Source organism: Sphingomonas sp. R86520, from assembly GCF_042466285.1.
Classification (GTDB): Bacteria; Pseudomonadota; Alphaproteobacteria; order Sphingomonadales; family Sphingomonadaceae; genus Sphingomonas.
The window spans coordinates 112,066-223,247 of sequence record NZ_JAXHBZ010000001.1; the positions used below are offsets into that span (position 1 = coordinate 112,066).

At 64.5% G+C, this 111,182-nt stretch carries 118 protein-coding genes and 3 tRNA genes (2 of these 121 only partly in view); 64 read left to right on the forward strand and 57 right to left on the reverse strand.

Translation table 11 applies throughout. The features are described 5' to 3' along the window. From SJY41_RS00615 to SJY41_RS00635, 5 genes are all read left to right on the forward strand, one after another. A protein-coding gene (locus SJY41_RS00615) for a hypothetical protein (protein WP_380778208.1) crosses the window boundary here: on the forward strand, window positions 1-254 show its 3' portion. 10 nt of this gene lie to the left of the window's left edge; 254 of the gene's 264 nt are visible here — the last part of the coding sequence; its start codon lies off the left edge, out of view; the stop codon is at window positions 252-254. Between the two features lie 207 nt (window positions 255-461). Then, complete coding sequence (locus tag SJY41_RS00620; RefSeq protein ID WP_380778210.1) at window positions 462-908, forward strand: DUF3597 domain-containing protein; 447 nt, start codon at window positions 462-464, stop codon at window positions 906-908. Window positions 909-1,184: 276 nt separating this feature from the next. Continuing rightward, window positions 1,185-1,397, forward strand: coding sequence for a cold-shock protein (locus tag SJY41_RS00625; protein WP_031394996.1), 213 nt, complete (start codon window positions 1,185-1,187; stop codon window positions 1,395-1,397). Window positions 1,398-1,501: 104 nt separating this feature from the next. Continuing rightward, the gene (locus tag SJY41_RS00630; protein ID WP_176501291.1) at window positions 1,502-1,732 is read left to right on the forward strand and encodes a hypothetical protein; all 231 of its coding nucleotides are present in this window, start codon (window positions 1,502-1,504) and stop codon (window positions 1,730-1,732) included. A gap of 104 nt (window positions 1,733-1,836) precedes the next feature. Further along, the gene (locus SJY41_RS00635; RefSeq protein WP_380778212.1) at window positions 1,837-3,771 is read left to right on the forward strand and encodes a S9 family peptidase; all 1,935 of its coding nucleotides are present in this window, start codon (window positions 1,837-1,839) and stop codon (window positions 3,769-3,771) included. A gap of 87 nt (window positions 3,772-3,858) precedes the next feature. On the opposite strand, the gene SJY41_RS00640 is transcribed toward SJY41_RS00635, so the two are convergent. From SJY41_RS00640 to SJY41_RS00705, 14 genes are all read right to left on the reverse strand, one after another. Beyond that, the gene (locus tag SJY41_RS00640; RefSeq protein ID WP_380778214.1) at window positions 3,859-4,830 is read right to left on the reverse strand and encodes a cell wall hydrolase; all 972 of its coding nucleotides are present in this window, start codon (window positions 4,828-4,830) and stop codon (window positions 3,859-3,861) included. Between the two features lie 159 nt (window positions 4,831-4,989). Further along, the gene (locus tag SJY41_RS00645) at window positions 4,990-7,821 is read right to left on the reverse strand and encodes a M16 family metallopeptidase (RefSeq protein ID WP_380778216.1); all 2,832 of its coding nucleotides are present in this window, start codon (window positions 7,819-7,821) and stop codon (window positions 4,990-4,992) included. Between the two features lie 10 nt (window positions 7,822-7,831). Beyond that, window positions 7,832-8,029 (reverse strand): hypothetical protein, encoded by a 198-nt coding sequence (locus SJY41_RS00650; RefSeq protein ID WP_353443809.1) that lies wholly within the window; start codon window positions 8,027-8,029, stop codon window positions 7,832-7,834. After that, window positions 8,026-9,177: a tRNA guanosine(34) transglycosylase Tgt gene (gene tgt, locus SJY41_RS00655; RefSeq protein ID WP_380778217.1), complete on the reverse strand. Its 1,152-nt coding sequence runs from the start codon at window positions 9,175-9,177 to the stop codon at window positions 8,026-8,028. Before tgt ends, SJY41_RS00650 begins: the two co-directional genes overlap by 4 nt. A gap of 1 nt (window position 9,178) precedes the next feature. Beyond that, window positions 9,179-9,634: an EF-hand domain-containing protein gene (locus SJY41_RS00660; RefSeq protein ID WP_380778219.1), complete on the reverse strand. Its 456-nt coding sequence runs from the start codon at window positions 9,632-9,634 to the stop codon at window positions 9,179-9,181. Window positions 9,635-9,642: 8 nt separating this feature from the next. Then, on the reverse strand, window positions 9,643-10,668 hold the full coding sequence (gene queA, locus SJY41_RS00665) for a tRNA preQ1(34) S-adenosylmethionine ribosyltransferase-isomerase QueA (RefSeq protein WP_380778221.1): 1,026 nt from the start codon (window positions 10,666-10,668) through the stop codon (window positions 9,643-9,645). A gap of 7 nt (window positions 10,669-10,675) precedes the next feature. Next, on the reverse strand, window positions 10,676-11,401 hold the full coding sequence (locus SJY41_RS00670) for a peptidylprolyl isomerase (protein WP_380778222.1): 726 nt from the start codon (window positions 11,399-11,401) through the stop codon (window positions 10,676-10,678). Window positions 11,402-11,499: 98 nt separating this feature from the next. Next, window positions 11,500-12,006 carry a pantetheine-phosphate adenylyltransferase gene (gene coaD, locus SJY41_RS00675; RefSeq protein WP_380778224.1) on the reverse strand — a complete coding sequence of 169 codons (507 nt, stop codon included), beginning with the start codon at window positions 12,004-12,006 and terminating at the stop codon, window positions 11,500-11,502. A gap of 22 nt (window positions 12,007-12,028) precedes the next feature. Then, window positions 12,029-12,928, reverse strand: a complete 900-nt coding sequence (locus SJY41_RS00680; protein ID WP_380778226.1) for a polyprenyl synthetase family protein — start codon at window positions 12,926-12,928, stop codon at window positions 12,029-12,031. Between the two features lie 4 nt (window positions 12,929-12,932). Then, window positions 12,933-13,172: an exodeoxyribonuclease VII small subunit gene (locus SJY41_RS00685; RefSeq protein ID WP_353468823.1), complete on the reverse strand. Its 240-nt coding sequence runs from the start codon at window positions 13,170-13,172 to the stop codon at window positions 12,933-12,935. 65 nt (window positions 13,173-13,237) lie between these two features. Then, window positions 13,238-13,435, reverse strand: a complete 198-nt coding sequence (locus tag SJY41_RS00690; protein WP_380778228.1) for a hypothetical protein — start codon at window positions 13,433-13,435, stop codon at window positions 13,238-13,240. Window positions 13,436-13,502: 67 nt separating this feature from the next. Further along, entirely contained in the window at window positions 13,503-15,188 is a 1,686-nt protein-coding gene (locus tag SJY41_RS00695; RefSeq protein WP_380778230.1) for a diguanylate cyclase domain-containing protein, read from the reverse strand. 348 nt (window positions 15,189-15,536) lie between these two features. After that, window positions 15,537-17,855, reverse strand: a complete 2,319-nt coding sequence (gene clpA, locus SJY41_RS00700) for an ATP-dependent Clp protease ATP-binding subunit ClpA (RefSeq protein WP_380778232.1) — start codon at window positions 17,853-17,855, stop codon at window positions 15,537-15,539. Window positions 17,856-17,998: 143 nt separating this feature from the next. Beyond that, window positions 17,999-18,193: a DUF1192 domain-containing protein gene (locus SJY41_RS00705; protein ID WP_380778234.1), complete on the reverse strand. Its 195-nt coding sequence runs from the start codon at window positions 18,191-18,193 to the stop codon at window positions 17,999-18,001. Between the two features lie 72 nt (window positions 18,194-18,265). Here SJY41_RS00705 and SJY41_RS00710 point away from each other — a divergent pair, with 72 nt between their 5' ends. Continuing rightward, a complete protein-coding gene (locus tag SJY41_RS00710) occupies window positions 18,266-19,267 on the forward strand; it encodes an NAD(P)H-quinone oxidoreductase (RefSeq protein WP_380778236.1) in 1,002 nt (333 codons plus the stop codon). A 407-nt stretch (window positions 19,268-19,674) separates the two neighbouring features. Here the strand turns inward: SJY41_RS00710 and SJY41_RS00715 are convergent, their stop codons facing one another. Further along, window positions 19,675-19,941, reverse strand: a complete 267-nt coding sequence (locus tag SJY41_RS00715; protein WP_380778238.1) for a hypothetical protein — start codon at window positions 19,939-19,941, stop codon at window positions 19,675-19,677. 180 nt (window positions 19,942-20,121) lie between these two features. Here SJY41_RS00715 and SJY41_RS00720 point away from each other — a divergent pair, with 180 nt between their 5' ends. The 6 genes from SJY41_RS00720 (at window position 20,122) to SJY41_RS00745 (ending at window position 25,998) form a co-directional block, all read left to right on the forward strand. Then, the gene (locus tag SJY41_RS00720; protein ID WP_380778240.1) at window positions 20,122-21,006 is read left to right on the forward strand and encodes a UDP-2,3-diacylglucosamine diphosphatase; all 885 of its coding nucleotides are present in this window, start codon (window positions 20,122-20,124) and stop codon (window positions 21,004-21,006) included. Between the two features lie 158 nt (window positions 21,007-21,164). Then, window positions 21,165-22,187 (forward strand): glycosyltransferase family 4 protein, encoded by a 1,023-nt coding sequence (locus SJY41_RS00725; protein ID WP_380778242.1) that lies wholly within the window; start codon window positions 21,165-21,167, stop codon window positions 22,185-22,187. A gap of 100 nt (window positions 22,188-22,287) precedes the next feature. After that, window positions 22,288-22,965 carry a cell cycle transcriptional regulator TrcR gene (locus SJY41_RS00730; protein WP_380778244.1) on the forward strand — a complete coding sequence of 226 codons (678 nt, stop codon included), beginning with the start codon at window positions 22,288-22,290 and terminating at the stop codon, window positions 22,963-22,965. A 273-nt stretch (window positions 22,966-23,238) separates the two neighbouring features. Beyond that, the gene (locus SJY41_RS00735) at window positions 23,239-24,303 is read left to right on the forward strand and encodes an MBL fold metallo-hydrolase (RefSeq protein ID WP_380778246.1); all 1,065 of its coding nucleotides are present in this window, start codon (window positions 23,239-23,241) and stop codon (window positions 24,301-24,303) included. A 34-nt stretch (window positions 24,304-24,337) separates the two neighbouring features. Then, window positions 24,338-25,207, forward strand: coding sequence for a dienelactone hydrolase family protein (locus SJY41_RS00740; protein WP_380778248.1), 870 nt, complete (start codon window positions 24,338-24,340; stop codon window positions 25,205-25,207). A gap of 173 nt (window positions 25,208-25,380) precedes the next feature. Then, window positions 25,381-25,998: a glutathione S-transferase family protein gene (locus SJY41_RS00745; protein WP_380778249.1), complete on the forward strand. Its 618-nt coding sequence runs from the start codon at window positions 25,381-25,383 to the stop codon at window positions 25,996-25,998. 161 nt (window positions 25,999-26,159) lie between these two features. Here SJY41_RS00745 and SJY41_RS00750 read toward each other — a convergent pair whose 3' ends face one another. The 3 genes from SJY41_RS00750 to SJY41_RS00760 form a co-directional block, all read right to left on the reverse strand. Then, the gene (locus tag SJY41_RS00750; protein ID WP_380784025.1) at window positions 26,160-26,678 is read right to left on the reverse strand and encodes a thioredoxin family protein; all 519 of its coding nucleotides are present in this window, start codon (window positions 26,676-26,678) and stop codon (window positions 26,160-26,162) included. 5 nt (window positions 26,679-26,683) lie between these two features. Further along, window positions 26,684-28,276, reverse strand: coding sequence for a DEAD/DEAH box helicase (locus tag SJY41_RS00755; RefSeq protein ID WP_380778251.1), 1,593 nt, complete (start codon window positions 28,274-28,276; stop codon window positions 26,684-26,686). A 256-nt stretch (window positions 28,277-28,532) separates the two neighbouring features. Next, on the reverse strand, window positions 28,533-29,000 hold the full coding sequence (locus SJY41_RS00760) for a hypothetical protein (protein WP_380778253.1): 468 nt from the start codon (window positions 28,998-29,000) through the stop codon (window positions 28,533-28,535). 89 nt (window positions 29,001-29,089) lie between these two features. On the opposite strand from SJY41_RS00760, the gene SJY41_RS00765 reads away from it, so the two are divergent. The 4 genes from SJY41_RS00765 to zwf all read left to right on the forward strand — a co-directional run bounded on the left by SJY41_RS00765 (window position 29,090) and on the right by zwf (window position 34,928). Further along, window positions 29,090-30,538, forward strand: coding sequence for an FAD-binding oxidoreductase (locus SJY41_RS00765; RefSeq protein ID WP_380778255.1), 1,449 nt, complete (start codon window positions 29,090-29,092; stop codon window positions 30,536-30,538). Window positions 30,539-30,599: 61 nt separating this feature from the next. After that, window positions 30,600-31,379, forward strand: a complete 780-nt coding sequence (locus tag SJY41_RS00770) for a SapC family protein (protein WP_380778257.1) — start codon at window positions 30,600-30,602, stop codon at window positions 31,377-31,379. Window positions 31,380-31,799: 420 nt separating this feature from the next. After that, complete coding sequence (locus tag SJY41_RS00775) at window positions 31,800-33,347, forward strand: cation:proton antiporter (protein WP_380778258.1); 1,548 nt, start codon at window positions 31,800-31,802, stop codon at window positions 33,345-33,347. A gap of 84 nt (window positions 33,348-33,431) precedes the next feature. Continuing rightward, window positions 33,432-34,928 (forward strand): glucose-6-phosphate dehydrogenase, encoded by a 1,497-nt coding sequence (gene zwf / locus SJY41_RS00780; protein ID WP_380778260.1) that lies wholly within the window; start codon window positions 33,432-33,434, stop codon window positions 34,926-34,928. Window positions 34,929-35,029: 101 nt separating this feature from the next. Here the strand turns inward: zwf and SJY41_RS00785 are convergent, their stop codons facing one another. From SJY41_RS00785 to SJY41_RS00795, 3 genes are all read right to left on the reverse strand, one after another. After that, window positions 35,030-35,317, reverse strand: a complete 288-nt coding sequence (locus SJY41_RS00785) for a hypothetical protein (RefSeq protein WP_380778262.1) — start codon at window positions 35,315-35,317, stop codon at window positions 35,030-35,032. A gap of 25 nt (window positions 35,318-35,342) precedes the next feature. Next, window positions 35,343-35,573, reverse strand: coding sequence for a hypothetical protein (locus SJY41_RS00790; protein WP_380778264.1), 231 nt, complete (start codon window positions 35,571-35,573; stop codon window positions 35,343-35,345). A gap of 119 nt (window positions 35,574-35,692) precedes the next feature. Continuing rightward, the gene (locus SJY41_RS00795) at window positions 35,693-38,095 is read right to left on the reverse strand and encodes a hypothetical protein (RefSeq protein WP_380778266.1); all 2,403 of its coding nucleotides are present in this window, start codon (window positions 38,093-38,095) and stop codon (window positions 35,693-35,695) included. Between the two features lie 127 nt (window positions 38,096-38,222). Between SJY41_RS00795 and SJY41_RS00800 the strand changes: the two genes are divergently transcribed. After that, a complete protein-coding gene (locus tag SJY41_RS00800) occupies window positions 38,223-39,497 on the forward strand; it encodes an amidohydrolase family protein (protein ID WP_380778268.1) in 1,275 nt (424 codons plus the stop codon). 667 nt (window positions 39,498-40,164) lie between these two features. Then, on the forward strand, window positions 40,165-40,956 hold the full coding sequence (locus SJY41_RS00805) for a hypothetical protein (RefSeq protein WP_380778270.1): 792 nt from the start codon (window positions 40,165-40,167) through the stop codon (window positions 40,954-40,956). 297 nt (window positions 40,957-41,253) lie between these two features. On the opposite strand, the gene SJY41_RS00810 is transcribed toward SJY41_RS00805, so the two are convergent. From SJY41_RS00810 to SJY41_RS00845, 8 genes are all read right to left on the reverse strand, one after another. After that, window positions 41,254-41,499, reverse strand: coding sequence for a hypothetical protein (locus SJY41_RS00810; protein WP_380778272.1), 246 nt, complete (start codon window positions 41,497-41,499; stop codon window positions 41,254-41,256). 67 nt (window positions 41,500-41,566) lie between these two features. Then, the gene (rplL, locus tag SJY41_RS00815) at window positions 41,567-41,941 is read right to left on the reverse strand and encodes a 50S ribosomal protein L7/L12 (RefSeq protein WP_056047577.1); all 375 of its coding nucleotides are present in this window, start codon (window positions 41,939-41,941) and stop codon (window positions 41,567-41,569) included. Between the two features lie 64 nt (window positions 41,942-42,005). Beyond that, window positions 42,006-42,521: a 50S ribosomal protein L10 gene (gene rplJ, locus SJY41_RS00820; protein WP_055879768.1), complete on the reverse strand. Its 516-nt coding sequence runs from the start codon at window positions 42,519-42,521 to the stop codon at window positions 42,006-42,008. A 278-nt stretch (window positions 42,522-42,799) separates the two neighbouring features. Then, window positions 42,800-43,156: a GFA family protein gene (locus SJY41_RS00825; protein ID WP_380778274.1), complete on the reverse strand. Its 357-nt coding sequence runs from the start codon at window positions 43,154-43,156 to the stop codon at window positions 42,800-42,802. A gap of 321 nt (window positions 43,157-43,477) precedes the next feature. Beyond that, window positions 43,478-44,170, reverse strand: coding sequence for a 50S ribosomal protein L1 (gene rplA / locus SJY41_RS00830; protein WP_056047582.1), 693 nt, complete (start codon window positions 44,168-44,170; stop codon window positions 43,478-43,480). A gap of 4 nt (window positions 44,171-44,174) precedes the next feature. Next, window positions 44,175-44,606, reverse strand: coding sequence for a 50S ribosomal protein L11 (gene rplK / locus SJY41_RS00835; RefSeq protein WP_192145326.1), 432 nt, complete (start codon window positions 44,604-44,606; stop codon window positions 44,175-44,177). Window positions 44,607-44,830: 224 nt separating this feature from the next. After that, window positions 44,831-45,115 (reverse strand): hypothetical protein, encoded by a 285-nt coding sequence (locus SJY41_RS00840; protein WP_380778276.1) that lies wholly within the window; start codon window positions 45,113-45,115, stop codon window positions 44,831-44,833. Next, window positions 45,105-46,349, reverse strand: coding sequence for an EAL domain-containing protein (locus SJY41_RS00845; protein ID WP_380778278.1), 1,245 nt, complete (start codon window positions 46,347-46,349; stop codon window positions 45,105-45,107). The genes SJY41_RS00840 and SJY41_RS00845 overlap by 11 nt, the downstream gene beginning before the upstream one ends. Window positions 46,350-47,164: 815 nt before the next feature. Between SJY41_RS00845 and SJY41_RS00850 the strand changes: the two genes are divergently transcribed. Continuing rightward, window positions 47,165-47,824: a carbonic anhydrase gene (locus SJY41_RS00850; RefSeq protein WP_380784026.1), complete on the forward strand. Its 660-nt coding sequence runs from the start codon at window positions 47,165-47,167 to the stop codon at window positions 47,822-47,824. A gap of 175 nt (window positions 47,825-47,999) precedes the next feature. Here the strand turns inward: SJY41_RS00850 and nusG are convergent, their stop codons facing one another. From nusG to SJY41_RS00865, 3 genes are all read right to left on the reverse strand, one after another. Continuing rightward, window positions 48,000-48,536 (reverse strand): transcription termination/antitermination protein NusG, encoded by a 537-nt coding sequence (gene nusG / locus SJY41_RS00855; RefSeq protein ID WP_380778280.1) that lies wholly within the window; start codon window positions 48,534-48,536, stop codon window positions 48,000-48,002. Window positions 48,537-48,549: 13 nt separating this feature from the next. After that, window positions 48,550-48,747, reverse strand: a complete 198-nt coding sequence (gene secE, locus SJY41_RS00860) for a preprotein translocase subunit SecE (RefSeq protein ID WP_056047594.1) — start codon at window positions 48,745-48,747, stop codon at window positions 48,550-48,552. A 563-nt stretch (window positions 48,748-49,310) separates the two neighbouring features. After that, window positions 49,311-49,387: transfer RNA gene (locus SJY41_RS00865), tRNA-Trp, on the reverse strand. 143 nt (window positions 49,388-49,530) lie between these two features. On the opposite strand from SJY41_RS00865, the gene SJY41_RS00870 reads away from it, so the two are divergent. The 6 genes from SJY41_RS00870 (at window position 49,531) to SJY41_RS00895 (ending at window position 55,778) form a co-directional block, all read left to right on the forward strand. Continuing rightward, window positions 49,531-50,544 (forward strand): alpha/beta fold hydrolase, encoded by a 1,014-nt coding sequence (locus SJY41_RS00870; protein ID WP_380778282.1) that lies wholly within the window; start codon window positions 49,531-49,533, stop codon window positions 50,542-50,544. 290 nt (window positions 50,545-50,834) lie between these two features. Then, a complete protein-coding gene (rpsL, locus tag SJY41_RS00875) occupies window positions 50,835-51,206 on the forward strand; it encodes a 30S ribosomal protein S12 (RefSeq protein ID WP_010164594.1) in 372 nt (123 codons plus the stop codon). Window positions 51,207-51,255: 49 nt separating this feature from the next. Next, a complete protein-coding gene (rpsG, locus tag SJY41_RS00880) occupies window positions 51,256-51,726 on the forward strand; it encodes a 30S ribosomal protein S7 (RefSeq protein WP_380778284.1) in 471 nt (156 codons plus the stop codon). A 94-nt stretch (window positions 51,727-51,820) separates the two neighbouring features. Beyond that, complete coding sequence (gene fusA / locus SJY41_RS00885; protein ID WP_380778286.1) at window positions 51,821-53,917, forward strand: elongation factor G; 2,097 nt, start codon at window positions 51,821-51,823, stop codon at window positions 53,915-53,917. Window positions 53,918-54,131: 214 nt separating this feature from the next. Then, complete coding sequence (tuf, locus tag SJY41_RS00890) at window positions 54,132-55,325, forward strand: elongation factor Tu (RefSeq protein ID WP_093396860.1); 1,194 nt, start codon at window positions 54,132-54,134, stop codon at window positions 55,323-55,325. A 162-nt stretch (window positions 55,326-55,487) separates the two neighbouring features. Continuing rightward, window positions 55,488-55,778, forward strand: coding sequence for a hypothetical protein (locus tag SJY41_RS00895; protein WP_380778288.1), 291 nt, complete (start codon window positions 55,488-55,490; stop codon window positions 55,776-55,778). A 284-nt stretch (window positions 55,779-56,062) separates the two neighbouring features. Here the strand turns inward: SJY41_RS00895 and SJY41_RS00900 are convergent, their stop codons facing one another. Beyond that, the gene (locus SJY41_RS00900) at window positions 56,063-56,437 is read right to left on the reverse strand and encodes an endonuclease domain-containing protein (protein WP_380778290.1); all 375 of its coding nucleotides are present in this window, start codon (window positions 56,435-56,437) and stop codon (window positions 56,063-56,065) included. 298 nt (window positions 56,438-56,735) lie between these two features. On the opposite strand from SJY41_RS00900, the gene rpsJ reads away from it, so the two are divergent. From rpsJ to SJY41_RS01030, 26 genes are all read left to right on the forward strand, one after another. Continuing rightward, complete coding sequence (gene rpsJ, locus SJY41_RS00905) at window positions 56,736-57,044, forward strand: 30S ribosomal protein S10 (RefSeq protein ID WP_007406109.1); 309 nt, start codon at window positions 56,736-56,738, stop codon at window positions 57,042-57,044. Window positions 57,045-57,402: 358 nt separating this feature from the next. Next, window positions 57,403-58,149, forward strand: coding sequence for a 50S ribosomal protein L3 (gene rplC / locus SJY41_RS00910; protein ID WP_056060507.1), 747 nt, complete (start codon window positions 57,403-57,405; stop codon window positions 58,147-58,149). A 2-nt stretch (window positions 58,150-58,151) separates the two neighbouring features. After that, window positions 58,152-58,778, forward strand: a complete 627-nt coding sequence (rplD, locus tag SJY41_RS00915) for a 50S ribosomal protein L4 (RefSeq protein WP_056047616.1) — start codon at window positions 58,152-58,154, stop codon at window positions 58,776-58,778. Next, entirely contained in the window at window positions 58,771-59,085 is a 315-nt protein-coding gene (locus SJY41_RS00920; RefSeq protein WP_056047618.1) for a 50S ribosomal protein L23, read from the forward strand. The genes rplD and SJY41_RS00920 overlap by 8 nt, the downstream gene beginning before the upstream one ends. A 4-nt stretch (window positions 59,086-59,089) precedes the next feature. Further along, window positions 59,090-59,929: a 50S ribosomal protein L2 gene (gene rplB, locus SJY41_RS00925; RefSeq protein WP_055872649.1), complete on the forward strand. Its 840-nt coding sequence runs from the start codon at window positions 59,090-59,092 to the stop codon at window positions 59,927-59,929. A 1-nt stretch (window position 59,930) separates the two neighbouring features. Then, a complete protein-coding gene (gene rpsS / locus SJY41_RS00930) occupies window positions 59,931-60,206 on the forward strand; it encodes a 30S ribosomal protein S19 (RefSeq protein ID WP_031393761.1) in 276 nt (91 codons plus the stop codon). Further along, the gene (gene rplV / locus SJY41_RS00935; protein ID WP_056047621.1) at window positions 60,206-60,583 is read left to right on the forward strand and encodes a 50S ribosomal protein L22; all 378 of its coding nucleotides are present in this window, start codon (window positions 60,206-60,208) and stop codon (window positions 60,581-60,583) included. The genes rpsS and rplV overlap by 1 nt, the downstream gene beginning before the upstream one ends. Continuing rightward, complete coding sequence (rpsC, locus tag SJY41_RS00940; protein ID WP_055872646.1) at window positions 60,583-61,290, forward strand: 30S ribosomal protein S3; 708 nt, start codon at window positions 60,583-60,585, stop codon at window positions 61,288-61,290. Before rplV ends, rpsC begins: the two co-directional genes overlap by 1 nt. A gap of 15 nt (window positions 61,291-61,305) precedes the next feature. Then, window positions 61,306-61,740, forward strand: a complete 435-nt coding sequence (rplP, locus tag SJY41_RS00945) for a 50S ribosomal protein L16 (RefSeq protein ID WP_031393758.1) — start codon at window positions 61,306-61,308, stop codon at window positions 61,738-61,740. Window positions 61,741-61,744: 4 nt separating this feature from the next. Then, window positions 61,745-61,951 carry a 50S ribosomal protein L29 gene (gene rpmC, locus SJY41_RS00950; RefSeq protein WP_055872644.1) on the forward strand — a complete coding sequence of 69 codons (207 nt, stop codon included), beginning with the start codon at window positions 61,745-61,747 and terminating at the stop codon, window positions 61,949-61,951. Window positions 61,952-61,961: 10 nt separating this feature from the next. Next, window positions 61,962-62,234 carry a 30S ribosomal protein S17 gene (rpsQ, locus tag SJY41_RS00955; RefSeq protein WP_031393756.1) on the forward strand — a complete coding sequence of 91 codons (273 nt, stop codon included), beginning with the start codon at window positions 61,962-61,964 and terminating at the stop codon, window positions 62,232-62,234. Between the two features lie 267 nt (window positions 62,235-62,501). Continuing rightward, window positions 62,502-62,870, forward strand: a complete 369-nt coding sequence (rplN, locus tag SJY41_RS00960) for a 50S ribosomal protein L14 (RefSeq protein WP_031393755.1) — start codon at window positions 62,502-62,504, stop codon at window positions 62,868-62,870. Then, window positions 62,870-63,187: a 50S ribosomal protein L24 gene (rplX, locus tag SJY41_RS00965; RefSeq protein ID WP_056047623.1), complete on the forward strand. Its 318-nt coding sequence runs from the start codon at window positions 62,870-62,872 to the stop codon at window positions 63,185-63,187. Before rplN ends, rplX begins: the two co-directional genes overlap by 1 nt. Before the next feature lie 52 nt (window positions 63,188-63,239). After that, the gene (rplE, locus tag SJY41_RS00970; protein WP_082441396.1) at window positions 63,240-63,803 is read left to right on the forward strand and encodes a 50S ribosomal protein L5; all 564 of its coding nucleotides are present in this window, start codon (window positions 63,240-63,242) and stop codon (window positions 63,801-63,803) included. 65 nt (window positions 63,804-63,868) lie between these two features. Beyond that, a complete protein-coding gene (rpsN, locus tag SJY41_RS00975; RefSeq protein WP_056015537.1) occupies window positions 63,869-64,174 on the forward strand; it encodes a 30S ribosomal protein S14 in 306 nt (101 codons plus the stop codon). 10 nt (window positions 64,175-64,184) lie between these two features. Further along, window positions 64,185-64,580 carry a 30S ribosomal protein S8 gene (gene rpsH, locus SJY41_RS00980; RefSeq protein ID WP_031393751.1) on the forward strand — a complete coding sequence of 132 codons (396 nt, stop codon included), beginning with the start codon at window positions 64,185-64,187 and terminating at the stop codon, window positions 64,578-64,580. Further along, entirely contained in the window at window positions 64,580-65,113 is a 534-nt protein-coding gene (gene rplF, locus SJY41_RS00985; RefSeq protein ID WP_380778296.1) for a 50S ribosomal protein L6, read from the forward strand. Before rpsH ends, rplF begins: the two co-directional genes overlap by 1 nt. Then, window positions 65,113-65,469: a 50S ribosomal protein L18 gene (rplR, locus tag SJY41_RS00990; RefSeq protein ID WP_031393749.1), complete on the forward strand. Its 357-nt coding sequence runs from the start codon at window positions 65,113-65,115 to the stop codon at window positions 65,467-65,469. The genes rplF and rplR overlap by 1 nt, the downstream gene beginning before the upstream one ends. A gap of 3 nt (window positions 65,470-65,472) precedes the next feature. Then, window positions 65,473-66,264 (forward strand): 30S ribosomal protein S5, encoded by a 792-nt coding sequence (gene rpsE, locus SJY41_RS00995; protein WP_132898059.1) that lies wholly within the window; start codon window positions 65,473-65,475, stop codon window positions 66,262-66,264. Window positions 66,265-66,270: 6 nt separating this feature from the next. Then, window positions 66,271-66,447, forward strand: coding sequence for a 50S ribosomal protein L30 (gene rpmD, locus SJY41_RS01000; protein ID WP_055872633.1), 177 nt, complete (start codon window positions 66,271-66,273; stop codon window positions 66,445-66,447). 120 nt (window positions 66,448-66,567) lie between these two features. Next, on the forward strand, window positions 66,568-67,110 hold the full coding sequence (rplO, locus tag SJY41_RS01005) for a 50S ribosomal protein L15 (protein WP_380778299.1): 543 nt from the start codon (window positions 66,568-66,570) through the stop codon (window positions 67,108-67,110). Window positions 67,111-67,435: 325 nt separating this feature from the next. Further along, complete coding sequence (secY, locus tag SJY41_RS01010; RefSeq protein WP_380778301.1) at window positions 67,436-68,800, forward strand: preprotein translocase subunit SecY; 1,365 nt, start codon at window positions 67,436-67,438, stop codon at window positions 68,798-68,800. Window positions 68,801-68,852: 52 nt separating this feature from the next. After that, entirely contained in the window at window positions 68,853-69,503 is a 651-nt protein-coding gene (locus SJY41_RS01015) for an adenylate kinase (protein ID WP_380778303.1), read from the forward strand. A gap of 544 nt (window positions 69,504-70,047) precedes the next feature. Beyond that, the gene (locus tag SJY41_RS01020; RefSeq protein WP_380784027.1) at window positions 70,048-70,740 is read left to right on the forward strand and encodes a winged helix-turn-helix domain-containing protein; all 693 of its coding nucleotides are present in this window, start codon (window positions 70,048-70,050) and stop codon (window positions 70,738-70,740) included. Between the two features lie 6 nt (window positions 70,741-70,746). After that, on the forward strand, window positions 70,747-72,096 hold the full coding sequence (locus tag SJY41_RS01025; protein WP_380778305.1) for an ATP-binding protein: 1,350 nt from the start codon (window positions 70,747-70,749) through the stop codon (window positions 72,094-72,096). A 71-nt stretch (window positions 72,097-72,167) separates the two neighbouring features. Beyond that, the gene (locus SJY41_RS01030) at window positions 72,168-73,427 is read left to right on the forward strand and encodes an MFS transporter (protein ID WP_380778307.1); all 1,260 of its coding nucleotides are present in this window, start codon (window positions 72,168-72,170) and stop codon (window positions 73,425-73,427) included. A gap of 62 nt (window positions 73,428-73,489) precedes the next feature. Here the strand turns inward: SJY41_RS01030 and rsmD are convergent, their stop codons facing one another. Together rsmD and SJY41_RS01040 are read right to left on the reverse strand one after the other, a co-directional pair. After that, a complete protein-coding gene (gene rsmD / locus SJY41_RS01035) occupies window positions 73,490-74,032 on the reverse strand; it encodes a 16S rRNA (guanine(966)-N(2))-methyltransferase RsmD (protein ID WP_380778309.1) in 543 nt (180 codons plus the stop codon). Continuing rightward, the gene (locus tag SJY41_RS01040) at window positions 74,032-75,639 is read right to left on the reverse strand and encodes a pseudouridine synthase (RefSeq protein WP_380778311.1); all 1,608 of its coding nucleotides are present in this window, start codon (window positions 75,637-75,639) and stop codon (window positions 74,032-74,034) included. The genes rsmD and SJY41_RS01040 overlap by 1 nt, the downstream gene beginning before the upstream one ends. Window positions 75,640-75,759: 120 nt before the next feature. Here SJY41_RS01040 and SJY41_RS01045 point away from each other — a divergent pair, with 120 nt between their 5' ends. Then, on the forward strand, window positions 75,760-76,191 hold the full coding sequence (locus tag SJY41_RS01045; RefSeq protein WP_380778312.1) for a response regulator: 432 nt from the start codon (window positions 75,760-75,762) through the stop codon (window positions 76,189-76,191). 52 nt (window positions 76,192-76,243) lie between these two features. Then, complete coding sequence (locus SJY41_RS01050; RefSeq protein WP_380778314.1) at window positions 76,244-77,578, forward strand: AmpG family muropeptide MFS transporter; 1,335 nt, start codon at window positions 76,244-76,246, stop codon at window positions 77,576-77,578. A 6-nt stretch (window positions 77,579-77,584) separates the two neighbouring features. Here the strand turns inward: SJY41_RS01050 and SJY41_RS01055 are convergent, their stop codons facing one another. From SJY41_RS01055 to SJY41_RS01100, 10 genes are all read right to left on the reverse strand, one after another. Further along, window positions 77,585-78,037 (reverse strand): DUF6628 family protein, encoded by a 453-nt coding sequence (locus tag SJY41_RS01055; protein ID WP_380778316.1) that lies wholly within the window; start codon window positions 78,035-78,037, stop codon window positions 77,585-77,587. A gap of 68 nt (window positions 78,038-78,105) precedes the next feature. Continuing rightward, a complete protein-coding gene (locus SJY41_RS01060) occupies window positions 78,106-79,419 on the reverse strand; it encodes a bifunctional folylpolyglutamate synthase/dihydrofolate synthase (RefSeq protein ID WP_380778318.1) in 1,314 nt (437 codons plus the stop codon). A 117-nt stretch (window positions 79,420-79,536) separates the two neighbouring features. Further along, a complete protein-coding gene (gene accD, locus SJY41_RS01065; protein WP_056486848.1) occupies window positions 79,537-80,388 on the reverse strand; it encodes an acetyl-CoA carboxylase, carboxyltransferase subunit beta in 852 nt (283 codons plus the stop codon). After that, complete coding sequence (gene trpA, locus SJY41_RS01070; RefSeq protein ID WP_380778320.1) at window positions 80,385-81,197, reverse strand: tryptophan synthase subunit alpha; 813 nt, start codon at window positions 81,195-81,197, stop codon at window positions 80,385-80,387. Before trpA ends, accD begins: the two co-directional genes overlap by 4 nt. Before the next feature lie 175 nt (window positions 81,198-81,372). After that, window positions 81,373-82,611, reverse strand: coding sequence for a tryptophan synthase subunit beta (trpB, locus tag SJY41_RS01075; protein WP_380778322.1), 1,239 nt, complete (start codon window positions 82,609-82,611; stop codon window positions 81,373-81,375). A gap of 80 nt (window positions 82,612-82,691) precedes the next feature. Beyond that, window positions 82,692-83,327 carry a phosphoribosylanthranilate isomerase gene (locus SJY41_RS01080; RefSeq protein ID WP_380778324.1) on the reverse strand — a complete coding sequence of 212 codons (636 nt, stop codon included), beginning with the start codon at window positions 83,325-83,327 and terminating at the stop codon, window positions 82,692-82,694. 74 nt (window positions 83,328-83,401) lie between these two features. Continuing rightward, the gene (pyrF, locus tag SJY41_RS01085; RefSeq protein ID WP_380778326.1) at window positions 83,402-84,076 is read right to left on the reverse strand and encodes an orotidine-5'-phosphate decarboxylase; all 675 of its coding nucleotides are present in this window, start codon (window positions 84,074-84,076) and stop codon (window positions 83,402-83,404) included. After that, window positions 84,076-84,441 (reverse strand): hypothetical protein, encoded by a 366-nt coding sequence (locus SJY41_RS01090; RefSeq protein WP_380778328.1) that lies wholly within the window; start codon window positions 84,439-84,441, stop codon window positions 84,076-84,078. The genes pyrF and SJY41_RS01090 overlap by 1 nt, the downstream gene beginning before the upstream one ends. A gap of 105 nt (window positions 84,442-84,546) precedes the next feature. After that, window positions 84,547-86,835: a patatin-like protein gene (locus SJY41_RS01095; protein WP_380778329.1), complete on the reverse strand. Its 2,289-nt coding sequence runs from the start codon at window positions 86,833-86,835 to the stop codon at window positions 84,547-84,549. A gap of 43 nt (window positions 86,836-86,878) precedes the next feature. Further along, complete coding sequence (locus SJY41_RS01100) at window positions 86,879-87,574, reverse strand: endonuclease/exonuclease/phosphatase family protein (protein ID WP_380778331.1); 696 nt, start codon at window positions 87,572-87,574, stop codon at window positions 86,879-86,881. A gap of 192 nt (window positions 87,575-87,766) precedes the next feature. On the opposite strand from SJY41_RS01100, the gene SJY41_RS01105 reads away from it, so the two are divergent. Then, a complete protein-coding gene (locus tag SJY41_RS01105; protein WP_380778333.1) occupies window positions 87,767-89,215 on the forward strand; it encodes a L,D-transpeptidase family protein in 1,449 nt (482 codons plus the stop codon). A gap of 97 nt (window positions 89,216-89,312) precedes the next feature. On the opposite strand, the gene SJY41_RS01110 is transcribed toward SJY41_RS01105, so the two are convergent. From SJY41_RS01110 to rpsA, 5 genes are all read right to left on the reverse strand, one after another. Beyond that, window positions 89,313-89,738: a DUF4112 domain-containing protein gene (locus SJY41_RS01110; protein ID WP_380778335.1), complete on the reverse strand. Its 426-nt coding sequence runs from the start codon at window positions 89,736-89,738 to the stop codon at window positions 89,313-89,315. Window positions 89,739-89,743: 5 nt separating this feature from the next. Further along, window positions 89,744-91,222 (reverse strand): ABC transporter substrate-binding protein, encoded by a 1,479-nt coding sequence (locus SJY41_RS01115; RefSeq protein WP_380778337.1) that lies wholly within the window; start codon window positions 91,220-91,222, stop codon window positions 89,744-89,746. A 26-nt stretch (window positions 91,223-91,248) separates the two neighbouring features. Beyond that, a tRNA-Leu gene (locus SJY41_RS01120) sits at window positions 91,249-91,332 on the reverse strand. Window positions 91,333-91,435: 103 nt separating this feature from the next. Continuing rightward, complete coding sequence (locus SJY41_RS01125; protein ID WP_176501355.1) at window positions 91,436-91,714, reverse strand: integration host factor subunit beta; 279 nt, start codon at window positions 91,712-91,714, stop codon at window positions 91,436-91,438. A gap of 164 nt (window positions 91,715-91,878) precedes the next feature. Next, window positions 91,879-93,597, reverse strand: coding sequence for a 30S ribosomal protein S1 (rpsA, locus tag SJY41_RS01130; protein WP_056060414.1), 1,719 nt, complete (start codon window positions 93,595-93,597; stop codon window positions 91,879-91,881). A gap of 275 nt (window positions 93,598-93,872) precedes the next feature. Here rpsA and SJY41_RS01135 point away from each other — a divergent pair, with 275 nt between their 5' ends. Beyond that, window positions 93,873-94,130: a SemiSWEET family transporter gene (locus SJY41_RS01135; RefSeq protein ID WP_056486791.1), complete on the forward strand. Its 258-nt coding sequence runs from the start codon at window positions 93,873-93,875 to the stop codon at window positions 94,128-94,130. A gap of 308 nt (window positions 94,131-94,438) precedes the next feature. Here SJY41_RS01135 and cmk read toward each other — a convergent pair whose 3' ends face one another. Further along, window positions 94,439-95,077 carry a (d)CMP kinase gene (cmk, locus tag SJY41_RS01140; RefSeq protein ID WP_380778339.1) on the reverse strand — a complete coding sequence of 213 codons (639 nt, stop codon included), beginning with the start codon at window positions 95,075-95,077 and terminating at the stop codon, window positions 94,439-94,441. 1 nt (window position 95,078) lies between these two features. Beyond that, window positions 95,079-96,413 (reverse strand): 3-phosphoshikimate 1-carboxyvinyltransferase, encoded by a 1,335-nt coding sequence (gene aroA, locus SJY41_RS01145; protein WP_380778341.1) that lies wholly within the window; start codon window positions 96,411-96,413, stop codon window positions 95,079-95,081. A gap of 99 nt (window positions 96,414-96,512) precedes the next feature. Between aroA and SJY41_RS01150 the strand changes: the two genes are divergently transcribed. Together SJY41_RS01150 and SJY41_RS01155 are read left to right on the forward strand one after the other, a co-directional pair. After that, on the forward strand, window positions 96,513-96,839 hold the full coding sequence (locus SJY41_RS01150; RefSeq protein WP_031395784.1) for a TIGR02300 family protein: 327 nt from the start codon (window positions 96,513-96,515) through the stop codon (window positions 96,837-96,839). A gap of 81 nt (window positions 96,840-96,920) precedes the next feature. Continuing rightward, window positions 96,921-96,996 (forward strand) — tRNA-Ala (locus tag SJY41_RS01155). Between the two features lie 138 nt (window positions 96,997-97,134). Here SJY41_RS01155 and SJY41_RS01160 read toward each other — a convergent pair. Continuing rightward, entirely contained in the window at window positions 97,135-98,010 is an 876-nt protein-coding gene (locus SJY41_RS01160; protein WP_380778344.1) for a LysR family transcriptional regulator, read from the reverse strand. Between the two features lie 108 nt (window positions 98,011-98,118). Between SJY41_RS01160 and SJY41_RS01165 the strand changes: the two genes are divergently transcribed. The 5 genes from SJY41_RS01165 to SJY41_RS01185 all read left to right on the forward strand — a co-directional run bounded on the left by SJY41_RS01165 (window position 98,119) and on the right by SJY41_RS01185 (window position 104,062). Further along, the gene (locus tag SJY41_RS01165) at window positions 98,119-99,285 is read left to right on the forward strand and encodes an isovaleryl-CoA dehydrogenase (RefSeq protein WP_380778346.1); all 1,167 of its coding nucleotides are present in this window, start codon (window positions 98,119-98,121) and stop codon (window positions 99,283-99,285) included. A gap of 154 nt (window positions 99,286-99,439) precedes the next feature. Then, entirely contained in the window at window positions 99,440-101,041 is a 1,602-nt protein-coding gene (locus SJY41_RS01170; protein WP_380778348.1) for a carboxyl transferase domain-containing protein, read from the forward strand. A 4-nt stretch (window positions 101,042-101,045) separates the two neighbouring features. Further along, window positions 101,046-101,528: a nuclear transport factor 2 family protein gene (locus SJY41_RS01175; protein ID WP_380778349.1), complete on the forward strand. Its 483-nt coding sequence runs from the start codon at window positions 101,046-101,048 to the stop codon at window positions 101,526-101,528. Window positions 101,529-101,663: 135 nt separating this feature from the next. Beyond that, the gene (locus SJY41_RS01180) at window positions 101,664-103,601 is read left to right on the forward strand and encodes an acetyl/propionyl/methylcrotonyl-CoA carboxylase subunit alpha (protein WP_380778351.1); all 1,938 of its coding nucleotides are present in this window, start codon (window positions 101,664-101,666) and stop codon (window positions 103,599-103,601) included. Then, window positions 103,601-104,062 (forward strand): MaoC family dehydratase, encoded by a 462-nt coding sequence (locus SJY41_RS01185; protein WP_380778353.1) that lies wholly within the window; start codon window positions 103,601-103,603, stop codon window positions 104,060-104,062. The genes SJY41_RS01180 and SJY41_RS01185 overlap by 1 nt, the downstream gene beginning before the upstream one ends. Here the strand turns inward: SJY41_RS01185 and SJY41_RS01190 are convergent. Next, window positions 104,056-105,846, reverse strand: coding sequence for an IlvD/Edd family dehydratase (locus SJY41_RS01190; RefSeq protein ID WP_380778355.1), 1,791 nt, complete (start codon window positions 105,844-105,846; stop codon window positions 104,056-104,058). The two genes, SJY41_RS01185 and SJY41_RS01190, sit on opposite strands and share 7 nt — an antisense overlap. Before the next feature lie 20 nt (window positions 105,847-105,866). Then, entirely contained in the window at window positions 105,867-107,024 is a 1,158-nt protein-coding gene (locus SJY41_RS01195; RefSeq protein WP_380778357.1) for an aldose epimerase family protein, read from the reverse strand. Window positions 107,025-107,151: 127 nt separating this feature from the next. Between SJY41_RS01195 and SJY41_RS01200 the strand changes: the two genes are divergently transcribed. After that, window positions 107,152-108,471 (forward strand): sugar MFS transporter, encoded by a 1,320-nt coding sequence (locus SJY41_RS01200; protein ID WP_380778359.1) that lies wholly within the window; start codon window positions 107,152-107,154, stop codon window positions 108,469-108,471. A 7-nt stretch (window positions 108,472-108,478) separates the two neighbouring features. Here SJY41_RS01200 and SJY41_RS01205 read toward each other — a convergent pair whose 3' ends face one another. Further along, a complete protein-coding gene (locus tag SJY41_RS01205) occupies window positions 108,479-109,264 on the reverse strand; it encodes a FadR/GntR family transcriptional regulator (RefSeq protein ID WP_380778361.1) in 786 nt (261 codons plus the stop codon). Between the two features lie 131 nt (window positions 109,265-109,395). Here SJY41_RS01205 and araD1 point away from each other — a divergent pair, with 131 nt between their 5' ends. Further along, window positions 109,396-110,388, forward strand: coding sequence for an AraD1 family protein (araD1, locus tag SJY41_RS01210; protein WP_380778362.1), 993 nt, complete (start codon window positions 109,396-109,398; stop codon window positions 110,386-110,388). A gap of 2 nt (window positions 110,389-110,390) precedes the next feature. On the opposite strand, the gene SJY41_RS01215 is transcribed toward araD1, so the two are convergent. Beyond that, window positions 110,391-111,182, reverse strand: partial view of a sensor histidine kinase gene (locus tag SJY41_RS01215; protein ID WP_380778364.1) — the 3' portion only. The gene runs 549 nt beyond the window's last position; 792 of the gene's 1,341 nt are visible here — the last part of the coding sequence; its start codon lies beyond the right edge, outside the window; its stop codon occupies window positions 110,391-110,393.

Sequence of the window (111,182 nt, forward strand, 5' to 3'; positions counted from 1 at the left end):
CACCCTATCCGGCCGACCCGCAGCCCCACCACCCGGCACAACATCACCGCCTCGAATCCGTGCCTCCCTCACCGCGCCGCACACCAGGCGACGAACCCCCGATCCCCGATCATCTCCCCGACGCCGTCCGCCACGTCCTCGCCTGGCAGGCGCATGTCGACGCCGGCCGGATCGGCACCCGCATCCCCGTCTCGCCCGAGATCGCCGCCAACCGCGACCGCTGGACCGCGCTCGCCCGGACCATGCGCAAGTGACCGCCCGCCCGCCGCACGCACGCACGCACGGCCGAGCCGACGCCATCGCCAGAGCCCGCGCCGAAGTCGCCGGCCTGCTCTGCCTCGCGCCCGAACCAGATCCCCTCCAGTCGCCGCAGCACACGGACGGCCCGTCGCCGAACGCTGCACCCCAAATCCCGCACCGGGCGTTTTCCCGCCGTCAGACTTTACACGACGGGAACCCGCATGAGCATCTTCGGCAAGATCAAGTCCGCAATCTTTGGTGAGAAGGGGCCGCTCGGCAGCGGCCATTTCGGCACGCCCAAGCCCGAAGCCGTGCCCGCTCCGGCGCCTGCACCGCAGACGACGAGCGCGCCGGCGCCGATTCCTCAAGCCGCGCCCGCTGTCACGCCCGTCACCGCACCCGCACCGCAGTCGGTCGACGTCGAGTCCGTCCTGTCGGGCATCGCCTCGCGCAAGAACTCCGACCTCAACTGGCGGTCGTCGATCGTCGACCTGATGAAGCTGCTCGACCTGGATTCCAGCCTCGACAACCGCAAGGAGCTCGCCACCGAGCTCGGCTATACCGGCGCGAAGGACGGCAGCGCGGAGATGAACATCTGGCTGCACAAGGCAGTGATGCGCGAGCTGGCGAAGAATGGCGGCACGGTCCCGGCCGGGTTCGCGGATTGATCCGAAGCCGGCGCCGGAAATACTGGCGCCGGCGGTTTCAAATCATCGCGGATCGGGCGTGCGGGGCGGGGACAATATCCGTCGCAATCGACCGAATTGTCCGCGGTATTGGCGCGGGCGATTTGCAATTCCGGCCCACTTGGCCCATATAGAAATCTGCTACAGTCGCACATCGACGGTTCTTGGCGCTTTGCGGCACCTTTCTCCTTCTTTCCCTGCTCCGCGGCACGCGGTCGCCCGGCTCTCGGGCGGTCTATACTAAGAAGGAGCCAATTCATGGCTATCACCGGAACCGTCAAGTTTTTCAACGCCGACAAGGGCTATGGCTTCATCGCGCCGGATGGCGGCGGCAACGATGCATTCGTGCACATCACCGCTGTTGAGCGTGCAGGCATGCCCACGCTGAACCAGAACCAGCGCGTCACCTACGAGCTCGAGCCCGACAAGCGCGGCAAGCAGTCGGCAGTGAACCTCCAGCCAGCCGATTGATCTCGCTGGCGATGTAATGTCGCCAACCTGATCTTGGTTGCGGCGCGACGATCGTCCTGGTCGTCGCGCCAAACTTTTCTCGTTTCCCGCAGGAGCGCACCAGCATGGCCGATAATCCAGAATTTTACCGGGCCCGTGCTGAAGAAGAGCGTCGCAACGGCGATGCCGCCCTCCTCGACAATGTCCGCGATCGCTGCCGCCGCGCCGAAAAGGCCTGGGACGACATGGCCTCGCGTGCAGAACGCACCCAGATTCTCCGCGCCGCGCGCGAAGCCGCCCCTCCCGGTGGCGAGCGGATGATGATCGGCACCCCGTCGATGGTCCCCGCCGAATGATTCTCTGGTCCAGCGACGGCAAACGCCCGCTGGACCGTCTGGTATCTCGCAAAGTTCGGGAGGATTGCGTAGCGTAGCGCGATCCTCCTGCGAAAGTGCGACCTTTGCGCCCGATTCTCCTCGCCGTCTTGCTTGCCTCTGCTGCGTCCGCGCAGGCGCAAACCGCTTCCCCTTCGATCCATCAATACGGCCAGCTCGCGCTGTCGCCGAACGGCGCGACGATCGCGACCGTCGAGCAGTCGGACGATCCCGCCGCACCGATCAAGGGCGCGATACTCCTTCGCGCCGCCGGCAACGGCCACATTATCCGCCGCATCGCCCCGTGCGCGACGTGCGCCATCACTGCACTGACCTTCGCCCCGGACGGCAGCCTCGCCTATCTCGCACGGGACCGCACCGCCGGCACCGTCACACTCATGCTGGACGCCGCAAAGCCGCATGCCGTCGCCGTGGTACGCGGCATCGCCCAGACACCGCGCTTTTCGCCCGACGGCAAGCGGATAGCGTTGCTCGTGACCATCGGTGCAGCCAAGGAATCCGGCGCCGCCCAGGCCGGCGCGCGGCAGGTCGGCGAGATCGGCGAAGCGAATGACGAGCAGCGCTTGGCACTGTTCGACGTCGCCGCGCCAACCGTGACCGCTGCCGCATTGAAGCCGCTCTCGCCGGCCGGCCGGTACGTCTACGAATATGACTGGACCCCCGACGGCCACGGCTTCGTCGCGACCAGCGCGCTCGGCAACGGCGACAACAACTGGTGGGTAGCGACGCTCGACGCCATCGACGCGAAGACCGGCGCCGTCCGCCAGATCGCCAGGCCAGCGACGCAGACGAACTTCCCCCGCGTCTCACCCGATGGCAAGACGGTCGCCTATATCGGCGGGTTGATGAGCGATTTCGGCTCGGTCGGCGGAGACATCTGGACGGTGCCGCTGGCAGGGGGCGCCCCGACCAACCGCACCGCCGGCTACAAGGCGACATTCACCTCGCTCGACTGGCTTGCAGGCGGTCTCAGGGCGACGGCGCTGTCCGGTGCAGACGCGCAGGTCGTCGCGGTCGATGTCCTGAAGGCCAACGCCGCGCATGCAACGGCGGTGCAGTTCAGCCGCCCAGCGAGTTTCGCCGCCGGTGACGGAAAGGTCGCGTACAGCGCCGACGGTCGGATCATGGCCAGCGTCGTCCAGGACTTCGAGCACGCCCCCGCCATCTATGCCGGCGCCGTCGCTGCACCCCGCCAGGTAACGCACGACAACGATGCGGTGCCGTCGCTGTTCAAGGCGCGCAGCATCACCTGGACGAACGGCCGCTTCAGGAGCCAGGGCTGGCTGCTCGCGCCGCTATCGGCGAACCCGGCCGCAAAGGCGCCGATGATCGTCAACGTGCACGGTGGTCCGTCGGCGGCCAGCACGCCGAGTTTCATAGCCGGCGGGTTGAGCGCCGATCTCGCCAAGGCCGGCTATTATATCTTCATGCCGAACCCGCGCGGCAGCTACGGGCAGGGCGAGGCGTTCACCGCAGCCAACAAGCGCGATTTCGGCGGCGGTGACCTCCAGGATATTCTGGCAGGGATCGACGCGGTCGAACGGGTCGCGCCGGTCGACGATGCGCGGCTCGGGCTGATCGGCGGCAGCTATGGCGGCTTCATGGCGATGTGGACCAACACGCAGACCAACCGCTTCAAGGCGATCGTGTCGGGTGCCGGGCTGTCGAACTGGATCAGCTATTACGGCACCAACGGCATCGATCAGTGGATGATCCCGTTCTTTGGCGCGTCGGTGTATGAGGATCCCGCGATCTACGCGAAAGTCTCGCCGATCACCTACATCACCAAGGCGAAGACGCCGACCTTCCTCTACGTCGGCGAGCGCGACATCGAGGTGCCACCGACCCAGTCGGTCGAATATTGGCATGCGCTGAAGGCGCTCGGCGTGCCGACCAGCCTCGTGATCTATCCCGAAGAGGGTCACGGCATACGCGATCCCAAGAACGCAGCCGACCTGCGCGTCCGGACGGTGGCGTGGTTCGACCGCTATCTGAAGTAAGGCGAAGGGGCGGGCAGGGGCAGGTTGCAGCAGCAACCTTGCCGCCGTCCTCTTCGAAAAGCCGCCTCGTCGCGACGAGCGCCAGCGTTACAACGGCTTTCCCGAATCCTTCCAGCGATCGAGGATCTGCGACGCCGGCGGCAATGTGTCAGCCGAGGCCACCGACGGCACTGCCGGCGCTGCGTTCTGCGCAGAGCCAGGATCGATCGCGCCGTGCGGCATCGGCGGCACGGGGCCGACGGCTGCGATGGACGACGGTAACGGGGGCACGGCGAGCGGCACCGGCGAGATCATGGCCGCATGCGGACCCGGCAACGGTTCGCCGCCGCGATACCGCTGACTGAAGGCTGCTGCGGTTCCCCAAAACCCCTTCCACCGGTGGAAGAAGTGCGCGCCGACCACGTCGGTCATCACGAGGCTCCGGTTCCACGCCGGCGTCACCGCATAGGTGTGGTAATGCGTCGCCAGCCCGACCGGTGCATAGACGTATCCCGCGAGCGCCATTCCCGCAGCGCGCGCCGCCCGGATCCACGCCGCCCGCGTCGGAACACGACCCATCGCGCCGTCACAGGCAAAGCTGAACTGGCACCCGGCATGTTCGGAGCCTTGATACACCACGCCGCAAACCGTCGCCGGAAACGCGGGATGACGGGCACGGTTGAGGATCACCTGCGCTACCGCTTGCTGCCCTGCATCGGGTTCGGAGGCCGCCTCGTAATAGATCGCCGCGGTGAGGCACTGCATCGCCCGATCGCGGTCGACGGCTGACCCGCCGGCCATCGAGAATGGTTGCGCCGGCACGACGCCGACGTCGAGCGTCGCGCCCGCCGGTATCGGCAGGTCGGGCAGGTCGATCGTACCCGTAACACCCGTGGCTGGTGCCGCAGTCTCCCGATCGGAAAGCAGCGGCGTTGCCAGAGGAATGCGTGCCGACGCGACGTCGATCGCGCGATGCTCGGCGACACGCCGTGCGCTCATCGCCCGAAGGGCGGCATGCGCCGAAATGCCGGCGCCGACGATCAGCACCGTGGCGACCATCGCCAACCAGATGCGCTTCATCAACCGAACCGTCTGCAACCGAACGCGCAACCGCTTACCTCACATCAACCCGTGACGAGCATAGCCAACGCTCGTGCATAGCTGATTAAGCCAGTCCTATCGCGCATCGATTTCTTCCGTCCCACGAAGGGACGAAACATCATCTTGGCAACGCGTTGCTTACCGTAAGGTTGCGGTATCGAGCTTCAGCGCGGCCTCCGGGATCACCTCGACGTTGGGATAGGCCTTGCGCAACGGTTCGATGAACTGCTTGGCGTCCCCGACCACGACGATGCTCGCCGCTGCCGGGTCGAGCAGAGCCGCCGCAGCCGACTCCACCGCCGCGGGATCGACCGCGCCGACCGCCCCGGTGAACCGCTGCAGCTCGCCGAGCGGTACGCCGTTCTGGACATACGCACCGAGGATCCCGGCAACGCCCGACGTTGTCTCGATCCCCCGCCCGAAATTGCCGATCAGCACGGCCTTCCGCGTGTCGAGTTCTGCCGCGGGTACCCGAGCCGTACCCATCCGCGTCATCTCGGCGGCGATCAGCGTCACCACCTCCGCCGCCGTCGGGTTCTTGGTCTGTGTCTTGGCCGCGACGGTGCCCTGGGTCTTCCCCGCATCGAGCCCGCTGCCAGCGCCGTACGCCAGCCCGCGCTTGATCCGGATCTCCTGGTTCAGGCGTGACGAGAACCCGCCGCCCAGCACCGTGTTCGCTACAGCGAGCGGATAATAGCGCGCGTCGCCGCGGGCGATCGCCGGCCGCGCGACGATGACGCCCGCCTGACCCGCTTCCGGCATGTCGACGACGATCACGCGCGGCTTGGGATACACGACGACCGGCGCACTGGCCGCAGCGCCGTCCGCCGATGTCCACGCGCCGAACTGCGCTTCCGCCAATGCCTTCGCGCGAGCCGCCGTCACGTCGCCGACCATGATCAGCGTCGCCTGTCGCGGCTGGAAACTGCGCGCATAGGCCGCGGTAATGTCGGCGCGGGCGATCGCCTTCAACGATAGCGGCGTGCCCCCCGTCGGCGCGCCATAAGGGGACGCCCCCAGCACCGCGCGATCCGCGACCAGTGCGGCGACCTGCGCCGGGTTCTTCAACGACAACGTCACCGCATCGATCTGCTGGGTCCGGGCGCGCTCGATCTCGTCGGGCGCGAACGCGGGATGGGTCGCGACGTCCGCGAGGATCGCCATTGCCGGTGCCAGCTGGTCCGACTTCACTGTCACGTCGACCGAGGCACCGTCGCTCCCGGCATCACTGCCGATCGCGCCGCCAAGCCCCTCGATAGCGCGCGCGATCTGGGTCGCCGACCGGGTTTTCGTGCCCTTGGTCATCAATTCGGCCGCCAGGCTGCTGACGCCCGCGCGGTCCGCCGGATCGGTCGCCGCGCCGCCCGCGGTCACCAGATACGCGGTGACGATCGGCAAATCGTGCCGCTCCACCGTCACCAGCCGCATGCCGTTGGCGAGCCGCACCTCGACTGGTTGCGGGATCGTCGGGGATACCGGTGCACTCGGAGCCGGTGGCTGGACCCGCTGCCCGTCGGGCGCTGGCGTCACGATCTCCACGTTCGCCGGTGCCGTCAGGTCGGCAACCTGCACGCTCGGCGCAACCGCGATCGTATCGGCCACACCGCCGGCGGGCTTGTCCGCCACCGGCTTGTACCGGATCGTCGCGGACTGGTTGTCGCCCAGATACTTCCGCGCCACGCGCTGGATATCCGCGGCCGTCACCCCCGCGATCGCCGCGAGCTGCTGGTCCGCCGCGCGGGGATTGCCGTCGATCAGCACCGCGGCCGCCAGCGTGCTCGCCTTGCCCTCGGCGGTCTCGCGCGACTGGATCGACTGGGTCAGGATCTCGTTCTTCGCTTCGGCCAGTTCGGCGGCGGTCACCGGCGCGTCGCGGAACCTGGCGATCTCCCGCTTCAACGCGGTCTCGCCCGCGTCGACCGTCTTGCCGCCCGCCATGATCGCATAGACGACCATGTTGCCGGTCGACTGCTTGGTATCGAGGAACGCCTCCGCCGACTGCGCGAGCTGGTCGCGGTACACGACGCTCTCGTACAGCCGTGAACTCTCGCCGGTCGCCAGCACCGCCTTCAGCACCGCCAACGCGGCGATATCCGCATCGCGGTCCGCCGGCACATGATAGCTGACCAGCACCGCAGGCAGCGGCGTGTTCGGCTCGTACACCGTGCGCGTCACGGCCTTGGCCCGCGGAGGCTCGGCCACCGTCACGCGCGGGATCGCCGCCGCCGGCTTCTTGATCCCCGCGAAATACTGGTCGACCCAGCCATCCAACTGGGCAGGATCGAAATTGCCCGACACCACCAGGATCGCGTTGTCCGGCCGGTAATAGGTCGCATGGAACGCGCGCACGTCGTCGATCCCGGCCGCTTCCAGATTAGCCAGGCTGCCGATCGTCCCGCGCGCATAGGGATGCGCGGTATAGGCGAGCGCCGGATAATAGAGCGAGAACAGCTTGCCGTACGGCCGCGCGAGCGTGCTCTGGCGCAGCTCCTCCTTCACGACGTCGCGCTCCGAGCCGAAGCTCTTGGGCTCGACGACGAGGCTCGCCATCCGATCGGCCTCCGCGAACAACAGTCGCTGAAGGTGGTTGGCCGGGATCACCTCGTAATAATTGGTATAGTCGTCGTTGGTCGACGCGTTGTTATAGCCACCGACGTCCTCGGTCAGCCGGTCCATCTGCTCCGACACCAGGTTGCGCGTCGACTTGAACATGAGATGTTCGAACATGTGCGCAAACCCGGACTTCCCCTTGGGATCGTCCTTGGAGCCCACGTCGTACCAGACCTGCACCGACACGTTCGGCGTACCGGTATCGCGGATCGCATACACCCGCAGGCCGTTCGGCAACGTGCGCTCGGTATAGGCGATCGGCTTGACCGAAACCTGCGTCGGGGCAGGTGCGGTCTGTGCGCCCACCGCTACCGGGAAAGAAGCTGCGGTCAGCAGCAAAGCGGAGCGGAGGAGGCGCATGGTGAGGATCCTACTTGTTGCGGTTCGCGAACAGCACCGCGCCTGCGATCGCCGCGGAGCCGATGCCGACGCCCAGGCCGATCTTCGCGAGCGGCCAGCTCTTCGTCTTCTCCGCGGCGTTGTGCGCGGCGGCTTCGGCCTGAAGCTTCGCCTCCTTCGCGGCGGCGAGGATCTCGTTCGGGGTGTCGCTGTCGATCTTGATGGTCACTTGGGCTCTCCTTCACTCTTCCGGCCATACACCGCACGGAAATCATTCGCGAACTGCGTCAGCGTGCCCGAGGCGATCGCCGCCCGCAGATCCGCCATCAGCGTTTCGTAGAACCAGATATTATGCTCCGTCATGAGCATTGCGCCAAGCATTTCGCCCGACCGAACCAGATGATGCAGATACGCCCGTCCCCAGGTTGCGCAGACCGGGCAGGGGCAGGCGGGATCGAGCGGCCCCATATCCTCGGCGAACTTCGCGTTGCGGATATTGATCGGGCCCGTCCGCGCGAATGCCTGGCCGGTACGCCCGGACCGCGTGGGCATCACGCAATCGAACATGTCGATCCCGCGCTCGACCGCGCCGACGATATCGTCGGGCTTGCCGACCCCCATCAGATAGCGCGGCTTGTCGACCGGCAACTGGTCCGGCGCGAAATCGAGGCACCCGAACATCGCTTCCTGTCCTTCGCCGACCGCCAGCCCGCCGACCGCATAGCCGTCGAAGCCGATATCGATCAGCGCATCCGCCGATGACTTCCGGAATCCCTCGTTCAACGCGCCCTGCTGGATCCCGAAGATCGCATTGTTCTCGGCATGCACCTCGCCGCTATCGAACGCCGCGCGCGACCGTTTCGCCCAGCGCATCGATCGCTCCATGGCGGCGGCCTGCACCTCGCGCGTCGAGGTCGTCGGCACCAGTTCGTCGAACGCCATGACGATGTTCGAGCCGAGCAGCCGCTGAATCTCGATCGATCGCTCGGGGCTCAGCAGGTGCCGCGTGCCGTCGAGGTGCGACTTGAACGACACGCCCTCCTCGGACCGCTTGGTCAGGTCGGCGAGACTCATCACCTGATAGCCGCCGGAATCCGTCAGGATAGGCTTCGACCACCCCGAGAACGCGTGCAGCCCACCAAGCCGTGCGACCCGCTCCGCACCCGGCCGCAGCATCAGATGATAGGTATTGCCGAGGATGATGTCCGCGCCCGCGCCGACGACATCGGCGGGCTTCATGCCCTTGACGGTAGCCGCGGTGCCGACCGGCATGAACGCCGGCGTGCGAATGTCGCCGCGCTGCATCGCGATGACGCCGGTACGTGCCTTGCCGTCGGTGGCGGAAATGGTGAAGTCGAAGCGGGGACGGGTGGTCATATTACTTTTTCTTGCGAATGCCGTAGCGATCGCCGGCCGGCGCGCCGCGGATGGTGATGAGTTCGGCGCGGGTCAGCACGCCGTTCTTGTCTTGATCGAACCGAGCGAAGAACTGCGCGAACCGCGCCTGGAGTTCGGCGAGCGTGATCCGGTTGTCGCCGTCGCGATCGACTTCGAACGGGCTCGGCAATGCGTTACGATCGCCGAGCCACGCCTGCGCCCAGTCGGCAAAGGCAATGTACCCGATCGATCCGGTCGCAGCACCCTCGGCGGTGACATAGCTCCGCGCGACGCCCGCGGTCAGTTCGGCCTGCGTCACGCGGCCATCACCGTTCGTATCGCACGCGGCGATGAACAGCGCAGCCGGCTCGGCGAATATCGTTGCAGGCGGTTGCGGCGTGCCCGCGGGCGGCGGCGCGGCAACTATGGCCTGGAGCAGAGCAAGGGCGAGCAGCATGCCGCCCGTCATGGCAGCAGAAGCGAGGCGTCGCCATAGCTGTAGAAGCGATACTTCCCGGCGATCGCATGCGCATACGCCGCCTGCATACGCTCGCGCCCCATCAGCGCCGATACCAGCATGAACAAGGTCGAGCGTGGCAGATGGAAATTGGTCATCAAGCCGTCGATGCCGCGGAACCGATAACCCGGCGTGATGAAGATCGCGGTGTCGCCGTCGAACGGGCGGATCACGTCGTCCTCGCCCGTCGCGCTCTCGATCAGCCGGAGCGACGTCGTCCCCACCGCGATCACGCGACCATTGTTCGCGCGGACCGCGTTCAGCCGATCGGCGGTGGCGGCATCGATCCGACCCCATTCCGCGTGCATCCGGTGCTCGGTCGTGTCGGTCGCCTTCACGGGAAGGAACGTCCCCGCGCCGACATGCAGCGTCAGCGTCGCATGACCAATCCCCGCCGCCTCGAGTGCCGCCATCAGCTTCGGCGTAAAGTGCAGCGCTGCCGTCGGCGCCGCTACCGCGCCCGGCTCGGACGCGAACATCGTCTGGTAATCGTCCGCGTCGCGTTCGTCGGTCGGGCGCTTGCCGGCGATATACGGGGGCAGGGGCATATGGCCCGCGCGCTCCAGCAGCAGTTCGACCGGCTCGTCGCCCGCGAACACCAGTGCGTAGCTGCCGTCATCCTCGCGATCGACCGCCGCCGCGCTGACCCCGTTGCCGAACTCGATCACGTCGCCGTCGCGCAGCCGCCGCGCGTTGCGGATGAACGCGCGCCACCGCCGGGGTCCCTCGCGCTTGTGCAGCGTCGCACCGATCTTCGCATCGCCGCGTCGCCCATCGAGCTGCGCGGGGATCACGCGCGTATCGTTGAACACGAGCATGTCGCCGCGCCGCAGCAGCGACGGCAGGTCCGCAACGCCCGCATCCCTGGTGGCGTCACCTTCGAGCACCAGCATCCGCGCAGCATCGCGCGGCGCCGCAGGGCGGAGCGCGATGTTGTCGGTCGGCAGGTCGAAGTCGAAAAGGTCGACGTTCAACGTGAAATCACTTCTTTGCAGGAGCCTTCTTTACCGGTGCCTTGCGGGTGGCCGGTGCGAGCTTGGGCTTGGCCGCGTTCGGACCCGAAGCCGTACCCGGCAACGTCACCGGCGCACCCAGCGCAGGTGCCGGCGGGCCGGCGACATACGCGGGGGGATTGTCCGCCGCGATATACGCATGGACGATCCGCGACGGGTTCGCCGGTGGCTCGCCGCGCTCGATCGCGTCGACATACTGCATCCCGTCGAGCACCCGGCCGAACACCGTGTACTTCTTGTCGAGGCTCAGGCGCGGCTGGAAGACGATGAAGAACTGGCTGTTCGCGCTGTCCTCCTTGTCCGACCGCGCCGCCGAGACGGCACCGCGGACGTGCGGCAGGTAGTTGAACTCCGCCTTCACGTCGGGGAGCGTCGAACCGCCGGTGCCGTCGCCCTTGGGATCGCCGCCCTGTGCCATGAACCCGTCGATCACGCGGTGGAACGCAAGCCCGTCATAGAAATGCTGGCGCGTGAGCAGCTTGATCCGCTCCACCATCTTGGGTGCGACGTCGGGCCGCAGCCAGATCGTCACGCGGCCACCGGTCGACAGATCGAGCAGCAGCAGATTCTGCGTATCGGTCGTGAGCGGCGGCGTCGCGCGCGCAGGGGCAACCACGACATCCTTCTTCTGCGCCGCCACCGGCACCGTGACCAGGCACCCGAGCAACGCGAACATTCCGACGAAAAAGCGCATCAAATTCCCACTCGAAAGAGGCCCGGCGCAACCAGGCTGCCGCCACTTAGAGCAAATCCCCGCTTGCGCCAATCTGAACGTGCGCGGGGGAGAGCGGCTCAGCTCCCCTTGCGTCCGATCTTCTCGACCCGCGCAATCACCTCGTCACGCACCGATTCCGGCACGAACTTCGCGATATTCCCGCCGTACAGCGCGATCTCCTTCACCAGCCGGCTCGCGATCGGCTGCAACGCGACGTCGGCCATCAGGAATACCGTCTCGACGCGCGGATTGATCTGCTGGTTCATCCCCGCCATCTGATACTCGTATTCGAAGTCCGCCACCGCACGCAGGCCCCGGACGATCACCTTCGCCCCCTGCCGCTCGGCAAAGTCCATCAACAGCGAATCGAACGCAACGACCTCGATGTCGCCGCCGACGTCGGCCACTTCGCGCCGGACCGTCGCCATCCGCTCCTCGATCGTGAACATCGGCGACTTGGACGGATTGGTCGTCACCCCGATCACCAGCCGGTCGACCAGCTTCGCGCCGCGCCGGATGATGTCCATGTGACCCAAAGTGACCGGATCGAAGGTCCCCGGGTAAACACCGATGCGTGCGGTCATCTTGAACTCCCAGGTGCCAAAATCAGCGGTCGCGTTCGAGCACGAAGCGGGCGATATCGCGCAGCAGATCGGCTTCCTTGCCATAGCTGTGCAGGTGCGCGACCGCCTGGTCGACCAGCATCCGCGCCTGTTCGCGTGCGCGCTCGGGCCCGAGCAGCGACAGGAACGTCTCCTTGCCCGCAACCTCGTCCTTGCGCAGCGACTTGCCGACGACCGCCTCGTCGCCCTCCGCATCGAGCAGGTCGTCGGCGATCTGGAACGCGAGCCCCAGATCATGCGCATAACCGCGAAGCCCCACGCGACCCTCGGGCGGCACGCGGCCCAGGATCGCGCCGGCTTCGACCGAGGCCGAGATCAGCGCCCCGGTCTTCATCTGCTGCAGCCGGGTGACCGTGGTGAGATCGAACCGGGTATTCTCCGCCTCGATATCCATCTTCTGGCCACCGGCCATGCCGTTCGGGCCGGAAGCGCGGGCGAGGTCCATGACCAGTTCGATCCGCACGAACGGATCGGGATGCGTCTCCGGATCGGCCAGGACCTCGAACGCCAGCGCATGCAGGCAATCGCCCGCCAGGATCGCGGTCGCCTCGTCGAACATCTTGTGCACGGTCGGCTTGCCGCGCCGCAGGTCGTCGTCGTCCATCGCCGGCAGATCGTCATGGATCAGCGAGTAGACATGGATCGCCTCGACCGCCATCGCCGCCCGCGCCGAGCATGCGTGCGCCACGTCGAACAGATTGGCGGTCGCGAACACGAGCAGCGGCCGCAACCGCTTGCCGCCACCGATCGCCGCATGCCGCATCGCCCGGTACAGATCCGCGCGAGGGTCGTCGGGTATCGCCAGCAGCAGATCGAACTGCCGGTCGATTTCCGCGGAAACGTCGGACAGCGCGGCGTCGAGCGTCACGGGCATCGTCGTCATTCGGTCAGCCTGCCGCGAACGGACGGACGCCGGCAGGCTTGCCGTCGCCGTCGAGCCGGATCGCCTCGATCCGCGCCTGCGCCGCGTCGAGCCGGTCGGCACAGCGCTGGCGCAGCTTGTTGCCGCGCTCGTACAGCTCGATCGCTTGCTGGAGCGGCGTGTCGCCGCTTTCCAGCTTCCCGACGATGATCTCGAGTTCCTTCAGTGCATCCTCGAACGCGAGGTCTTCGATCGGCGTGTCCATGTCCGTCGCTATGGCGCAGGCACCGGATGGGGGTCAAGGATGGCCGCGACGGACCGCCGTGCCGATCAGTGCAGCCGGCTGACGGTCCAGGTATAGAGCACCGAGACCCCGACCAGCCCGAGATCGACGGCAGCTTGCATGCGATGCGGCGAAGGATCGCTGGTCTCGTGCGTGATGATACGAATGTCGGCGGTCGGGTGACGCGCCGCCAGCGCGAACAGCGCGAGTCCCGCGATTACCAGCACAGCCTTGCGATCGCGCATCATCCATCTCCCGCCGCAGCATGCATGCCCGCAGAACGGCCGTCTCACAAGTGCATCGAGCCGGCGATCAGGCGGCGATCGGCAGGCCACCCGCGTCGCGAGACCGGTCGCGCCCGGCACCTTTCGCCGCGAACAGTGCGCGATCGGCGCTGCGATACAGTGTTTTCCAGTCCGATTCGCGTAGCAGGGGTCCCGTGCAGCTGCCGATGCTGGCCGTAACCGTGATGTCGAACGGCATCCGCTGGCTCCGCAAGCGTTCGAGGATCGTATCCGACAGGATCGGCGTCCTCGCATCGACGAGGATCGCGAATTCCTCCCCGCCGATTCGCGCAACCAGCGCGTCCGGTGGCACCGCGTTGCGCAACGCGCGCGCGACTACCCGCAGCACTTCGTCGCCGCCGTCATGGCCGATCGTCTCGTTGACGCGTTTGAAATGGTCGACGTCCGCGATCAGCAGCATCTGGTCGCCCTGTCGCCCGATCGCACGGTTGAGGAACGCGCGGCGGTTGAGCAGGCCGGTCAGCGGCTCGGTATCGGCCAGCAGCCGGGCGGCGATCTCCTGTTCACGCGCTTCGTCGCGTTCGACGCTGAGCAGGCGGATCCGATACGCGATCGCGAGGCTGGAGAGCAGCGCCTCGAGCATCATCGATATCATCGTCGAATTGTCGATCCAGAAGCTCCAGGCCATCAGGCCCAGGGCTCCTGCGATACGCAGGCTGGCGAAGATGATCGGGACGCCCCACGCCAGCGCGAACATCCAGAGATAGTTGCTGCGAACGCGCCACGCCCGGTACAGGATCGGCGGTACCATGACGATCAGCGGCAGATAGCTGAGCGTGAGCAGGCGATCGAGCCAATAGATCTGCCAGGGCGCCAGGGCTGCGAACGCGACGCTCGTCGAGGCGAGTATCCCCAGCGCCACGTTGCTCGCCGGTCGTGGCCAGCCGTCGAAGACCCGGCGTTCGAAGAAGGTCCGCGCGAAGATCATGACCATGCTGGCGCACACCGCGAGCAGGCCGACGTTGATGCGCAGCCGGATATTGTTGTCGAGCGATGGCACCAGTTGGCCGAGCGCCGCCGACGACGAGAACGCGTAGCCGAGCAGGCACAGCACGAGCAGGCAATAGACCGGCTGGAACCGCTGCCGCAAAGCGCCCCACAAAGCGAGATTGTAGACGATCAGCGCGATCGCCATCCCGCCGAAGCTCGCATACAGCCCCGCGAGCAGAATTTCGCTCTCGGCAGCCTGGGCGGGCGTCGCAAGGGCGGCACCCAGCACCACCCCGCGCAAGTTGGCGGACCCCTCGACATGCCAGAGCAGGCGGACCGGCGGCGCGGGGTGGGGCGGCAGGGTCTGCGAGAACGTCGCACCCATCCTCAGGTGTCGCCCTGCGGTGTGGCTCGTGAAACCGGTGTGGCGGATCGCGCCGTCGGCATACAGGACGTACAGCGTCACCTTATCCTGCCAGACGCTCGCAACCCGCGCGCGCAGATCAGGAGTCTGGGTCATGGCGACGGGCAGGATTTGCGACAGGACCCAGAAGTCTCCCGCACCGTATCGCGACTGGGGCGTCGTGCAATCGAACTGCGACGGTGTACGGAACAGCGCCGGCGCGGAAAGCGCGGGCTTTGCGGCCATCAGGCACACGGTCAGCGGCTGGCCGGTGCTCGCCTGGGCCGGACTGGCGCCCATCATCGCCACCGTGAATGCAACAATGCCAAGCAGCCAGCAGATGCGAAACCGGAACGTCATGCCGACACCGTTAAGCCCTGTTCACCAATTAAAGGTAAAGAGGGCACGGTATCACGGATGAACCGGACATATTCAGTCCGTTTTCGTCCAATCCACGACGCCTTTTGGGCGTAGCGAAAGACATAACGGCCGGATTATCGCTTTTGGTCCAACGTCATGGAATTAAAACCACGCCGCATCGGGTGGTGAACCGCGCTGTGATGACCCAGCGGACTTTATCACGCTTGGCAAGGCGCTGACGACGGTTCGCTAAGCGAACAACCATCGTCCGATGCCGGACGAAGTACCGAAAGACTGGACGACGACCCGCGCGAATACTCGCCCGGGTCGCCGTCCATCACATCATTGTCAGTTGGCGTCGACCGTCTCGGTCTTGCCCTTCTTCTTCGGCTTCTTGGGTGCGGCGGCTTCGATCTCGAACGACAATGCGCCGTCCTTCATCTTCACCGTAACTTCGCCGCCATGGACCAGCTTGCCGAACAACAGTTCCTCGGCAAGCGGCTGCTTGATCTTCTCCTGGATCAGGCGGCCCATCGGCCGTGCGCCGTACAGCTTGTCATAGCCCTTGGTCGTGAGCCACGCCTTCGACTCGTCGTCGAGGACGATGTGCACGCCGCGGTCCGCCAGCTGCAGTTCGAGCTGGAGGATGAACTTGTCCACCACCCGCGCCACCACTTCGGTCGGCAGATAGCCGAACGGCACCACTGCATCGAGACGGTTGCGGAACTCCGGCGTGAACATCTTCTGCACCGCCTGCTCGTCCTCGCCCTCGCGGGTGAGATTGCCGAAGCCGACCGTCTCGCGCGCCATGTCGCTGGCACCCGCATTGGTCGTCATGATCAGGATGACGTTGCGGAAATCGACCGACTTGCCGTGCTGGTCGGTCAGCCGCCCGTTATCCATCACCTGCAACAGGATGTTGAACAGGTCCGGATGCGCCTTCTCGATCTCGTCGAGCAGCAACACGCAATGCGGGTTCTGGTCGACCGCATCGGTCAGCAGGCCGCCCTGGTCGAACCCGACATAGCCCGGGGGGGCGCCGATCAGACGGCTGACCGAATGCCGCTCCATATATTCGGACATGTCGAACCGCTGCAGCGGGATGCCGAGGATCGTCGACAGCTGCTTGGCGACTTCGGTCTTGCCGACACCGGTAGGCCCGGTGAACAGATAGTTGCCGATCGGCTTCTCCGGCTCGCGCAGACCCGCCCGGGCCAGCTTGATCGCCGAGCTGAGCTTCTCGATCGCCGCATTCTGCCCGAACACCACGCGCTTCAGATCCGTCTCGAGCGTGGCGAGCGCCAGCTTGTCGTCGGTCGAAACCGACTTTGGCGGAATGCGAGCCATCGTCGCGATGACCTGCTCGATCTCCTTCGGGGTGATCGTCTTCTTGCGCTTGTTCGGCGGCACCAGCATCTGCATCGCGCCGACCTCGTCGATCACGTCGATCGCCTTGTCCGGCAGCTTGCGGTCGTTGATGTACCGCGCCGACAACTCCACCGCCGACTTGATCGCATCGGGCGTGTACTTGACGTTGTGGTGATCCTCGAACGCCGAGCGCAGGCCCGCGAGGATCTTGATGGTATCCTCGATCGTCGGCTCGTTCACGTCGATCTTCTGGAAGCGCCGGAGCAGCGCGCGGTCCTTCTCGAAGTGATTGCGGAACTCCTTGTACGTGGTCGAGCCGATGCAGCGGATCGTCCCGCCCGACAGCGCCGGCTTCAGCAGGTTGGACGCATCCATCGCGCCGCCGCTGGTCGCACCCGCGCCGATCACGGTGTGAATCTCGTCGATGAACAGCACCGCGTCGGGCATCTTCTCGAGCTCGTTGACGACCGCCTTCAGCCGCTCCTCGAAGTCGCCACGATACCGCGTACCCGCCAGCAACGCGCCCATGTCGAGCGAATAGATCACCGCCGGCAACAGCACCTCGGGCACGTCGCCCTCGACGATCTTCCGCGCCAGGCCTTCCGCGATCGCGGTCTTTCCGACGCCGGGATCACCGACGTAGAGCGGGTTGTTCTTCGATCGGCGGCACAGGATCTGGATCGTCCGATCCACCTCCGGACCACGCCCGATCAGGGGATCGACCTTGCCGTTGCGGGCCTTCTCGTTGAGGTCGACCGTGAATTGCTTGAGCGCGCTTTCCGTCTTGCCCTTCTCCTGTCCCTTGGCCGGCTTCTCGTCGTCCGCACCCTTTGGCGTGGATGCTTCGGTCGCCTGCTGTCCGCCCTTGCCGACACCGTGGCTGATGAAGCTGACCGCATCGAGGCGGCTCATGTCCTGCTGCTGGAGGAAATAGACGGCATAGCTCTCGCGCTCGCTGAACAGGGCGACGAGCACGTTGGCGCCGGTCACTTCGTCGCGGCCCGAGGACTGGACGTGCAGGATCGCGCGCTGGACGACGCGCTGGAACCCGCTGGTCGGGGAGGGGTCGGTCGCCGCGTCGACCTTCAGAGCATCGAGTTCGCTGTCGAGGTAGTGCGCGACGGTATTCTTCAGTTCGCCGATCTCGACGTTGCACGCGGTCATGACCTTCGACGCATGTTCGTCGTCGATCAGCGCGAGCAGCAGATGCTCCAGCGTCGCATATTCATGGCGCCGGGACGACGCCGCCTCGAGCGCCTTGTGCAGCGTGGTCTCGAGGGCGGGTGCAAATGATGGCATTTACAATACTCCTGTCGGGCCGCGAACACGCAGGCCCTTTGCCACTATGTCGGAACTGATATTGGTCGCATCAAGCACTTGAACCCGGCCCCGTCCGTTCCTGCACCGACTAAAAGCGGCGAGCGAGGGGGCGGGCAGGCACGTCACCGCCTGAAAAGGTCGTCGGCGCTGGCCCGGTGGCTGACCGCGCGGTCCTTCTTGAGCTGACATCGCGCGATCTCGCCCTGCAATACCGTGATCCGCGCATCGAGTTCTGCGACCGACAGCGGATCGAGGTCCTGCCGCACGAGCGCGTCAAGCAGATCGTCGGGACGGGAGGGGGCGTCTTCCGGGTCCATAATTTCTGTAACGTTGACCCGCACCCGAGTGATGTCAATAAGGCCCGGAAATCAAATGGGCGTGACGAGCAAATGACCACGATTCCCGACATCATGAAGGCGATCGACCCGGAGCAGCCGGGCGGCCCCGAAGTTCTGCTCCTGGTCGATCGTCCCGTGCCCCGGCCGGGGAACGGCGAGGTGCTGGTCAAGGTGGCTGCGGCGGGCGTCAATCGGCCCGAGGTGATGCAGCGCCAGGGCAAGTACCCGCCCCCGCCGGGCGCACCCTCGATCCTGGGCATGGAGATTTCGGGGACGATCGTCGCGGTCGGCGACGGCGTCGGCGACGAACAGATCGGCCAGCTCGTCTGCGCGCTGATCACCGGCGGGGCGTATGCGGAATACGCCGTCGCGCCGTTCGGCCAGTGCCTTCCGGTCCCCGAAGCTTTGACGATGGTCGAGGCCGCGGCGATGCCCGAGACGCTCTTCACCGTCTGGACCAACCTCTTCGAGCGCGCCTACGCGACCGAAGGCGACGTTGTACTTGTCCACGGCGGCACCAGCGGCATCGGCACCATGGCGATCGCGTTGTGCAACGTGTTCGGCATCGACATCATCGTCACCGCCGGCTCCAAGGCCAAATGCGAAGCAGCGCTGAGCCTCGGCGCGACCCACGCGATCGACTACAAGACCGAGGATTTCGTCGAGCGCGTGAAGCAGATCACCGGCGGCAAGGGCGTCGCCGCGGTGCTCGACATGGTCGGCGGCGACTATGTCCCGCGTAACCTTCAATGTCTCGCCGAGGATGGCCGGCACGTATCGATCGCGGTGCAGGGCGGCATGATGGCGACCGTCCCCCTGTTCGAGATCATGCGTCGCCGCCTGACCCTCACCGGCTCGACGCTCCGCCCACGCGATACCGCGTTCAAGTCGCTGGTAGCCGACGAACTCGCCCGTACCGTCTGGCCACATGTCGAAGCCGGCAAGCTGAAGCCAATCATGGACCGAACCTTCGCCTTCGCCGACGCCCCGGCTGCGCACGCGCGGATGGAAGCGGGCGATCACGTCGGCAAGATCGTACTGACGATGGAGTAAAGGGTGGGGGGCGAGGCACCCGTCCCCTCCCGTCAACCCAGGCGAAAGCCGGGGTATTCCCGTCCGACGTCCGCCGCCCCGCATACACCAGCGCCCCGGCGAAGGCCGGGCCCAAATGGCAAGGTTGCCGTAACGACGGACACTGCGTCGTTACTAAGCATCTCCACTCGGGCCCAGCCTCCGCCGGGGAAGAATGTTGGGAGTAGGGCGGAGCGTTCGATTCGCCTGCGCCAACCTCATACTGTTCTCTCACGAAGGCGAACGCGCGGTTGTGCATGCCCCTCATGTACAAGGATCGTCCGGGGGAAGAGCCAACCCCACACTCCCAGTCTGGATCCCCGCCTTCGTGGGGAACCATGCTACTCAGCGGTTGAAGTCAGGACCCAAACGGTCCCGACCCCGAACCCTCAGTTGCTGTCCGAATCGTCATTCCCACCGCTCGTCGCGAGCAGCACGCCGACCACCAGCGCAGCCAGGATACCGATACTGACATACGTCGCAGTCGCACCTTCGGCGAGCTTGCTCTTGCCGACTGTGGCCGTTCCGGCACGCGCAGCCGGCGCCTTCGCGATCGACAGCGACGATGCAGTATTGGCCGCCGACGCCATCGTCGGTGCGATCATCATCGCCATGCCGGCAACCGCGACACCAAAAGTCTTGAAACGGAATTTCACGGTAACTTCTCCCTGTAAGAGCGTCGCATAGGTTCAGCTTCGCCTCGATTCGTCAACGCGTTTGCGAGCAATTGCAGCACTGCCGCGGCGCTGACTTGGAACAGTCACCGGACTGCGACCACGATGTCACAATTAGCGGCTAGCAGGATCGGAGAGGGTACCTTGCCGGGGGACAAGCTCATGGACGCCGTTACGACGTTTTCGCCATCTAGCATCGCTGGCGCGGACATCACCGATATCGCCGACTTCATCCATTCGCGGCCCGCATTGCCGGAGCCCGTCGTAGAGCGGCGGCAATACCGCACGATCTGGATCTCCGACGTCCATCTCGGCACGCGCGGCTGCAATGCCGGCATGCTTAACGACTTCCTCGATCACGTCGACAGCGAGACGATGTACCTCGTCGGCGACATGATCGACGGCTGGCGCCTCAAAAAGAAATTCTACTGGCCCGCCGCGCACAACGACGTCCTCTGGCGCCTGCTTAAGCGCGCCAAGCGCGGCACCCGTGTCGTCTACATTCCCGGCAATCACGACGAGGTGTTCCGGCAATATTCGGGCCTCGATCTGGGCGGCATCTCGATCCGCCGGAACGCGATCCACGAGACGGCGGACGGTCGCCGCCTGCTGGTCCTTCACGGCGACGAGTTCGACGCAATCACGCTCGCGCATCGCTGGGTCGCGCACATCGGCGACGCGGCCTACACGATGCTGATGGGCCTCAATCGCTGGGTCAATGCTGCACGCCGGCGGATGGGCATGCCGTATTGGTCGCTGTCCAAGCACGCCAAGGCCAAGGTCAAAAACGCGGTCGCCTTCATCTCGCACTTCGAGGAGGTCGTCGCGCACGCCGCCGGCGCGCGCGGCGTAGAAGGCGTGGTCTGTGGCCACATCCACACCGCCGAAATGCGCGAGATCGCCGGCATCGCCTATTACAACGACGGCGACTGGGTCGAGGGCTGCACCGCCTTGGTCGAGCATTTCAACGGCCGCATGGAACTCCTCCACTGGGGTGACGAAATCGCCGCCCGCGAACGCGACAAGGTCATAACCCTAGCCGCCTAACTTAAACCCTCTCCCCCGCCGGGGATAGGGAAGGCCGCGCAGCGGCGAGGGTGAGGGCACGGTCCGCAACGCAATTCAAGCGTGCCCTCACCTTCCCACCGCAAGTGCGGCGGGCCCTCCCGCTCCCTTCTGGGGAGGGGGCAACACGGAGAAGACCGATGCGTATTGCAATCGTCACCGACGCCTGGAGCCCGCAAGTCAACGGCGTCGTCCGCACCCTCCAGGCGGTCCGCCAGGAACTGGAATCGATCGGCCACGAGGTCCTGATCGTCTCGCCCCAGCAATTCGCCTCGATGCCATGCCCGACCTACCCCGAAATCCGCCTGGCCTTCGCGCGTTCGGGCGCAGTGGGTCGCATGCTGGCCAGCTTCGGCGCCGATGCCATCCACCTCGCCACCGAAGGCCCGGTCTGCCTCGCCGCCCGCAACTGGTGCATGGCCCGCGCGCTCCCGTTCACGACCGCCTACCACACGCAGTTCCCCGACTACGTAGCAGCTCGCACCGGCGCGAACCCCGACTGGATCTGGCGCTACATCCGCTGGTTCCACCGTCCTGCCCAGTCGATCCTCGTCTCCACCCCCTCGGTCGCCGCGACGCTCGCAACGCAGGGCCTGCATCAGGTCCGCGAATGGGGCAGGGGCGTCGACTTCGCGCAGTTCGGCCTGGACGGCGCGCGCGATCCTGAGGTGGCAACGCTTCCCGGTCCGATCCAGCTCTATGTCGGCCGGGTCGCGGTCGAGAAGAACATCGAGGCGTTCCTCTCCTCTACCCATCCCGGCACCAAGGTCGTCGTCGGCGAAGGCCCCGCCCGTGCATCGCTCGCCCGCCGCTTCCCGCAAGCCGTGTTCCTCGGCCAGCGCTCCGGCCTCGACCTCGCCGCCGCCTACCGCACCGCGGATGTCCTCGTCTTCCCCAGCCGCACCGACACCTTCGGCCTGGTCATGATCGAAGCGCTCGCCTGCGGCACGCCGGTTGCCGCCTATCCGGTGACCGGCCCGATCGACGTCCTCGACGACCGCGTCGGCGCGATGGACGAAGACCTCGATACCGCGATCGCCACCGCGGTCATCCGCGACAGCGTAACCTGCGCCGCCTTTGCCGCGCGCTATAGTTGGCCGGTCAGCGCGCGCCAGTTCCTCCATGCGCTCGTTCCGCTCGATCTGAAGCGTATCGCGGCCTGACGCTTGATCGCTTGCTAGATAGCGCCGCGCACACTAAGTCTCTCTCATGTCAGGCCGCTCCGAAAGGGGCGGCCCTTTCTATTTTTACGGAGTTCTCGCCGTGGCCCAGCCGCTCATGCCCCACGCGACCGCCGCCTGGATGGTCGACAATACCGCGCTCAGCTTCGAGCAGATCGCGGATTTCTGCGGTCTGCACATCCTCGAGATCCAGGCGATCGCAGACGATACCACGTCAACCAAGCTTACCGGTCGCGATCCCGTGCGCGCTCATGAAGTCACGCAGGACGAGATCGACAAGGGTGCCGCCGATCCCGATTACCAGCTCAAGATGATCAAGGGGCCCGAGCAGGTCCGCCGCACCAAGGGTCCGCGCTACACGCCGGTCTCGAAGCGCCAGGACAAGCCCGATGGCATCTCGTGGATCATCCGCAACCATCCGGAGATCACCGACGGCGCCATCTCGCTGCTGATCGGCACGACGCGCACGACGATCGCAGCGATCCGCGATCGCAGCCACTGGAATATCGCTAACATCACCCCGAAGGATCCGGTCACGCTCGGCCTGACTTCGCAGCGCGAGCTCGACGCAGCGGTGGCGAAGGCCGCCAAGGCTGCCGGGATGGATGCCCCGACCGACACGCGTCTTGAGGGCGACCGCGAGGTGTTGCTCCAGCAGCTTCGTGCAGAACGCACGCAGGCAGCCGCGGACGCGCAGTTCGTGGCCGAAGGCGGCGTCCTTCCCGTCAAGCCGCTCTTCGACGACCCGTTCAAGCGCTGATCCTTCTTTCCCCTCCCGCAAGCGGGAGGGGCAGGGGAATGGGCTCGCGCTCTCGTCGCACGGTACGGCTAGCGAGAATAGCCAACCCGACCCGACAGGTCGCGCCTGTAACGAGGCCAGTCCGCGCCTCAGTATTGTACCCGAAAAGTCGGGAGCCCAGTCTCAATTTCCGCCTTCGCGGGGAAGCACGCTGCCTTGGTTCGGCGGCAACTAGGGTCCTCCGGCAATATTGCCGGGCTATCTCCCCGATCGTCCAGTTGCTAACCGCAACGGATGGCAACCGCACCCGACACCGCATTCGCGCCGACCGCTCACAAGGGCCTGACCTACCCGTTCGGCGGCGCCGAGCCGGAGTCCGGCGGCGTGATGCAGGTCGTCCCCGGCATAGACTGGGTCCGCCTCAAAATCCCAGGCCCGTTGAAGCACGTGAATTGCTGGCTCCTCGCGGACACTGACGGCGAAGCGCTGATCGACACCGGCATGAACACCGCCGATGCCCGCGACGCCTGGAAAGCCATCTTCAAGGGCGCCAAGGCCGGCACCCGCATCACCCGGATGATCGGCACCCACTTCCACCCCGATCATATCGGACTGGCCGGCTGGATGTGCGACCATCACGCCGCACCGCTGATCATGACGAGGGGTGAATGGCTGACCGCCCGCATGCTCGCCGCTGATGCCCGCGATTCGGTCCCGCACGAGATGCTCGCCTTCTGGAAGGGGGCAGGTTGGGACGCCGACCAGATCGACCACGCCACCGCCCGGGGCTGGGCTGGCTTCCGCAAGATCATCACGCCGCTGCCGCTCAGCTACACCCGCATCGAGGACCGCGACACGCTCACGATCGGCACCCGCGACTGGCGGATCGTTACTGGCTCCGGGCACTCGCCCGAGCATGCGTGCCTGTTCGACGAAATCGCTGGGATCTTAATCGCCGGCGATCAAGTGCTTCCCCGCATAAGTCCGAACGTCTCGTTGGGTGTCACCGAACCGGGTGCCGATCCCCTAGGTGAATGGTTCGCCTCGATCGCCAAGCTCAAGACCTTGCCATCGGACTTGCTTGTCCTGCCCGGCCACGGCGATCCGTTCACCGGCCTCCACACCCGCCTCGACGCGATGGACCGCGAGCACCGCGAACGGCTTGACGAACTCGCCGCCTTCATCGCCGAACCCCGCCGCGCGATGGACTGTTTCGGCCGCCTGTTCCGCCGCGCGATCGGCCCGGACGTGCTCGGCATGGCAACCGGCGAAGCGCTCGCGCATCTCCGCCGCCTCGAAGTCGAAGGCCGGGCGACCCAAGACATCGTCGATGGCGTGTGGTGGTGGCGCGCCGCTTAAGCTAGCATGCAGCCAAACCCGGCAGGAGAGGCCCATGTGCGACGAGCATACCGCAGACGATAACGAAGCGTATCTGGCGGGCGTCTCGCGCCGGCAGTTTGGCGTGATGACCGGCGCGATTGGCCTAACGATGCTGCTTCCTGCGCCCGCGAACGCAGCGGTGATCAAGGGCCGCGATGTCTTGATCACCACGCCGGACGGCAAGGCCGACGCCTATTTCGTTGCCCCCGCCACCGGCAGGCACCCGGGCGTGCTCGTCTGGCCCGACATCATGGGCCTGCGCCCAGCTTTTCGTCAGATGGCCGACCGGCTCGCCCAATCCGGTTATGCGGTGATGGTCGTCAACCAGTTCTATCGCTCTACAAAGGCCCCGTTCCTGAAGCCCGGCGAGTCCTACGATCAACCTGACGTCCGCGCCCGCATCGCGCCGTTCCGCGACGCGCTCACCGCCGAAGGCACGGTCCGCGACGCGAAGGCTTTCACCGCGTTCCTCGACACGCAGACGCAGGTCGATCGCAAGCGGGGCATGGCGACCACCGGCTATTGCATGGGCGGCCCCATGGTCATGCGTACCGCCGCAGCTGTATCCAGTCGTATCCGGGCAGGCGCGACCTTCCACGGCGGCGGCTTCGTCACCGACAAGCCTGACAGCCCCCATCTCCTGATTCCGCGGATGAAGGCGCAATATCTCATCGCGATCGCCGCCAACGACGACGCCCGCGCACCGACCGAGAAAGACACGCTGCGTACTGCCTTCGCCGCAACCAAATTGCCTGCTGAGATCGAGGTATACGAAGGTACCATGCACGGCTGGTGCCCGCCCGACTCCAAGGTCTACAACGCGGCTCAAGCGAACAAGGCCTGGGCGCGCATGCTCGCGCTGTTCGACAAGGCGCTCGTGTAAGGGTGTTGCAAACAGGAGAGCTTCAACCGCGTGAACCCCTCCTTCTTGTTCTCCCGCGAAGGCCCGAGTCCAGTCTGGGTCCCCGCCTTCGCGGGGAAACAAGCTGCGGCTAATCCTTGACTGCGCCGTCTCTGCATGAGATTTCCGTTCACGATTCGTTCTAAGGAAACCCGATGACGCTCACCCTGTACACGAACCCGATGTCACGCGGTCGGATTGCTCGGTGGATTCTGGAAGAGATCGGCGCCGACTATGAAACGATCGTGCTCGATTATGCCTCGGCGATGAAGGCCGAATCGTATTTGTTGATTAACCCGATGGGCAAGGTCCCGGCGATCGTCCACCACGGCAAGACCGTCACCGAATGCGCTGCGATTTGCGCGTATCTCGCCGAGGCCTTTCCCGACGCCGGCCTCGCCCCGAGCGACGACGAACGCGCGGATTACTATCGTTGGCTGTTCTACGCCGCAGGCCCAGTCGAGGCCGCAATCACCAACCGCTCGCTCGGCGTTGTCCCGACCGAGACGCAACAGCGAATGGTCGGTTATGGCAGCTTCGATGCGGTCATGGACGTCCTGGAACGCGCCGTATCCGCGCATCCCTTCATCACCGGCGACCGTTTCACCGCGGCAGATGTGTATGTCGGATCGCAGATTCTTTTCGGCCTGCAGTTCGGTTCGCTGCCCAAGCAAGCTGCGTTCACCGACTATGCCGCGCGCCTGACCATTCGTCCGGGATATCTGCGGGCAGCGGCGCTGGACGATGCGCTGATCGCGGCCGCCGCAGCGTAGGGGCGAGTTCTTGCGCAAGTGGTAGGCAGAATTCGGAAGGTTGCTGGTCGACCTTTGCCCCGCGTTCGAAAGAGGTCCGCAGCGCCCGCAGTGCAACATCGTTCCCCGGCAAAGGCCGGGGAACGATTGCTCAAAAGTGGAGTGCCTTTAGCGTACGTTGATCAAGCAGCCCACTTCGCCAGCCAGTCTGCCAACGCCTGCGGCCCCATCGACCGCGCGTCCGCCAATTCGGTCTCATGCCCCGCGTTCAGCAGCTTGTTGCTACGCGGATCGACAACCAGAACCGCCGGCACGCCCTTCAGACGGCCCTTGATGCCGTAGCCCGCCGCGATCTGCCCGTTCTTGTCGAAGCGGCCGATGTCGACCGTCACGACGACGAACTTGCTGTCCACGAACCGCTTCATCTCGGGCAGGTCGATCGTCCCCGCGAGGAGCCGGCAGTCGAGGCACCAGTTTCCACCGAGATCGATCAGCAAACGCTTGTGCGTCTTCAAAGCGCGCGCGCGCGCGGCCGCGACCCGAGCGTTCGCGTCCGCTGCCTCGTCATAGGGCAACGGCAGTGGCTGCGGCAGCCTGTCGAAGCTGGTCGTGTTGACGTGTGGTGCCGCGACCCTGCTGCGCGGCGCGGCCGGCGCTGCAACTGCGGTGGCGAGCAGAGCCAAAGCGGCAAGACGGATCATCGACATCACTCATATCCTCCGATTACGGCATTGAGGAAGCTTGGGAACGGCCCGTTCCAGCCATCGTCCGGCGCATCGTTCACGACCTCGCGACGGTCACGATTAGGTGCAGGCAGCGCTTGCTCCACAGGCGCCTGTTCCTGACGAACCGGCTCTGGACGCGCGGGCTCTGCGCGAACCGGCTCCGCGACAATTGGCTTGGCATGAACGGGCTCCACGCGAACCGGCTCAGCAGCAACCGCAGCCGCAATCGCCGCGGGACGCGCGGGTGCGACCGCAGGCACAGGCTCGTCGATCGGCGTACGCTGCCACCGCGAGCGCTTGACCTCGACCACCGGCTCGGCCGCGGCCAGCACCTCCGCCACGATCGCCGGCGCGACAATATCCGCCCGCGGCGCACGACGGCTCCGCGAACGCTCGCGACGCGGCGCCTGCTCGTCGTCCTCGGGTGCAGCGACCGGGGCAGGGGCGTCCGATGCCCCGCCGACCTTCAGCCGCTCGATCGTCTGTCCGGTAAGCTTCTCAATGTTCTGGATATTCTCGGTGTCGTCCGGCGCAACGAACGTATACGCCGTGCCCGTAGCCCCGGCGCGACCCGTGCGACCGATCCGGTGGACGTAATCGTCCGGATGCCACGGCGCGTCATAGTTGAAAACCGTCGACACGCCCTTGATGTCGAGCCCTCGCGCGGCGACGTCGGAAGCTACAAGGATCGTCACCGCGCCGGTCTTGAAGAGCTCCAGCTCGGCCAGTCGCTGCGGCTGTTCCATGTCGCCGTGGATCTCGCCCGACTTGTAGCCCGCCTGCTTCAGCACCTTGTTCAGGTCGCGCACCGTCGTCTTGCGGTTGCAGAAGATGATCGCGTTCGTCACCTCTTCCTGCGCCAGGATCCGACGCAACGTGTCGCGCTTGGCGGTCTGGCTCGGCACCGGCACCAGATACTGCTTGATGTTGAGGTTGGTCGACGCCGGGCGCGACACCTCGATCGTCTTGGGATTGGTCAGGAACTTGTCCGCCAGCTTCTTGATTGGCGGCGGCATCGTCGCCGAGAACAGCAACGTCTGGCGCTGCTTCGGCAGCTTGGTGCAGATTTCCTCGATATCGGGGATGAAGCCCATGTCGAGCATCCGGTCCGCCTCGTCGATAACGAGCATCGAGCAGCCGTTGAGCATGATCTTCCCGCGCCCGAACAGGTCCATCAGCCGGCCCGGTGTCGCGATCAGCACATCGACGCCCTTTTCGAGGGCTGCGAGCTGGTCACCCATCGACACGCCACCGATCAACAGTGCCATCGAAAGGTTCGAATTGACGCCGTATTTCTCGAAATTCTCCGCCACCTGCGCGGCAAGTTCGCGCGTCGGCTCGAGGATCAAAGAGCGTGGCATGCGTGCGCGGCTACGGCCATGCGCAAGAATGTCGATCATCGGCAACACGAACGACGCGGTCTTGCCGGTGCCCGTCTGGGCAATGCCGATGATGTCGCGCATCATCAGCACGGACGGAATTGCGCCGGCCTGGATCGGGGTCGGCTCGGTATAGCCGGAGTCGGTGACTGCCTTCAGCAGTTCGTCGGAGAGGCCGAGATCGGCAAAACTCATGCAAATGTCCGGTAAATGGAGGGTGAAATGCACTGCCCTCAAGCTTTCCGGCGCTCGCCGATTTACCGGCAAATGTCAAGGAAACGCGGTTAGCGGAGGACGCGTAAGCAATTTCCGCCCCATGCCTGATGGCAAATCGGCCATCCTCTTAAAACCTCGGATTTAGAATTCCGCTTAGTCGACGTCCGAACAACCGGCATTCCAACTTGCGTCGATGCAATGATGAAGCCACGCGGTGCTCGCCTATAGCGGATTGCTACTTCTTCGGACGAAGGCTCTTGAACCCTTCGATCTCGCACCGCGCGCCGGATCGCATCCGAATGGCGTCGCGGTCCTTGCAGATCAAGCCGTCGGGCCCCGGCTTCAGATAAAAGCCCGTGTAATAATCGAGCGGTTTGCAATCACCGTCGAGCCGAACGCGCAGCCGGCTCTGGTCATCCATCAACAGGTCGACGGCACCCTCCTTGTTCAGCATCGCGCCGGCAATATCGGCCACCGCGATGCATTTCGGCCCTTTATGCTCTTTCCACTCGACCCGCGGATCGGTCGCGCGCGTCGTCATTCGGCTCATCCGCGGTACGCGGATAATGATCCTCTCATGAATCGACGTCTGCGCGAGTTCTAAGCCATTCAAGCTCGATCCCGAATGTTGCGTATCCTCGATCGCGGCAGCGGCAGGACCCGCTAATGCGAGAAGAGTGGCGGGAATGGCGGGGTGGATCATGATGGTCACGTAACCGTTAGCGGCAATCGTTGAACGCGCGATGAATTTTGTTTAGCGCTCCGGCCATGTCCACAGTTTCGGCAACAGTCATGACGTCCCCGCAAGCGTCGATGCTGGAGGCGTTGTCGTCGCGGCTTGACCCGAAAACGATCATCACCGACCCCGCGGACATCGATCCTTGGCTGCACGATTGGCGTGGTCGGTTTCACGGTAGGGCACCGGCATTGCTTGCGCCGACGTCGACCGCGGAGGTCGCGCTGATCGTCGCAGCGGCGGCCGAACACGGCGTCGCGCTGGTGCCGCAGGGAGGCAATACCTCGATGGTCGGCGGTGCGACGGCGCCCAGCGATGGTCGTGCCTTCATCCTGTCGCTTCGCCGAATGAACCGCGTTCGTGGTCTCGATGCGGATGCCGGACTCGTGGTCGCAGAGGCAGGGGTCATCCTTGCCGACCTCGATGGCGCGGCGCGATCGCAGGGCTGGCGCTTTCCGCTTACGCTCGGCGCACGGGGGACCGCGACGATCGGCGGGCTCGTCTCGACCAACGCCGGCGGCACGCAAGTGTTGAAGTTCGGCACGATGCGGGGCCTCGTCGCGGGGGTCGAGGCGGTGCTTGCCGATGGTACCATTCATGACGGCCTGTCAGCACTAAAGAAGGACAATCGCGGCTACGACCTCGATCAGTTGTTCATAGGTGCCGAGGGCACGCTCGCGATCGTAACCGCCGCCACGCTTCGTCTAGCGCCGGCGATCGCAGCGCGCGGAACGGCATGGGTCGGGGTCGCGTCACCTGCCGCGGCGTTGACGTTGCTGCGGACGATGCAGGCGAGAACCGACGCGATCGAAAGTTTCGAAATCCTGCCGTCGGAGTCTTTGGATGCGGCGATCGCGCACCTCCCGAATGCGCGGGCGCCCCTGGCGGGTCGTCATGCCTGGCATCTCCTGATCGAGGCGGCGTCGGCAACGACCGAAGGCGAGGCTCCGTCGGCTCTTCTCGAACGCCTGCTCGGCGCGGCCCTCGCTGACGGAGCGATCGGCGACGCGACGATCGCCAGCAGCGAGGCGCAGTCGGAGGCATTCTGGCTGATCCGCGACTCGCTGTCGGCAGCCGAACGTGCACTCGGCCCGGCGACGCAGCACGACATCTCCATTCCCGTCGAGACGATGCCGCGCTTCATGATCGAGGCTGCGGAGGCATGCGACGCGCGGTTCCCCGGCACGCACGCGAGCGGGTTCGGCCATCTCGGCGATGGCAACGTGCATTTTCACGTCCGAGCGGCGCCTGGTACCGATCCCGCGTCCTGGTATGCCGAGCAGGCGCCGGTGATAACGCGCTTCGTCGGCGACCTGGTCGCTGCCGCTGGCGGATCGATCTCGGCGGAGCACGGGATCGGCCAAATGAAGCGCGACGAACTCGAGCGCCTGTCGTCGCCCGCGCGCATGACAGCCTTGCGCGCAATCAAGAGCGCGTTCGATCCGCTAGGCATCCTCAATCCCGGAAAGCTCGTCACACTTGCACGCCCGCTCGTCGCACCATAGAGCCTCGCCCCAATCGGTGGCATGAGCCGCCGGCAATATCCTGATCGATCCGGAGAGTATTATGGCCAGCGCCGCCCAGCTTCCGCTTTTCTACAACGGCCTCGAGCCGCTCTCGAGCGACACACACGCCAACTACAAGGTTCGTTCGCAGGACAGCGCACCGTTCCTGGTCGGCCAGCATGCGATTCCGATTACCGTCGATGAGTTCCCGCTCGTCCAGCGTCACATGCCGATCGTCTTCTCGGTCGGCGAGGATGCAATTCCGCTGGCACTGATGGGCTTGAACGAAGGCATCAACGTGTTCGTCGGCGACGACGGCAAGTTGACCGAGAACACGTTCTACGTTCCGGCGTACGTGCGTCGCTACCCTTATATGCTCGCACGGCTTCATCCCGATGCGCAGGAACTGTCGCTCTGCTTCGATCCGACATCCGATGCGATCGGCCCGTTCGAAGACGGCGACGCGCTGTTCGAGAACGGTCAGCCCAGCGCGCTGACGCAGAACATTCTCGGTTTCAACGAATCGTTCGAGCAGGCGGGTGCCCGCACGCAGAACTTCATGAACGAGCTTCGCGAGATGGAGTTGTTGATGGACGGCGAAGTGACGATCCAGCCGGAAGGCGCCGAGCAGCCGTTCGTTTATCGCGGTTTCCAGATGATCAACGAGGAAAAGCTGATAGATATGCGCGGCGACGCGCTGCGCAAGATGAGCAAGTCAGGCATGCTGCCGCTGCTCTATGCTCACCTCTTCTCGCTCTCATTGATGCGCGATATCTTCGCACGCCAGGTGCAGCTCGGCGTCGTTCCTCAGCCTCAGATGGCGCCCCAGTTCAACGTTTGAGCTAACTGGCACTGCACCCGCCCCGGCTCGGATGCAGCATCCGTGTCGGGTCTGGCTGCTTCCGCGGGCAATCTCGTTACGGTGGGTTCGGCAAATACCCGGTCAGATCGGGTGGATAGGCTGACTCGGTACCGCATGACGGAAAAAAATGTGCAGTGCGGCACGGTTAGGGTTGAACCAAAACCGGCCTCACCTATTTAGATCCTGTACGGCATCGTGTCCCCCCCTTTCGCGGCGCCGTACGGCACGCTTTTAGCGTGCCTCCTCCCTGAACCTAGGCCACTCCGTGCTTCATGCGCGGGGTGGTTTTTTTTGGTCGCGGTGTGGCAGGTGAATGGGCAGTCATGACTCCTCGGCGCGACGTGGCAATTAGCGAGCGCCTATGCGGACCCTTCGTTACGTCCCGCCCGTTGCGGTCGCGTGCATCTTTTCGAAAGCCTCGACGCGATCTTGCTACTGGCGCTCGTTCTGCTGGTCTTCGCGCGCAAGCTGAATGTGCCGTATCCCACGCTGCTAGCCGCAGCGGGGCTCGGCTTTGCTGCGTTGCCCTTTGCGCCGATGATCACCGTCGATCCCCATCTCGTCCTCGCGCTCTTCATCGCGCCGGCCTTGCTTCATGCAGCCTACCATACGAGTCCGCGCGCGCTCCGCCGATACTGGTTCCCGCTGCTGTCACTGGCCGTATTTGCCGTGCTCGTTACCACGGTAACGGTCGCGCTCGTCGGCGTGACGCTAGGCGGTCTTCCGCTGGCAGCAGCTTTCGCGCTTGGCGCGATCGTCGCGCCTCCCGACGCTGCCGCGTCCGAAGCGGTGCTCGGCGAAGTCGGTATTCCTAGGCGTGGTCTGCTCCTGCTCCAGGGCGAAAGCCTGCTGAACGATGCGACAGCCCTTTTGCTATTCGGTCTCGCCACCGCGTTTGCGACGCATTCGGATACATCGGCGACCCCGTGGGCGCTTGCGGCGGCGGTGCCCGGAGGTATCGTCTTCGGTGCGGTGACTGCGCTGGCCTATCTCCGCATCGTCCCCCTGTTCGCCGGGACGCTCGGTTCCAGTCTGGCGGACTTCGCGGTCACCTTCGGACTATGGTTGCTGGCCGAGCGGTTGCATATCTCGCCCGTCCTTGCTGTCGTTGCATTCGGCATGATCGTTTCGCAGCGTCGGCCGATCAATCAGCCTGCCCGCGATCGTTTGCAAAGCGAGGCCGTCTGGTCGGCGGCGGTGCTGGTGCTCAACATCGTGGCATTCATGTTGATGGGGCTGCAATCCCGTGACGTGCTCATCCACTTGCCTCCCACCGAGCGCTGGCCTGCAATCGGATTCGCGGCCGCCATCCTGACAACGGTTTTGGGAACGCGGGTTGTTTGGGTATTTCTCGTACGGTTCGTCGAGGGCATCCTCGCGGATCGCTTCGAACCGTCGTGGTTGCCCAAACCGCCGCCATGGAACGCCTCGCTGATCTTGTCCTGGTCCGGCATGCGCGGACTGCTGACGCTGGCGACGGCGTTTGCCCTGCCGCAAGGGATGCCAGGACGCGATCTGATCGTACTGGCAGCATTCGGCGTCGTCATCGGGACGTTGGTCATTCAAGGCCTGACGCTCGGGCCGCTGATCAGACGCCTCGATCTGGGTGGCGAGGCTGGTCTTGCCGACAAAATCGCTCCTGCGCGCAAAAGGTTGATCGATGTGGGGCTTGCGGTTCTTCCGGCTAGCGAAGGCGGTGCTGCCGATGCCTTGCGCTTTCGCTACGGGGCGGCGGGGAAGGTTACGGCGGAGGCCGACGATCCACAGTCGACGTCCGAATTCGACGAGCTTCATCTCGAAATGATCGCGCGGCAGCGAGCGGTACTCCATGAGATGCGGGACGGCGGCGATATCGCGGAAGATGTCTATCGTCGGCTCCAATCCGAGCTCGATTGGTCGGAAGTCGATGCGCGCTCGTTCAGCGACAATGTTCTGAAGGCAACCTGATCTCGTTATCCGGAACATCGACCTGATTTCCGCTGTTTTGTTTTGCCAATATAGAGAGGGCAGATTGATGTTCGAGGCGCACTCGTGAGCCAGGCCGTAAAAGCCGCACCGCCGACCACGCTCGTTATTTTTGGTGCGATGGGCGATCTTACTCGCCGGTTATTGATGCCAGCGTTGATCAACATGACGAGACTGGGTCTGGTTGGCGACGACTTCCAAGTTCTCGGCGTCGGTATCGAGGAAGGCAATGATCAGACCCTGCGCGATGCACTCGGGAGCTTCGACGCAACGGGCGGCGAGGGTGATGGCGAGAAAGGGGAGGCTTGGACCCGGCTGCGCGAGCGTGTCGGCTACCTGCAAGGCGATTTCACGCAGGATGTCGTGTACGGGCAACTTAAGGAACGCCTGCATGGCAATGTAGCGTTCTATCTCGCCGTACCCGCGCGCTTCTTCGGTGATATCGTCGACAAGCTCGGTGAACATGGTCTCATGACCGAGGCGCGGCATGCCTTTCGCCGCATCGCGATCGAAAAACCGTTTGGTCACGATCTCGCCTCCGCCCGCGCGCTCAACACCCGGATTTTGGGCCGTGTGGCGGAAACGCAGGTGTATCGGATCGATCATTTCCTGGGCAAGGAGACGGTCCAGAATATCATGACCGCGCGCTTTGCCAACATGATGATCGAGCGAGTGTGGAACTCGGACTGTATCGACCATGTCCAGATTACCGCCGCGGAAGCAGTCGATGTCGGCACGCGCGGCAAGTTCTACGACGCGACCGGTGCCCTGCGTGACATGGTTCCCAACCACCTCTTCCAGTTGCTGGCCATGGTCGCGATGGAGCCGCCCGCGAGCTTCGATGCCGACGCGATCCGCAACGAGAAGGGTAAGGTGCTAAAGGCCGTGCGCGTCTATTCGCCGGGGCAGGCAAGACGAAATTGCGTCCGTGGCACGTATACCGCGGGCAAGGTCCAGGACCGAGACATTCCCGACTACACGGCGACTGCCGATGTCGCTTCGGATAGCCGGACCGAGACGTATGTAGCGCTGAAACTCATGGTGGATACGTGGCGCTGGGCCGGCGTGCCTTTCTACCTGCGGACCGGCAAGGCGATGAGTCGCCGGGATACCGAAATCGTCATCACGTTCAAGCCGGTGCCCTTCGCGTCGTTCCACAGGACCGCCGCGAAGATGCTGCCGCCGAACCGCCTGATCATTCAGATCCAGCCGGACGAGGGGTTGAGCATGGACATCAACATCAAACGGCCCGGTCTCGAAGTTGCCACGGCCCCGATCGCGCTCGATTTCCGGTATGCCGATGCGTTCGATATCGGCCATCTGACTGGATACGAGTCGTTGATCTACGATCTGTTCGCGGGCGATCAGACGTTGTTCCAGCGTGCCGATGCAATCGAGGCAGGATGGGCTGCCGTTCAGCCGTTCCTGAACCTCTGGGCCGATGGAGGCACGCCGGAGCCTTATGCCGCAGGGACGCTTGGGCCCGCAGCGGCCGACGCGCTCCTCGCGCACGATGGCCATGTCTGGCATGAACTCGCACCAGCGGGGCAGACCGTACCGTAAATAACCAGACTCCGGGCCGCCGCTGATTGCGGTCGGTCCGGAACCTGGAGCAGGGCTTTAAGGCATCGTCCCGTCTTGAATCGATGTGTTCGGCAAATCGATCAAACTCGTTCGATCAGCTCGATTTCGCCCTCGACCTCCATCTCGTCCTCATCCCCGATATCGTCCATGTCGGGCATGGTGAACTCGGCTTTCCAGTCGTAAATTTTCGCGACACCGCCCTGCACCCAGACGCGGACCGCACCCTCGGTGATTTCGCCGCCCATCGCACCGACGAAATCCGCCACCAGTGAATCGGCGGCATCCTCGTGATCGGTCGCGCCGGGGATCGTCGCAGCCGTCATCTCTTCGTCGAGTTCGATGATCTGAGCCCAATATTGTTTTGCCATGTGTCGCTCCTCGACTAGCTTGCCGTCAGCCGGCGGTAATGATCGGATGGTCCTCGCGCAGCCTGTCCGCCAGGCGCTCGACCGCGTCCACCTCGCTCGCAGTGCCCGATGGCGTGACCGTCCAGTTGCAGTGTGCATGAGTAGCGACGCTATAGACGCGAACATCGCCGACGATGAGCCGCCACCGCCGCCGGTCGCCGCTGTTATGGCGTACGAGGTTCGTGACGAACAGGTTCTGGATATCCGAGGCGGTCATTCGCGTCCCATAGCCAAAACCCCCGGCTTGGCGCCACCGCAAACCCTTAAGTCCGGGTATCTTACGCGCGGCAGTGTGCACGCGGAACTGATACCGGTGCTGTGATCATTGCCCTGCGACTAACGAGGCATGCTGACGGTAGCAACGGTGCCGGGGTCATCGCGCAACCGAAGGAACAGCGTTCCGTCATGAGGCTTGGGCGCAAGCAGCGTTGCACCGGTAAAACCCTCGGGCACGTGGACTGCTTCGACGAATCCCGGGTTCGACGCCAGCGATCCGATCAAGAACAAATTCGTGCCGGCCACGGTGCACGCGTCGGCGCACGCCAATCCCGTCAACGCCGGCGCGCGCACCAGCGTCACGAACGGCACCCAGTCTCCTGCGACCCGGTCCTGGACCAGACGCCACCGCAGCGGCCCGTGCGCAGACGCGCCAAGAAGGCTTCCGGGGTCTATCGATACGACCGAGAACCGCTCGTCCTGCAGGGTCAGGCCTTGCCCTGATTTGACGCTAGCCGTCATGGCCCCATCGGCCGTGCCGACCTCGACGCTATCGCCAGCGGAGAACCGCGTCGTGCCTTCCGCCCGCAGCGAAAATGTGATGCGGGAAGTCTGTGTGATCGACGTATCTCCCAACAGCGTTACCGGGAGACTGCCTGCCGGAGGAACCAGCACCGTTTTTGCGATCAGCGTGGCTTTGGGACGTGCAGCCGAAACGATGAACTTGACCGATCGCTTCCGGCCATCGCTCAGCGTCACGAGCGCCGTTTTCGCTTGGCCCGCAGCAAGGCCTGCGGAAGTATCAGCGACGAGTCCAAGCATGTCGGTTTTGTCGGCGCGCGCAATCTTGCCCGGCCGGAACACGGTTCCGTCTACGGTCAGCGACGCGACCAGGTCCAGTCGTGTGCCGGCTAACGTCCCTGCCGCATCTCCGGCGTACATCGTGAAACCGTCGATACGTCCCGCTTCCGCAAGCGCCGTCAGGGTGATGCGCTCCGGATCCGCGATGCCGAACTGCTTCACCAGCAGCGTTAGCTTCCCCGGCGGGGCCTTTGCCAGCGGTAAGGTCAGTGCAATCCGGTCGCCATTCATCGTCCATGCCAGGGGAACTTCACCGCCATTCCCGACCAGCGTCACGGCTTCGACGCAAGTTGGCGTCGGACCGCTCAACGTTACCGGATTGTCGCGCCCGACTACCAGGGTCTCTGGGTCGGCGTCTGCGAGATGCCATTCGCCCGCACGCGGCACCTGCAAACGATAGCGCGGGCCGTCGAACGGCGCGAACCCCCAGTTGCCGTGCAAGCTCACGTCGGTAACGCTGGCCAGACTACCGGTTCGCATTCCTACCTGATCAAGCACGTACCCACCGCGCTCGGCGTCCGCCATTACCGGCAACGCGATCACACCACCTTGCGAGGTCGTCACACGCATCGTCACGCCATGAGCGAAGTGCGTCGCGTAGATGAGCGGCGCGCCCTCGACCGGCAGCACCAAATCGGGCCTCGCCGCGCACACCATGCGATCCGCCTCGGCACGACGCATGGTCGGTGTCTGCGGCGTACCGCCTTCGACTGGTGGCATCGCGACGACCATCACGGATTTGGGACTGGCGAACGAAGGCGCCGCGTTCAGGAGCAGCGTCACTCGATCCTCCCGCGGCCGCGCCAACGCGGGAATGTAACGGAACTGCGTCGACTGAAACGCGCCGAAGATCTTCGCGAGATCGCGCACAACACCGATATAGGGGCTGTAATAGCCGAGTCCGCCCTCCGGCGTCGCACTCAGCTGCAACGCCAGATCGGTCGGCGCGCCCACCAGCGTATCAGCCAAGGTCGATGTCTGGCCGTCCGCCAGCACCAGGGAATCACGGCTTTGCGTCAGGCAGGACGCCTGCAGGTCTGCGGCGAGGTCGAGGCACTCTGCCTTCAGCTTGATCGCGAGACTGCGCGACAACAGCGGCGATACCGCCTCGATCCGCTCTGGTCTGGTACGTTCGAGGGAATGGATGCCGTCCAGGAACGCGTCGAGCCGCACCCGGTCGAGCGATGCCTGGTTCAGGTCCTGTACCGCACGCACGAACGCACCTGGCTGTTTGCGTACGGCACCGACGACGGCATCGAACCCGCCACTTTCCGGCACCAGGAATACGACCAATTGTTGCGCTCCCGTGGGCACGGTCAGTGCAAGCGCGTTGTGCTTGGTCTTCCACGTCTCCGCCTTGAAGAACCACGACCTCGGCGGCGGTTCGGTTGCTCCTCGGAGGAATCCTGCAACGAGAAGGTAGCGCGCGCCATTATCCTTCTTTCCGGTCGGTAGATCGGCTGCGATCGTCAGACGGTCCTCTGCCGCGAGAGCCGGAACCTGTGCGATCGGTAAGGTCGTGGTCCCCCGTGTCACCTTCACGCGCAAGGTTGGCCCGGTCAGGTCGAACGGGGCCGGATCGGCGCCTGCCGCGACGGGCAACAGCGCTGCGGCCAAAAGGCAGGCGGTCAGGCGGCAGAAGGTCGTTACGGGCGATATCATCAAGAGCGCTCTCGTCTTCGGAAAGCCGGCAATGACCTTTGCCCGTGTCGACATTAGGGCAAGCGCGGCTCTTGCCCTATCGGTCCACGTATCACACGATGCGCTTTTGACGGCAGGGGACATCCGTATGACGATCGCGAGAATTGTGGTGGCACTCGTGTTCGCGGGTACTGCCGCTGCGGGCAACGCAAAGACCACAGTCGTCACGGCCGCGCATATGATCGACGTCCTCGCGGGTAAGCGAGTCGATAATCCACAGGTGACGATCGTCGATGGCCGTATCACGGCCGTCGGGCGAAAGGGCGATACCGTCCCGGCTGACGCCGAACGCGTCGACCTGGGGTCTCGCACGTTACTTCCCGGGCTGATCGACATGCACGTTCACCTGACCAGCGATCCGACGCTGAGCGGGTACCGACAGCTCGAGTTCACGGACAATTTCTGGACGGTCGTCGGTGTCGCCAATGCGCGGCGAACGCTCGACGCGGGATTCACCACGGTCCGCAACGTCGGCTCCGCAAATTATAACGATGTCGCGATCAAGCAGGCCGTCGACCGCGGCTATGTTCCAGGGCCACGCATCGTGCCTGCTACGTATGCGTTGGGTGCGACGGGCGGCCACTGCGACGCGACCGAGTTCCCGCCATCGATCACGGTCCCGCACCCGCAGATCGCCAATACGCCCGACGAGTTTCGCGGCGCCGTACGCACGATCCGCAAATACGGTGCCGAAGTCGTGAAGGTATGCATGACTGGCGGCGTTCTTTCGAAAACCGACTCCGTCGGTGCTCAGCAGATCAGCCTCGCGGAGATCAAGGCGATCGTCGAAGAGGCGCACATGCTCGGTATGAAAGTCGCGGTTCACGCACACGGCGCTGCGGGCATCAACGACGCATTGCGGGCCGGCGTCGACACGATCGAGCATGCCAGCCTCGCCGATGCCGAGTCGTTCAAACTGGCCAAGGCGGGCGGCGCCTGGTTCGACATGGATATATATGACGACGACTACATCCTGGGCGAGGGCGCAAAGAACGGTGTGTTTCCCGAAAGCCTTGAAAAGGAGCGCCAGGTCGGCCTGAAGCAACGCCAGACCTTCCGCGCTGCGCACGCCGCGGGCGTCAAGATGCTGTTCGGAACGGACGGCGGCGTTTATCCCAACGGCAATAATGCACTCCAGTTCGCCAAGATGGTAGAATGGGGCATGACGCCGATGGAGGCCGTCCAGGCCGCAACATCGAGCGCGGCGGAAGCGCTCGGGCGGACGGCGGATGTCGGTGCGATCCAGTCTGGCCGCTTCGGCGATCTGATCGCGGTAGACGGCGATCCGCTCGCGGACATACGCGTTCTGGCGCATCCGTCATTCGTGATGAAGGGCGGGGCGGTGGTCGTCGTCGTGCGCTGAGCCGTATAGACGACGGCGTTTGGTCGCTGTGCAGGCGCGGTTCGTCGCATCGCGGCTTGCCGTCGCGGTGGGTTCAGCCTCCCCCGACGACAACGCCGCGATCAACGCGCGCAGGGGATTTCCGACGATGACGACCGACCGCGGGGCACTGGCCGCCCTGCTCGCCACGATGACCGTTATCAGTCCGGCCGTCGCCCGGACGGGTGGGCAGAGCGATCAGGCACAATCGGGCGCGCCGCAGTCCGCGCCCGTCCGCGGTCTCGAAGGCTTGCAAGCGCCGAACGCGCAGGCAGCGGATATGAGCGCGATCCCCGTACCCGCCGCGCCAAGGATCGTCCTTCCCGCCACGACGCCAGCGCCACGCATATCACGTCCCCGAGTGACGGAACGTTCGGTCGAGCACCCGGCCACGCGGATGGTGGCTACGGATCCGCTTGGCTCGCGTAGAGCGGAAGCCGATAAGTCGCGGGCGCCGGTATCGGAACCCGCGGCGCCGCCCCCTGCAGTCGCTAGCCCGACCCCCGAACGCGGGGCCACGCCCGCCGCGGGCGAAGTCGCGCCAGTACCTGCGCCGCAGTCGGTGGAACCTTCACTGTCCGAGGTCCCGACCCCGGATCCGACCTCGACTTCACAGCCGACGGTCACCGCACCGGTGACGGGGAGGGAGATGCCGTTCTGGCTTTGGCTGGCCGTGATCGTCATAGTCGTGGCTGTGCTTTGGGCGCTGCGCCGCCGCAAGCCTGAGATTCGTGGGCACGATGATCGTGACGAGGCAATCCTCACGCCAATTGGCGAGACAGCCGTGTCCGGTCCCGTCGCGACCCAACCCGTGGTTGTCGACGCTTCGCCCGCGCCGATCGTGGCCGCACCGTCCGTGCCAGCGCAAGGTTTGGCAGCGACACCTGCACCGAAGTTCCTCGAGCCTCGCAGCAAAGCTACCCCCGTTTCGCCCCGCGTCGCCCGCGCGCGGCTGACCTGCGAACTTCGCCCGCTACGTGCCGGGCTCAATCTCCTGAGCGCGACGGTGGAGTGCGAACTTGTCGTCACGAATATTGGCGACGCCCCGGCCGCCGCCATCCGCAGCGGCGTTACATTGCTTACTGCCCATGCCGGTCAGGATACCGACCTGGCACAGTTTAATGCCGCGCCGATCGTCCGCCCATCCGCACAGCCTTTCGCTCTGGCGCCTGGCGAGACCCGGACGATCCGCACCGTCACGGCGATCGCGCGCGATGCCATCCGCACCATGACTGCCGCCAACCGGCCGATGTTCGTGCCAGTGGTGGCGAGCAATATTCTCTACACGACCGAGGGAAACGACGCGCAGGCGGCGCAAGCATGGGTAATCGGAATCGAGCGCGTCGACTCCGCCAAGCTCGCGCCATTCTGGCTCGACGCTCCGGCGCGCATGTACACGACGATTGCCGCTCGACCGCACGGCGCGTCCTTCGATAGTTGAAACTATGGGGAGCATGGCCCTTGCCTCTAAGAGACCATGTCGAAGCTAGCTGCCTCGACCTTTATCGCCGAACGAGAGTTAGCGTCTGTCGATAAAAGGCAGAATGGCGTGCAGGACCCTGTTCTCTTCGCCGGCGGTGAACGTGTTCGTCTTGCGAACAAGGTCAGCTAGGCATCGGGGATTGGATCTTCGGCCCGTTGCCATCCCTATTCTGTTTGCGGTGCATTGGTTGTGTTTCCCGCCAGAAATCGACGCGGAACGAAGCACGTGGGCGACCAGCGCGACGCGCCGGGCGGGCTAGAGGGTGCGATCCTCAACTTCGAACGCTCGATGTTCGAAATCTGTTGGCTCCAGCAGCCTGGCGGCGCGTAGGAACATTGGTAACACGAGTCGTGCCTGACCCGAACGAATCCACGCCTTGACAGGGTAAGCAACAGCGCAGTCTTTTCCGCACACATGAAAAAGGGCGACCCCATCGCTGGGGCCGCCCTTTTTCTTAGCTGCGGCCAGCAGGAGCAAAGCCCCTGCTTCGTCGGTCGGCATGAATGCCGCCGGCCGGCCTTGCGGGGAGTGCACTTCAGCGTGGCTGAAGCGTCTCTCCCACTGCGGCTTACTTGACCTCGACGGTCGCGCCAGCAGCTTCGAGCTGAGCCTTGATCTTGGCGGCTTCGTCCTTTGACACGCCTTCCTTGACGGCCTTGGGAGCCGACTCGACCAGCGTCTTGGCTTCGGTCAGGCCGAGCGCGGTGATCGCACGGACTTCCTTGATGACGTTGATCTTCTTGCCACCGTCGCCGGTCAGGATGACGTCGAATTCGGTCTGCTCTTCTGCTGCAGGAGCAGCGGCGCCGCCGCCTGCTGCCGGTGCTGCGACCGCTGCTGCGGCCGAAACGCCCCACTTCTCTTCGAGCAGCTTCGAAAGCTCAGCTGCTTCGAGAACGGTCAGTTCGCTCAGGCTCTCAACGAGCGCGTTCAGGTCTGCCATGATAAATCTCCATCTCGGGGCTCATGCCCCATCAGTTCAAAAAGGTAACGAAAGGCCTGCAAGATCAGGCGGCTTCCTTCTCCGCGTAGGCGGAAAGCACGCGCGCGAGCTGCGCTGCCGGAGCCTGCGTGATCGTTGCCAGCTTCGTGGCAGGTGCCACGATGAGGCCAACGATCTTGGCACGCAGTTCGTCCAGCGAGGGCAGCGTTGCGAGCGCCTTCACACCGTCAACGTCGAGGGTCGTCGCGCCCATCGCCCCACCCACGATTTCGAACTTGTCGTTCGTCTTCGCGAATTCCACGACCACCTTGGCGGCCGCGACGGGATCGATGGAGCTGGCCAGACCGACCGGACCCGTGAGCATGTCGCCCAGCGAGCTGTAGTCGGTGCCGTCCATTGCGATCTTGGCAAGCTTGTTCTTCGAGACCTTGTAGGTCGCGCCGGCGTCGCGCATCTTGTTCCGCAGCACAGTGGACTGTGCGACGGTCAGGCCGAGGTTGCGCGTGACAACGACGACGCCGACCTCGGAAAAGGTGCGGTTCAGCTCGGCTACGGCCGCGGTCTTTTGATCACGATCCATGCCATTCTCCACGTTTTGTCAGGTTGCTCGCCGAAACGAACGACCCGGTTACTACCGGAGGCGCAGACAAACCCGCGCTTCCGGGGTGTCTCGTCGATGGGGCATGGGAGAGGGCAGACGCACGAGGCGCTCCGCTAAATCTCATTCCCCGTCTAGGTGGGAGATTAAGCACCGGCAAACCCGCTGCACCCACTGTCTCGGACGGAGTTCGACGAGCAAGCCCGTCGAACGAAGTTGCCGCTTAGCGGAATTGGCGGGGGAGTCAATCGCGGAGAGGGTCAGGCGTCGAGGTATAGCCCGGTATCCGCGCCATCGAGGCGGCGTATGCGGGCCGCCGCCAGGATGTCGGGCGGCATCAGGCGGGCGTTGATGCCGATCCGGTCGATCGCGGGGTCGGCCTTCGTCCAGTGCGTCACGCATCGGCATTCGCTGCAGCGATGGAAGCGCAATGTCTTGGCCCCCCAACTGTAGATGTCGATCGGAACGGATGCCGTGACGCGCACGTCACTTGCGCGGTAATAAGCCCACAGGACTCCGTAGCTGCGACAGATCGAGCAGTTGCAGTCGGCTACCCATTCAGGCGGTAGGGCGATGGCCAGCGTTACCGCGCCACAGTGACAGGAGGCTTCGATCATGCGTCATGACGTGGACCACAATGGCGCGCGGTTCACGTATTTTCCCACGACCCCGTCATCCTGACGAAAGTCAGGATCCAGAGCCGAGAGGGGCGACGTCTGTAACCCTGGATCCTGACTTTCGTCAGGATGACGGAGGGAAGGGGGTGTTAGCTGAAGGTAATCGGTATCGCCGAGCACGCAAAAAGGGCCGGGATCGCTCCCGGCCCTTCTTAACTTTTAGCGGCAGGACGGGAGTAATCCCGTCCTAGTCGGTCGCGGTTGCCCGCGCCGGCCGGGCGCTCGCCGTCTCGTGGCTAGCTCGCGCTAGCCACGTGCGGCTCAGGCGCCTGCAACCTCGGTCGTGTCGACCTTGATGCCTGCACCCATGGTCGACGAGATCGCGACCTTCTGGACGTACTTGCCCTTGGCGCCGGTCGGCTTGGCCTTGACCACCGCGTCGACCAGAGCGTCGAAGTTCGCGCGCAGGTCTTCCGCCGGGAACGACGCCTTGCCAATGCCCGAATGGATGATGCCGGCCTTTTCGACGCGGTATTCGATCTGGCCGCCCTTGGCTGCCTGAACCGCCGCTGCGACGTTCATCGTCACCGTGCCGAGCTTGGGGTTCGGCATCAGGCCCTTCGGACCCAGCACCTTGCCGAGGCGACCGACGATGCCCATCATGTCCGGAGTCGCGATGCAGCGATCGAAATCGATCGTGCCACCCTGGATGATTTCCATCAGGTCTTCGGCGCCGACGACGTCTGCGCCTGCTGCGAGGGCCTCTTCAGCCTTCGCGCCGCGGGCGAACACGCCGACGCGGACGGTCTTACCGGTGCCCTTGGGCAGCGTGACGACGCCGCGGACCATCTGGTCTGCGTGACGCGGATCGACGCCCAGGTTCAGCGCGACTTCGATCGTCTCGTCGAACTTCGACGTGGCGCCCGACCGTGCGAGACCGATGGCCTCGTCGATGCCGTGCAGCTTGACGAGGTCGACCGTGACGGCCTTTTGCTTCTTGCTCAGCTTAGCCATGATCTCAGCCCTCCACCACTTCGAGGCCCATTGCGCGGGCGCTGCCTTCGATGATCTTCGTCGCAGCGTCGATATCGTTGGCGTTGAGGTCCTTCATCTTCGTCGTGGCGATCTCGCTCAACTGCGAGCGCTTGATCGTGCCAGCGACGACCTTGCCCGGCTCCTTCGAACCCGACTTGAGACCAGCGGCCTCCTTGATCAGGTACGATGCTGGCGGGGTCTTGGTCTCGAACGAGAACGAGCGATCCGCATAGACCGTGATGACGGTCGGGATCGGCATGCCCTTCTTCAGTTCGCTCGTGCCGGCGTTGAACGCCTTGCAGAACTCCATGATGTTCACGCCGCGCTGACCCAGCGCAGGTCCGATCGGCGGCGCAGGCTTTGCATCGCCCGCAGGCACCTGCAGCTTGATGTATCCGGTAATCTTTTTAGCCATGTCACTCTCTTTTCAAGGGCGGCGAACGCGTGAGCGAGCCATCCGGTGAGTCTAGCGGTGATGACGGCTGCCTTTCGGCAACCTCCCGCACGTTTCCATCGATAAGGGTGGAAGCCGGCGCGCATACGCGAAAACTTCCTGAACGACAATACGCGTTTAAGCTGCGCTTGATCTAAGTCCGTCATGGTGCCGAACCGTGATGCAACAGCTCTCCGCGAGCGCAATCATTCGAATACGTTGATCGGCCACGCGATCTGCTTGGCCGCGGCGTGACAGGCCGCGCGTGTCGCGTAGCCGTCGGAATAGCTGATCAATCCTCCGGCTTCGTTGAACAACAGCCATGCCCAAACGCCTGCCAGTACGAGCGGTCGCGCAACGTCGAGGCCTTCCACCTCTCGCAGTTCCAGCCGCATGAAGGGAGCGGCGGGGGGCGTTTCGACGACGTCAGCGGGCGCGGCCTCGCCGATTGTCTTCGCGACGAGGCGGCCGAACCGGTTGTCAGGCGCCACTGTGGGGGACGATCGAACTTAGCGGCATGGGTTTCCCCCAATAAAAGCCTTGTCCACAATCCGCACCCAATGTCCTTGCCAGGACAAGATCGTTCTCTGTTTCGATGCCCTCGATGACAGTTCCGATGGACCGGCTCCTGCAATAGTCGATGATTTCCTTCAGTAGCGACGACGGAAATTCGCCTTTGACGCATTTTTGGAAAATCTTCCGGTCGATCTTGACCTCCGAGATCGGAAGCTCCGAGATCCGATCGAAATTGGTAGCGCCCTTACCGAAGTTGTCGAGCGAAATGGGTATGCCCAATCGCCCCAATTCCCGCATGTTCTCAAGCAGATGCCCGTCGAGCCCTGGGTAGCTTATTTCGGTCAGTTCGATGCCCAGCATGCCAGCAGGGATGCCATATCGTCGCAACCGGATCGGTAACGCCGTAATGAAGTCGGAATGCGCCAGAACCGCCGCGCTGCAGTTTACCGCAACCGGCACTTGGCGGCCGTCGTCTTGCAGCGCCGCCAATAACTTGGCCGCACCTTCTACGGCGAGCAACGTCGCGGCGATTTCCAGCGATACGATGGTCGACGGGGCGAAAATGTGTTCGGGATTGAGCGACGGTCGGTTGCGCAGGCGCGTGAGCGTTTCATAGCCTGCGACACGGTCGTCGCGCAGGGTGCGCTTGACGTGAAAATCATGGGTAAGATTGGGAAGAAGTCGCCCCTGCTGGATCAGCCATGACAGAAAGTGGCGGTCGCCCGTATCGCCGTCGTGAGGTTTGCGAGGAGTTTCGCGTAAAAGTTCGCCGACGGTCTTGGCGGTATATGGCGCGTCCAGCCAGTCGACCTGCTCGACATCGGACTGTTCCGCCAACGCCATCGCTTCGCGAAAATGTATGCTCGGTCGCAATATCGTCAGCGCGCCGGCGTAGCCCAACTCGTCCATCAAGCCGATAAATGCGTGTTGGTTGGCAGCGGAGGCATCGGGGTTCATGACGATCAGGTCCGGTTGAAAGGCCAATCCCGCGCGCTCTTCGCTCGGCAAGCCGATCCAGGCGACCTTGTGACCTGCCTCCTCGAGTTGACGATGCACGATCTTCGCGATGCGATCTTCATGATCCAGAAATAGGATACGGTGCCCGGCCGGAAGCGATTGCTTCGGGTGTGCCGGATCGGTGATGAGCGCATACGCCAAACCATCGTCGCTCGGAACGGACTGGCGCATGGTCATGCTCGTCAATGGCATCGGTCATTCCTCAATGCGAATGGGCGATTTTGTCGTGAATTTGAAAAGCCAGCCGAGCGCCCGTTCCCGGAGCCTCTAAAGGCCATGGAAACGAACGTCTCTCCCAAGCCGCACGTCCTCGTTGGAACGATACGTGGTAGATAATACTTAGCACAGTATGGATGATGATGGTTAACGGCGTTGCAGAAAACTGGCAATGTCATCGTCGCAACGCTACATGCATTTCAACTCGCTGATAATTAACCAATGTACCTTTCTAAAACCAAATTAATATTTTTTTACAACCCGTACTAAGTCGCGACGGATCGCATCGCCAGCAGTGCGATGCGTAATTAGGTTGGTATCAACCATATCTGCGGAACTGTGGCAGGCAATTGATTGCGACCCATCAGTTTTGTCCCCCGAAAGATGCGATTTGGCGTCTTCAAAATAGAATAGAACATGCGAAAAGCGTTCGCGTATCTTCGGCTCGAGCTTGGCTTGCCTGTCGCCGCATGTTTTCGCCGTGGCCACTGGGGGTCTTGATCGAACATCGCCGAGCGGCTCATGCGGGCACTCTCATCACGGCCGCGTACCGGGCTTCCGTCGGCAAATCTTCCGCCTCCGTCTGACCCGGATCAGCCAAGCGGATTGACTGCGGCGCGCCTGAGAATAGCGCGCTGAGATCAGCTGGACAGCCTGGCGCAGGGCCGTGCCGTAGATATACCGAACTATCGCAGCACTGCCTCTGTCAATCCCGTCGTGAGGAACCCTACTCGGCGGAAAACGGTTTCTGCGACATGGCCAATCCGGCCGTATCCGGGAGACTATCAACGATGACCGATTTTTCTGACCTAGTGGACGGCTACCAGCGCTTTCGGACGTCCGATTGGCGGCGTCAGCGCGATCGTTGGGCGAAGCTCAAGGATGGGCAAGAACCCCGCGTCATGGTGATCGCCTGCTCGGACAGTCGCGTGGAACCTGCGCAAATTTTCGATACGCTACCCGGCGAAATGTTCGTCGTGCGCAACGTCGCCGCGCTCGTGCCCCCATGCGAACTTGGCGGTGGGTATCACGGCGTTTCGGCTGCGGTCGAATTTGCAGTGACGCAATTGAAAGTCTCGGAGATCGTCGTTCTGGGGCATGGGAGTTGCGGCGGCTGCAAGGCGGCGCTGTCGGGCGCATTCCATGATGCCGAGCCAGGCCATGGCCGGTTCATTGCAGACTGGGTCAACCTGCTCGACGATGCACGGGACAAGGTGCGAGCGGACTACCCAAACGCTTCCGGTGACGAGGCCGGACGCGCCATGGAGCGTGAAGGTGTCAAGACCTCGATCGCAAATCTGCGCACGTTTCCGTTCGTACGCGAAGCCGAGGCGGCGGGCGATCTCAAGATCCACGGTGCGGTATTCTCGATCCGCGACGGTGTACTGAATGTCATGGCCGCTGACGGCGAGTTTCAACCGGCCAAGGCCAGCGATACTGCTGCGACCTGACGTAGTCGCATATCCGCAGGCTCCCCGGATCTATTCCGGGGAACCTGTTCCCGTAGCAGCGGGTGCCACGTTAAATGGAGTTCATTGTTGTCATGGCAGCGGAAGGAAAATTCACGTTGTCGCGCACACCGACATGGTCTCGCGATTAGTTCGCCCCGTCATCTGCGGCTTCGCGTTACTTGCTGCGCTCGACCTGCTCGAACTCGAGCTCGACCGGCGTCGCTCGGCCGAAGATCGATACCGAAACCTTGACGCGGCTGCGGTCGAAGTCGAGTTCTTCCACGAGCCCGTTGAAGGTCGCGAACGGGCCGTCGAGCACCTTGACCTGATCGCCGATCTCGTAGTCGACCTTGACCTTCTGCTTGGGCGCAGCGGCGGCTTCTTCCTTGCTGTTCAGCATCCGCGTGGCTTCCGCCTCGCTGATCGCCTGCGGCTTGCCCATGCTGCCAAGGAAGCCGGTGACCTTCGGCGTGTTTTTCACCAGGTGATACACGTCGTCGTTCATGTTCAGCTTGGCGAGGACGTAGCCCGGCATGAACTTGCGCTCGACCGAAATCTTCTTGCCGCGACGGGCTTCGGTGGTGGTTTCGGTTGGAACTTCGATCTGCTCGACGAGCTGCTCGAGACCCATTCGGGTCGCCTCGGCCATGATCGAGTCGCGGACCTTGCCCTCGAAACCCGAATAGGCGTGAATAATGTACCAGCGCGCCATGACGGAACCTTGCTTACTGAGCGAGTTTGAGGAGGGCGGAGACGATCGCTTGCAGGATCGAGTCGACGCCCAGGAAGAACAGCGCGAGGATCGTCGTCATGATCACCACCATCACGCCGGTCATGACCGTCTCGCGACGCGTCGGCCACGTGACCTTCGCGGTCTCGTTGCGGACCTGCTGGATGAATTCGAGGGGGGACGTCTTCGCCACGATGTTCTTCGAACCCGCTGATTGAGAAACTTGGGATGCGAGGCATAAACCGACTGACCGCTCTCTGTGAAGAGCCGCGGCGGCAGGTCCGTCCTCGCTGTCGGAAGCGCGGCAGATAGCTTTGGTGGTCGGCTAAAGCAAGTGCGCGACAGGAGAGGGGCCGGAGCAACCGCTGACCGTCCCATAACATACTGAAGCGGGCGCATTAAAGAAGTGGGGAGAAGAAGTGGCGGGGGAGAGCGCTTGGGTCGCTCGATCCCCCGCACGATCGTCTTGCCGGTGCCGGTTTCACCGGCGGCTCCGCTCCCACGGTTTCTATTTATCGTTCGGCTTGACGACGGCACACCGCGTGTACGCCGAACTTTGACGAAAAAAAAGGCCGGTACGAGACCGGCCATGAAAGTTTTTAGGAGAGGATGCCTGAAAGGCCCGATCTTTGTGCATCGCAGCAGAATGATTTTCAAGTGCATAATCTGCATCAGGAAGTGCATCTTATGCATTCATGCCAGACATGCGGTCACGACTGCGCGATCGCCGCGATATCGTTCGGATTTTAATGGGGGTGGCAGGAGTGCTCGGATTCGAACCGAGGGCCTTCGGTTTTGGAGACCGACGCTCTAACCAACTGAGCTACACTCCTACGCGGACGGGCCCAATACCCAGCCGTTTCGAGAAGGGCAAGTGGCTGAAGTTGTAATTCGTGACGACAGTGATGATGCGTTGCATGATGCAGGGGGCGGACGTTAACCAAGTCCTTCGTTATCGATATAGGCGACTATCCGTATGAAGATCCGACTGACGATGCTCTTGCTGCCTGGTGCATTGACGATGGTCGCCGCAACCTCCGTGCCGCAGGCGCCCGACCTCGGGCCGCAGCTCGAACGCTTTACCTATCCCTGGCCGGTCCAGACGATGGAGGTCGATATCGTCGGTGCGCCAGCGCAGATGGCGTTCATGGATGTCGCACCGCAGCGACCCAACGGGCGTACGGTCGTGCTGCTCCATGGCAAGAATTTTTGTGGCGCGACCTGGGGCAGCAGCGTCCGCGCGCTCACCGAGGTCGGCTACCGGGTGATCGTCCCCGACCAGATCGGCTTTTGCAAGTCCTCCAAACCGCGCAACGCGCAGTACAGCTTCGAAATGCTGGCGACGTTCACCAAGCGACTGCTCGAATCGCGCGGCATCACACGGGCTACGATCGTCGGCCACTCGATGGGTGGCATGCTCGCGATGCGCTACGCGATCATGTACCCGGCGTCGGTCGAGAAGCTGGTGCTGGTGAACCCGCTGGGGCTCAAGGACCGCTCCGAGGAAGGCGTGCCCTATGCCGATGTCGACATGCTGTGGGCGAACGAGAAGAAGACGAGCTACGCGTCGATCAAGGCGTACCAGCTCGAGAATTACTATCACGGCGTGTGGAAGCCGTCCTACGATCGCTGGGTCTGGATGCAGGCGGGCATGTATCAGGGGGCTGGCCGCGACACCGTGGCGCTCGCACAGGCCAAAACCAGCGAGATGATCAAGACCCAGCCGGTCGCGCACGAACTCTACCGGATCACGCCGCCGACGACGTTGATCATCGGCACGCTCGACAAGACCGCTTTCGGCCGCGCCCAGGCGCCAACGAATTTACGCAAGTTTCTCGAACCAATACCAATGGTCGCACCTCGCGCCGTGAAGCAGATGCCGAATGCGAACCTCGTCATGCTCGACGGGTTGGGCCATTCGCCGCAAGTCGAGGATCCGGCTCGATTCGAGAAAGCGCTGCTTGCGGTGCTGGGCACTCGACCACGATAGGTGCGTGACATCAAAATTCGCTCAGTTATTGAGCACATCGTTCCGGGGTCACGCGTGGACCCACCGCAATCGGAGGCAGTTCCGGATCGCAGCGGACCCGGTTGACCGCAAACCCGTCCTGACCTATAGGCGCGCCCTGTTCTTCGGGAGTGTTTCCCGCCGGGCATGCTTGAACATTGCTGGATGCATTCCAGGGCCTGAGGGGCGTTTCGCGCTCCCGATGGTCCTTTTTGTATTCTCAGGCGCCTCATGGCTCCAGCAAAGTAACCACTTGAAAGGTGAAGGCTTCAATGCCGACGATCAACCAGCTGGTCCGCAAGGGCCGCGATCCGCAGAAGGCCAAGTCGAAGGTCCCTGCGATGGAAGCAAATCCGCAGAAGCGTGGCGTTTGCACGCGCGTCTACACGACGACCCCGAAGAAGCCGAACTCGGCTCTGCGCAAGGTGGCCAAGGTTCGCCTGACCAACCAGCGCGAAGTCATCAGCTACATTCCGGGCGAGGGCCACAATCTTCAGGAGCATTCGGTTGTCCTGATCCGTGGCGGTCGTGTCCGCGATCTTCCCGGTGTTCGCTATCACGTCCTGCGCGGCGTGCTCGATACACAGGGTGTGAAGGACCGGCGTCAGTCGCGTTCCAAGTACGGCGCCAAGCGTCCGAAGTAAGCCGGTCAGGTATCTGATCATCAAGGCTGAAGTTTAGAAGGAATACAAAATGGCACGTCGTCGTCGTCCCGAAAAGCGGGTCATCCTGCCTGATCCCAAGTTCGGGGATGAGGTTCTGTCGAAGTTCATGAACAGCGTCATGCTGGACGGCAAGAAGTCCGTCGCAGAGCTGATCGTGTACGGTGCATTCGAAACCGTCGAGAGCCGCGCAAAGCGCGATCCGATCGGCGTTTTCCACGATGCGCTGAACAACGTGAAGCCGGGCATCGAAGTCCGTTCGCGCCGCGTCGGTGGTGCAACGTACCAGGTGCCGGTCGAGGTTCGTCCCGATCGTGCACAGGCGCTGGCAATTCGCTGGCTGATCGGTGCGGCGCGTTCGCGCAGCGAGAACACGATGGCCGCACGGCTGTCGGGTGAGTTGATGGACGCCGCCAATAACCGTGGCAACGCGGTCAAGAAGCGTGAAGATACGCACCGGATGGCGGAAGCCAACCGCGCCTTCTCGCACTACCGCTGGTAACCGCGATGCAGGCGGTCTTTCGCCTGTAACGCAAACACCTATATATTGGGGAGCCGGCACGTTCGGCTCCCCATATTCTTAAGGAAGCACGATCATGGCCCGCAGCCATCCGCTCGACCGTTACCGTAACATTGGCATCATGGCGCACATCGACGCCGGCAAGACGACGACGACCGAGCGCATCCTCTATTACACCGGCAAGTCCTACAAGATCGGCGAAGTGCACGAAGGCACCGCGACGATGGATTGGATGGAGCAGGAGCAGGAGCGCGGGATCACGATCACGTCGGCTGCGACCACCTGCAAGTGGCGCGCCGAAGAAGGTAAGGGCGAAGAGCACCTTATCAACATCATCGATACGCCCGGCCACGTCGACTTCACGATCGAAGTCGAGCGTTCGCTCCGCGTGCTCGATGGCGCAGTGGCATGCTTCGACGGCGTTGCCGGCGTTGAGCCGCAGTCCGAGACCGTTTGGCGTCAGGCCGACAAGTACGGCGTGCCGCGCATGTGCTTCGTCAACAAGCTCGATCGCACCGGTGCCGACTTCTACTTCTGCGTCGACTCGATCATCGAGCGCCTCGGCGCGCGTCCGGCCGTCCTGTACCTGCCGATCGGCATGGAAGGCGGCTTCAAGGGTCTCGTCGACCTCGTCGAGAACCGCGCGATCATCTGGCTCGAAGAGAGCCTCGGCGCGAAGTTCGAATATGCCGAGATCCCCGAGGACATGCTCGAAAAGGCTGCGAAGTATCGCAGCGAGCTGATCGAGATGGCCGTCGAGCAGGACGATGCTCTCATGGAGGCCTATCTCGAAGGCAACGAGCCTAGCGTCGCCGACCTGAAGGCGCTGATCCGCAAGGGTACGCTCAGCATGGCGTTCGTGCCCGTGGTGTGTGGCTCGGCGTTCAAGAACAAGGGCGTGCAGCCTTTGCTCGACGCCGTGGTCGACTATCTGCCGAGCCCGCTCGACGTTCCCGCGATTCAGGGTCTGAAGCTCGACGGCGTGACGCCGGACGAGCGTTCTTCGTCGGACGACGTGCCGTTCTCGGCACTGGCGTTCAAGATCATGAACGATCCGTTCGTCGGCACGCTGACCTTCGCCCGCATCTACTCGGGCAAGCTGGAGACCGCATCGCAGGTCACCAACTCGGTCAAGGACAAGAAGGAAAAGGTCGGTCGCATGCTGCTTATGCATGCGAACGAGCGCGAAGACATCCAGGCGGCCTATGCTGGCGACATCGTCGCTCTCGCAGGCCTCAAGGACACCACGACCGGCGATACGCTCTGCGCGATGAACGCACCGATTATCCTCGAGCGGATGGAATTCCCCGAGCCTGTGATCGAGCTGTCGGTGGAGCCGAAGACCAAGGCCGACCAGGAGAAGATGGGCATCGCGCTCAATCGTCTCGCACGCGAGGATCCTTCGTTCCGCGTGTCGTCGGATCCCGAGTCGGGCCAGACCATCATCAAGGGCATGGGCGAGCTCCATCTCGAGATCCTGGTCGATCGCATGAAGCGCGAGTTCAAGGTCGAGGCGAACGTCGGCGCTCCTCAGGTCGCGTATCGCGAGTATCTGAAGAAGCCGGTCGATGTCGACTACACGCACAAGAAGCAGTCGGGCGGCACCGGCCAGTTCGGTCGCGTGAAGGTGAAGGTCACGCCGGGCGAGCGCGGTTCGGGCATCATCTTCAAGGACGAGATCAAGGGCGGCAACATTCCGAAGGAATATCTGCCGGCGATCGAGAAGGGCTTCCGCGAAACCGCTGCAACGGGTTCGTTGGTCGGCTTCCCGATCATCGATTTCGAGATCGTCCTGTATGACGGTGCATACCATGACGTCGATTCGTCGGCGCTGGCGTTCGAAATCTGTGCACGTGGTGCGATGCGCGAAGTGGCTCAGAAGTCGGGCATCACGTTGCTCGAACCGGTCATGAAGGTCGAGGTCGTTACCCCGGAAGATTATCTGGGCGACGTCATCGGCGACATGAACAGCCGTCGTGGCCAGATCCAGGGTACCGACAGCCGCGGCAACGCGCAGACGGTCGAGGCGATGGTCCCGCTGGCCAACATGTTCGGCTACGTGAACTCGCTCCGCTCGTTCACCCAGGGTCGCGCACAGTACTCGATGCAGTTCTCGCACTATGACGAAGTGCCGCAGAACGTTGCGGACGAGGTGAAGGCTAAGCTGGCGTAAGCCGTAGGCGCACGGAGCCAGGGCAACCTGGCTCCGAGACGCCGCAAGGCCGGCCGGCCTCGGGTTCGCCCGAGGTCAGACGACACGGAATTCACTTCCGTGTCGGCCCCCTTCGCAAGGCAGGGGCTGGCGCAACGCTTTAACAGCCGCTATTGGGCCGCGTTCGCGCGGTTCCCGGGGTGGCACCGGAATACGAATCAGAAGGTAGGAAACAATGGCCAAGGCAAAATTTGAGCGGAACAAGCCGCATCTCAACATCGGCACCATCGGTCACGTCGATCATGGCAAGACGTCGCTCACCGCTGCGATCACGAAGGTTCTGGCAGAGACGACCGGCGGTACCGCCGTCGACTTCGCCAACATCGACAAGGCTCCCGAGGAGCGCGAGCGCGGCATCACGATCTCGACCGCACACGTCGAGTACGAGACGACCGCACGTCACTACGCGCACGTCGATTGCCCGGGCCACGCCGATTATGTGAAGAACATGATCACCGGCGCAGCTCAGATGGACGGCGCGATCCTCGTCGTTTCGGCGACCGACGGTCCTATGCCGCAGACCCGCGAGCACATCCTGCTTGCACGCCAGGTCGGCGTGCCTGCCATGGTCGTGTTCATGAACAAGGTCGACCTGGTCGACGACGCAGAGATCCTCGAGCTGGTCGAGATGGAAATCCGCGAGCTGCTCAGCTCGTACGACTTCCCGGGCGACGACATCCCCGTCATCCAGGGTTCGGCTACGGCTGCACTCCAGGACAAGCTGCCTGAAATCGGCAAGGAAGCCGTCCTCAAGCTGATGGCTGCCGTCGACGAGTACATCCCGCAGCCGGAGCGTCCGCTCGACAAGCCGTTCATGATGCCGATCGAGGACGTGTTTTCGATCTCGGGTCGTGGTACGGTCGTCACCGGCCGCGTCGAGACCGGCATCGTCAAGGTTGGCGAGGAAGTCGAGATCGTCGGCATCCACCCGACCGTCCGCAAGACCACGGTCACGGGCGTCGAGATGTTCCGCAAGCTGCTCGACCAGGGCCAGGCTGGCGATAACGTCGGCGCACTGATCCGCGGCGTTGCACGCGACGAAGTCGAGCGTGGCCAGGTGCTCTGCAAGCCAGGTACGATCAAGCCGCACACCGACTTCAACTCGGAAGTGTACGTGTTGTCGAAGGAAGAGGGTGGCCGTCACACGCCGTTCTTCGCCAACTACCGCCCGCAGTTCTACTTCCGTACGACGGACGTGACCGGCACCGTCGAGCTGCCTGAGGGCACCGAGATGGTCATGCCAGGCGACAACGTGTCGCTCGGCATCAAGCTGATCGCTCCGATCGCCATGGACGTGGGCCAGCGCTTCACGATCCGCGAAGGCGGCCGTACCGTCGGTGCAGGCGTCGTCAGCCAGATCGACAAGTAAGCATCTTCTCCCTCGGGAGGTGATCGAAGAGCCCGACTTCTCGCGAGAGAGGCCGGGCTTTTTCGTGTTTTTTTGGGGGTCGACCGGGTTGCTGAGGCGCTATCGCGCACCTTTTGGGCGAACTGACTTGCCCGACTCCGCTTGTGGTGCGCATAGAACAGTATGACAATTCAGTGGCAAAGACGTCAAACGCTGCTGGTATGGATCACTGGCTACCTATGGACCGTTCCGGCGGTCATTACTCTTAGCCGTGTGCTGAATTGGCAATATGATGCCGATATCGGCTGGTGGGTCGTCATGGCTTTTACGGCGCCGATCATTATGCTTACCGAGCCTTTCGGTTCAGCTATACCGTTTGCTGCATATACTACCGCTTATATCGTCGTTCTGTTTGCAATGACTCTCTTGGTTGTCCGTAACTGGGATTCTAGCGGCTCTTCGGCGGGAAACTGATTTTGAGTGGGGTGGGAGCTATGCGGCTCTCATTGCGCCGATTGCCGATGACCACATTCAGAGTGCGAAAAATGGGTTGATCACGCTGCCGGCGGGTAAATCGCCGATGTCGCGTTGCCTCCCCCTCCGTCAGGCTGCGCCTGCCACCTCCCCCTAGCGGGGGAGGATTTCATGCTCGCGCTCGGTGCGCCATCTAGTGTGCCGCTCCGCGATCAGCCGCGCGCAGCCAATCCTCCCCCGCCAGGGGGAGGTGGCGCCGAAGGCGTCGGAGGGGGAGGGGGCGATTAGCCCTCGAAGGTGGTTCGGCGTTGGAGTGTGATGGACGTGATCTGGCGGACGACGTCGTCGAGGTTCGCCAGCATTTCTCGGGCTGGGTAGCGGAGGACTTGGATGTTCTGGCTGACTAGCCACGCGTCTCGCGCTACGTCTCGTTCGGGGCGGTTGCCGTGGTTGTGGGCTTCGCCGTCGACTTCGACCGCGAGTCGGGCTGGGGCGCAGTAGAAGTCCAGGACGTAGGGGCCTGCTGCGTGTTGCTTTCTAAAGCGTAGGCCTTCGTCATTGGCACGTAGCGCTAGCCAGAGGGCGATCTCTGGTGGCGTCATCTGTTTTCGCAGGCGCTTGGCGTTGCTGTGGTCGTGTAGGGATCCTTCGAGCCGCATCGCTTGCCTCCCCCTCCGTCACCTTCGGCGCCACCTCCCCCTGGCGGGGGAGGATCAAGTAATAGGGCGATCTTAGCTGCGGAGCGTCGACATCTTCAATCCTCCCCCGCAAGGGGGAGGTGGCGCCGAAGGTGACGGAGGGGGAGGGCAGGGCACGCTTCGATATTGCCCGTCGCCTGGAAAACCCGCTCCCCCCGGTTGCATTTCAACCGACTCTCCCGTAATGGCCCGCCTTCGGTTTAAACATCAACCAGCAAGAGCCCGGAAACGGGCCCGCTCTTTCGCATCGGTAGGGACTATGGACAGCAATATCCGCATTCGTCTGAAGGCGTTCGATCACCGTGTGCTCGATCAGGCCACTGGCGACATCGCCGACACCGCACGCCGCACCGGCGCGCTCATCCGCGGTCCGATTCCCCTTCCGACGCGCATCGAAAAGTTCACCGTGAACCGCGGCCCGCACATCGACAAGAAGTCGCGCGAGCAGTTCGAGGTGCGCACGTACAAGCGTATGCTGGATATCGTCCAGCCGACGCCGCAGACGGTCGATGCGCTGATGAAGCTGGACCTCGCCGCTGGCGTTGACGTCGAGATCAAACTCGCCTGACGCGAGTTTGCCTTTAGTCCCCGCGGAGGCGGGGATCCAGCTTGTTGACGTAGTCAACGGGCTGGCCTAAGGCCTGGCGCGGCGCGGTCGACCGGTAACGGTCCCGCGCCGCTCTACATTGGGATACCGCCGTCGGTGAAAACCGACGGGGCAGCGTCCCCCGTCACGCTTCCGCATTCGCAGGAGCACCAGCCCGGGACGGGGGCACGTTTCGTATTTACCGGGTTGAACCGACTCCATTCAGGGCTTTTGCCGGGGATGGGGTCAGGTGGACGCATCATGGAGCTCGCTCCGGACATGGTCCGCAAGCCCCCGAGGAATAGTCCGACGGGGCCTCTGTCTAGGAAGGGACAAGATCATGCGTACTGGCGTGATCGCGAAGAAGATGGGGATGACCCGCCTGTTCCAGGAAGATGGTCGGCACGTGCCGGTCACCGTTCTGGCACTCGAAGGCAATCAGGTCGTTTCCGTTCGCGAAATGGATCGTGACGGCTACACTGCCGTCCAGCTTGGTGCAGGTGTCGCCAAGTCGAAGAATGTCGCAAAGCCGCAGCGCGGCCATTTCGGCAAGGCCGAAGTGGAGCCCAAGGCTGTCGTCCATGAGTTCCGCGTGAACGCAGACGGCCTGCTCGACGTTGGTGCTGAGATTTCGGCCGACCACTACGTCGCAGGCCAGATCGTCGATATCCAGGGCAAGACCCAGGGTAAGGGCTTCCAGGGCGGCATGAAGCGTTGGGGCTTCGGCGGTCTGCGGGCAACCCACGGCGTGTCGGTCTCGCACCGTTCGCTCGGTTCGACCGGTCAGCGCCAGGATCCGGGCAAGGTCTTCAAGAACAAGAAGATGGCCGGCCACATGGGCGACAAGTATCGCACCCAGCAGAACCTCGAGATCGTATCGACGGACGTCGAGCGTGGTCTCCTGTTCGTCAAGGGTTCGGTTCCTGGCTCCAAGGGCGGCTGGCTCTTCGTCAAGGACTCGGTGAAGGTCGCGCGCCACGCCGACGCACCGTTCCCCGCCGGTCTCAAGACCGCAAACAGCAACACCGCAGCAGACACGCCGGCCGAAACGACCGACGCACCTGCAGCCGACGGCCAGGAGGGCTGAGCGTGAAGATCAAGGTTTCATCTTTCGCCGGCACTGACGCAGCGGACATCGAGCTCAACGACGAGGTCTTTGGCCTCGATCCGCGCGCCGACATCCTGCACCGCGTCGTCACCTGGCAGCTCGAGAAGCGTCGCGAGACGGCTCGTGGCACCCGCGAGCGCGCAGACGTTGCTCGCACCGGCAAGAAGTTCGGTCGCCAGAAGGGCGGCGGTACGGCTCGTCACGGCGATCGTCGCGCACCTGTGTTCATCGGTGGTGGTAAGGCTCACGGCGCACGCGTCCGTGACTTCAACCCGTCGCTGAACAAGAAGGTTCGCTCGCTCGGTCTGCGGATGGCTCTCAGCAGCCACGCCAAGGCGGGTTCGCTGGTCATCATGGACAGCCTGGCTGTCGAGGGTGGCAAGACCAAGACGCTGCAGGGCGATCTCGCAAAGCTCGGCTTCGGCAAGCGTGCGCTCGTCATCGACGGCGACATGGTCGACACCAGCTTCGCATTCGCTGCGGGCAACCTGTACGAAGTGAACGTGATGCCGGCTGCCGGCGCGAACGTTTACGACATCCTGAAGCATGACACGCTGGTGCTGACGCGCGCCGCTGTCGAAAAGCTGGAGGCGCGCTTCCATGGCTAAGAAGCAGAAGGCGGGCATCGATAATCGTCATTACGACGTTATCCTGGCCCCGCACATCACCGAGAAGACGACGACCCTGTCGGAGTTCAACGCGGTTGTGTTCAAGGTATCGAACGATGCCACGAAGCCCGAGATCAAGGCGGCCGTCGAGGCGCTGTTCGACGTGAACGTCGTCGGCGTGAACACGCTCGTCCAGAAGGGCAAGACCAAGAAGTGGAAGGGCACGAACTACTCGCGCTCCGACATGAAAAAGGCAATCGTGACGTTGAAGGACGGTCAGTCCATCGACGTGACGACGGGGATCTGAGGCCATGGCACTCAAGCATTATAATCCGACATCGCCGGCACGCCGCGGTCTCATCCTGGTCGACAAGTCGTCGCTCTGGAAGGGTCGCCCCGTCAAGGCGCTGACCGAAGGTAAGCACAAGACCGGCGGTCGTAACAACAAGGGCCATGTGACCTCGCGCGGCATCGCCGGCGGTCACAAGCAGAAGTACCGCTACATCGACTTCAAGCGTCGCAAGTGGGACGTCGAAGGCACCGTCGAGCGGATCGAGTATGATCCCAACCGCACCGCGTTCATCGCCCTGGTCAAGTACCCGGACGAAGAGCTCGCCTACATCCTGGCGCCACAGCGTCTGGCCGTCGGCGACAAGGTCCTCGCGGCCAAGAAGACCGACGTGAAGCCAGGCAATGCCATGGAACTCGGTCAGATGCCGGTCGGCACCATCGTCCACAACGTGGAGATGAAGCCGATGAAGGGTGGCCAGATCGCCCGTTCGGCCGGCACGTACGTGCAGGTCGTCGGTCGCGACAAGGGCATGGTGATGGTCCGCCTGAACTCGGGCGAGCAGCGCTACATCCGCAGCGATTGCATGGCTACGGTTGGCGCGGTCTCGAACCCCGACAACCAGAACCAGAACCTCGGCAAGGCAGGCCGTTCGCGCTGGATGGGTATCCGTCCTCTGACGCGCGGCGTCGCCAAGAACCCGGTCGACCATCCGCACGGCGGTGGTGAAGGCCGTACCTCGGGTGGCCGTCATCCGGTTACGCCTTGGGGCAAGCCGACGAAGGGTGCGCGCACGCGTCATAACAAGTCGACCGACAAGATGATCATCCGGTCGCGTCATTCGACGAAGAGGAAGGGCTAACATGGCTCGTTCAGTCTGGAAGGGCCCCTTCGTGGACCTTCATCTGCTCAAGAAGGCAGAAACCGCCCAGGACACCAACGCGCGTTCGCCGATCAAGACCTGGTCGCGTCGCTCGACGATCCTGCCGTCGTTCGTGGGTCTCACGTTCAACGTCTATAACGGCCGCAAGTTCGTGCCCGTCTCGGTCAACGAAGACATGGTCGGCATGAAGCTCGGTGAGTTCGCGCCCACGCGCTACTTCCCCGGCCACTCCGCCGACAAGAAGGGCAAGCGCTGATGTCTAAGCAAGTCAGCCCGCGCAAGGTCGCGGACAACGAGGCGCTTTCGGTCGGTACGCAGATCCGTGGTTCCGCGCAGAAGCTCGGCCTCGTGGCTGCGTTGATCCGTGGCAAGAAGGTCGGCGATGCGATGAACATCCTCGCCTTCTCGACCAAGGGCATGGCGATCGAAGCGCGCAAGGTGCTGGCCTCGGCCATCGCCAACGCCGAGAACAACCATAACCTCGACGTCGACGCACTCGTCGTCGCCGAGGCTTCGGTCGGCAAGTCGATCACGATGAAGCGCTTCGCTACCCGCGGCCGCGGCAAGTCGACCCGCATTCTCAAGCCATTCAGCCGTCTGCGCATCGTCGTGCGCGAGCAGGAAGAAGCATAATGGGTCAGAAGAGCAACCCCATCGGTCTGCGTCTGCAGATCAACCGTACCTGGGATAGCCGCTGGTACGCCGAAGGCGCCGACTATGGTCGGCTCCTGCTCGAGGATCTCAAGATCCGCGCGTTCATCATGAAGACGCTGCCGCAGGCCGCGATCTCCAAGGTGGTCATTGAGCGTCCGGCCAAGCTGGCCCGCATCTCCATCTTCGCTGCACGCCCCGGCGTGATCATCGGCAAGAAGGGTGCGGACATCGAGAAGCTGCGTTCGACGATCGGCAAGATGACGTCGTCGACCGTGTCGCTGAACATCGTCGAGATCCGCAAGCCGGAAGTCGATGCGCGTCTCGTCGCGCAGGGCATCGCCGATCAGCTCGAGCGTCGTATCGCCTTCCGCCGCGCCATGAAGCGTGCGGTCCAGTCGGCGATGCGTCTCGGTGCCGAGGGCATCCGGGTGAACTGCGGTGGCCGTCTTGGCGGCGCCGAGATCGCACGGTCGGAGAGCTATCGTGAGGGTCGGGTTCCGTTGCACACGCTGCGCGCGAACATCGATTATGCCGAGGCTACGGCGCACACGTCCTACGGCGTGTGCGGCGTGAAGGTCTGGGTCTTCAAGGGCGAGATTCTCGGCAACGATCCGACGTCGTACGACCGCATCATGATGGAGGCTCAGACCTCCGGCGTGCGGCCGCAGCGCGACGATCGTCGCTAAGGGGCAGGAACAGACATGCTGCAACCAAAAAAGACCAAGTTCCGGAAGGCCTTCAAGGGCAAGATTTCGGGCGACGCCAAGAGTGGCTTCTCGCTCAATTTTGGCTCCTACGGCCTCAAGGCGATGGAACCCGACCGGATCACCGCACGCCAGATCGAGGCGGCCCGCCGCGCGATCACGCGTCACATGAAGCGCCAGGGGCGTTTGTGGATCCGCATTTTCCCAGACCTTCCGGTCTCGGGAAAGCCAGCCGAAGTCCGCATGGGTAAGGGCAAGGGCGCGCCGGAATACTGGGCCGCTCGCGTCAAGCCAGGTCGGATCCTGTTCGAGCTCGACGGCGTCGACGGCAAGATCGCCGCCGAGGCGTTCGAGCGGGCGGCCATGAAGCTGCCGATCAAGGTAAAGGTCGTTGCCCGCCTGGGCGACACCTCGCATCTGGGAGGCGAGTAAGATCATGGCTCGTATCGACGACATGAAGACCAAGAGCGACGACCAGCTGTCGGAGTCGCTCGGCGAACTGAAGCGCGAGCAGTTCAACCTGCGCTTCCAGGCCGCCACGAACCAGCTCGAAAAGCCGAGCCGCGTTCGTGAGGTCCGCCGCGACATCGCTCGCATCAAGACCCTGCAGGCTCAGCGCACCAGCGCTGAAGCCGCGAAGTAAGGAACGTATCATGCCGAAGCGCGTGCTGACCGGTCTGGTCGTGTCCGACAAGGGCGACAAGACGGTGGTCGTGAACGTCGAGCGTAAGGTGAAGCACCCGCTCTACGGGAAGATCATCCGTCGCTCGAAGAAGTATCATGCTCATGACGAGAGCAACGAGTTCAAGCAGGGCGAGACCGTGCGGATCGAAGAGACCGCACCGATCTCCAAGCTGAAGACCTGGAAGGTGATCGAGCGGGTCAACACCCACGCGACGCCGGAGCGGGCTTCGGCCGAGGGCTGAACTGGTACGCTCCAAACCCCGTCTTCCCAGCGAAAGCTGGGATCTCGTGGTGGAGGGCGATCGGCTCGAACAGGGATACCCCAGCTTTGGCTGGGGTGACGGGTTTGAGTTAAGAGGGCAGGGGGGAAACCTCCTGCGCTCTTGTTTTCGTAAACTGGAACGGCTAAGCGGCCGCTCCTCCCCGCTGCGGTTCGTCCGTGGCGGGGTGATTTTTTAGGCGGGGTTCGGTCGGTATCGACCCCAGAGACAGAGAAGGGATACGGATCCATGATCCAGATGCAGTCCAATCTCGACGTCGCTGACAACAGCGGCGCGAAGCGGGTGCAGTGCATCAAGGTGCTTGGGGGTTCCAAGCGTCGGGTTGCAGGCGTTGGCGACATCATCGTCGTCAGCATCAAGGAAGCGCAGCCACGTGGCCGTGTGAAGAAGGGCGACGTTCACCGCGCGGTGATCGTGCGTACCGCCAAGGATATCCGCCGTGCAGACGGTACGGTCATCCGCTTCGACGGCAACGCCGCGGTGCTGGTTAACAAGAACGAGGAGCCGATCGGCACCCGTATCTTCGGCCCAGTCGTTCGCGAGCTGCGCGGCAAGAAGCACATGAAGATCATCAGCCTTGCGCCGGAGGTGCTGTAATGGCGTCGCAGCGTATCAAGAAGGGTGACAAGGTCATCGTCCTGTCCGGCAAGGACAAGGGCAAGACCGGTGAGGTCACCGTCTCCATGCCGAAGACCGACAAGGTCGTCGTATCGGGCGTCAACATCGCCGTGCGCCACACCAAGCCGACTCAGGGTGACCCGCAGGGTGGCCTGATCCGCAAGGAAGCACCGATGCACGTTTCGAAGGTCGCGCACGTGACCGCCGACGGAAAGCCGACCCGCGTCCGCTTCGAGGAGCAGGACGGCAAGAAGGTCCGCGTCGCCGTCAAGACCGGGGAGAAGATCAATGGTTGATCAGAACACTGGCGCTGAGAACACCGGCACCGAGGCCGTCTACGTTGCGCGCATGCGCAAGCTGTACGACGAAACGATCATCAAGGCGATGACCGAGAAGTTCGGTTACAAGAATGTCATGGAGATCCCGCGGCTCGACAAGATCGTGCTGAACATGGGCGTCGGCGAAGCCACGCAGGACAAGAAGAAGGTCGACCAGGCTGCTTCCGAAATGGAGCTGATCGCCGGCCAGAAGCCTGTCGTGACGAAGGCCAAGAAGTCGATCGCGCAGTTCAAGCTGCGTGAAGGCATGCCGATCGGCGTAAAGGTCACCCTTCGCCGCGAGCGCATGTACGAGTTTCTCGACCGTTTCATCACGATCGCTCTTCCCCGCGTCCGCGATTTCCGCGGGCTCAACCCGAAGAGCTTCGATGGCCGTGGCAACTATGCCTGCGGTATCAAGGAGCAGATCGTGTTCCCAGAAATCAGCTATGACCGGGTCGACAAGGTCCGCGGCATGGATGTGATCGTGACGACGACCGCAAAGACCGACGACGAGGCTCGCGAGCTTCTCCGTCTGTTCGGTTTCCCGTTCCCGATCGAAGACGACGCTGCCGACGAGAAGAAGGCAGCTTAACTACCAACCGCCGCCCCTGACCTCGTGTCATGGGCGGCGCTTCAGGAAAGAAAGAACTTAAGTCGATGGCGAAACTGAGTTCAGTCAACAAGAACGAGCGCCGCAAGCGCATGGTCAAGCAGTATGCCCCAAAGTACGCGGCGCTGAAGGCAATCGCAGCGGACAAGACGCTCGACGATGGTGAGCGCCTGATCGCTCGCCTCAAGATGGCGGCACTGCCGCGCAACGCGAACCCGACCCGCATCCGTAACCGGTGCGAGCTGACCGGTCGCCCGCGCGCCTATTACCGCAAGTTCCGGCTCTGCCGTATTCAGCTGCGCGATCTGGCCAACAAGGGCCTCATCCCCGGCGTCACGAAGTCGAGCTGGTAAGGACTAAATCATGGCAGTGACCGATCCCCTGGGTGATTTGCTCACCCGTATCCGTAATGGCCAGCGCGCGAAGAAGGACTCCGTCCTCACGCCGGCGTCGAAGCTGCGCGTCCGCGTGCTCGACGTTCTGCAGCGCGAAGGCTATATCCGTGGCTATAGCGAAGAGCAGATGGGCCCCGCGGCCGGCCTTCGCATCGAGCTGAAGTATTTCGAGGGCCAGCCTGCGATCAAGCATGTCGCGCGCGTCTCGAAGCCAGGCCGTCGCGTCTATTCCGGCTCGCAGGAACTCCCGCGCGTCCGTAACGGCCTCGGCATCACCATCGTCTCGACGCCCCGCGGCGTGCTGTCGGATTCCGAAGCACGCGAGCAGAACGTCGGCGGCGAAGTCCTCGCGGAGGTGTTCTGATGAGCCGCATTGGTAAGAAGCCGGTCACCGTACCGGCGGGCATAACGCCGACCATCGAGAACAAGCAGCTGACCATGAAGGGCCCCAAGGGTACCCTCAAGATGCCGCTTCGCGACGAGATCAGCTACACGATCGAAGACGGCGGCATTTTGGTGCAGCCGGCCAACGACACCAAGCGCGCTCGCGCGTTCTGGGGCATGCAGCGGACCATGGTGCAGAACCTGGTCACCGGCGTGTCGGAAGGCTTCACCAAGAAGCTGCTGATCACCGGCGTCGGCTATCGTGCCGCAGCGCAGGGTCGCAACCTCAAGCTGCAGCTCGGCTACAGCCACGACGTCAACATCGACGTGCCGGAGGGGATCGAAGTCAAGACCCCCGACAACACGACGATCGAGATCTCGGGTTCGGACAAGCAGATGGTCGGTCAGCTGGCCGCGGAAATTCGTCAGTGGCGCAAGCCCGAGCCTTACAAGGGCAAGGGTATCAAGTACGACGGCGAGTTCATCTTCCGCAAGGAAGGGAAGAAGAAGTAATGACCAAGGGACTTTCTCTTTTCGCCAAGCGGCGTCGCCGCAACCGTACCGCGCTCCGCGCACGTGCAGGCACCCGTCCGCGGTTGTCGGTGCATCGCTCGGGCAAGCACATCTATGCCCAGGTGATCGACGATGCCGCTGGCACGACGGTCGCATCGGCCTCGACGCTGGAGAAGGACGTGCGCGGCACGTCCGGCGCCAACATCGACGCGGCGACTTCGGTCGGCAAGCGCGTCGCCGAGGCTGCCAAGGCAGCGGGCGTGACCCAGGTCGTGTTCGATCGCGGCGGCTTCCTCTACCACGGTCGCGTGAAGGCTCTTGCCGATGCCGCGCGCGAAGCCGGATTGGAGTTCTAAGACATGGCTGACGAAAACAACACGCCGGCAGTAATCGCTCCCGAGACGACCGCGCAGGACGTCACGGCTCAGAACGTTCCGCAGAGCACTGGCTACCAGGGCAACAACGGTGGCGGTCGCGGTCGCGGCGGTCCCGGTGGCGGCGGCGGTGGTCGTGGTGGCCCCGGCGGCAATCGCAGCGGTGGCCCGGGCGGCAACCGCGGTGGTCGCGACGGCGGTCGCGGTCGCGACAATCGTGGCGGTCGTCCCGGTGCGGACGATGGCGGCGAAGAGCTGATCGAGAAGCTGGTCCACATCAACCGCGTCTCGAAGACGGTCAAGGGCGGTAAGCGCTTCGGCTTCGCAGCGCTCGTCGTCGTCGGCGACGGCAAGGGTCGTGCAGGCTTCGGTCATGGCAAGGCACGCGAAGTGCCGGAAGCCATCTCGAAAGCGACGGCTGCTGCCAAGAAGAAGATGGTTCGCGTTCCGTTGAAGGACGGTCGCACGCTGCATCATGACGGCAACGGTCACTTCGGTGCCGGCAAGGTCACGCTGCGGTCGGCGCCTCAGGGTACGGGCATCATCGCCGGTGGCCCGATGCGCGCAGTCTTCGAATCGCTGGGCGTTGCGGACGTTGTGACCAAGTCGGTCGGCACGTCGAACCCCTACAACATGATCCGCGCCACGTTCGAGGCCCTTGGCGAGCAGACCTCGCCCAAGGCCGTCGCACAGCGTCGCGGCAAGAAGATCGCCGACCTGCTCGGCCATGGTGGTTCGAAGACCGCCGAGGCCGATGCAGCTGCGATCACGGAGTAAGCGATCATGGCAACCATCAAGATCACGCAGACCGGTTCGCCGATCCGCCGCGAGAAGGATCAGCGCGCAACGCTGATCGGTCTCGGCCTCAACAAGATGCACAAGACCCGCGAGCTGGAAGACAGCCCTGAGGTCCGCGGCATGATCCGCAAGGTGCAGCACATGGTGTCGGTCGAAGGCTGAGCCTTCACGCTACCTAGTGACAAATACCGGGAAGGGGGCTAACGGCCCCCTTCCTCATTTCCGGATTCGAACCCGGCGATTTCAAACCAGCGCGTAACAAGCGAAAGCGAGTGCATTACCATGAAGCTCAACGAACTCCGCGATAACGAAGGTGCCCGTAAGTCCAAGATGCGCGTCGGACGCGGCATCGGCTCGGGCAAGGGCAAGACCGGCGGCCGCGGCCAGAAGGGCCAGAAGAGCCGCGAGGGCGTGTCCATCGCCGGCTTCGAAGGCGGTCAGATGCCCCTGCACATGCGTCTGCCTAAGCGCGGCTTCAACAATATCTTTCGCAAGGACTTCGCAGAGGTCAACCTCGGCGCGATCCAGCTCGCAGTCGACGCCGGCAAGATCGAGGCGAACGCCACGCTCGACCACGACGCGCTGAAGGCCGCTGGCCTGGCACGCGGCGGCAAGGACGGCGTCCGCCTCCTCGCCAAGGGCGAGCTGACCACGGTCCTCTCGTTCACCGTCGACGGCGCGTCGAAGGGCGCGATCGAAGCGGTCGAGAAGATCGGCGGCAAGGTCGAGGTGATCCACTTCGTCCCCGCAGCCGAGAAGGCTGCCGCCAAGAAGGGCGTGAAGTACAAGGAGCGTGCGGCGCACAAGGCGTCGTTCAAGGCTTAAGCCGGACTGGAGGGGGCGGGTGCTGATGCGCCCGCCCCCTTTTTGTTTGCAGGGGCCTCGTATCTACCGTTCGCGAGTAACACCCTTTTCCGTTTGTCGGGCGTCTCCCCTCTTCCGTTCGCCCTGAGCGAAGTCGAAGGGTACCTCTCTCGGGGCGATGTCCTTCGACTACGCTCAGGACGAACGGGATAAGTAGAGAGTTCTCGAGCCTTCTGGCCCGCGATATCCCACCTAGCCATTAGACAAGCGCGCCCGTGCGCCTATATGAGCGGCGGGGGCGGTCACAACGCATCCCGCCTTCTTTGTTTCCAGGACGATCACACGCATGGCATCCGCAGCCGACCAGATGGCGCAAAGCATCAGCCTTTCGAAATTCGCGAAGGCGACCGACCTCAAGAAGCGGTTGTGGTTCACGATCGGTGCGCTGATCATTTTCCGCCTGCTCAGCTACGTCCCGCTGCCGGGTGTCGACCCGACCGCGCTCGGCCTGCTCTCGCAGCAGACGCAGGGCGGCGTGCTCGATTTCTTCAACACCTTCTCGGGTGGTTCGCTCAGCCGCATGTCGCTGATCGCGCTCGGCGTGATGCCCTACATCACCGCCTCGATCGTGGTGCAACTCGCGACCTCGCTGTCGCCGACGCTCGCCGCCATCAAGAAGGACGGCGAATCGGGCCGCAAGCGCCTCAACCAGTACACGCGCTACGGCACCGTCGGCCTGACCGCGGTGCAGGGCTATTTCATTGCCGTCGGCCTTGAGACGCTTGGCGCAGCACAGGGCATTCAGGCGGTCATCGAGCCCGGCATGATGTTCCGCGTCGCGGCCGTCATCTCGCTGATCGGCGGCACGATGTTCCTGATGTGGCTCGGCGAGCAGATCACCAGCCGCGGTATCGGCAACGGTGTCTCGCTGATCATCATGGCCGGCATCGTCGCGCATCTGCCCGTGACGCTCGTCAACCTGCTCGAAGGCGGCCGGTCGGGCTCGCTCGATCCGATCAAGCTGATCGGCATCGTCGTCGCGGTGGTCGTGTTGATCCTGTTCATCTGTTTCATGGAGCGCGCGCAGCGCCGCATCCTGATCCAGTATCCCAAGCGCCAGACGCAGCGCGGCATGCAGGCCGATCGCAGTCATCTGCCGCTGAAGATCAATACCGCTGGCGTCATCCCGCCGATCTTCGCCTCGTCGCTGCTGCTGATGCCGCTGACGATCTCGCAGTTCGCCGGCCAGCGCGTCGCCGGCGAATCGAAGTGGGGTGACTTCATCATCACGCTCAACCAGTACCTGCAGCACGGTTCGCCCGTATACATGCTGCTGTACGGCGCCGGCATCGTCTTCTTCTCGTTCTTCTACACCGCGGTCGTCTTCAACCCCGAGGAAACCGCCGACAATCTGAAGCGTAACGGCGGGTTCATCCCCGGCATCCGCCCAGGCAAGAACACCGAGAACTATTTCGATTACGTGCTGACGCGCATCACCGTGATCGGTGCGGCGTATCTGGCGATCATCTGCCTGTTGCCGGAATATCTGGTGACCGCGTTGCAGATCCCGTTCTACCTCGGTGGCACCAGCCTGCTGATCGTCGTCAACGTGACGATGGACACGGTGACGCAGATCCAGTCGCACCTGCTGGCGCACCAGTATGGCGACTTGATCAAGAAGGCGAAGCTCAAGGGCAATCGACTTCGTTAAGCTCCGGGGCTAACCCGGAAAAAATCCTGCACGAACGAGGGGAGTGCGTTTCGTGAATATCATCCTTCTTGGACCGCCAGGCGCGGGCAAGGGAACCCAGGCCGCGACGCTGGTTTCAGACCGCGGCATGGTGCAGCTTTCGACCGGCGACATGCTGCGTGCAGCGGTCGCCGCCGGAACCCCGGTCGGCCTCCAGGCAAAGTCGGTGATGGCATCGGGCGGTCTCGTCAGCGACGAAATCGTGTCGGGCATCATCGGCGAGCGTCTGGACCAGCCGGATACCGAGAACGGCGTAATCTTCGATGGCTATCCACGCACCGCCGCGCAGGCCGAAGCGCTTGAAGGATTGCTGGCCGATCGTGGTCGCACGCTGGACTACGTCATCGAGCTGGGTGTCGACGAAGCCGCGCTGATCGACCGCGTCGTTGGCCGCTATACCTGCGCGAAGTGCGGTACGGGCTATCACGATCGCTACAAGAAGCCGGTCGTGGCCGGCGTCTGCGACGTCTGCGCCTCGACCGAGTTCAAGCGCCGGCCCGACGACAACGCGGACACGGTGCACACGCGCATGGCAGAATACCGCGCAAAGACCGCACCTATCCTGCCGATCTACGACGAACGGGGCCTAGTCCACCGCGTTGATGGCATGGCAGATATTGCGCATGTCGGCGCTGAGATCGCGGCGATCCTCGACAAGAAGTAAGCATGTTCTCCCGCGAAGGCCGGGGCCCAGGCTGGGCTCCCGCCTTCGCGGGAGAACAAGACCCGGGCGCGGCGATCCTATGGGGTGAGTTCGTCCCCTCGGGTTGGCGCGACCCTCTCCGTCATCCCGGCGAACGCCGGGACCCACGGATACGGCGGACCAAGCGATTGCGCACAATCATCGCCAACTCCACAACCATGGGTCCCGGCTCGCCGGGATGACGGGGAAGGGGGTAGGGACCCAATTTCGCTCGCTTGTATCTTCGCTCCATTGCAGATCAGTTCATCACGCGTTGCGCCTCCGGGGGGTGACAGCGTACCTTTCAACATGACGAAATTGTCACCGCTCGGTCATCGCCCTGACCCCCGCCCGATCCTAGAACAAACCCGTGACCTGCAACGGTCGCGCAAGTTTCCAGAGATCGGTGCCCGTCACTCCCGGGGGTACCGTGGGGGCCGGCGGGAAGGGTTCTTTCCGCCGGCCTTTCCGTTTATGAGGGCCGGAGATAGTGACCGATTTCGGTGGCAGGGAAGGTGAGACCGCGTTGAGCCGCAAGATCCTGATCGTCGAGGACGACGCCTCGACGTCCGCTTATCTTGCCAAGGGGTTAGCCGAAGCGGGGCACGCTGTGGAGGCTTGTGCAGACGGCCGCGACGGACTGTTTCTTGCGAGCGAAGGTATCTTCGACCTCATCATCGCCGATCGCATGCTGCCCGGCCTCGACGGACTGTCGATGGTTAGCGCGATTCGCGCCGCTGGGATCGCCACGCCGGTTCTGATCCTTTCCGCGCTTGCCGCAGTCGACGACCGCGTCGATGGGCTGAAAGCCGGCGCCGACGACTATCTGTGCAAGCCCTTCTCGTTCGCTGAGCTCTCCGCGCGGATCGAAGCACTCGTCCGCCGGTCCGATCGGGCCGCGACCGAACCACAGAAAACCAAGCTTTCCGTGGGTGATCTGGAAATCGACCTGCTCGCGCGCGCGGTATCGCGTGCCGGTCGCTCGATCCCGCTGGGCGCCCGCGAGTTCAACCTTCTCGAATTTCTAGCCCGCCATGCTGGCCAGGTCGTGACCCGCACGATGATGCTGGAGAAGATCTGGAACTATCATTTTGACCCGGGCTCGAACGTCGTCGACGTCCATATCGGCCGCCTCCGCCGCAAGCTCGAGGATGGCTTCCCGACGCCGATCCTCCACACGGTGCGCGGCGCAGGATACCGGCTCGCCGTCGAAGGCTGATCCGGGGTGGTGATCCGTCTTTCGGTAACCGCCCGAATCGCGCTGTTGTCGATTGCACTGGCGCTCGTGTCCAATCTCGCGCTGGTCGGTTTCGTCTGGAAGACGACAAGCGCCGACGCCATCGACGCGATCCGCCGCGAGACGACCGAACAATCCGAAGCCTTGCGTGCGGTATGGCGTGGCGGTGGCCTGCCGGCAATTCGCCAGGCGATCGACAGCGCGGTCGTCCCTGGGGATGTTTCGCTGGTATTGGCGGTGATCGACCCCAAAGGTCGGGCCGTGCTCGGTATCGCGCCCGCACGGCTAGCAGTGCCGCTCCGCATCACGCAGTTCCGTATCGCGCGCCTCGGCGCAGACGAACTCTGGTCCGCCCGCGAAACCGGCTACGCGCTGCATCCGCTCGGGAGCTACTGGCTTCTCACCGGGCGCAATCTCGACCTAATCGCGGCCGAGGAACGCGCGATCGAGCGGGCGCTGGCAGTTGCGGTGTTCCTGTCGCTTGCGCTCGGGGTGTCCGGCGGACTTGTCCTTACGCGCTATGTGGGCCGCCGACTGGACGGCATCGCCAACGCCATCGAGGCAGCAGGCGAGGGTGACCTCTCACGCCGCGTCGACGTGATCGCCGGGGGCGGCGACGCGTTCGATCGCCTCGCCGCGCGCCTCAACGTCATGCTCGGCAAGCTTGAGGGCGTGATGGCTGAACTTCGGATCGTCACCGACAGCCTGGCGCACGACCTTCGGTCGCCACTCGCCCGCCTCCGGACCAAGACCGAGCAGGCGGTGCTTATTGCCGACCCCGACGCGCGTGAAGCGGCACTGGGCGGACTGCTCGTCGAGACCGACCTCGTCATGCGGATGCTGACGATGGTGATCGAGATCAGCCGCTCGGGCTCGGTCTCGCGCGACCGGTTCATCGAGGTGTCGCCCGCAGACCTGCTGGAGGAAATCGGCGAGCTCTACGCCCCCGTGGCGGAAGACGCCGGCCTGCTCTTCACGATCGCGATCGACGACCGCCCCCCGCCGATGAAGCTACACCGGGAACTCATCAGCCAGGCGATCACCAACCTGATCGACAATGCGCTCCGCCACGGCGCAGTGGGCGGGGAGGTCACGCTGCGGATCGTCCACCGCACCGACGGCGTGGCAATCCAGGTCGAGGACCGCGGGCCCGGCATCGCCGCGGCCGACCGGGCTCAAGCGCTCAAGCGGTTCGGCCGCCTCGACAGTGCTCGCTCGACTCCCGGCGCTGGCCTCGGCATGGCACTGATCGAGGCGGTGGCGCGGCTGCACGACGGGCATTTCGAACTGGGGGACAATGCGCCAGGCCTGGTCGCGCGGATCGTTCTCCCGGCTTGAGTCTGTCCGACCCGCGGGAATGGAAGATCCGGATCGGTTGACGGCGCCGACGGTCAAGGCAATGTCGCGGCATGACCACGCTTCGCGCCCATCGTCGGATCCTTACTGCCAGCCTCGTCGGCACCGCAGTCGAGTTCTACGATTTCTACATCTACGCGACCGCTGCCGCGCTCGTATTCGGTCCCTTGTTCTTTGCAGAGCAATCGGCCTCGGCGCAGTTGCTGTTCAGCTATGCGACGTTCGGGCTCGCATTCGCTGCGCGGCCGGTCGGGGCGATCGTGTTCGGGCATTTCGGCGATCGGATCGGGCGCAAGTCGACATTGGTAGCCTCATTGCTGCTGATGGGCGGATCGACCGTCGGGATCGCCTTCCTGCCCACCTATGCGCAGGTCGGCTGGATTGCGCCGGCGCTGCTGTGCCTGATGCGTCTTGGCCAAGGGCTTGGCCTGGGTGGTGAATGGGGCGGGGCGGCGTTGCTCGCGGTCGAGAACGCGCCGGCGCACCGCAAGAATACCTGGGGCATGTTTCCCCCTCTCGGCGCCCCGGTGGGCTTCCTGGCGGCGAACGGCCTGTTCCTCGTGATCGGGCTGGTCCTCGACGAGGCGCAGTTCGTCGCCTGGGGATGGCGCATTCCGTTCCTGCTGAGTGCAATCCTCGTCGGCCTCGGCCTATGGGTGCGGCTCAAGCTGACCGAGACGCCAGCCTTCCTCGAGGCGGAGCGGACGGAAGCGCTTCCCAAGGTACCGATCGCAACTTTGCTGACGCAGCACCTGCGTCCGACGCTGGCGGGCACGTTCGGCGTCATCGCCTGCTTCGCGCTATTCTACCTCGCGACCGCGTTCGCGCTTGGCTACGGCACCAAGACACTCGGCTATTCGCGCGAATCGTTCCTCGCGGTCGAACTGGTGGCGATCTGGTTCCTTGCGGGCGGCGTGGTCGTGGCCAGCGTGCTCGCCGATCGGTATTCCGCCGCACGGATGCTGGCGGTCGGGTTTGCGGGCTGCATCGGCGTCGGCGCGTTGATGGGACCGATGCTGGGGTCGGGATCGCTGTTCACGGTATGGCTGTGGCTGTCGGGCGCCCTGTTCGTGATGGGGTTCGCCTACGGACCGCTCGGCGGATGGTTGCCGAGCCTGTTCCCGGCGGGCGTGCGCTACACGGGCGTGTCGATGACCTTCAACCTCGGCGGCGTGCTCGGCGGTGCGCTGGCACCTATCGTGGCGGAGGCGCTTGCACCGCGCGGGCTGTGGCTGGTCGGCGGGTATCTGATGGCGGCGGGCGTGCTCAGCCTCGGCGGACTGCTGATCCTCGGCCGCAATTCAAAGGAATAGTCTGTTCTCCTGCGAAGGCGGAAGCCCGGACCGGGCTCCCACCTTCACAAGAGAACCAGATTTTACGCTGACACTGGCCGCAACAACGTCAGCCGCGCCTTGCCATGCACGCGCGTCGCGTCGATCTCGAAGCCCGCCAGTTCGACGACTTCCGCCTTCGCCGTCTCCAGGCTGATCCACGTCGCCGGGCTGGTCCACCCAAGCCGCGCCAGCTTGTCGAGCGCCACCATGCCAGCACCAGTATTATACGGCGGATCCATGAGGATCACGTCGAGCGGCGCAGGTGCCGGCCCGAGGGCCATCACCGACGTTGCCCGCACGTCGCCGCGCACGCCGAGCTTGGCGAGGTTCGCCTTCAGCGCGTCCACTGCCAGCTTGTCCTGCTCGACGAACAGACAGGTCGCCGCCCCCCGGGACAGTGCCTCGATTCCGAGCGCACCCGACCCCGCGAACAGGTCGGCAACCGCCAACCCCTCGAAGCTTCCGACGCGGCTCGTCAGCATCGAGAACAACGTCTCGCGCATGCGGTCCGCGGTTGGGCGGGTAGCGTCGCCTTTGGGCGCTACGATCGGGCGTCCGCGCCACTGGCCTGCGATGATCCGCATCAGCGTTTACCTCCACGCGGGGCACGGGGCGGGTGACCGCGCCCTCCGGACGGGCCCTTGCCGGGGCCACTCGTACGACCACCACGGTCGGGCCGGGCGGGCGCCTCGCGCATGGGGCGCGGATCGGCGCCGGGACGGCCGGCGGCGCTGCGAGCCGCACGCTTGTCGACCGAACCGCGTGCCCCCGAGTCGGTTACCTGCGGACGGAAGCCGCGAGGCTGCTCCTGACGCTGCGGCGTATCGGCGCGACGCGGTGCCGGCGTACCACTGGTGCCGACGCGGCTCGGTGCGGCACGCTCGCGCGGTGGCTTGGCCGCGCGGAAATGCTTGATCTTCGGGCTGGTGCTCAGCTCCTCGCCGCGATCCGCGCGTTCTTGGCGGACATATGGGCGGGACGTATCGCCGCTTGTCGGTCGTGCGTGGTGTGCGCCGGCCGGGCGAGCGGCGTTACGCGTATCCGGCCGCGCCCAGGGATCGTTGACGTCGCCGCGCTGCATCGCGGCTGTCGGACGGATCCGCTCGGGCCGGGCAGGCCGCGAAGGACGGTCCGTCGGCGCCGCGCCGCTGGAGAAGCCCGAGCTCGCAGGCGCCGTATAGGGGCTGCGGACAGGCGTACGCGCCCCACCTGGAGTAGTGCGCGGACCTTGCGTTGGTCGCGAGCCCGGCGCCGGACGTGCTGCCGGAGCAGGGCGGGGCGCATTGCTGCCGCGCTGGCTCGACCGTGCACCGATCCCGGCACCCGCGCCGGCACTGGCGCTGATGCCGATGTTCGCGCGCGCACCCGGACCCTCCGGACGGCCCTTGGCCAGTTCCTTCTGGAACGCGACGACGTCGTGCTGCAGGACTTCACCGATCTGCCCGGGGGGAAGATCGCCGAGCACGAACGGGCCATAACGCGTACGGATCAGGCGCGAGACCTGCAGCCCGAGGTGCTCCAGAACGCGGCGGACTTCGCGGTTCTTGCCCTCGGTCAGGATCATCTCGATCCACACGTTCGCGCCGGTACGACGCTCGATATTGGCGTTGATCGACCCGTAGCGAACACCCTCGATCTCGATGCCCTCGATCAGTTCCTCGAGCTGGGGCTGCGTGATGTTGCCATACGCACGTGCACGATAGGCGCGCTCGACGCCGGTTGCGGGCAGCTCGAGTTGGCGCTTGAGGCCACCATCGGTGGTCATCAGCAACAGCCCCTCGGTGTTGAGATCGAGACGACCGACCGGCACGAGCCGTGGCAGATCCTGCGGCAGGCGATCGTAGATCGTCGTGCGCCCGGCAGGGTCGCGCTCCGTGACCAGCAGCCCGGTCGGCTTGTGATACAGGAACAGGCGCGCGGCACTCGGTGCCTCGACGGGATCGCCGTCGACCGTGACACCAGCGAGATTGCGGAGGATCGTCGCTGGCGTGTCGACCAGCGTGCCGTTCAACGCGACGCGGCCTTCGGCGATCATGCGTTCGATATCGCGGCGCGAGGCGATCCCGGCGCGCGCGAGCAGTTTGGCGATTCGGTCGCCCTTGATCGGTGCGCCCGGGACGGAAGCGGAGGGGGTTGCAGGCGCGTCGATCGACGGGCTGGCAGTCGGGTTATCGTCTTTTGAAGTCGTCATGGCGCGGCTGATACTATGGATCTGCTCTCAGCGCGAAAATATTTGCGACCGTTCGTGCCGCGGCGCGTTAGGGCACGCAAGCGTAACGACCATTCGCGCGCGTCCGGGGGCCTGTCGGCAATGATATTCGGAAAGAAGAAGCGTCAGATCGTCCGGCTCCTGGTCGTCGAGGACGAGCCATTGGTGGCGTTCGATACCGAATATTTTCTGGCCGAGGCAAAGTTCACGATCGTTGCGACGATCGACCGCGTGGCGGAAGCGCTGCCAATTCTTGCGAGCGAGACGGTGATCGACCTTGTGCTGGTCGACGTGAATTTGGCGGACGGTTCCGGCATCGACGTGGCGCGCGCGGCACAGAGCCGCGGCGTGCCGGTAATGTTCGTGACGGGGAGTTGTCCGGTCGAGGCGACCACGCTCGCTGCCGGGTGCATGGCCAAGCCGTACGCCCCCCGCGATCTGATCGCCGCGATCGAGGCGATCGAGGCGATGCTCGGCGGTGGCAAGCCCAAGCGCGTGCCACCGGGGTTCACCCTGTTCCCGCAGACGGCATGACACTGGTCGGCTAACGTCTTCCCTCGTTCGGACAGCGCGCTATGGTCGGCGCATGTCCACCGATACCGCCGAACGCCGCTCCGTTCTCGCAACGCTTGCACCTTATCTCCGGCCGAGACCGATCGCAGCCCTGCTGCTGGGTATATCGAGCGGTTTTCCTCTGGCGCTGCTGCTGGGAACGATGGGGTATTGGCTGTCGAAAGTCGGCATCGACAAGAAGACGATCGGGTTCGCGATCGGCCTCACCACGCCGTATACGTTGAAATTCCTGTGGGCGCCGTTCATCGACCGGTTCGAGATTCCGATCCTGACGCGGCTCGTCGGACAGCGGCGGGCGTGGCTGTTCTTCGTGCAGGCGCTGCTGTTCGGCTCGGTCTGGATGCTTGGGTTCAGCGCGCCGCAAGACCATCTCGGCGTCTTCGCGTTCTGGGCGATCGTCACCGCGTTCCTCGGCGCGACGCAGGACATCGTCATCGACGCCTATCGCATCGAGATCCTGCCCGAGGACGAACTGCCGCACGGCACCGCGAACAACCAGTTCGGCTATCGGCTGGGCAATCTGGCTGCGGGTGTCGGAACGATCGCGATCGCGTCGTCGGAGGGCCTGGGGCTTGGCTGGGCGTTAGGCTATGGCCTAACGGCGTTTTGCGTCATTCCGGGGGCTCTTGCTGCATTATGGGCGGGGCGTGGCCTGCACGACCGCGTGTTGGCGAAGCAACCGCAGGAAACCGGCGGACGCTGGCTCGAAGACACGATCATCGACCCGTTCCGCGAATTCTTCCAGCGGCGCGGCGCGGTGCTGATCCTGCTGTTCGTACTGATCTACAAACTCGGCGATGCGATGGGGCAGGGAATGCTCAACCCGATGATCGTTGAACTCGGGTTCAGCGACACCGAATTCATCGCGATCAACAAGCTGGTTGGGTTCTGGGGACTGATCGTCGGCACCGCGCTGGGGGCGCCGTTCATGGCGTGGCTCGGGCTGGGTCGCGCCCTGTTCGTGTCGGGCGTGCTGATGATGTTGAGCAATTTTACCTTCGTGATCCTTGCCTGGCATGGCCATTCGAACACTTGGCTGACGATTGCCGTGGCGACGGAGCAGGTTACCAGCGGGATCGGCCTGACGGTGTTCGTGACGTATCTCTCTGGCCTGTCGAACCTCGCCTACACCGCCACGCAGTTTGCGCTGCTGTCGTCGTTCGCGGCGGTCGGGCGGACCTGGCTGGCGGCACCTGCAGGCTATGCGGCAACCGCGCTCGGGTGGCCGGGCTTCTGGATGCTGACGATGGTTGTCGCAGTGCCCGGCCTGATACTGCTTTGGATCTTGTGGCGGCAGGGTTTCGTCGTCGAGAGCGTGCGTCGCGCGCCCGCCGACGAACTCGCATAGCCTCGCCTACACTGTGATCGGTCTGCCTTCGTCCGCGAAGGCGGCCGCAACCGCGGCGGCGCTTGCAAGCACGCCATCGACGCGGCGAACCCCGAGCAGGTCGGCCATCAGGAGACGGGCAGTTTCCGGTGCGGTCTCGATCCGGGCCAGGATCGACAGCATCGCGGCCTCGGCTGGCGTCGCCCTTGCGCAACAGCATGGCGCGATCGCGATCGTTCCTGCCGACGTCGCGGCGAGGTCCGCCATCAGAGCGCGCAGCAGCACCAGCGGCCTGCGAAAGCCTTGCCCGAACGCGGTTACCATCGTGTGCGCAGCGCGCGCGTCGGCAAGACCGTGAGCGCCCATTCGGCGCATCGCGAACAAGACAATTCGCGCGTTTTCACAAGGTGGTAACGGGTGCGGCAACAATGTCGTCGCGCTGGTGAGAGCATGTATCGAGGCGGGGCGGGTATCGGTCATTCACGCGACTCCGTGGTGGTCTCCACAAACTCGCGCGTTGGTTATTGATAGTCAATAGCAATAAGAACTCAGTCAGGCAGTTGGTCGTTCCCTACGAGCGCTTCGCCTGCGAGGTATAGCGAACCGGCGATCAGAACGACATTTGGCGTATCCTTCGGGACCATCGCCAGGCCCTGCGCGATCGTTGGCGCCGTATCGCCCGGGACATCGTAGGTTTGCGCAATTGCGACTAACGTCGCCGGGGCATGGTGGGCGTGCCCTTCGACCGGGACGGCAATAACGCGCGATAGCGATGGCGAGAGAATACGCAGTACGGACTGTGAGTCCTTGTTCGCAAGCATTCCCATGACGAGCGTCACAGGGCGACCTTTTGCGATGCGGCGCAGCGCTTTTTCGACGGGTATGGCGGCATTCGGATTATGAGCGCCGTCCAGCCATAACTCGCTGCCGGCCGACAGACTGGCCAGCAACGGCCCGTCCGATAATCGCTGCATGCGGGCGGGCCAATGCGCCCAGTCCGCCGCGGCACGCAGTGCGGCCTCGGGGATATGCACCGCACCCTGATGGCGAAGCATCGCGATGGCCAAAGCGAGGTTACGCGACTGGTGCGCGCCGACGAGGCGAGGGCGGTTGGTGACGACAGAGAAGCCTTCGTCCTCGTAGCGGACGGTCGAGCGGGCGGTTTCGCTGGTCCAGGCGCTGCCGCGTGCGAACACAGGCGCGCCGGCGGCATCAGCGACGGCGGCGATTTTCGTGCGCAGCACTTTCGGATAGTCCATCGTCACGAGCGGCACGCCGCGCTTCGCGATCCCCGCTTTCTCACCGGCGATCTCCAGCAGCGTGTCGCCGAGGAACGACTGATGGTCGATGCCGAGCGCGGCGATGCCGGTCACCACGGGATTGGGGATGACGTTGGTCGCGTCGAGCCGTCCCCCGAGGCCAACCTCCACGATCGTCGCGGCAGCCGGCGTACGCGCGAACGCCAGGAACGCAGCAGCGGTCGTGACCTCGAAGAAGCTCGCCTGAAGGTCGGCGGCGTGATCCAGCACTTCCTCGAGCAACGCGGCGAGCAGGTCGTCCTTGATCAGCGATCCGGCGATGCGGATGCGTTCGTTGAAACGGACGAGGTGGGGAGAGGAATAGACATGGACGCTGTGGCCGGCGGCTTCGATTGCGGCCCGCAGGAACGCACAGGTCGAGCCCTTGCCGTTGGTGCCAGCGACGTGGAACACCGGGGGGAGACTGAGGTGGGGATCGCCAAGGCGTGAGAGCAGCGCGGTGATGCGCTCGAGGCCGAGGATGTCGGCGCCGGGCGAGAGCGCAGTCAGGCGGTCGAGCTGCGCTTGGACGGCGGGCGAAGAGGACGTCGCGTGGTCGGGCATTCTGGCTCCCTATCCCCTCCGGGGAGAGGGCTGGGGTGAGGGGCAGTTCCGGGCGCAGCATCGCTGGGTGGCCCCTCACCCCGACCCTCTCCCCGGAGGGGAGAGGGAGTAGGTCAGTTACGCCGCTTCGCGTGCGCTCAGATACCCGATGACCGTGCCGAGCTGCTCGCGCAGGTCCTTGCGGTGCACCACCATGTCGATCATCCCGTGCTCGAGATAATATTCCGACGTCTGGAAATCCTCGGGCAGCTTCTCGCGGATCGTGCTCTCGATCACGCGGCGGCCGGTGAAGGCCAGCGTCGCCTTGGGTTCCGCGATCTGGACGTCGCCGAGCATCGCATACGCCGCCATCACGCCGCCCGACGTCGGGTCGGTCAGCACGACGATGTACGGCAGCCCGGCATCGTGAAGCATCTGGATCGCCACCGTGCTGCGCGGCATCTGCATCAGGCTCAGAATGCCCTCCTGCATGCGCGCGCCGCCGCTAGCAGTGAAGATTACGTAGGGCACGCGGTCTTCGATCGCCGCCTCGACACCGCGCACGAACGCCTCGCCGACGGCCAGACCCATCGATCCACCCATGAAGCCGAAATCCTGCACACCCACCACGACGCGGTGGCCGTCGATCGCGCCGCGCGCGTTGATCAGGGCGTCCTGCTCGCTGTTGTCGGTGCGCGCCGCCTTGAGGCGATCGGTGTAGCGCTTCTGATCGCGGAACTTGAGTGGGTCTTCGGGTACCTTCGGCGCCGGCAGTTCCGAACAGCTGCCCTCGTCGAACAATTGCGCAAAGCGGATTTTCGGCCCGATGCGGTCATGATGATCGCATTTCGGGCAGACGTAGAGATTGTCCTCGAGCTCCTTGGTGAAGACCATCTGCCCGCAGCCCTTGCACTTGTGCCAGAGATTTTCGGGCGTCTCGCGCTTCGCGACGAAGGGCAGGACGTTGCGGACGCTGTTGAGCCAGCTCATGCGGATACTTTCCTTGCGCTCGCGACGGCATCGGCGAGAGACTTGATATAGGCGCGAACCGGCTCGGCCGCAGCGGCGCCATATTGTGCGACCAGTTCGACGATCGCCGAGCCGACCACGACGCCGTCCGCGACACGGGCGACGTTTGCGGCCTGTTCGGGGGTGCGGATGCCGAAGCCGACCGCGATCGGGATATTGGTCTGTGCCTTGAGGCGGGCAACGGCATCCTCGATCGAGGATTGCTGCGCCTGCTGGAGCCCGGTGATGCCGGCAACCGAGACATAATACAGGAACCCACTCGCGCCATCGAGCACGGTCGGCAGCCGTGCCGCATCGGTGGTCGGGGTAGCGAGACGGATCAGATCGATGCCCGCGGCGCGCAACTGCGGGCCTAGCGCATCGTCTTCCTCGGGCGGGACGTCCACGCAGATCACGCCGTCGACGCCGGCCTTGGCAGCAGCCTCGGCGAACCAGTCTGCGCCGCGCCGAAGCATCGGGTTGCCGTAGCCCATCAGCACCAGCGGCGTATCCGGATGCCGCGCACGGAAGGCGGTCGCAGTCGCCAGGATGTCCGCCGTCCGTGTCCCCTGCGCGAGGCTGCGGATGTTAGCGGCCTGAATCGCGGGCCCATCGGCCATTGGATCGGTGAACGGCATGCCGAGCTCGATCGCATCGGCGCCGCCCGCAACGAGTGCGTCGAGGATCGGGCCGGTCGCCTCGGTGGTCGGATCACCCGCGGTGACGAATGCGACGAGCGCGGCGCGCCCGGCGGCGGCGGTGCGCGCGAAGGTGGCGGCTATGCGGCTCATACCCGTGCCTCCAGGCCGGCACTCGTCGCCCGATCAAAAACCGTCACCCCAGCGAAAGCCGGGGTATCCTGCTTGGCGACCACCGCACCCGCCCCATCGATACCCCAGCTTCCGCTGGGGTGACGGGTTAAGAGGGGTGTCCGACGAAGCGCAGTGGGGGAGCACGTGGCGGCGATCATATCGCCACCCCGAGTGCTTCCGCGACGGTGAAGATGTCCTTGTCGCCGCGGCCGCACAGATTGGCGAGGATGATCTGGTCCTGCCGCATCTCGCGTGCTTTGCGCGCGACCGATGCGATCGCGTGCGACGGCTCCAGCGCAGGAATGATACCCTCGGTCCTGCACAGCAGCTGGAACGCATCGAGCGCTTCAATATCGGTCGCGCTGTCATACTGAACCCGGCCGATATCGCGCAGCCATGCATGCTCGGGTCCGATACCCGGATAGTCGAGCCCGGCCGAGATCGAATGCGCTTCGGTGATCTGGCCGTCCTCGTCCTGCAACAGATAGGTCTTGTTGCCGTGGAGCACGCCCGGAAACCCGCCCGCGAGGCTCGCCGCATGTTGCTTGTCGAGCCCGTGACCGGCCGCCTCGACGCCGAGCATCTGCACCTCCGCATCGTCGAGGAACGGATGGAACAGCCCGATCGCGTTCGAGCCGCCACCGATCGCCGCGACCAGCAGGTCGGGCAGGCGGCCGATCCGCGACAGCATCTGCGCACGCGCCTCGGTGCCGATGACGCTCTGGAAATCGCGGACCATCTCCGGATACGGATGCGGGCCGGCGGCGGTGCCGATGATGTAGAAGGTGTCGTGGACGTTCGCGACCCAGTCGCGCATGCCCTCGTTCATCGCGTCCTTCAGCGTGTGTGCGCCGCTCGTCACCGGGCGGACCTCGGCGCCGAGCAGCTTCATGCGGAACACGTTGGGCGCCTGCCGCTCGACGTCCTTTGCGCCCATGTAGATCACGCAGGGGAGGCCGAACCGCGCGCAGACCGTGGCGGTCGCGACGCCGTGCTGGCCGGCACCGGTTTCGGCGATGATCCGCGTCTTGCCCATCCGCATCGCCAGGAGGATCTGGCCGATGCAGTTGTTGATCTTGTGCGCGCCGGTGTGATTGAGTTCGTCGCGCTTGAACCAGACTTGGGCGCCCATGCCTTCCGGCGCAGACTCGCGGAGCGCTTCGGTGAGCCGTTCGGCATAATAGAGCGGGCTCGGGCGGCCGACATAATGTTCGAGCAGGTCGTCGAACTGCGCCTTGAACGCGGGGTCGGCCTTTGCGGCGCGGTATTCGCGGTCGAGGTCGAGGACCAGCGGCATCAACGTCTCGGCGACGTAGCGACCACCGAACTCGCCGAAATGGCCGCGCTCGTCGGGCTGGGCGCGGTAGGAGTTTGGAGCGAGGGGAGCGTTCATCGTTGCGCGTTTAGCACTTCGGAAATCGCTGTCACCCCTCCCGTTTGCCGAACGGCGCCCCGGCCTTCGCCTGCGTGGTATTATCGCGTGCCGACAGCCCGTAAAAACGCGGCGATCTTCGCTTCGTCCTTGATGCCGGGTGTGCCCTCGACGCCCGAAGACACATCGACCAATTCCGCCCCAGTCCGCCGCATCGCTTCAGCGACATTCGCAGGATCTAGTCCACCCGACAGTGCCCAGGGTAGCGGATGTCTGAACCCGACGAGCAGATCCCAGTCGAATCGCAAGCCCATCCCACCCGGCAGCACAGCCGAGTCCGGAGTCTTGGCATCATACAGGATCCGGTCGGCAACGCCCGCGAACCCATGCGCCGCGTCGAGATCGCCGCGGGTGCGGACGGCGACGGCAACCCAGGTCTCGATCCCGAACTTCGCGCGGATCGCGGCGGCCCGCGCCGGCGTCACCTTGTGAAGTTGCAGCACGTCCAACGCCGCCGACGCCACCGCCTGCTCGAGCATCTCGTCTTCCGGATCGACGAACACCCCCACGCGCTTGACCTGCTCCGGCACCCGCGCCGCGAGCTCGGCAGCCTTCGCGAAGGTGACATGACGCGGCGAAGCGGGGAAGAAGACGAACCCGACATGGCTCGCGCCGTGGCCGATCGCGGCATCGAGAGTGGCGGTGGTGGAAAGGCCGCAGATCTTGGCGGTGGTCATCGTGGTTCCTAGAACGGGTCGTCGAAGCTGAACGATCCTCGCCCATCAGGGGAAGGATCCAAACCGAACCCGCCCTAGAGCGTCGCAGCCATTGCGCGGGCGGCGCCATCGGGATCTTCGGCTTGGGTGATCGGCCGGCCGACCACGAGGATCGACGCGCCCGCGTCGAGTGCCTGGCGCGGCGTGACCACGCGCTTCTGGTCGCCGATCTGACCATCGGGCAAGCGTACGCCCGGCACCACGAAGAAACCCTTAGGCCAGATCGCCTTGGCCGCCGCGACTTCCGCGCCGGAGCAGACGATGCCGTCGACCCCCGCCTCGCACGCAAGCTGCGTCAGCCGCGAAACCTGATCGTGCGCGCTGCCGGCCACGCCGGTGGCCGCGAGATCGGAGGCGTCCAGGCTCGTCAGCATCGTCACCGCGATCACCTTGGTGCCGACCGGCGCGGCCGCCTTGGCATCTTCCAGCATCGCCCGGCCGCCACTCGCATGGACGGTAAGGATCGCCGGTTCGAGTCCACCGAGCGCCTGCACAGCCTTGGCAACGGTGTTCGGAATATCGTGCAGCTTCAGGTCGAGAAAAATCGGCAGGCCGAATTCCGCCATCGCATGCACACCCGGCTGGCCATGCGCGGAGAAGAATTCGAGGCCGAGCTTGATGCCGCCGACATGGTGGCGGACGCGCGATGCCAGAGCCTTGGCGCGCGCCAGATCGGGCGTGTCGAGCGCGACGTAGATACGGTTGCTCATCAGACGGCAGCAGGCGGGAGCGTCGTCGGCGAAACCGCCGGTTCTATCGGGGTGGGCGTCACGATGGTCTCGACGGGCATCTCCACGGGCGCTGCGCGCACCGGCTCGGGCCGCGGCGTCCGCAGTTCGAACAACTCGCGCTCGCACGTCGACAGACGCTGGCGCAGCCGCCACCGGATCGCATGATTGTACAGCATCGTCGGCACGAACCCGATCAGGAACGTCACGAACAGCAGCAGCGGCAGGTTCACGTCGGCGATCAGCCCGCCCCAGAGCTGGATCTGCACGGCATTCCAGTTCGATATCGTGAACACCGCGGCGATGAACGCCAGCAGGCACCAGAACAGGATTTTCAGGAACTGCATGCGGCCACCTCTATCGCGTCCCTCGGTGCCGAAGCGCCGATGGGTGTCGCAGAGCTACCGCCACACAGCCGGTTTGGCCAGCCTTGTGCCGTTTTCCGGCCGGACTCAGCCGATTTCAGTGCGGATCTGCGTGATCAGCGGAAGGATCGCGGTCAGCCTCGGCTCTTCCTCGTCGAGGATTGCGAGGAACGCCGCGCGCTTGATCGCCGCGACCCGGCCCGGTTTCATCCGTACGGTGTGCGGCAGGGTGGAGACGGTGATGTCGATCATCCGCTCGGCCCCGTGCAGCCGCCCCCAGAGATAGTCGTTCTCGCGGTAGGCGCGACTGAAGAACGCACCGAATGTGCCGAACTGGATACCCTTCAGCGTCGCCTCGGCGCCGCCCGAGCGGATCGAGGTCGCATCGTCGGGGGCGATCCGGTCGACCTTGATCGGATCGAACTCGTCGAGCCCTTCGCCCTGCAGCAGCGGCAGCGTCGCCGTGTCGAAATACGGGAAGCCGAGATAGGCGAGCAACAGAGTGCGCCGCGCAGGCTTGGCGAGTGCCGCGAACGCGTCGGCGAGGCGCTGATCGGTTTCGGCATCAAGTCGTTCGAGGTCGAACGTCCGCCCCAGCGTCTCCAGCACGCAGGCCGCATCGCCCTTCATCGCGCGGACCGCATCGTGCATTCCGGCATGCATCTCAGCCCGCAGCCGGTCGAGATACGGCGACAGTGATTCGTAGATCGCATTCCGCATCGGTGCGAGTTCGGCCTCGTCGGCCTGCGTCTCCACGTCCGACAACCTCCGGGCCATCAGCCGCAACCGACGGATGCGAAAGCCGATGTCGAAGGTCCGCAGGAATGTGATCGCCGCCGGGCTCGCCCCATTCTGGAAACTCGACCCGAGCTGATCCGCGCCCGATGCGCCGACATGCGCGACGATCGCGGCTCGGATTTGCGTCATTCGCCGCAGACTATGGTGAAGTCCGGCATCATAGAGCAGCGCGGCGATCGTCTCGATCACCGCGCTGCGTTTCAGATGGCCGTACGCGACGAACCCGTAGCCGGCACTCGCCGCGGCGGCCTTCTGCGCACGCCGCCGCCACGCGACCAGCCGCGGCGCCGTCGGGCGGTCGAGGAACAGCGTATGCCCGAACAGCGATTCGACATCGGCCTCCACCTCCGGCCGGATCGCGGTAAGGATGCCGCGCATCCGGTCGATCCGGGCGGAGCGCTCGGCAATCGCCTCCAGATTGTCGCGGATCGGCTGCTGGCGCGGAATGTCGCTGATCGCGCCGATGATCGTCTGGAAGAAGCCCGGCGTTCCCTCGCCGCGGTTGAGACGCAGCTTGATGCCGGGGGAGGGATCTATGTAGATGAACCGCCGGTCGATCTGGCGCCGCGCTGGACGTTCCTTCAGCGCGTCCAGCGCCGGTCGGAACGGTGCGTTGGCCAACACCGAGCCGTCGATCAGAACCGCGCTCTCCGCCGCATTCGCCGCGGTGTGGCGAGGCAGAACGCGGGCGAGGAAGCCGCTACGCTCCGGCCAGGCAATCATACGGTCCTTCAGCACGCCGTCGAGCTCGGCGACCGTGAAGGGCGGAAACGCGCCTGGAAAGCTCGACGTGGCACGTGCCGCGAAGGTGAGTTCCGCGTTGGGCGCGAGCGTGTCGCAGGGGTGACCGTTGTCGGTAAAATCGACGACCATCCGGTGTTCCGTCTCGACGACCTCGGCAGGCGAATTGAGCTGCAACCGTTCGGGATGTCCCGAGAAGTCGGTCACCGTCACGAACAGGTCGAGTGGCTGGCCGGGTGGCAGCAGCCGCGGTCCCCGCTCGCTCGCCCCCATCGCGTCGAACGCGTCTAGCAGCAGGTTGGTGAAGGTCTTGCCCCCGAACGGCGGCTCGAACCACCGCGAACGGACGAAGTGCGACAGCTTGGTCCGCACCTCTTCCCGAGTCGGCTCGTCGAGCGCTTCGACCTTGTCGGTGCTGCGCCCCGCCGCCATCCAGGCGAGCGGCATTGCCCAGGCTTTGGAAAAGCGCGACTTCGGTGCCGCCTCGGTATCGATCAGTGCCTCGACGTCGGCGGACGTCATCCACAGGTCGGTCAGCGGATCCAGGCTCTGCCCGGTCGCGATCGCTTGGGCGAGGAAGATACCGTTGATCCCGCCGGCGCTGGCGCCCGCGATGATGTCGGCAAGCACGCGGACCCGGACACCGGCGTGGTCTTCGATTTCCTGGAGCAGCGCGTGATACACGCCCTGGCTACCGCCCTTGGGTATCTCGCCGTCGTGGAACGCGCGGCTTGCGCAGACCAGTCGCCAGATCTCCTTGGTGATCCCGTGCATGTAGACGGCAAGGCTGATCCCGCCATAGCAGACGAGCGCGAGACGAAGTTCCTTCTCGCGCATCAGGCGGCGAGGGGGCGCTGGCGGGCGGCGGCGGTCGGTATGATCATAACGCCTCCAGCATAGCCCAGATCGGCAGATGGTCGGATGCTTTCCGCGCTGCGGCGCTGGCATGTACACCGCACTCGACCACCTTCAGCTCGCGCGACACCATGATCCGGTCGAGCCGTGCGATTGCCCGCCGTGAATGAAAGCTCGCCCCGGTTTCTGCAAAGGCATAATCGCGGCCGAAATCGCGCAGGCATCCCGAACCCGCGCTCCATTCGTTCAGGTCGCCCATCAGCACCGTCGGATGGCGATCCGTACAGGTATCGACATGGCTCAGGATCGTCGCCGCCTGCTTGCGCCGCCACAGTCCCGACAGATCGAGGTGCATGCCGAGCACGCGGATCGTCTCGCTGCCGAGCCGGACGTCGGCCATCACGGCGCCGCGTGGCTCCAATGAGGGCAAATGGATCGCCTCGCCGTCGAGCACCTGCGCCGACTTGCGGACGAGGATGACGTTGCCGTGCCATCCCATGCTGAGCGAACGCAGTCCGAAGTCGACCGGGATCCAGTCGCCATGCTCCTCCAGCAGGTTATGCGGCAGGACGCAGGCCTTCGCACCGAACCGTCGATCCGCTTCCTGCAGGGCGATGACGTCGGCGTCGATTTCGTGCAGGACTTCGAGGACACGCTCCGGATTACGCCGACGGTCGAGCCCGATGCCCTTGTGGATATTGTAGCTGGCGACCTTGATCATGCGTGCGACCTATAACGCGACGCTTGCGATCCGGGTTGCAGAATGACGGCTGGTCGCGAAAAAGACGGGCTGAACCGAACGGCAGGCCGGGAAACGAGGACCTGGTGGGAAGAATTAGCGCGCACGTGGCTGCGGCGTGAACCGCAGGCCGGTGTTCAGCGTTGTCCCCTCAGATTATCGGGGGAAGTACCAGTGCGTCTTGGTTTGATCGGTGCGTCGCTGCTTGCGACGACGTTTGCATTGTCCGCCTGCGAAGTCAGGACCACGACTGCGAACGAGCAGGCGCAGGCGACGCCAGCGCCTGCGGGCCAGACCGCGGGCTGGACCAACAAGACGGCAGGGCAACTGCGCAAGGCCATCGCCGGTCGCGGGGCTCACGGTCTCGACCGGATGACCTTCGACGCCAGCGCGCAACCCGGCGCCGGTGATGCAGCCTTGACCAGGTCGGCGCTCGCCTACGCCACGGCGCTGGCACAGGGAGCGACCGATCCCACGAAGCTGTTCGACGTCTACACCCTGCCGCGGCCTCGCGTGAACCTCGCACAAGGCCTCGCTGCGGCGTTGCAGGCTGGTGACGTCGGGACATGGCTGGCCGGGCTTGCGCCGCAGGACGCGAACTATGCGCGTCTGTCGAAGGCTTATCTCGCAATGCCCAAGTGGGAACAGACGCCGGCTTCCGCGATCCCGGACACCGGGGAAGCGATCAAGCCGGGTACGTCGGACCCACGGGTGCCGGCGATCGCACGCCAGCTCGTTGCGTTCGACTATCTCGACAAGGCGGCGGCGCAAGGTGATCGCCTGACGCCCGCAATCATCCTGGCGATCAAGAAGATGCAGGCGGATTACGGGATCAAGCCGGACGGCATGATCGGCAGCGAGGCGCTGGGTATTCTCAATCTGTCCGATGCTGACCGGGCGCGGGCGATCGCGGTGAACATGGAGCGGCTCCGTTGGCTGGACCGCAACGCGCCGGGAACCCGGATCGACGTCAACCTGGCGGCGGCTCGATTGAGCTACTGGCGGGACGGCAAGCTGGTCGACAGCCGCAAGGTCGTCGTCGGCGAACCCGACAAGGAGACGCCGCAGCTCGGTTCGCCGATCTTCCGCCTCGTCGCCAATCCGACCTGGACCGTGCCGCGCTCGGTCGAGAAAAAGGAGATGGCGGGCAAGGGCGCAGCCTACCTCCGTGCCAACAACCTGGCGTGGAAGGATGGCTGGCTCGTGCAGCAGTCGGGACCGAAGAACTCGCTCGGCCTCGTCAAGTTCGACATGACCAACGACCACGCGATCTATCTGCACGATACACCCGCCAAGCAGCTGTTCGCCGAAGTACAGCGCCAGCGCAGCCACGGGTGCGTGCGCGTGGATGATGCGCTGGGATTCGCCGAGATGCTCGCCAGGGATGAGGGCGTGACCGATCAGTGGCACCAGGCGCGAGACACCGGCAAGGAGACCTTCGTAAAGTTGCCGAAAGAAATTCCGGTACGGCTGTTGTACCAGACCGTGCTGTTCGACGACGCCGGCGAACCTGTGATCCGCGCGGACCCATATGGCTGGAACGACCGGGTCGCGGTCGCGCTGGGGCTCGGGACGAGCGCGAGCTACAAGCCGGCGGCCCGCGATGCCGACGTCGGGCCGTGATCGTGACGCGGACCTGATACTCGGTCTCCCCGGCGTTCCCGCAACCGCGGGAACGTCTCGTGGCTGATTGACGACAGCCGTTCGCGAGGCGCCGTGCTTACCCGTCCAGGGTCGTGGTCGACGGATAATGCTTGTCGAGGTGGCGCTTTATGATCCGCAGGTTGCGGGTGTTGGAGCGGAAGAAGAAGTCGGGGATCGCGCCGACGAACGGGATCATCCCAAAGGCCCAGTCCAGCCCGATGTTGCCGAACATCCGCGCCATCTGGATTTTGGACATGCCGATGTTGCGCGCTTCCCATGCCATCCAGCCGCCGATCGCGGCCGCGACCGTGCTCCCTGCGAACGGTACGAAGTCGAGCACGACGTCCAGGCCGACCCTGCGGCTGGTACCGGGAATGACGAACAGACCCTCCATCACCTGCTCGACCGCCTCGACACGGCGGCGGACCGACAGGGCGTCACGCCCGAGCGGCAGGGCGTGGAAGGTCTGGCCGGGGGCGATGCGGGTAGCGCGTGGGTTCATGCGTCCTAGTTGGTGTCGGCGCGCAAGCGGTTCAACGGGTGCCACGCGCGGGTATTCGGCTGCCATTGCCCGAGCCGGGCGGCGACCAGCGACCAGCGCAACGGACGCGCCAGCGGGATGAATGCCACGTCCTCGTTCATCGCCTTGTCGGCGGCAGCAATCCGCAACCCACGTTCGGCAAGGGTCGGCGCCTCGCGAGCTGCGTCGAGCGCGGCGCGGGCATCATCACCACACGCGACGCAGGCCGACGCCAGATACCAGCGCGCACTGTCATAAGGTGCCACCGCATCGACCAGTCTCAGGTCGGCGGCCTCGCCGATCGCGACACGAACCGGCGTGATGCCGATCGCGATCAGCGACGCGGCGACCTGCGCATACAGCAACGTCGCACCGGGGCCGGCGGGGAGCGCGATTCGCACTTCGATCGCGGCTGGCGTCTCCTGCCGCCACGCGGCCACGCGCTGCCGGGCGGCGACGCGGCGCTCCTCCTGCGTCAGCAGCGTCCAGGCAGGAACCTGCGGCAGCGACGCCGAATCGAGGATGTCGGGCAGGATGCGGTCCGCCGGGTCCCAGGCGGGTGCAACGGCTCCCGTTGCCGCGGTGCGGTCAATCGCCTCGGATACTGCAGCCCGGTTGGCGGCGTCGGTGAGAAACCCCTCGCGCCGGACGAACGCCAGCCCGAATAGCCCCGCCGCCGGGTCTACCCGGACGCTCGCCGGGGCGATATCCGCGGTCGCCAACAGCGGCCAGTCGACGAAGCTGCCGCCGCTCACCAGATCTGAATCTCGATTGGCGAACCGGGCGATCGCGCGGGCCGCGCGCTCGCCGATCAGCCGGACGTCCTCTTGCGGTCGGGGTTCGCGCTGGTCGTCGGGATCGGCCTGGCCGGGATCGAACGCGGGGCGTAGCAACGGCGCACGACCCCGCTGCGCGATTCGGAACGGTCCGGTCCCGCCGGTCGGCCGGAGCCGCAGCAACGCGAGTTCGGGTTGCGCGAACAGCTTCAGCAGGTCGGGGCGGGGGCGCGACAACCGCACCTCGATCACTTGCGGGGTCATGACGACAATCTCGTCGATCGCGGTCAGGAACGGCGCCAGCGGATTGTGCGATCCGAAATGGTCCGCGCTTCCGATCTGGTGCTGCAGCATCGCCACCACCTGTTCGGCGGTTACCGGCGTACCGTCACCCCAATCTCCTTCGCGCAAACGGAAGATGTAACTCATCCCACCATCGATCACGATCCAGCGCTCGGCAATGCCGGGCTCGATCTGTCCCGCCGCATCGAAGCGTACGAGACCCTGTGCGGCCGAATCCATCATCAGGCGGGTGGGCGTGTCGAGCGCGACGCGGCTGGCATCCGCCAGTCGCGGGCGCGCTCCGATCGCACTGACGACGACCGCCCCGGTATCCGGACGTCGGTCGCAGCCGGCAAGCGCCAGGCAGGTCGCGAGCATGGCGGCGCCTAGCGGGAGGCGAGTCCGCATGGCTTCGATGCTAGGGACAACAGTGTTGGTGCGGACGGCGGGACTCGAACCCGCATTCCTAGGGAGGGAGATTTTAAGTCTCCTGCGTCTACCGGTTTCGCCACGTCCGCACACGGCCCCAAGAAGACGAGGTCGCGCGCACGGTCAACCCATCTTGCTTGGTAGGCAGCATATTCCTGCGCCCTTCAAAGGCGTGCTGCCGTCTGGTAGCGCTCACACGTTAAGACGTGCGCGCATTTCCTTGCCGGGTTTGAAATAGGGAACGCGCTTCGCCTCGACCTCGACGACTTCGCCGGTGCGTGGATTACGGCCGGTGCGAGCATCCCGCGCGCGCGTCGAGAATGCGCCGAAACCACGCAATTCGACTCGACCGTCTGCGGCCAGTCGTTTTGAGATTTCGTCGAAGAAGGTGCTGACGATCAGCTCGACTTCGTTAGGCTGCAGGTCCGGATGCGCCTCGGCGATCTTAAGAACCAATTCAGATCGGATCATTCGAGCCCCCGCCCATCTAGAAAAACGCTTACAGATTGATACAGGTCAATCTGCGAGTCATTAGCACCAAACGTGGAACAGTCAAAAACCAAAGTGGTCCAGACACGAAAAAGCCCGGCATGTTCGACACATGCCGGGCTTTTCTGCGTAACTAAAAGTTAACCTTACTTCTTCTCGGCGTCCGTACGAGCCTTGAGAGCCTCGCCTAGGATGTTGCCGAGAGTCGCGCCCGAGTCCGACGAACCGTACTGAGCGACAGCCTGCTTCTCTTCCGAGATCTGCATAGCCTTGATCGAGAAGGTCGGCTTCTTCGACCGATCGAAGCCGGTGACCATCGCGTCGAACTTCTGGCCGACCTGGAAACGCTCCGGACGCTGCTCGTCGCGATCGCGACCCAGATCCGTGCGCTTGATGAAGCCGGTCGCGCCATCGTCGCCCTGCTGCACCTCGAGGCCCGCGTCGCGGACTTCGAGAACGGTCACGGTGACGATCGCATTCTTGTTCAGCTTGTCACCTGCCGCTGCGATGCCGCCGGCCGAAGGCCCGCCGCGCTCGAGCTGCTTCATGCCGAGCGAGATACGCTCCTTCTCGGCGTCGATGTCGAGCACCACGGCTTCGACGGTCTCACCCTTGCGATGCAGGTTGAGCGCGTCTTCGCCCGAAACACCCCATGCGATGTCGGACATGTGGACCATGCCGTCGACGTCGTTGTCGAGGCCGATGAACAGACCGAACTCGGTCGCGTTCTTGACTTCGCCTTCGACGGTCGAACCGATCGGATGAGCGGCAGCGAAGGCCTCCCAAGGATTGGCTTGAGCCTGCTTGAGGCCGAGCGAGATGCGACGCTTCTCGGAATCGACTTCGAGGACCATGACGTCGACTTCCTGCGAGGTCGACACGATCTTGCCGGGATGGACGTTCTTCTTGGTCCAGGACATTTCCGACACGTGGACGAGGCCTTCGATGCCCGCTTCCAGCTCGACGAACGCACCATATTCGGTGATGTTCGTGACGCGGCCGGTGAGCTTCGCGCCGACCGGATACTTGACCATCGCGCCATCCCAGGGATCGCTCTCCAGCTGCTTCATGCCGAGGCTGATGCGCTGGGTGTCCTTGTTGATGCGGATGATCTGCACCTTGACGGTGTCGCCGATGTTCAGGACTTCGCTCGGGTGACCGACGCGCTTGTAGCTGAGATCGGTGACGTGCAGCAGGCCATCAATGCCGCCGAGATCAACGAACGCACCGTAATCGGTGATGTTCTTGACGACGCCGTCGATGATCTGGCCCTCGGCCAGGCTGAGGATCAGGCCCGAACGCTGCTCTGCGCGCGTCTCTTCGAGAACGGCACGACGCGACACGACGATGTTGCCGCGCTTGCGGTCCATCTTCAGGATCTGGAACGGCTGGGGGATATCCATCAGCGGGGTGACGTCGCGCACGGGGCGGATATCGACCTGCGAACCGGGCAGGAACGCGACGGCGCCGTTCAGGTCGACGGTGAAGCCACCCTTCACGCGGCCGAAGATGACGCCTTCGACGCGGGTCGTCTTGGAGAATTCGGTTTCCAGCTTGTCCCATGCGGCTTCGCGGCGGGCGCGATCGCGGCTGAGCATCGCTTCGCCGTGGACGTTCTCGACGCGGTCGACATAGACTTCGACTTCGTCGCCGACCTTCAGGTCAGCCTTCTGGCCCGGCGCTGCGAATTCGCGAAGCGGCACGCGGCCTTCCGACTTCAGACCGACGTCGATGACGGCCATGTCATTCTCGATGCCGGTCACGGTGCCATGCACCACGCGGCCCTCGAAGCTGTCGGCGTCGCCGAGCGTTTCGTTCAGCATCGCCGCGAAATCGTCGCGGGTCGGCATTACCTGGGTTGCCATAGAATTCAGTAATCCTAGTCTGTTTCCGGCCAAGCGGTTGGGTCCGCTGGTCTTGGCCTTCGTTGCCGCGACGACCGAACGCCGGCGCAGCATCCGGGCGGCACGAGGCGCGGAGGACGTAGACGCTGAATGCGAAAACGGCGCGTGAGACTCGAGGGTCTCCGCGCCTTCCTCCACGAGCATCGCTCGCCGGACGGTTCCGTATAGCCGAAACCGGGTCTCGGAGCAAGTTCGCCGCTGCTTCGTTAGGGGCCGCTCACAACAGGAGCGAAGATTTGAACGAACGCGGCATTCTCGTGCTGGGCTGGGTCGCCACCGTGACGGCGATCGTGATGTACCTGTCGTACATCGACCAGATCATGCTGAACCTTGCGGGTCAGAAGGGATCGGTGGTCCAGCCGTTCGCGACGATGGTGAATTGCGCGCTGTGGGTTGGGTATGGGTTTCTGAAGGACAAGCGGGACTGGCCGATCGTCGTGGCGAACTTTCCGGGGGTGGTGTTCGGAGCGGTTGCGCTGGTTACTGCGCTTTAGGGGAGCGTGGGTCACGTCTTAGGGTAGCGTGAGTCAAGTTGCTGTGCGCGGCGGAGCTGGGGGCATAACGGGCGGCGCCCCCGCTTCCTTGTTCTCCCGCGAAGGCGGGAGCCCAGTCTGGGTCCCCGCCTTCGCGGGCAAACAATTTTTGGCGCGGTAGCTCACTCCCACAGAGCAACCACCCCGGCGAAGGCCGGGGCCCAGTTGGGGGCCGTTGCTAACTAAGCGCAGCGCTCCGTTACTGCGACCTTTCCAACTGGGCCCCGGCCTTCGCCGGGGTGGTGCGCTCGCTGGGGTGTGCGGAAGGCTTAAACCGAAGCCGCCTTCTTCCCTCGCTGCGCTTCAACCAGCGCAACCGCCCTCTGCACCGAAGCCTCGATCGACAGAAAACTAGTATCCAGCAACGCAGCATCCGCCGCCATCACCAACGGCGCAGTCGACCGCCCACTATCCCGAGCATCCCGAGCCCGAATATCCGCCAGCACGCGGTCCTTGCTCGCAGTCCCCCCCCGAGCCTGCAACTCCCCATGCCGCCGCTGCGCGCGAATATTCGGCGTGGCCTTCACGAACAGCTTCGCATCCGCATCCGGCGCAATCACCGTGCCAATGTCGCGCCCATCCAAAATCGCGCCACCCTCCTGCTCCGCGAACCGCTTCTGCCGGTGCAGCAACGCCGCACGGACCAGTGGATGTGCCGACACCACCGACGCCAGCGCGCCGATATCGTCGTCGCGCAACGCCGGATCGCTCAGCAGCGCATCGCTGAAATCGCACGCCGCGACCGCGTCGGCCTCGGTTTCCGGATCGAGCCCCATCCGCGCCACGCTCAGCGCCACGGCCCGGTACAACAGCCCGGTATCGAGATACGGCAGCTTGTAATGCTTGGCCAAGGCGCGCGCGATCGTGCCCTTGCCCGATGCCGCCGGACCGTCGACTGCGATGATCATCTTAGTTCCCCCGGCCGGTAAGCGCATCGAGCGACCGGAAGAACACGGGGTAGCTCGTCGCCACCGGCGATACGTCATCGATCGTGACGGCCTGAACGGCGCCAAGTCCAGCCACGACCATGCTCATTGCGATGCGGTGGTCGAGTTTCGAGGCCACCCGAGCGCCACCGCGAATCGCCGCGCCGCCGGAGCCCGTGATCGCCATGCCGTCCTCATACTCTTCGCAAGCAACCCCGCACGCTTCGAGTGCGATCCGCATCGTCGTGATCCGGTCCGATTCCTTGACGCGCAACTCATGCGCGCCACGAGCGATGGTCGTCCCGGTCGCGAAGGCTGCGGCGACGAACAGCACCGGATATTCGTCGATCATGCTCGGCGCGAGATCCGCGGGCACTTCGATGGCAGTCAGCGGGGCATGCCGCACGCGCAGGTCCGCGACCGGCTCGCCGCCGACAACCCGCGGGTCCAGCTCGGTAATATCCGCGCCCATCATCCGCAAAGCCGTGACGAGCCCGATCCGCGTCGGGTTCAGCCCGACATTGCGCACGACGATATCCGACCCGGGCACGATCGACGCCGCGACCAACCAGAACGCCGACGAAGACGGATCGCCCGGCACGACGATATCCTGCGGCTTCAACTCCGCTTCGCCCGTGATCGAGATGAGACGACCCTGGTTCGTCTCTTCGACGGTCAGCTTCGCGCCAAAGCCGGTCAGCATCCGCTCGCTATGATCGCGCGTCGCGACCGGCTCGATCACCCGCGTGATCCCCGGCGTGTTGAGCCCCGCCAGCAGGATCGCCGACTTCACCTGCGCCGACGCGACCGGCAGCGTGTACTCGATCGGCACCGCCGGACACATCCCGCGCACCATCAGCGGCAAGCGCCCGCCCGGCGAAGACGTGATGTCCGCTCCCATCTGCGACAGCGGCTCGATCACGCGCCCCATCGGCCGCCCCGACAGCGATGCGTCGCCGGTGAAAGTGCAGGTGATCGGATGGCTCGACACCAGCCCCATCAGCAGCCGCGTCGACGTCCCCGAATTGCCCATCTCCAGCGCGGTCTCGGGCTGGAGCAGTCCACCGACGCCAACGCCGTCCACCACCCAGATCCCGTCCTCGCCCCGCTCGATCGTCGCACCCATCGCGCGCATCGCGGCCGCGGTGGCGAGCACGTCCTCGCCCTCCAGCAAGCCTTCGATCCGGCTGGTGCCGACCGCCAGGCTCGCGAACATCAACGCACGGTGGCTGATAGACTTGTCGCCTGGGACCGCAATCGAGCCGGTCAGTGGACCGCGCGCGACGACGTCCATCGAAGTGGGGAGGGGGTGTGCCATGGGGCCGGGCTTTTGACAGTGGCCTTGCGCTATGGCAAGGCGCGCCCACTTTGCGAGGGTATCCCCCCGCAATCCATTCATCCGAAAGGTTCTATCGGCATGATCAAGCCGGAATGGGGCACGAAGCGTTCGTGCCCGAAATGCGCGACGCGTTTCTACGACCTCGAAAAAGCCGACCCCGTGACCTGCATCGAATGCGGGTATGCGTGGGAGCCCGAGCCCATCCTGAAGTCGAAGCAGCCACTGCCGTTCGAGGTCGCCAAGCCCGACACCAAGAAGCCCGACGCGGATCTCGAGGGTGACGAGGAAGAGGACATCGCCTCGATCACCGGCGAGGACGAAGAGCCGTCGGCGGACGACGAAGTCGATCTCGGCGGCGACGACGACCTCGGCGTTGAGACGCCGCAGGACGAGCACGAGCGTTAATTGCAATAAATTTGGCAGGCGGCATTACGCCGCTTGCCAACCCGGGCGGGTCCGGTTAGTGACCCGCCTCCCAACGGGAATGGGGCCGTAGCTCAGCTGGGAGAGCGTTCGCATGGCATGCGAAAGGTCAGGGGTTCGATCCCCCTCGGCTCCACCATTTCCGTTGATGACCGGTCCTCCGGTACCCGTTCAGATAACCTGATCCAGGCCTTGCATTTGCGTCTTGCGTTGCGGCCGATGGGTTTCAGACGGCGGTCTTGAAAGCCGCTGCAGGGGCGACCCGGATCTTACTCCATCACGCGTGTCCCGCGTGCATCTCCAGAAAAACATCGCAGATTGCCTGGACCATCGTGCTCTCCTTGATTCGCGAAGCGGAGTCCGGCGCTACCAGCAAGGCAATCCGCCGGCTCGGATCGAAACCGGTCAACGGGATCATCGCGATGCCCTCGCTTGCAAAGCTCAACGGCATGACCGTCATCCCAAGCCCTGCACGGACATAGGTCAGTGCGCGGTCGTCGCTGACGGTGCGGGCGGCCATGAAGGGGCGCACGCCGCGGGCGGTGAAGAAGCGGCTTGTCTCGGCGAGCGCTTCGCAGTGGCGGCGGACGATCATCGTTTCCTCCGCGACGTCCGCGACCGCGAGCGTCGCGCGCCCCGCCAGTCGGTGGTCGTTCGCGACCGCGACCGCGAATCCTTCCTCGAACAGTACGCGGCCGCGCGGATCGTCGCCGATCGCGCCGAGCATCACGTCGATCCGCCCGCGATCGAGCAACGCGACGAGTTCGCTGCTCCGTCCCTCGACGACTTCGAGGCGTTCGGTGGTGGATGCGCGTCGCGCCCGGCTTAGCGCGGCCGCTATCCAGGACGGCGGCAATGTCGTCGCGATCCCGAGGCGGACGAGCTTGGTTGGAGCCGTGTCCTGTAGATCCCGCTCGGCGGCGGCGAACTCGGCTTCGATCCGACGAGCATGCACCGCGAACCGCGTGCCTGAGGGCGTGAGTTCAATCCGTCGGTTGGTCCGCAGGAACAGCGTCTGCCCGAGCGACGCCTCCAGCTTGGCGATCCCGACTGACAGCGTCGGCTGCGAGATCCGGCATTGCGCGGCGGCACGCGTAAAATTGCCCTGGTCGACGACCGCCAGGAAATAGCGCAACACATAGCGTTCGATCATTGCGGTACGACCATAGACACGATCTATCGCATGTGTTCGGTCGTATCAATTTCTCTCGGGGACCGCGACCGAGTATCATGGCCGCAACACAAGGTCTGGAGAGGCTGCATGATACCCGATTTCGATTTCGCGCTCGGCGAATCCGCGGACATGATCCGTGAGAGCACGCACCGCTTCGCCACCGACAAGATCGCGCCCTTGGCGGCGAAGATCGACGCCGACGACTGGTTTCCGCGCGAACTGTGGCCGGCGATGGGCGAACTCGGGCTGCACGGCATCACTGTCGAGGAAGAGTTTGGCGGCCTCGGCCTCGGCTATCTCGAACACGTCGTCGCGGTCGAGGAAGTCTCGCGCGCGTCCGCCTCGATCGGGCTCAGCTACGGCGCGCACTCCAATCTCTGCGTCAACCAGATCCGCCGCTGGGGCAACCTCGAACAGAAGGCCAAGTATCTGCCCAAGCTCGTGTCGGGCGAGCATGTCGGCAGCCTCGCCATGTCCGAGGCCGGCGCCGGCTCCGACGTCGTCTCGATGAAGCTGAAAGCGGTGAAGACCGATACCGGCTACGTCCTCAACGGCACGAAGTTCTGGATCACCAACGCGGCCTATGCCGACACTCTGGTCGTCTACGCGAAGACTGGCGAAGGCTCGCGCGGGATCACCGCGTTCCTGATCGAGAAGGACATGCCGGGCTTCTCGATCGGCCAGAAGATCGACAAGATGGGGATGCGCGGGTCGCCCACCGCCGAACTCGTCTTTACCGATTGCGTGGTCCCGGCCGAGAACGTCATGGGCCCGGAGAATGGCGGCGTCGGCGTGCTGATGTCGGGCCTCGACTATGAGCGCGCGGTGCTGGCCGGGATCCAGCTCGGCATCATGCAGGCGTGCCTCGACGTCGTGATCCCCTATGTGCGCGAGCGGAAGCAGTTCGGCACGGCGATCGGCCAGTTCCAGCTGATCCAGGCGAAGGTCGCCGACATGTACGTCGCGCTCAGCTCGGCACGTGCGTACGTCTATGCGGTGGCGAAGTCGTGCGATGCGGGCAAGACGACCCGGTTCGACGCGGCGGGCGCGATCCTGCTGGCAAGCGAGAGCGCGGTGAAGGTGTCGCTCGAGTCGATCCAGGCGCTGGGTGGGGCAGGGTATACCAAGGACTGGCCCGTCGAGCGGTTCATGCGGGATGCGAAGTTGCTCGACATCGGAGCGGGCACGAACGAGATTCGCCGGATGCTGATCGGCCGCGAGTTGATAGGTGCCGCCCCGAAGGTGGCGCAGTGAGCGCTGCTTTGAACCCCTCTCCCTGCAGGGGAGAGGGAGGGGCCCGCACGGCGCAGCCGGGTGGGAGGGTGAGGGCACGGGCGTTCGTCAAACGTGCCCTCACCCTCCCGTCGCTGCGCTCCTCCTTCCCTCTCCCCCGAGGGGAGAGGGGCAAGTGACCGCGCCCGTCCTCACCTCCGCACTGTCCCCCAACAGCGAAACCTTCCGCGCCAACGCGACCCACAACCGCGCACTCGCCGAAACCCTTCGCGAGGACGTCGCCCGCACCGCGCTAGGCGGCAACGCCAAGTCCCGCGAGCGCCACACGTCGCGCGGCAAGCTCCTCCCGCGCGACCGCGTCGAACGCCTGCTCGACCCCGGCTCGCCGTTTCTCGAAATCGGCCAGCTCGTCGCAAACGGCCTCTACGACGACGAAGTCCCCAGCGCCGGCCTGATCATCGGCATCGGCCGCGTCTCCGGCCGCCAGTGCATGATCGTCTGCAACGACGCGACCGTGAAGGGCGGCACCTACTTCCCGCTGACCGTCAAGAAGCACCTCCGCGCACAGGAGATCGCGCAGGAAAACCGCCTCCCCTGCATCTACCTCGTCGACAGCGGCGGCGCGAACCTGCCGCACCAGGCCGAGGTCTTCCCCGACCGCGATCATTTCGGCCGCATCTTCTTCAATCAGGCCAACATGTCCGCGCTTGGCATCCCGCAGATCGCCTGTGTCATGGGCAGCTGCACCGCCGGCGGCGCGTACGTCCCCGCAATGTCCGACGAGACGATCATCGTCCGCGGGCAGGGGACGATCTTCCTCGCCGGCCCGCCGCTCGTAAAGGCCGCGACCGGGGAGGTCATCTCGGCTGAGGAACTGGGCGGCGCCGACACGCATGCCCGCCGCTCGGGCGTGGTCGATCACGTCGCCGAGAACGACGAGCACGCGCTGACGATCGTCCGCGACATCGTCTCGACGCTGCAACCGCAGGCGCAGACCGCGGTGAACCTCCAGCAACCCAGGCCGCCGAAGTTCGCGCCCGAAGAGCTGTACGGCATCGTCCCCAGCGACGTCCGCGCGCCCTACGACGTCCATGAGGTCATCGCGCGACTGGTCGACGGCAGCGAGTTCCACGAGTTTAAGGCGCTCTATGGGACCTCGCTCGTCTGCGGGTTCGCGCATATCTGGGGCATCCCGGTCGCGATCCTCGCCAACAACGGCGTGCTGTTCAGCGAGAGCGCACAGAAGGGCGCGCATTTCATCGAGCTCGCCTGTCAGCGCCGCATCCCGCTGCTGTTCCTCCAGAACATCTCCGGCTTCATGGTCGGCGGCAAATACGAGGCGGAGGGCATCGCCAAGCATGGCGCCAAGCTCGTCACGGCCGTCGCCACCGCGACCGTCCCGAAAATCACTGTCCTGATCGGCGGCAGCTTCGGCGCGGGCAATTACGGCATGTGCGGCCGTGCCTATTCGCCGCGCTTCCTGTTCACCTGGCCCAACAGCCGGATCAGCGTGATGGGCGGCGAGCAGGCCGCCTCCGTCCTCGCCACCGTCCACCGCGACGCGGACAGTTGGACCCCCGAACAGGCCGAAGCCTTCAAGGCACCGGTTCGGCAGAAATACGAGGACGAGGGCAACCCCTGGTACGCCACCGCGCGGCTGTGGGACGACGGCATCATCGACCCCGCCCAGACCCGCGACGTGCTCGGCCTGGCCTTCGCCGCAACGCTCAACGCTCCCATCCCCGAACGCCCCGCGTTCGGCGTGTTCAGGATGTAACCCGATGATCCTGCTGTCACTTCTCCTGATCGCCGGACAGATCACCCCGGTCCAGCCGATCGTCAAAGGCACCGGCCTGCCGCCCGCGGCAATGACCGAAGAGGCCGGCGTGATGGTCCCGATCGACGCGCTCTTCGCAGCTCTAGCGGCCCGCGACGGGCAGGCGATCCTCGCAGAGGTCCGCCTCGACGGCGGCGCCACCGTCGTCGAGGCCAAGCCCGAAGGCACCCGCTCGGTCCGCCGCACCAGCTGGGCCGAGTTCGCCGCATCGATCAAGCCCGGCCCCGAGCGCTACGCCGAGCGCCTCACCGATACCGCGGTCGACATCGACGGCGACATCGCGATGGTCTGGTCGCCCTACGTCTTCACGATCGACGGCAAGGTCTCGCATTGCGGCACCGACCATTTCGACATGGTCCGCGAAGCCGGGCGCTGGAAGATCGCCAACCTCACCTGGTCGAAGCGCACCACCGGCTGCGGGCAATGAGCCTCGCCCGTCACCCCAGCGAAAGCTGGGGTCTCCCCGTTTCTGTCCGCCCCCTAGCCGCACGAGACCCCAGCTTTCGCTGGGGTGACGGGCTCGGTTTGGGTGACGGGCAGGTTTGGGATCATGGAGTCTGACATGCTGACATCGCTCCTGATCGCCAATCGCGGCGAGATCGCCTGCCGCATCATCCGCACTGCAAGGGCGCTCGGCATCCGCACGATCGCGGTCTATTCGGACGCCGACGCGAACGCGCTCCACGTCCGCCAGGCCGACGAAGCCGTGCACATCGGTGCCTCCCCAGCGCGCGAGAGCTACCTCGTCGGCGACCGCATCATCGCCGCCGCGAAGCAGACCGGTGCCGCGGCTATCCACCCCGGCTACGGCTTCCTGTCGGAGAACGCCGACTTCGCCCAAGCCGTGCTCGACGCCGGGCTGATCTGGGTCGGCCCCAACCCCGACAGCATCCGCGCGATGGGCCTCAAGGACGCGGCCAAACAGCGCATGATCGCCGCTGGCGTGCCCGTCACGCCGGGCTATCTCGGCGAGGATCAGTCCCCCGAGCGTCTGAAGATGGAGGCCGACGCGATCGGCTACCCCGTCCTCATCAAGGCTGTCGCCGGCGGCGGCGGCAAGGGCATGCGCCGCGTCGATACGGCCACCGAGTTCGTCGACTCCCTCGTCTCGTGCCAGCGCGAGGCGGCATCGTCGTTCGGCAACACCGACGTGCTGATCGAGAAATACATCCTCTCGCCGCGCCATATCGAAGTGCAGGTCTTCGGCGACAGCCACGGCAACGTCGTCCATCTGTTCGAACGCGACTGCTCGCTCCAGCGCCGTCACCAGAAAGTGATCGAGGAAGCGCCCGCGCCCGGCATGGACGCCGCCACCCGCGAGGCCATCTGTGCCGCCGCGGTAAAGGCGGCCAAAGCGGTCGATTACGTCGGCGCCGGCACGATCGAGTTCATCGCCGACGCCAGCGAAGGCCTCCGTGCCGACCGCATCTGGTTCATGGAAATGAACACCCGGTTGCAGGTCGAGCATCCTGTCACCGAAGAGATCACCGGCCAGGACCTCGTCGAATGGCAACTCCGCGTCGCGTCGGGCGAGCCCTTGCCCAAGCGTCAGGACGAGTTGAGCATCGACGGTTGGGCGATCGAGGCGCGGTTGTATGCCGAGGATCCCGCGAGCGGGTTTCTGCCATCGATAGGTAAACTCGATTTCTTCTCGATCGGTGAGAGTCATCTCATTCGTACCGAAACAGGCGTCGCCCTCGGCAGCGAGATTTCACCTTTCTACGACCCGATGATCGCCAAGCTAATCAGCCATGGCCGTTCGCGTGATTCCGCGGCCTATGGGCTTGCGAACGCCTGTCGAAACTCCATCGTGGCGCCCGTCAAAACCAACGCCGCGTTCCTGGCACGCGCGCTGTCGTCTGCGGATTTCCTGTTGGGAACCATCGATACGGGGTTCATCGCGAACCACGAGGCCGAGCTTGTAGGGTCCGGCGAACCCTCCGCCGCGGCGATCGAGTGCGCTGCGATGGCGGTGCTCCACGACGAGATGGGCGACGCAGGCTCCGTCCAGCTCTGGCAGTACGAAGCTCGACGCCAACCCGAGCCTTATCCAGGTTCGGTTTGGCGGTCGCTGGCCGGCTTCCGAATGGCAGCCGAACCTCGAATCCGGGTTGCGTTGACGCGCGACGGTTCGACGTTCGTGGTCGATCGCGTAGTTGAAAAGTCAGCGATGCTGTCAACGATCATCAAGGACGATCGCATTCTGGTCGCTGACATGGGCGAAAGCTATCTGTTCACGCGGTTGCGTTCCGACGGAGTCATGGCCGGCGCAGCGGCGGACGGTGCGATCCTATCGCCGATGCCGGGCCGCATCATCGCGGTCAACGTGGCAGCGGGCGATACCGTCACCAAGGGCCAGAAGCTCGTCACGCTCGAGGCGATGAAGATGGAGCATTCGCTGACCGCGCCGTTCGACGGCGTCGTCGCGGACCTCAACGCGGTCGAGGGCGGGCAGGTGACCGAGGGCACCATGCTCGTCCGCATCGAGAAGGATTCCTGATGGCCGGCCGCTATTTCGACGACTGGAGCATCGGCGACCGGATCGAGCACGAGATCCGCCGCACGGTGACCGAGACGGACAACCTCCTGTTCTCGACGATGACGCACAACCCGCAGCCGCTCCACCTCGACATCGAGGCGGCGAAGGCGAGCGAGTTCGGCCGGATCCTCGTCAACGGCACCTTCACCTTCGCGCTGATGGTCGGTCTGTCGGTCGGGGAGACGACGCTCGGGACGCTCGTCGCCAATCTCGGCTACGACAAGCTGGTGCACCCGAAGCCCGTGTTCATCGGTGACACGATGCGCTGCGAAAGCGAAGTGACCGAGCTAAAGCCTAGCAAGTCCCGCCCCAACGCCGGCATCGTCACCTTTACGCACCGGCTCATCAACCAGCGTGGCGAGATCGTCTGCCAATGCCTGCGCACCGCCCTGATCGAGCGGCGAGCTGGTGTGCCTCAGTGATTGTCGCGCGGTAGGCCCATCGTCTGTGCGATCCGCTGATACTTCTCGGCACCTTCGAGGATAGCGCCGGTCTCCATCTGGCCAACGGTCGCGCGCTGAATTTCCTGCCATGGAGTCTGCGAGCGGGGATAGGCATAGCCGCCGGCCTCGGTCAGCGCACGACGACGTTCGGCAAGCTCGTCGTCGGCGATCAGCACGTTGGCCGATCCCTTGGCGAGATCGATCCGGACGCGGTCGCCTGTGCGGATCAGCGCAAGCCCACCCATCGCCGCCGCCTCGGGCGAAGCATTGAGGATCGACGGCGACCCCGACGTGCCCGACTGCCGCCCGTCGCCGATGCAGGGGAGCGCGTGGACGCCTTCGCGGATCAGATAGGCGGGCGGGCGCATGTTGACGACTTCTGCGGCGCCCGGATAGCCGATCGGGCCGGCTCCGCGCATGAACAGCAGCGTATCGGTGGTGATGCCGAGCGAGGGGTCGTCGATCCGGTGGTGATAGTCCTCGGGGCCGTCGAACACGACCGCGGGGCCCTCGAACGCCTCGAGATCATCCGGGTTGGACAGATAGCGCTCGCGGAACTCCGGCGAAATCACGCTGGTCTTCATGATCGCGGAGTCGAACAAATTGCCGCGCAGCACGATGAAGCCGGCATCCTCCAGCAACGGTGTCGCGAACGGGCGGATGACGCGCTCGTCCTCGATCGTCGCGTTGCGGCAATTGTCGCCGATCGACTTGCCGTTCGAGGTCATCGCATCTTCATGGATTAAGCCCTGCTTCATCAGCTCGGCGACCACCGCGGGGACACCGCCGGCATGGTAATAATCCTCACCGAGATACTCGCCGGCGGGCTGGAGATTGACCATCAGCGGCACCTTGTGGCCGTAGGTCTGCCAATCGTCGATCGGCAGGTCGACGCCGATGTGGCGCGCGATCGCGGCGAGATGGATCGGCGCGTTGGTCGAGCCGCCGATCGCCGAATTGACGACGATCGCATTGTGGAACGCCTCCTTCGTAAGAATGTCCGACGGCTTCAGGTCCTCGGCGACCATGTCGACGATCCGCTTGCCGGTTCGATAAGCAACCTCCTGACGATCGCGGTACGGCGCGGGGATCGCGGCCGAGCCTGGCAGCTGCATGCCGAGCGCCTCGGCAAGGCTGTTCATCGTCGTCGCGGTGCCCATCGTGTTGCAATAGCCGGTCGACGGCGCCGACGAGGCGACGAGCTTGATGAAGCCCTCGTCGTCGATCGCGCCGGTCGCGAGCAGTTCGCGCGCCTTCCAGACGATCGTGCCCGAGCCGGTCCGCTCGCCCTTGTGCCAGCCGTTGAGCATCGGGCCCACGGACAGCGCAATCGCCGGGATGTTTACGGTTGCCGCCGCCATGAGGCACGCCGGCGTGGTCTTGTCGCAGCCGATCGTCAGCACGACCCCGTCGAGCGGATAGCCGTACAGCACCTCGACCAGCGCGAGATAGGCAAGGTTGCGGTCGAGGCCGGCGGTCGGCCGCTTGCCGGTTTCCTGGATCGGGTGGACCGGGAACTCCAGCGCGATGCCGCCCGCCTCGCGGATGCCCTCGCGCAGACGTTCGGCGAGAACGAGGTGGTGACGGTTACATGGCGACAGGTCGCTGCCGGTCTGCGCGATGCCGATGATCGGCTTGCCCGAGCGCAGTTCCTCAAGGGACAGCCCGAAGTTCAGATAGCGCTCCAGATAAAGCGCGGTCATGTCGATGTTCTCGGGGTTGTCGAACCACGCGCGCGAACGAAGCTTGGGCATGTCAGTCATCGAGGAGCTTTCTGGAGATATCAGCGGGCGACGGAAAGGCGGTAGATCATCGCGTGGTGATACGGCTTGCCCGGATCGACGCGGGCGGAAACGAAGTTCGGCTTGTTCGGCGCATCCGGGAATTTCTGCGGTTCAAGCGCGATGCCGTCGCCCATCCGGTACAGATGTCCCTTCTTGCCGATGAACGTGCCATCAAGGAAATTGCCGGTATAGAATTGCACGCCCGGCTCGGTCGTTAGCACTTCCAGCACGCGGCCCGAGGCAGGGTCCTCCAGCCGTGCGGCCAGTTCTGGCTTCGCGGTCAGTCCCTTATCCAGCGCGAAATTATGGTCGTAGCCGTGCCCGTAGCGGATCTGCTGGTCGCGACCGTCGCGAACCCCCTCGCCGACGATACGACCGTTGCGGAAATCGAACACGGTGCCGGCGACGGGTTGCAGCGTACCGGTCGGGATCAGCGTATCGTCGACCGGTGTGATCGCCTTGGCGGGGATCGTCAGCCGGTGGCCGTATGCGCCGCCCGCCGAGCCTTCGCCGGCGAGATTGAAGATCGCGTGGTTGGTCATGTTGACGATCGTCGGCTTGTCGGTCTTCGCATCATAGGCGATGCCGAGATTGCCGGCTTCGTCGAGCGTGTAGGTGACGGTGACGTCGAGATTGCCGGGATAGCCCGAGTCGCCATCCGGACTGCGGTAGCCCAGCACGAGCGTCGCGGTCGGACCGTTCGTTGCCGATACGATCTTCCAGGCAACTTTATCGAAGCCTTTCCCGCCGCCATGCAGCGAATTGACCTTGTCGTTGATCGGCAATTGATAGGCTTTGCCGTCAAGCGTGAAGCGGCCACCGGCGATGCGGTTGGCATAACGTCCGACCGTCACGCCGAAGAAATTGGGATGGTCGACATAGGACGCCAGGTCGTCATAGCCGAGCATGACGTCCGCGATCCTGCCGGTGCGGTCCGGGCCCATCAACGATTGGAGCGTTGCGCCGTACGATAGGATTCGCGCCGAGACGCCGTGCGCGTTGCTGAGCGTGACCGCTTCGATTGCAGTACCGTCGGCCAGCGTACCCGCGGAAGCGCGTTTCGCGTCGGCAGCAGTCGAGGCTTGCGCCCAAAGCGTGGCCAGCAAGGCGACCGCTGCAAACCCGACCTTCTTCGACGCACGCATGGTGGTTCCCATCGTTGATCCTCCCGACGCCGTTGACGCGCCTTGTTCGCCCATATAGTCAGACAATATATTTACGAGCAAGTCATGCGGTGGATAGACTATCGATCGGTCGCCGACCTGACGCGGAGGATGGACGAGAATGGCGCTGCCAATACACACCGATACGGACGTCCGCGACGACCGCGGCACGGCGAAGTCGGAGCCTAGCTACCGGTCCGCATTGACGCTGCTCGCCAGCCTGTTCTTCATGTGGGGCTTCATCACCGTCATCAACAACACGCTGTTGCCGCACCTTCGCAGCGTGTTCGACCTGAGCTACACGCAGACGACGCTGATCGAGAGCGTCTGGTTCATCGCCTATTTCTTCGCGTCGATCCCGTCCGCGAAGTTGATCGAGCGGATCGGCTATCAAAAATCGATGGTGTTCGGTCTCGGCCTCATGGCGGTCGGTGCGCTGATGATGGTGCCGGCCGCGCGGCTGCCGTCCTACGGCGTTACCCTGGTAGCCTTGTTCGTGATCGCCAGCGGTATCACGCTGCTCCAGGTCGCGGCGAACCCGTATGTCGCAGTCGTCGGGCCGCCCGAAACGGCGTCGTCGCGACTGAACCTCGTCCAGGCGTTCAACTCGGCCGGCGCGACGCTCGCGCCGCTGTTCGGCGGGTATCTCATTCTCGGTCGTTCGACGTCGGGCACGGCCGCAGCCGGCTCGACCGCGACGTTGTCGCAGGCGGAGCGGTTCGCCGACGCGCAGTCGGTCGTATTGCCGTATCTTATCGTCGCGGCCGTCCTCGTCGTGCTGGCAGTCGTGATCGCACGGTTTCCGCTACCCGCAATGGGGTCGGCGACGCAGCGTTCGGCCAAGGCGGATCGCAGGGGCCTGTCCTTATGGTCGCACCGCAACCTGGTGTTCGGCATCCCGGCCATCTTCATTTATCTGATAGCTGAAATCGGCGTTGCTAACCTGTTCATCAACTTTGTCAGCCAACCACAGATCGGCAACCTGACGCACGAGCAGGCGTCGCACTATCTGTTCATCCTGTGGGGCGGCATGATGGTCGGCCGGCTGATCGGCAGCGTCGTCATGCGGACGATCCCGGCCGAGCGCGTACTGGCATTTGCCAGCATCGGGGCGTGCGTCGTCATGTTGATCGCCACCTTCACCACCGGTCACGTCGCGATGTGGGCGCTGATCTCGGTCGGGTTGTTCCACTCGATCATGTTTCCCACGATTTTCACGCTTGGGATCAAGGGGCTTGGTCCGCTGACCGAAGAGGGTTCGGGCCTTCTCATCATGGCGATCGCGGGCGGTGCTCTGGTGATCGTCCAGGGGTGGCTGGCCGACACTTATGGTTTGCAGACCTCGTTCCTGCTGACCGCCGCGTGCGAACTCTATGTGCTGTTCTATGCGGTCTGGGGATCGCGGACGACCAGCGCGCTGCCGGATCAGTCCGCGCGTTGACCGTGTTCTAGCGCGTCATGGAAAGTTGCGTATCCTCGAACGCCAAGTCGACCAGTAGCCGCATCGCGGCACTGGCGGCGGCGGCGTCGCCTGCGGCGATCGCATCCAGAACCTTGATGTGATCGGGGATCGGATTGCGCGGCAGGGCGCGCTGGCGCTGCTTGAATTGCGTCGTCCAGCTTACTGCGGCGCCGATGCTGGCGCTCAGCACGATCAACGCGTCGTTGCGCGTCGCGTTGAGGATCGCGTCGTGGAACTCGCGGTCGGCCGCGCGTCCGGCTTCCGTTGCCAGCGTATGCCGTCGCATGGCTGCGATCGAGTCCCGCATGATCTTGATGTCGGACCGCTCGCGGCGCTCCGCAGCGAGCGCGCAGGCGGCCGGTTCGACGATCCCGCGCAACTCGAACAAGCCGCGAATGAAGGCGATGTCGGGCTCGCCAGCAAACGCCCAGGCGAGCACGTCGGGATCCAGCAGGTTCCAGCGATTGCGGGGCAGGACGCGCGTACCCGCCTTCGGACGGCTTTCCACGAGCCCCTTGGCTGTCAGTACCTGCACCGCCTCGCGGTACGCGCTACGCGATACGTCGAGCGCCGCCGAAAATGCGACCTCACCCGACAGGATGTCGCCGGGAGCATATTCGCCGGACAGGATCGCAGTGCCCAGCTTGTAGGCGATCGCCCCGTGAAGCCGCCGTCCGGTACCGCGCGGCGCGCGGGCGGCGGCCTCGGGCGCCTCCGTTGGCGTATCCGGTGTTGCCGCTAACGGTGTCTGAGGATCAGCAATAGTCTTCATGCATATGGCTCCTCGCTTGGCGTACCAGTCGCAACCGTCGGGAGGAACGGCAAAGATTGTCAATCGCCAGCGCTTTAGCTACTCCGAGTAATAGGGTTTGCCGCTGTATGCCGCTTACAGGAGTTGAGACAATGGGATTGCGTCTGTTGCAGCATAGGGCGGTCGATGGAACGCGATCGGTGATTGCGGCCACGTCGAACCAGGCCGCGTTCGTCCCGGGCGTGGACAGCGTTCGCGAACTTGCCGAACGTGCGATCGCTAACGGTGTCGACTTGGCGACGGCAGTCCAGGATTGCGGGGCCGGCGCGCCCGTCGACATTGCGGCGGGGCTGGCTGCGGGACGCCTGTTATCGCCGATCGACCATGTCGATCCCGCGCATCTGATCATGACCGGCACCGGCCTCACGCATCTCGGCTCGGCGGAAGGTCGCGACAAGATGCACCGCGCGGCCGCTGCGGCGCAGACGCAGACCGACTCGATGCGCATGTTCCTCGACGGCGTTGCCGGCGGCAAGCCGGCGCCCGGCGAAACGGGGCAGCAGCCCGAATGGTTCTACAAGGGTGACGGTTCGGGACTGATTGCGCCCGGCGGCAAGCTGACCAGTCCCGCGTTCGCGCAGGACGGCGGCGAGGAGCCCGAGCTCGCCGGCGTCTATCTGATCGGTCCGGACGGGACTCCGTTTCGGCTCGGCATTTGCCTTGCCAACGAATTCAGCGACCATGTGACCGAGCGACACAATTATCTTTGGCTCGCGCATTCGAAACTGCGGCAGGCTGCGCTTGGTCCCGAACTGCTGACCGGTTCGATCCCCGATCACGTCGAGGGCATGAGCCGTATCCACCGGGATGGCGAACTGCTGTGGGAAAAGCCGTTCCTGTCGGGCGAAGCGAACATGTCGCACACGATCGCCAATCTTGAGGCGCATCATTTCAAATACGCCCTGTTCCGTCGTCCCGGTGACGTCCACGTCCACTTCTTCGGCACGGCAACCCTGTCCTTCAGCGAGGGCGTGACGACCCGGGAAGGCGATATTTTCGAGATCGAGGCCGCGCCGTTTACGTTGCCGTTGCGTAACGCCTTGGCCGCTGCCTCGCCGGTAGACGTCGTGGTTCGGCCGCTGTGACCTCAGCTGCGCAACGGTAGCGTCAGGCAAACCACCAAGCCACCGAGCGTCGGTGACCGGTCTAGCGAGAGCGCGCCGCCGTTCAGTTCGGCTAGTTCGCGCGCGATCGACAGGCCAAAGCCATATCCTTCGCCGCTTTCGTCCAGGCGGCGGCCCGGCATCATCGCGTGAGTCATCGCCGTCCCATCGAGGCCGGGTCCGTCATCGGCGATCGACAGCGACACCGCAGCGTCGCGGGTCGTCGCCGCTATCGATATCGCGGTCGACGCATGCCGCCACGCATTGTCGAGCAGGTTGCCGATCATTTCGTCCAGATCCTGCGCGTCGATCGCGACCGTCAGATCGGTCGGTACCCCGATTTCCACCCGAAGCGGTCGTTCGGCGTGGATCCGGCGTAAGGTCCCGACGAGATCGACGATCGCGGGGGCAAGCGGCGTCTGCATGCGCGTTCCCATACCTCCGGCATCGACGCGGGCGCGACCCAGATGATGGCGGATTCGGCGGTCGATCTGGTCCACCATGTCGCGAACGTCGTCGGTAGCACCAGCTTCGGCAAGTTTCAGCGACAGTGCGGCCAGTGGGGTCTTCAGGCCATGAGCCAGATTGGCAACGTGTTGCCGCGCATGCGCCAGCCCCGAGGCGTTCTGATCGATCAATGCGTTTAGCTCGGTAACCAGTGGCTCGAGTTCGCCGGGTTGGCCTGTTGGCACATGGCGTTCCGTGCCGGCTCGCACGGCCGCCAGCGAAGCGCGCAGATCGCGCAAGGGCTTGAAGCCGATCCGAAGCTGCAACAC

Excerpts from the sequence above, each read along its gene's own strand:
- fusA (WP_380778286.1), top strand. The coding sequence starts at position 51,821 with ATGGCCCGCAGCCATCCGCTCGACCGTTACCGTAACATTGGCATCATG.
- SJY41_RS01190 (WP_380778355.1), bottom strand. The coding sequence starts at position 105,846 with ATGACTGACATGCCCAAGCTTCGTTCGCGCGCGTGGTTCGACAACCCC.
- SJY41_RS00845 (WP_380778278.1), bottom strand. The coding sequence starts at position 46,349 with ATGCCATTGACGAGCATGACCATGCGCCAGTCCGTTCCGAGCGACGAT.
- SJY41_RS00625 (WP_031394996.1), top strand. The coding sequence starts at position 1,185 with ATGGCTATCACCGGAACCGTCAAGTTTTTCAACGCCGACAAGGGCTAT.
- SJY41_RS01125 (WP_176501355.1), bottom strand. The coding sequence starts at position 91,714 with ATGATCCGATCTGAATTGGTTCTTAAGATCGCCGAGGCGCATCCGGAC.
- rpsH (WP_031393751.1), top strand. The coding sequence starts at position 64,185 with ATGGCAGTGACCGATCCCCTGGGTGATTTGCTCACCCGTATCCGTAAT.
- SJY41_RS00685 (WP_353468823.1), bottom strand. The coding sequence starts at position 13,172 with ATGGACACGCCGATCGAAGACCTCGCGTTCGAGGATGCACTGAAGGAA.
- rsmD (WP_380778309.1), bottom strand. The coding sequence starts at position 74,032 with ATGCGGATCATCGCAGGCCAGTGGCGCGGACGCCCGATCGTAGCGCCC.
- SJY41_RS00825 (WP_380778274.1), bottom strand. The coding sequence starts at position 43,156 with ATGATCGAAGCCTCCTGTCACTGTGGCGCGGTAACGCTGGCCATCGCC.
- SJY41_RS00695 (WP_380778230.1), bottom strand. The coding sequence starts at position 15,188 with ATGACGTTCCGGTTTCGCATCTGCTGGCTGCTTGGCATTGTTGCATTC.
- araD1 (WP_380778362.1), top strand. The coding sequence starts at position 109,396 with ATGGGATTGCGTCTGTTGCAGCATAGGGCGGTCGATGGAACGCGATCG.
- SJY41_RS00895 (WP_380778288.1), top strand. The coding sequence starts at position 55,488 with ATGACAATTCAGTGGCAAAGACGTCAAACGCTGCTGGTATGGATCACT.
- rpsA (WP_056060414.1), bottom strand. The coding sequence starts at position 93,597 with ATGGCAACCCAGGTAATGCCGACCCGCGACGATTTCGCGGCGATGCTG.
- SJY41_RS00620 (WP_380778210.1), top strand. The coding sequence starts at position 462 with ATGAGCATCTTCGGCAAGATCAAGTCCGCAATCTTTGGTGAGAAGGGG.
- SJY41_RS01040 (WP_380778311.1), bottom strand. The coding sequence starts at position 75,639 with ATGACGACTTCAAAAGACGATAACCCGACTGCCAGCCCGTCGATCGAC.
- SJY41_RS01110 (WP_380778335.1), bottom strand. The coding sequence starts at position 89,738 with ATGAACCCACGCGCTACCCGCATCGCCCCCGGCCAGACCTTCCACGCC.
- SJY41_RS00870 (WP_380778282.1), top strand. The coding sequence starts at position 49,531 with ATGAAGATCCGACTGACGATGCTCTTGCTGCCTGGTGCATTGACGATG.
- SJY41_RS00660 (WP_380778219.1), bottom strand. The coding sequence starts at position 9,634 with ATGCTGCTCGCCCTTGCTCTGCTCCAGGCCATAGTTGCCGCGCCGCCG.
- SJY41_RS00690 (WP_380778228.1), bottom strand. The coding sequence starts at position 13,435 with ATGCGCGATCGCAAGGCTGTGCTGGTAATCGCGGGACTCGCGCTGTTC.
- SJY41_RS00705 (WP_380778234.1), bottom strand. The coding sequence starts at position 18,193 with ATGGACCCGGAAGACGCCCCCTCCCGTCCCGACGATCTGCTTGACGCG.
- SJY41_RS01045 (WP_380778312.1), top strand. The coding sequence starts at position 75,760 with ATGATATTCGGAAAGAAGAAGCGTCAGATCGTCCGGCTCCTGGTCGTC.
- SJY41_RS01175 (WP_380778349.1), top strand. The coding sequence starts at position 101,046 with ATGATCCTGCTGTCACTTCTCCTGATCGCCGGACAGATCACCCCGGTC.
- rplN (WP_031393755.1), top strand. The coding sequence starts at position 62,502 with ATGATCCAGATGCAGTCCAATCTCGACGTCGCTGACAACAGCGGCGCG.
- trpB (WP_380778322.1), bottom strand. The coding sequence starts at position 82,611 with ATGAACGCTCCCCTCGCTCCAAACTCCTACCGCGCCCAGCCCGACGAG.
- SJY41_RS00790 (WP_380778264.1), bottom strand. The coding sequence starts at position 35,573 with ATGACCGCCTCGGATATCCAGAACCTGTTCGTCACGAACCTCGTACGC.
- rpsS (WP_031393761.1), top strand. The coding sequence starts at position 59,931 with ATGGCTCGTTCAGTCTGGAAGGGCCCCTTCGTGGACCTTCATCTGCTC.
- SJY41_RS00640 (WP_380778214.1), bottom strand. The coding sequence starts at position 4,830 with ATGAAGCGCATCTGGTTGGCGATGGTCGCCACGGTGCTGATCGTCGGC.
- rpsQ (WP_031393756.1), top strand. The coding sequence starts at position 61,962 with ATGCCGAAGCGCGTGCTGACCGGTCTGGTCGTGTCCGACAAGGGCGAC.
- SJY41_RS00645 (WP_380778216.1), bottom strand. The coding sequence starts at position 7,821 with ATGCGCCTCCTCCGCTCCGCTTTGCTGCTGACCGCAGCTTCTTTCCCG.
- SJY41_RS01180 (WP_380778351.1), top strand. The coding sequence starts at position 101,664 with ATGCTGACATCGCTCCTGATCGCCAATCGCGGCGAGATCGCCTGCCGC.
- SJY41_RS01100 (WP_380778331.1), bottom strand. The coding sequence starts at position 87,574 with ATGATCAAGGTCGCCAGCTACAATATCCACAAGGGCATCGGGCTCGAC.
- SJY41_RS01185 (WP_380778353.1), top strand. The coding sequence starts at position 103,601 with ATGGCCGGCCGCTATTTCGACGACTGGAGCATCGGCGACCGGATCGAG.
- SJY41_RS01165 (WP_380778346.1), top strand. The coding sequence starts at position 98,119 with ATGATACCCGATTTCGATTTCGCGCTCGGCGAATCCGCGGACATGATC.
- SJY41_RS00760 (WP_380778253.1), bottom strand. The coding sequence starts at position 29,000 with ATGATCCACCCCGCCATTCCCGCCACTCTTCTCGCATTAGCGGGTCCT.
- rplV (WP_056047621.1), top strand. The coding sequence starts at position 60,206 with ATGTCTAAGCAAGTCAGCCCGCGCAAGGTCGCGGACAACGAGGCGCTT.
- SJY41_RS00745 (WP_380778249.1), top strand. The coding sequence starts at position 25,381 with ATGACGCTCACCCTGTACACGAACCCGATGTCACGCGGTCGGATTGCT.
- SJY41_RS00810 (WP_380778272.1), bottom strand. The coding sequence starts at position 41,499 with ATGCCGACCGACGAAGCAGGGGCTTTGCTCCTGCTGGCCGCAGCTAAG.
- SJY41_RS00740 (WP_380778248.1), top strand. The coding sequence starts at position 24,338 with ATGTGCGACGAGCATACCGCAGACGATAACGAAGCGTATCTGGCGGGC.
- SJY41_RS00755 (WP_380778251.1), bottom strand. The coding sequence starts at position 28,276 with ATGAGTTTTGCCGATCTCGGCCTCTCCGACGAACTGCTGAAGGCAGTC.
- SJY41_RS00735 (WP_380778246.1), top strand. The coding sequence starts at position 23,239 with ATGGCAACCGCACCCGACACCGCATTCGCGCCGACCGCTCACAAGGGC.
- rplF (WP_380778296.1), top strand. The coding sequence starts at position 64,580 with ATGAGCCGCATTGGTAAGAAGCCGGTCACCGTACCGGCGGGCATAACG.
- SJY41_RS01090 (WP_380778328.1), bottom strand. The coding sequence starts at position 84,441 with ATGCAGTTCCTGAAAATCCTGTTCTGGTGCCTGCTGGCGTTCATCGCC.
- pyrF (WP_380778326.1), bottom strand. The coding sequence starts at position 84,076 with ATGAGCAACCGTATCTACGTCGCGCTCGACACGCCCGATCTGGCGCGC.
- rplK (WP_192145326.1), bottom strand. The coding sequence starts at position 44,606 with ATGGCTAAAAAGATTACCGGATACATCAAGCTGCAGGTGCCTGCGGGC.
- nusG (WP_380778280.1), bottom strand. The coding sequence starts at position 48,536 with ATGGCGCGCTGGTACATTATTCACGCCTATTCGGGTTTCGAGGGCAAG.
- SJY41_RS00765 (WP_380778255.1), top strand. The coding sequence starts at position 29,090 with ATGACGTCCCCGCAAGCGTCGATGCTGGAGGCGTTGTCGTCGCGGCTT.
- rplC (WP_056060507.1), top strand. The coding sequence starts at position 57,403 with ATGCGTACTGGCGTGATCGCGAAGAAGATGGGGATGACCCGCCTGTTC.
- SJY41_RS00785 (WP_380778262.1), bottom strand. The coding sequence starts at position 35,317 with ATGGCAAAACAATATTGGGCTCAGATCATCGAACTCGACGAAGAGATG.
- SJY41_RS01200 (WP_380778359.1), top strand. The coding sequence starts at position 107,152 with ATGGCGCTGCCAATACACACCGATACGGACGTCCGCGACGACCGCGGC.
- SJY41_RS00920 (WP_056047618.1), top strand. The coding sequence starts at position 58,771 with ATGGCTAAGAAGCAGAAGGCGGGCATCGATAATCGTCATTACGACGTT.
- rplJ (WP_055879768.1), bottom strand. The coding sequence starts at position 42,521 with ATGGATCGTGATCAAAAGACCGCGGCCGTAGCCGAGCTGAACCGCACC.
- SJY41_RS01160 (WP_380778344.1), bottom strand. The coding sequence starts at position 98,010 with ATGATCGAACGCTATGTGTTGCGCTATTTCCTGGCGGTCGTCGACCAG.
- cmk (WP_380778339.1), bottom strand. The coding sequence starts at position 95,077 with ATGATCATCGCAGTCGACGGTCCGGCGGCATCGGGCAAGGGCACGATC.
- trpA (WP_380778320.1), bottom strand. The coding sequence starts at position 81,197 with ATGAGCCGCATAGCCGCCACCTTCGCGCGCACCGCCGCCGCCGGGCGC.
- rpsE (WP_132898059.1), top strand. The coding sequence starts at position 65,473 with ATGGCTGACGAAAACAACACGCCGGCAGTAATCGCTCCCGAGACGACC.
- rpsJ (WP_007406109.1), top strand. The coding sequence starts at position 56,736 with ATGGACAGCAATATCCGCATTCGTCTGAAGGCGTTCGATCACCGTGTG.
- SJY41_RS00750 (WP_380784025.1), bottom strand. The coding sequence starts at position 26,678 with ATGATCCGTCTTGCCGCTTTGGCTCTGCTCGCCACCGCAGTTGCAGCG.
- SJY41_RS01060 (WP_380778318.1), bottom strand. The coding sequence starts at position 79,419 with ATGCCCGACCACGCGACGTCCTCTTCGCCCGCCGTCCAAGCGCAGCTC.
- SJY41_RS00725 (WP_380778242.1), top strand. The coding sequence starts at position 21,165 with ATGCGTATTGCAATCGTCACCGACGCCTGGAGCCCGCAAGTCAACGGC.
- SJY41_RS00805 (WP_380778270.1), top strand. The coding sequence starts at position 40,165 with ATGCCGTTCTGGCTTTGGCTGGCCGTGATCGTCATAGTCGTGGCTGTG.
- SJY41_RS01115 (WP_380778337.1), bottom strand. The coding sequence starts at position 91,222 with ATGCGGACTCGCCTCCCGCTAGGCGCCGCCATGCTCGCGACCTGCCTG.
- SJY41_RS00800 (WP_380778268.1), top strand. The coding sequence starts at position 38,223 with ATGACGATCGCGAGAATTGTGGTGGCACTCGTGTTCGCGGGTACTGCC.
- rplE (WP_082441396.1), top strand. The coding sequence starts at position 63,240 with ATGCGCAAGCTGTACGACGAAACGATCATCAAGGCGATGACCGAGAAG.
- secY (WP_380778301.1), top strand. The coding sequence starts at position 67,436 with ATGGCATCCGCAGCCGACCAGATGGCGCAAAGCATCAGCCTTTCGAAA.
- rplX (WP_056047623.1), top strand. The coding sequence starts at position 62,870 with ATGGCGTCGCAGCGTATCAAGAAGGGTGACAAGGTCATCGTCCTGTCC.
- tuf (WP_093396860.1), top strand. The coding sequence starts at position 54,132 with ATGGCCAAGGCAAAATTTGAGCGGAACAAGCCGCATCTCAACATCGGC.
- SJY41_RS00680 (WP_380778226.1), bottom strand. The coding sequence starts at position 12,928 with ATGACGACGATGCCCGTGACGCTCGACGCCGCGCTGTCCGACGTTTCC.
- SJY41_RS01055 (WP_380778316.1), bottom strand. The coding sequence starts at position 78,037 with ATGACCGATACCCGCCCCGCCTCGATACATGCTCTCACCAGCGCGACG.
- tgt (WP_380778217.1), bottom strand. The coding sequence starts at position 9,177 with ATGACCACCCGTCCCCGCTTCGACTTCACCATTTCCGCCACCGACGGC.
- SJY41_RS01195 (WP_380778357.1), bottom strand. The coding sequence starts at position 107,024 with ATGGGAACCACCATGCGTGCGTCGAAGAAGGTCGGGTTTGCAGCGGTC.
- SJY41_RS01095 (WP_380778329.1), bottom strand. The coding sequence starts at position 86,835 with ATGCGCGAGAAGGAACTTCGTCTCGCGCTCGTCTGCTATGGCGGGATC.
- SJY41_RS01050 (WP_380778314.1), top strand. The coding sequence starts at position 76,244 with ATGTCCACCGATACCGCCGAACGCCGCTCCGTTCTCGCAACGCTTGCA.
- SJY41_RS00630 (WP_176501291.1), top strand. The coding sequence starts at position 1,502 with ATGGCCGATAATCCAGAATTTTACCGGGCCCGTGCTGAAGAAGAGCGT.
- coaD (WP_380778224.1), bottom strand. The coding sequence starts at position 12,006 with ATGACCGCACGCATCGGTGTTTACCCGGGGACCTTCGATCCGGTCACT.
- SJY41_RS01030 (WP_380778307.1), top strand. The coding sequence starts at position 72,168 with ATGACCACGCTTCGCGCCCATCGTCGGATCCTTACTGCCAGCCTCGTC.
- rpsC (WP_055872646.1), top strand. The coding sequence starts at position 60,583 with ATGGGTCAGAAGAGCAACCCCATCGGTCTGCGTCTGCAGATCAACCGT.
- SJY41_RS00710 (WP_380778236.1), top strand. The coding sequence starts at position 18,266 with ATGACCACGATTCCCGACATCATGAAGGCGATCGACCCGGAGCAGCCG.
- SJY41_RS01150 (WP_031395784.1), top strand. The coding sequence starts at position 96,513 with ATGATCAAGCCGGAATGGGGCACGAAGCGTTCGTGCCCGAAATGCGCG.
- accD (WP_056486848.1), bottom strand. The coding sequence starts at position 80,388 with ATGAGCTGGCTCAACAGCGTCCGCAACGTCCTGCCCTTCGTCGCGAAG.
- SJY41_RS00795 (WP_380778266.1), bottom strand. The coding sequence starts at position 38,095 with ATGATATCGCCCGTAACGACCTTCTGCCGCCTGACCGCCTGCCTTTTG.
- rplB (WP_055872649.1), top strand. The coding sequence starts at position 59,090 with ATGGCACTCAAGCATTATAATCCGACATCGCCGGCACGCCGCGGTCTC.
- rplL (WP_056047577.1), bottom strand. The coding sequence starts at position 41,941 with ATGGCAGACCTGAACGCGCTCGTTGAGAGCCTGAGCGAACTGACCGTT.
- rplR (WP_031393749.1), top strand. The coding sequence starts at position 65,113 with ATGACCAAGGGACTTTCTCTTTTCGCCAAGCGGCGTCGCCGCAACCGT.
- rplO (WP_380778299.1), top strand. The coding sequence starts at position 66,568 with ATGAAGCTCAACGAACTCCGCGATAACGAAGGTGCCCGTAAGTCCAAG.
- rplP (WP_031393758.1), top strand. The coding sequence starts at position 61,306 with ATGCTGCAACCAAAAAAGACCAAGTTCCGGAAGGCCTTCAAGGGCAAG.
- SJY41_RS01080 (WP_380778324.1), bottom strand. The coding sequence starts at position 83,327 with ATGACCACCGCCAAGATCTGCGGCCTTTCCACCACCGCCACTCTCGAT.
- rplA (WP_056047582.1), bottom strand. The coding sequence starts at position 44,170 with ATGGCTAAGCTGAGCAAGAAGCAAAAGGCCGTCACGGTCGACCTCGTC.
- SJY41_RS00770 (WP_380778257.1), top strand. The coding sequence starts at position 30,600 with ATGGCCAGCGCCGCCCAGCTTCCGCTTTTCTACAACGGCCTCGAGCCG.
- rpsL (WP_010164594.1), top strand. The coding sequence starts at position 50,835 with ATGCCGACGATCAACCAGCTGGTCCGCAAGGGCCGCGATCCGCAGAAG.
- rpmD (WP_055872633.1), top strand. The coding sequence starts at position 66,271 with ATGGCAACCATCAAGATCACGCAGACCGGTTCGCCGATCCGCCGCGAG.
- SJY41_RS00850 (WP_380784026.1), top strand. The coding sequence starts at position 47,165 with ATGACCGATTTTTCTGACCTAGTGGACGGCTACCAGCGCTTTCGGACG.
- rpmC (WP_055872644.1), top strand. The coding sequence starts at position 61,745 with ATGGCTCGTATCGACGACATGAAGACCAAGAGCGACGACCAGCTGTCG.
- rpsN (WP_056015537.1), top strand. The coding sequence starts at position 63,869 with ATGGCGAAACTGAGTTCAGTCAACAAGAACGAGCGCCGCAAGCGCATG.
- rpsG (WP_380778284.1), top strand. The coding sequence starts at position 51,256 with ATGGCACGTCGTCGTCGTCCCGAAAAGCGGGTCATCCTGCCTGATCCC.
- clpA (WP_380778232.1), bottom strand. The coding sequence starts at position 17,855 with ATGCCATCATTTGCACCCGCCCTCGAGACCACGCTGCACAAGGCGCTC.
- SJY41_RS01205 (WP_380778361.1), bottom strand. The coding sequence starts at position 109,264 with ATGAAGACTATTGCTGATCCTCAGACACCGTTAGCGGCAACACCGGAT.
- SJY41_RS00720 (WP_380778240.1), top strand. The coding sequence starts at position 20,122 with ATGGACGCCGTTACGACGTTTTCGCCATCTAGCATCGCTGGCGCGGAC.
- SJY41_RS00900 (WP_380778290.1), bottom strand. The coding sequence starts at position 56,437 with ATGCGGCTCGAAGGATCCCTACACGACCACAGCAACGCCAAGCGCCTG.
- aroA (WP_380778341.1), bottom strand. The coding sequence starts at position 96,413 with ATGGCACACCCCCTCCCCACTTCGATGGACGTCGTCGCGCGCGGTCCA.
- SJY41_RS00670 (WP_380778222.1), bottom strand. The coding sequence starts at position 11,401 with ATGCGCTTTTTCGTCGGAATGTTCGCGTTGCTCGGGTGCCTGGTCACG.